The sequence below is a fragment of the Nocardia sp. NPDC050799 genome (assembly GCF_040654015.1).
Taxonomy (GTDB): Bacteria; Actinomycetota; Actinomycetes; order Mycobacteriales; family Mycobacteriaceae; genus Nocardia.
Map to the genome: position 1 here is coordinate 115,344 of NZ_JBFAHF010000007.1, position 87,128 is coordinate 202,471.

At 67.4% G+C, this 87,128-nt stretch carries 76 protein-coding genes and 4 tRNA genes (1 of these 80 only partly in view); 35 read left to right on the top strand and 45 right to left on the bottom strand.

Annotation, left to right across the window (positions count from 1 at the left end):
- The 4 genes from AB0H42_RS09890 to AB0H42_RS09905 form a co-directional block, all read right to left on the bottom strand.
- Positions 1 to 1,526, bottom strand: partial view of an ABC transporter ATP-binding protein gene (locus tag AB0H42_RS09890; protein WP_357052542.1) — the 5' portion only. It extends 382 nt beyond the left edge of the window; only the first 1,526 of its 1,908 coding nucleotides appear in the window; its start codon is at positions 1,524 to 1,526; the stop codon falls past the left edge of the window.
- Positions 1,527 to 1,733: 207 nt separating this feature from the next.
- On the bottom strand, positions 1,734 to 3,467 hold the full coding sequence (locus tag AB0H42_RS09895; RefSeq protein ID WP_357052545.1) for an ABC transporter ATP-binding protein: 1,734 nt from the start codon (positions 3,465 to 3,467) through the stop codon (positions 1,734 to 1,736).
- A complete protein-coding gene (locus AB0H42_RS09900) occupies positions 3,461 to 3,994 on the bottom strand; it encodes an Rrf2 family transcriptional regulator (RefSeq protein WP_357052548.1) in 534 nt (177 codons plus the stop codon). Before AB0H42_RS09900 ends, AB0H42_RS09895 begins: the two co-directional genes overlap by 7 nt.
- Positions 3,995 to 4,041: 47 nt before the next feature.
- The gene (locus AB0H42_RS09905; protein WP_357052551.1) at positions 4,042 to 4,632 is read right to left on the bottom strand and encodes a helix-turn-helix domain-containing protein; all 591 of its coding nucleotides are present in this window, start codon (positions 4,630 to 4,632) and stop codon (positions 4,042 to 4,044) included.
- Positions 4,633 to 4,888: 256 nt separating this feature from the next.
- On the opposite strand from AB0H42_RS09905, the gene AB0H42_RS09910 reads away from it, so the two are divergent.
- On the top strand, positions 4,889 to 7,276 hold the full coding sequence (locus AB0H42_RS09910; RefSeq protein ID WP_357052554.1) for an MMPL family transporter: 2,388 nt from the start codon (positions 4,889 to 4,891) through the stop codon (positions 7,274 to 7,276).
- Between the two features lie 343 nt (positions 7,277 to 7,619).
- Here AB0H42_RS09910 and AB0H42_RS09915 read toward each other — a convergent pair whose 3' ends face one another.
- Genes AB0H42_RS09915 through dcm form a run of 3 tightly spaced genes read right to left on the bottom strand, consistent with a single transcriptional unit; the run spans position 7,620 to position 9,962 of the window.
- A complete protein-coding gene (locus AB0H42_RS09915) occupies positions 7,620 to 8,339 on the bottom strand; it encodes a maleylpyruvate isomerase family mycothiol-dependent enzyme (RefSeq protein WP_357052557.1) in 720 nt (239 codons plus the stop codon).
- Positions 8,340 to 8,367: 28 nt separating this feature from the next.
- Positions 8,368 to 8,832, bottom strand: coding sequence for a very short patch repair endonuclease (locus AB0H42_RS09920; RefSeq protein ID WP_357052560.1), 465 nt, complete (start codon positions 8,830 to 8,832; stop codon positions 8,368 to 8,370).
- The gene (gene dcm / locus AB0H42_RS09925) at positions 8,829 to 9,962 is read right to left on the bottom strand and encodes a DNA (cytosine-5-)-methyltransferase (protein WP_357052842.1); all 1,134 of its coding nucleotides are present in this window, start codon (positions 9,960 to 9,962) and stop codon (positions 8,829 to 8,831) included. The genes AB0H42_RS09920 and dcm overlap by 4 nt, the downstream gene beginning before the upstream one ends.
- Positions 9,963 to 10,229: 267 nt before the next feature.
- Here dcm and AB0H42_RS09930 point away from each other — a divergent pair, with 267 nt between their 5' ends.
- A complete protein-coding gene (locus AB0H42_RS09930; RefSeq protein WP_357052563.1) occupies positions 10,230 to 11,294 on the top strand; it encodes an alpha/beta hydrolase family protein in 1,065 nt (354 codons plus the stop codon).
- Between the two features lie 8 nt (positions 11,295 to 11,302).
- Here AB0H42_RS09930 and hisC read toward each other — a convergent pair whose 3' ends face one another.
- Positions 11,303 to 12,388: a histidinol-phosphate transaminase gene (hisC, locus tag AB0H42_RS09935; RefSeq protein WP_357052566.1), complete on the bottom strand. Its 1,086-nt coding sequence runs from the start codon at positions 12,386 to 12,388 to the stop codon at positions 11,303 to 11,305.
- A 94-nt stretch (positions 12,389 to 12,482) separates the two neighbouring features.
- On the opposite strand from hisC, the gene AB0H42_RS09940 reads away from it, so the two are divergent.
- The 5 genes from AB0H42_RS09940 to AB0H42_RS09960 all read left to right on the top strand — a co-directional run bounded on the left by AB0H42_RS09940 (position 12,483) and on the right by AB0H42_RS09960 (position 14,352).
- Positions 12,483 to 13,217, top strand: a complete 735-nt coding sequence (locus tag AB0H42_RS09940) for a dienelactone hydrolase family protein (RefSeq protein WP_357052569.1) — start codon at positions 12,483 to 12,485, stop codon at positions 13,215 to 13,217.
- A gap of 92 nt (positions 13,218 to 13,309) precedes the next feature.
- Positions 13,310 to 13,399 (top strand) — tRNA-Ser (locus AB0H42_RS09945).
- Positions 13,400 to 13,435: 36 nt separating this feature from the next.
- Positions 13,436 to 13,508, top strand: a tRNA-Arg gene (locus tag AB0H42_RS09950).
- A gap of 197 nt (positions 13,509 to 13,705) precedes the next feature.
- Complete coding sequence (locus AB0H42_RS09955) at positions 13,706 to 14,047, top strand: type II toxin-antitoxin system RelE/ParE family toxin (protein WP_357052572.1); 342 nt, start codon at positions 13,706 to 13,708, stop codon at positions 14,045 to 14,047.
- 5 nt (positions 14,048 to 14,052) lie between these two features.
- The gene (locus tag AB0H42_RS09960) at positions 14,053 to 14,352 is read left to right on the top strand and encodes a helix-turn-helix transcriptional regulator (protein ID WP_357052575.1); all 300 of its coding nucleotides are present in this window, start codon (positions 14,053 to 14,055) and stop codon (positions 14,350 to 14,352) included.
- A gap of 336 nt (positions 14,353 to 14,688) precedes the next feature.
- Here AB0H42_RS09960 and AB0H42_RS09965 read toward each other — a convergent pair whose 3' ends face one another.
- Positions 14,689 to 15,927 carry an IS256 family transposase gene (locus tag AB0H42_RS09965; RefSeq protein ID WP_357052578.1) on the bottom strand — a complete coding sequence of 413 codons (1,239 nt, stop codon included), beginning with the start codon at positions 15,925 to 15,927 and terminating at the stop codon, positions 14,689 to 14,691.
- Between the two features lie 340 nt (positions 15,928 to 16,267).
- Between AB0H42_RS09965 and AB0H42_RS09970 the strand changes: the two genes are divergently transcribed.
- The 3 genes from AB0H42_RS09970 to AB0H42_RS09980 all read left to right on the top strand — a co-directional run bounded on the left by AB0H42_RS09970 (position 16,268) and on the right by AB0H42_RS09980 (position 18,975).
- The gene (locus tag AB0H42_RS09970; protein WP_357052581.1) at positions 16,268 to 16,816 is read left to right on the top strand and encodes a hypothetical protein; all 549 of its coding nucleotides are present in this window, start codon (positions 16,268 to 16,270) and stop codon (positions 16,814 to 16,816) included.
- 566 nt (positions 16,817 to 17,382) lie between these two features.
- The gene (locus tag AB0H42_RS09975) at positions 17,383 to 18,000 is read left to right on the top strand and encodes a hypothetical protein (RefSeq protein ID WP_357052584.1); all 618 of its coding nucleotides are present in this window, start codon (positions 17,383 to 17,385) and stop codon (positions 17,998 to 18,000) included.
- Between the two features lie 669 nt (positions 18,001 to 18,669).
- Complete coding sequence (locus AB0H42_RS09980) at positions 18,670 to 18,975, top strand: antibiotic biosynthesis monooxygenase (RefSeq protein WP_357052587.1); 306 nt, start codon at positions 18,670 to 18,672, stop codon at positions 18,973 to 18,975.
- Here AB0H42_RS09980 and AB0H42_RS09985 read toward each other — a convergent pair whose 3' ends face one another.
- The gene (locus AB0H42_RS09985; protein ID WP_357052590.1) at positions 18,976 to 20,412 is read right to left on the bottom strand and encodes a helix-turn-helix transcriptional regulator; all 1,437 of its coding nucleotides are present in this window, start codon (positions 20,410 to 20,412) and stop codon (positions 18,976 to 18,978) included.
- On the opposite strand from AB0H42_RS09985, the gene AB0H42_RS09990 reads away from it, so the two are divergent.
- The 4 genes from AB0H42_RS09990 (at position 20,411) to AB0H42_RS10005 (ending at position 22,814) form a co-directional block, all read left to right on the top strand.
- Positions 20,411 to 20,647, top strand: coding sequence for a hypothetical protein (locus tag AB0H42_RS09990; protein WP_357052593.1), 237 nt, complete (start codon positions 20,411 to 20,413; stop codon positions 20,645 to 20,647). The two genes, AB0H42_RS09985 and AB0H42_RS09990, sit on opposite strands and share 2 nt — an antisense overlap.
- The gene (locus AB0H42_RS09995) at positions 20,644 to 20,940 is read left to right on the top strand and encodes a hypothetical protein (RefSeq protein WP_357052596.1); all 297 of its coding nucleotides are present in this window, start codon (positions 20,644 to 20,646) and stop codon (positions 20,938 to 20,940) included. The genes AB0H42_RS09990 and AB0H42_RS09995 overlap by 4 nt, the downstream gene beginning before the upstream one ends.
- Before the next feature lie 151 nt (positions 20,941 to 21,091).
- Positions 21,092 to 21,397: a hypothetical protein gene (locus AB0H42_RS10000; protein ID WP_357052599.1), complete on the top strand. Its 306-nt coding sequence runs from the start codon at positions 21,092 to 21,094 to the stop codon at positions 21,395 to 21,397.
- Between the two features lie 109 nt (positions 21,398 to 21,506).
- The gene (locus AB0H42_RS10005; RefSeq protein ID WP_357052602.1) at positions 21,507 to 22,814 is read left to right on the top strand and encodes an APC family permease; all 1,308 of its coding nucleotides are present in this window, start codon (positions 21,507 to 21,509) and stop codon (positions 22,812 to 22,814) included.
- A gap of 122 nt (positions 22,815 to 22,936) precedes the next feature.
- Here the strand turns inward: AB0H42_RS10005 and AB0H42_RS10010 are convergent, their stop codons facing one another.
- The 4 genes from AB0H42_RS10010 to AB0H42_RS10025 form a co-directional block, all read right to left on the bottom strand.
- Positions 22,937 to 23,785, bottom strand: coding sequence for a hypothetical protein (locus AB0H42_RS10010; RefSeq protein WP_357052605.1), 849 nt, complete (start codon positions 23,783 to 23,785; stop codon positions 22,937 to 22,939).
- A 446-nt stretch (positions 23,786 to 24,231) separates the two neighbouring features.
- On the bottom strand, positions 24,232 to 25,689 hold the full coding sequence (locus tag AB0H42_RS10015; protein ID WP_357052607.1) for a serine hydrolase domain-containing protein: 1,458 nt from the start codon (positions 25,687 to 25,689) through the stop codon (positions 24,232 to 24,234).
- Between the two features lie 42 nt (positions 25,690 to 25,731).
- Complete coding sequence (locus AB0H42_RS10020; protein ID WP_357052610.1) at positions 25,732 to 25,914, bottom strand: hypothetical protein; 183 nt, start codon at positions 25,912 to 25,914, stop codon at positions 25,732 to 25,734.
- On the bottom strand, positions 25,911 to 27,434 hold the full coding sequence (locus AB0H42_RS10025; RefSeq protein WP_357052613.1) for an MFS transporter: 1,524 nt from the start codon (positions 27,432 to 27,434) through the stop codon (positions 25,911 to 25,913). The genes AB0H42_RS10020 and AB0H42_RS10025 overlap by 4 nt, the downstream gene beginning before the upstream one ends.
- Positions 27,435 to 27,547: 113 nt before the next feature.
- Between AB0H42_RS10025 and AB0H42_RS10030 the strand changes: the two genes are divergently transcribed.
- Entirely contained in the window at positions 27,548 to 28,270 is a 723-nt protein-coding gene (locus AB0H42_RS10030; RefSeq protein ID WP_357052617.1) for a TetR/AcrR family transcriptional regulator C-terminal domain-containing protein, read from the top strand.
- Positions 28,271 to 28,327: 57 nt separating this feature from the next.
- On the opposite strand, the gene AB0H42_RS10035 is transcribed toward AB0H42_RS10030, so the two are convergent.
- Positions 28,328 to 28,933 carry a helix-turn-helix domain-containing protein gene (locus AB0H42_RS10035; protein ID WP_357052620.1) on the bottom strand — a complete coding sequence of 202 codons (606 nt, stop codon included), beginning with the start codon at positions 28,931 to 28,933 and terminating at the stop codon, positions 28,328 to 28,330.
- Positions 28,934 to 29,107: 174 nt separating this feature from the next.
- Here AB0H42_RS10035 and AB0H42_RS10040 point away from each other — a divergent pair, with 174 nt between their 5' ends.
- Positions 29,108 to 29,914, top strand: coding sequence for a ferredoxin reductase (locus tag AB0H42_RS10040; RefSeq protein WP_357052623.1), 807 nt, complete (start codon positions 29,108 to 29,110; stop codon positions 29,912 to 29,914).
- 32 nt (positions 29,915 to 29,946) lie between these two features.
- Here the strand turns inward: AB0H42_RS10040 and AB0H42_RS10045 are convergent.
- The 3 genes from AB0H42_RS10045 to AB0H42_RS10055 all read right to left on the bottom strand — a co-directional run bounded on the left by AB0H42_RS10045 (position 29,947) and on the right by AB0H42_RS10055 (position 31,137).
- Positions 29,947 to 30,034, bottom strand: a tRNA-Ser gene (locus tag AB0H42_RS10045).
- Between the two features lie 100 nt (positions 30,035 to 30,134).
- Positions 30,135 to 30,569, bottom strand: a complete 435-nt coding sequence (locus AB0H42_RS10050) for a nucleoside deaminase (RefSeq protein WP_030524293.1) — start codon at positions 30,567 to 30,569, stop codon at positions 30,135 to 30,137.
- A gap of 28 nt (positions 30,570 to 30,597) precedes the next feature.
- Positions 30,598 to 31,137, bottom strand: a complete 540-nt coding sequence (locus tag AB0H42_RS10055) for a tRNA adenosine deaminase-associated protein (RefSeq protein ID WP_357052626.1) — start codon at positions 31,135 to 31,137, stop codon at positions 30,598 to 30,600.
- A 58-nt stretch (positions 31,138 to 31,195) separates the two neighbouring features.
- On the opposite strand from AB0H42_RS10055, the gene AB0H42_RS10060 reads away from it, so the two are divergent.
- Positions 31,196 to 32,164, top strand: coding sequence for a prephenate dehydrogenase (locus AB0H42_RS10060; protein WP_357052629.1), 969 nt, complete (start codon positions 31,196 to 31,198; stop codon positions 32,162 to 32,164).
- A gap of 7 nt (positions 32,165 to 32,171) precedes the next feature.
- On the opposite strand, the gene AB0H42_RS10065 is transcribed toward AB0H42_RS10060, so the two are convergent.
- Positions 32,172 to 32,786 (bottom strand): putative glycolipid-binding domain-containing protein, encoded by a 615-nt coding sequence (locus AB0H42_RS10065; RefSeq protein ID WP_357052632.1) that lies wholly within the window; start codon positions 32,784 to 32,786, stop codon positions 32,172 to 32,174.
- Positions 32,787 to 33,042: 256 nt separating this feature from the next.
- On the opposite strand from AB0H42_RS10065, the gene AB0H42_RS10070 reads away from it, so the two are divergent.
- On the top strand, positions 33,043 to 34,140 hold the full coding sequence (locus AB0H42_RS10070; protein WP_357052635.1) for a zeta toxin family protein: 1,098 nt from the start codon (positions 33,043 to 33,045) through the stop codon (positions 34,138 to 34,140).
- Here AB0H42_RS10070 and AB0H42_RS10075 read toward each other — a convergent pair.
- From AB0H42_RS10075 to AB0H42_RS10100, 6 genes are all read right to left on the bottom strand, one after another.
- Positions 34,070 to 34,696, bottom strand: a complete 627-nt coding sequence (locus AB0H42_RS10075; RefSeq protein ID WP_357052637.1) for a hypothetical protein — start codon at positions 34,694 to 34,696, stop codon at positions 34,070 to 34,072. The two genes, AB0H42_RS10070 and AB0H42_RS10075, sit on opposite strands and share 71 nt — an antisense overlap.
- On the bottom strand, positions 34,693 to 35,178 hold the full coding sequence (locus AB0H42_RS10080) for a hypothetical protein (protein WP_357052640.1): 486 nt from the start codon (positions 35,176 to 35,178) through the stop codon (positions 34,693 to 34,695). Before AB0H42_RS10080 ends, AB0H42_RS10075 begins: the two co-directional genes overlap by 4 nt.
- Position 35,179: 1 nt before the next feature.
- Complete coding sequence (locus AB0H42_RS10085; protein ID WP_357052643.1) at positions 35,180 to 35,905, bottom strand: hypothetical protein; 726 nt, start codon at positions 35,903 to 35,905, stop codon at positions 35,180 to 35,182.
- On the bottom strand, positions 35,905 to 36,231 hold the full coding sequence (locus AB0H42_RS10090) for a type VII secretion target (RefSeq protein ID WP_357052646.1): 327 nt from the start codon (positions 36,229 to 36,231) through the stop codon (positions 35,905 to 35,907). Before AB0H42_RS10090 ends, AB0H42_RS10085 begins: the two co-directional genes overlap by 1 nt.
- Positions 36,232 to 36,418: 187 nt before the next feature.
- Positions 36,419 to 36,506: transfer RNA gene (locus tag AB0H42_RS10095), tRNA-Ser, on the bottom strand.
- A gap of 76 nt (positions 36,507 to 36,582) precedes the next feature.
- A complete protein-coding gene (locus AB0H42_RS10100; protein ID WP_357052650.1) occupies positions 36,583 to 37,758 on the bottom strand; it encodes an alpha-hydroxy-acid oxidizing protein in 1,176 nt (391 codons plus the stop codon).
- 71 nt (positions 37,759 to 37,829) lie between these two features.
- Here AB0H42_RS10100 and AB0H42_RS10105 point away from each other — a divergent pair, with 71 nt between their 5' ends.
- On the top strand, positions 37,830 to 38,831 hold the full coding sequence (locus tag AB0H42_RS10105; protein ID WP_357052653.1) for an NAD(P)H-quinone oxidoreductase: 1,002 nt from the start codon (positions 37,830 to 37,832) through the stop codon (positions 38,829 to 38,831).
- An 88-nt stretch (positions 38,832 to 38,919) separates the two neighbouring features.
- Here the strand turns inward: AB0H42_RS10105 and AB0H42_RS10110 are convergent, their stop codons facing one another.
- Positions 38,920 to 40,122 (bottom strand): cysteine desulfurase-like protein, encoded by a 1,203-nt coding sequence (locus AB0H42_RS10110; RefSeq protein WP_357052656.1) that lies wholly within the window; start codon positions 40,120 to 40,122, stop codon positions 38,920 to 38,922.
- A gap of 114 nt (positions 40,123 to 40,236) precedes the next feature.
- On the opposite strand from AB0H42_RS10110, the gene AB0H42_RS10115 reads away from it, so the two are divergent.
- The 6 genes from AB0H42_RS10115 (at position 40,237) to AB0H42_RS10140 (ending at position 46,010) form a co-directional block, all read left to right on the top strand.
- Positions 40,237 to 40,827, top strand: coding sequence for a bacterial proteasome activator family protein (locus tag AB0H42_RS10115; protein ID WP_357052659.1), 591 nt, complete (start codon positions 40,237 to 40,239; stop codon positions 40,825 to 40,827).
- Positions 40,828 to 41,046: 219 nt separating this feature from the next.
- Positions 41,047 to 41,901: an ABC transporter permease gene (locus tag AB0H42_RS10120; RefSeq protein WP_357052845.1), complete on the top strand. Its 855-nt coding sequence runs from the start codon at positions 41,047 to 41,049 to the stop codon at positions 41,899 to 41,901.
- Between the two features lie 13 nt (positions 41,902 to 41,914).
- Positions 41,915 to 42,787, top strand: a complete 873-nt coding sequence (locus tag AB0H42_RS10125) for an ABC transporter ATP-binding protein (RefSeq protein WP_357052662.1) — start codon at positions 41,915 to 41,917, stop codon at positions 42,785 to 42,787.
- Positions 42,788 to 43,182: 395 nt separating this feature from the next.
- Positions 43,183 to 44,094, top strand: coding sequence for a glycosyltransferase family 2 protein (locus AB0H42_RS10130; RefSeq protein WP_051715048.1), 912 nt, complete (start codon positions 43,183 to 43,185; stop codon positions 44,092 to 44,094).
- Positions 44,095 to 44,218: 124 nt separating this feature from the next.
- Positions 44,219 to 44,911, top strand: coding sequence for a hypothetical protein (locus tag AB0H42_RS10135; protein WP_357052665.1), 693 nt, complete (start codon positions 44,219 to 44,221; stop codon positions 44,909 to 44,911).
- 247 nt (positions 44,912 to 45,158) lie between these two features.
- Complete coding sequence (locus tag AB0H42_RS10140) at positions 45,159 to 46,010, top strand: NAD(P)-dependent oxidoreductase (RefSeq protein ID WP_357052668.1); 852 nt, start codon at positions 45,159 to 45,161, stop codon at positions 46,008 to 46,010.
- Positions 46,011 to 46,067: 57 nt separating this feature from the next.
- Here the strand turns inward: AB0H42_RS10140 and AB0H42_RS10145 are convergent, their stop codons facing one another.
- Both AB0H42_RS10145 and AB0H42_RS10150 read right to left on the bottom strand, forming a co-directional pair.
- Complete coding sequence (locus AB0H42_RS10145) at positions 46,068 to 47,972, bottom strand: glycosyltransferase (RefSeq protein ID WP_357052848.1); 1,905 nt, start codon at positions 47,970 to 47,972, stop codon at positions 46,068 to 46,070.
- 181 nt (positions 47,973 to 48,153) lie between these two features.
- Positions 48,154 to 48,696: a GtrA family protein gene (locus AB0H42_RS10150; RefSeq protein ID WP_357052671.1), complete on the bottom strand. Its 543-nt coding sequence runs from the start codon at positions 48,694 to 48,696 to the stop codon at positions 48,154 to 48,156.
- Between the two features lie 98 nt (positions 48,697 to 48,794).
- Here AB0H42_RS10150 and AB0H42_RS10155 point away from each other — a divergent pair, with 98 nt between their 5' ends.
- Both AB0H42_RS10155 and AB0H42_RS10160 read left to right on the top strand, forming a co-directional pair.
- The gene (locus tag AB0H42_RS10155) at positions 48,795 to 49,937 is read left to right on the top strand and encodes a glycosyltransferase (RefSeq protein WP_357052674.1); all 1,143 of its coding nucleotides are present in this window, start codon (positions 48,795 to 48,797) and stop codon (positions 49,935 to 49,937) included.
- Positions 49,934 to 51,454: a DUF2142 domain-containing protein gene (locus AB0H42_RS10160; protein ID WP_357052677.1), complete on the top strand. Its 1,521-nt coding sequence runs from the start codon at positions 49,934 to 49,936 to the stop codon at positions 51,452 to 51,454. The genes AB0H42_RS10155 and AB0H42_RS10160 overlap by 4 nt, the downstream gene beginning before the upstream one ends.
- Before the next feature lie 58 nt (positions 51,455 to 51,512).
- Here AB0H42_RS10160 and rfbB read toward each other — a convergent pair whose 3' ends face one another.
- Positions 51,513 to 52,523 carry a dTDP-glucose 4,6-dehydratase gene (rfbB, locus tag AB0H42_RS10165; RefSeq protein WP_357052680.1) on the bottom strand — a complete coding sequence of 337 codons (1,011 nt, stop codon included), beginning with the start codon at positions 52,521 to 52,523 and terminating at the stop codon, positions 51,513 to 51,515.
- Positions 52,524 to 52,814: 291 nt separating this feature from the next.
- Between rfbB and AB0H42_RS10170 the strand changes: the two genes are divergently transcribed.
- Together AB0H42_RS10170 and AB0H42_RS10175 are read left to right on the top strand one after the other, a co-directional pair.
- Entirely contained in the window at positions 52,815 to 53,534 is a 720-nt protein-coding gene (locus AB0H42_RS10170) for a hypothetical protein (protein ID WP_357052683.1), read from the top strand.
- A gap of 70 nt (positions 53,535 to 53,604) precedes the next feature.
- Entirely contained in the window at positions 53,605 to 54,426 is an 822-nt protein-coding gene (locus AB0H42_RS10175; protein WP_357052686.1) for an LLM class F420-dependent oxidoreductase, read from the top strand.
- 4 nt (positions 54,427 to 54,430) lie between these two features.
- Here AB0H42_RS10175 and AB0H42_RS10180 read toward each other — a convergent pair whose 3' ends face one another.
- Together AB0H42_RS10180 and AB0H42_RS10185 are read right to left on the bottom strand one after the other, a co-directional pair.
- On the bottom strand, positions 54,431 to 56,383 hold the full coding sequence (locus tag AB0H42_RS10180) for a hypothetical protein (RefSeq protein WP_357052851.1): 1,953 nt from the start codon (positions 56,381 to 56,383) through the stop codon (positions 54,431 to 54,433).
- Between the two features lie 69 nt (positions 56,384 to 56,452).
- Positions 56,453 to 57,493, bottom strand: coding sequence for a carboxylate--amine ligase (locus AB0H42_RS10185; protein ID WP_357052854.1), 1,041 nt, complete (start codon positions 57,491 to 57,493; stop codon positions 56,453 to 56,455).
- Positions 57,494 to 58,034: 541 nt separating this feature from the next.
- Here AB0H42_RS10185 and rfbA point away from each other — a divergent pair.
- Together rfbA and rfbC are read left to right on the top strand one after the other, a co-directional pair.
- Positions 58,035 to 58,907 (top strand): glucose-1-phosphate thymidylyltransferase RfbA, encoded by an 873-nt coding sequence (gene rfbA / locus AB0H42_RS10190; RefSeq protein ID WP_357052690.1) that lies wholly within the window; start codon positions 58,035 to 58,037, stop codon positions 58,905 to 58,907.
- A gap of 8 nt (positions 58,908 to 58,915) precedes the next feature.
- The gene (gene rfbC / locus AB0H42_RS10195; RefSeq protein ID WP_357052693.1) at positions 58,916 to 59,470 is read left to right on the top strand and encodes a dTDP-4-dehydrorhamnose 3,5-epimerase; all 555 of its coding nucleotides are present in this window, start codon (positions 58,916 to 58,918) and stop codon (positions 59,468 to 59,470) included.
- Between the two features lie 116 nt (positions 59,471 to 59,586).
- Here rfbC and AB0H42_RS10200 read toward each other — a convergent pair whose 3' ends face one another.
- The gene (locus AB0H42_RS10200; RefSeq protein ID WP_357052697.1) at positions 59,587 to 60,135 is read right to left on the bottom strand and encodes a DUF4282 domain-containing protein; all 549 of its coding nucleotides are present in this window, start codon (positions 60,133 to 60,135) and stop codon (positions 59,587 to 59,589) included.
- Between the two features lie 285 nt (positions 60,136 to 60,420).
- On the opposite strand from AB0H42_RS10200, the gene AB0H42_RS10205 reads away from it, so the two are divergent.
- On the top strand, positions 60,421 to 60,918 hold the full coding sequence (locus AB0H42_RS10205) for a hypothetical protein (protein ID WP_357052857.1): 498 nt from the start codon (positions 60,421 to 60,423) through the stop codon (positions 60,916 to 60,918).
- A 111-nt stretch (positions 60,919 to 61,029) separates the two neighbouring features.
- Here AB0H42_RS10205 and AB0H42_RS10210 read toward each other — a convergent pair whose 3' ends face one another.
- Positions 61,030 to 61,419: a GtrA family protein gene (locus tag AB0H42_RS10210; protein ID WP_357052859.1), complete on the bottom strand. Its 390-nt coding sequence runs from the start codon at positions 61,417 to 61,419 to the stop codon at positions 61,030 to 61,032.
- Positions 61,420 to 61,978: 559 nt separating this feature from the next.
- Between AB0H42_RS10210 and AB0H42_RS10215 the strand changes: the two genes are divergently transcribed.
- Together AB0H42_RS10215 and AB0H42_RS10220 are read left to right on the top strand one after the other, a co-directional pair.
- Positions 61,979 to 63,454 (top strand): FAD-binding oxidoreductase, encoded by a 1,476-nt coding sequence (locus AB0H42_RS10215; RefSeq protein WP_030524324.1) that lies wholly within the window; start codon positions 61,979 to 61,981, stop codon positions 63,452 to 63,454.
- Complete coding sequence (locus tag AB0H42_RS10220) at positions 63,451 to 64,230, top strand: decaprenylphospho-beta-D-erythro-pentofuranosid-2-ulose 2-reductase (RefSeq protein WP_357052700.1); 780 nt, start codon at positions 63,451 to 63,453, stop codon at positions 64,228 to 64,230. Before AB0H42_RS10215 ends, AB0H42_RS10220 begins: the two co-directional genes overlap by 4 nt.
- 160 nt (positions 64,231 to 64,390) lie before the next feature.
- On the opposite strand, the gene AB0H42_RS10225 is transcribed toward AB0H42_RS10220, so the two are convergent.
- From AB0H42_RS10225 to AB0H42_RS10250, 6 genes are all read right to left on the bottom strand, one after another.
- Complete coding sequence (locus AB0H42_RS10225) at positions 64,391 to 64,552, bottom strand: hypothetical protein (protein WP_169333235.1); 162 nt, start codon at positions 64,550 to 64,552, stop codon at positions 64,391 to 64,393.
- A 122-nt stretch (positions 64,553 to 64,674) separates the two neighbouring features.
- Positions 64,675 to 67,902 carry an arabinosyltransferase domain-containing protein gene (locus tag AB0H42_RS10230; RefSeq protein WP_357052705.1) on the bottom strand — a complete coding sequence of 1,076 codons (3,228 nt, stop codon included), beginning with the start codon at positions 67,900 to 67,902 and terminating at the stop codon, positions 64,675 to 64,677.
- Positions 67,903 to 68,056: 154 nt separating this feature from the next.
- Positions 68,057 to 70,057: a galactan 5-O-arabinofuranosyltransferase gene (locus tag AB0H42_RS10235; protein ID WP_357052708.1), complete on the bottom strand. Its 2,001-nt coding sequence runs from the start codon at positions 70,055 to 70,057 to the stop codon at positions 68,057 to 68,059.
- 119 nt (positions 70,058 to 70,176) lie between these two features.
- Positions 70,177 to 70,605 (bottom strand): PIN domain-containing protein, encoded by a 429-nt coding sequence (locus tag AB0H42_RS10240; protein WP_357052710.1) that lies wholly within the window; start codon positions 70,603 to 70,605, stop codon positions 70,177 to 70,179.
- The gene (locus tag AB0H42_RS10245) at positions 70,602 to 70,826 is read right to left on the bottom strand and encodes a type II toxin-antitoxin system VapB family antitoxin (RefSeq protein WP_357052713.1); all 225 of its coding nucleotides are present in this window, start codon (positions 70,824 to 70,826) and stop codon (positions 70,602 to 70,604) included. Before AB0H42_RS10245 ends, AB0H42_RS10240 begins: the two co-directional genes overlap by 4 nt.
- An 80-nt stretch (positions 70,827 to 70,906) precedes the next feature.
- Positions 70,907 to 74,200 carry an arabinosyltransferase domain-containing protein gene (locus tag AB0H42_RS10250; RefSeq protein ID WP_357052862.1) on the bottom strand — a complete coding sequence of 1,098 codons (3,294 nt, stop codon included), beginning with the start codon at positions 74,198 to 74,200 and terminating at the stop codon, positions 70,907 to 70,909.
- Positions 74,201 to 74,417: 217 nt separating this feature from the next.
- On the opposite strand from AB0H42_RS10250, the gene AB0H42_RS10255 reads away from it, so the two are divergent.
- Complete coding sequence (locus tag AB0H42_RS10255; RefSeq protein ID WP_357052716.1) at positions 74,418 to 74,918, top strand: peptidylprolyl isomerase; 501 nt, start codon at positions 74,418 to 74,420, stop codon at positions 74,916 to 74,918.
- Between the two features lie 59 nt (positions 74,919 to 74,977).
- On the opposite strand, the gene AB0H42_RS10260 is transcribed toward AB0H42_RS10255, so the two are convergent.
- The 6 genes from AB0H42_RS10260 to AB0H42_RS10285 form a co-directional block, all read right to left on the bottom strand.
- The gene (locus tag AB0H42_RS10260) at positions 74,978 to 76,522 is read right to left on the bottom strand and encodes an acyl-CoA carboxylase subunit beta (RefSeq protein WP_357052719.1); all 1,545 of its coding nucleotides are present in this window, start codon (positions 76,520 to 76,522) and stop codon (positions 74,978 to 74,980) included.
- Complete coding sequence (gene pks13, locus AB0H42_RS10265; RefSeq protein ID WP_357052722.1) at positions 76,522 to 81,750, bottom strand: polyketide synthase Pks13; 5,229 nt, start codon at positions 81,748 to 81,750, stop codon at positions 76,522 to 76,524. The genes AB0H42_RS10260 and pks13 overlap by 1 nt, the downstream gene beginning before the upstream one ends.
- Positions 81,751 to 81,857: 107 nt before the next feature.
- Positions 81,858 to 83,768 (bottom strand): long-chain-fatty-acid--AMP ligase FadD32, encoded by a 1,911-nt coding sequence (fadD32, locus tag AB0H42_RS10270; protein WP_357052725.1) that lies wholly within the window; start codon positions 83,766 to 83,768, stop codon positions 81,858 to 81,860.
- A gap of 187 nt (positions 83,769 to 83,955) precedes the next feature.
- The gene (locus AB0H42_RS10275; RefSeq protein ID WP_357052728.1) at positions 83,956 to 84,975 is read right to left on the bottom strand and encodes an LLM class F420-dependent oxidoreductase; all 1,020 of its coding nucleotides are present in this window, start codon (positions 84,973 to 84,975) and stop codon (positions 83,956 to 83,958) included.
- A 169-nt stretch (positions 84,976 to 85,144) separates the two neighbouring features.
- Entirely contained in the window at positions 85,145 to 86,137 is a 993-nt protein-coding gene (locus tag AB0H42_RS10280; RefSeq protein ID WP_357052731.1) for a cutinase family protein, read from the bottom strand.
- A 6-nt stretch (positions 86,138 to 86,143) separates the two neighbouring features.
- Positions 86,144 to 86,689, bottom strand: coding sequence for a DUF732 domain-containing protein (locus AB0H42_RS10285; protein WP_357052734.1), 546 nt, complete (start codon positions 86,687 to 86,689; stop codon positions 86,144 to 86,146).
- Positions 86,690 to 87,128 lie beyond the last annotated feature (439 nt).

The following is an 87,128-nucleotide window of genomic DNA, read 5'->3' on the forward strand; positions in this document are numbered from 1 at the left end:
CGGTCCACGTAGGCCGCGCGGGCGGCGGCGAGGATCTCGTCGTCGCTCGCGGTGGGATCGCCGTAGGCGATGTTCTCCCGGATGGTGCCCTTGAACAGCCAGGTGTCCTGTAGCACCATCCCGATCCGCGAGCGCAACTGTTCCCGGCTCAACGCGGTGATATCGACCCCGTCGATGGTGATCACACCGGAGTCGAGCTCGTAGAACCGCAGCAGCAGGTTGACCAGCGTGGTCTTTCCCGCACCGGTGGGCCCGACGATCGCCACCGCATGTCCCGGTTCGGCGACCAGCGAGAGGTGCTCGATGATCGGCGTCTCCGGTTCGTAGCGGAAGGACACGTCGTCGAATTCCACCCGGCCGCGTTCGGGCGGACGCGTGACCTTCTCGGCCGGGTCCGGGCTCTGTTCCGGGGCGTCGAGAATCTCGAAGATCCGCTCCGCCGAGGCCACCCCCGATTGCAGCAGGTTGGCCATGGCACCGATCTGGGTGAGCGGCTGGCTGAACTGGCGCGAGTACTGGATGAACGCCTGCACCTCGCCCAGCGACAGCTGACCCGAGGCCACCCGCAGCCCGCCGATCAGCGCGATCAGCACGTAGTTGATGTTCCCGAGGAACATCGACGACGGCATGATCAGACCGGAGATGAACTGCGCCCTGAAACTGGATTTGTAGAGATGGTCGTTGCGCTCGTCGAACTCGGCGCCCACCTGCTTGCCGCGGCCGAACGCGGTGATCACCTCGTGCCCGGTGTAGGCCTCTTCCACCTGGGCGTTGACGAGCCCGGTGTACTTCCACTGGTCCACGAAATGCGGTTTGGACCGTTTGGCGATCTGGGCGGTCACCACCACCACCGCGGGCACCGTCAGCAGGGCGACCAGGGCCAGTAGCCACGAGATCCAGAACATCATACCGAGGATGCCGATCACCGTGAGCAGCGAGATGAGCAGCTGGCTCATGGTCTGCTGCAGGCTCTGCGAGACATTGTCCACATCGTTGGTGACCCGGCTGAGCACATCGCCGCGAGGCGCGGAGTCGAAGTAGCTCAGCGGCAGCCGGTGGATCTTGTCCTCGACATCGGAGCGCAGCCGTTTGATGACGCGGTTGATCGCATCGTTGAGCAGGAAGCCCTGCAACCAGCCGAACACCGCGGCGCCCAGGTAGAGCGCGAGGACGAGTGTCAGCACCCGCCCGACCGCGTCGAAGTCGATGCCGACACCGGGTACGACATCCATCCCCGACAGCATGTCGGCCATGGTGTCCTGCCCCTGGGCGCGCAGTCCGGCGATCGCCTCCTCTTTGCTCACCCCCGCGGGCAGTTGCCGGCCGACGACTCCGTCGAAGATCAGGTTGGTGGCCTTGCCGAGCAGGTACGGCCCGGCGATGTTCAGCACCACCGAGACGACGCCCAGCCCGATGATCACACCCACCCGCATCCGCTCCGGCGTGAGCCGCCGCACCAGCCGTTTCAGCGACGGTTTGAAGGATTTCGGTTTGGCGTCCGGAGCGCCCGGCGTTCCTGGTCTCATCGAGCCTCCTCGGAAGCTGGTACATGCGGTCCGCGGAGGCCACAGAGTTGGCGGAACTCGCGCAGTATCGCGCCTCCTCGTGGCGGTTTCATACGGTCCGCGGAGGCCGCAGCGAAGGCGGAGGTAACGCAGTATCGCCTCACAGCGCCTCCCTCGAAGCGAGTCCATACGATCGGCGGAGGCCGCAGCGAAGGCGGAGGTATCGCCTCACAGCGCCTCCTCCACACTCAGCTGGGATTGGACGATCTCGCGGTACTCCGCGCAATCACGCAGGAGTTCCTCGTGGGTACCGACCCCCGCCATTTCACCGTCCTCCAGTACGACGATCCGGTCGGCGTCGCGAATGGTGGCGATCCGCTGGGCCACGATGATCACCGCGGCGTCCGCGGTCGCCGGGCGCAGGGCCGCGCGCAGCCGCGCGTCGGTGGCCACGTCGAGCGCGGAGAACGAATCGTCGAAGAGATACACCCGGGGCCGGCGCACCAGGGCCCGGGCGATGGCCAGCCGCTGCCGCTGCCCGCCCGATACCGTGGTCCCGCCCTGCGCGACCGGGGTCTCCAGGCCCTGGGGCATGGCCCGCACGAAGTCGGCGGCCTGGGCGATCTCCAAGGAGCGCCACAGTTCCTCGTCGGTGGCGTCCGGATCGCCGTAGCGCAGGTTGCTCGCGACCGTGCCCGAGAACAGATACGCCTTCTGCGGAACCAGTCCGATGCGCGACCGCAGTTCGGCCAGGTCGAGGTCGCGCACATCGGTGCCGCCGATCTCCACCGCGCCCTCGGTGACGTCGATGAGGCGGGGGATCAGATTCAGCAGGGTGGTCTTACCGGACCCGGTGGAACCGACGATCGCGGCGGTCTCCCCGGGGCGCACCACGAAATCGATCCCGCACAGCACGGGCTTCTCGGCGCCGGGGAAGCTGAACGCGGCATCGCGCACCCGCACCTCGGCGGGATCGCCCAGGAACGGCTTCGGCAGATCCGGTGAGCGCACCGACGCCGGGGTATCGAGGACCTCGGAGATCCGGTCGGCCGAGACCGCCGCACGCGGGGCCATCATGGCCAGGAACGACGCCATCATGACGGCCATCAGGATCTGCATGATGTAGGAGAGCAGCGCGGTCAGCGAGCCGATCTGCATCTCGCCCGTGTCGATGGCCTTACCGCCGAACCAGATCACCGCCACCGACGTGACATTGCTGATCAGCATGACCGTCGGGAACATGAGCGCCATCAACCGGCCCACCCGCACCGAGATATCGGTGAGGTCGGTATTGGCCACCCCGAACCGCCATGTCTCGAGCGGCTCCCGGACGAAGGCGCGGACCACACGGATACCGGTGATCTGCTCGCGCAGCACCCGGTTGACCTGGTCGAGCCGGGTCTGCATCTGCCGGAACGCCGGCACCATGCGGGCGATGATCAAACCCATGCTCAGCGCCAGGGCCGGCACCGCTATCAACAGCAGCCAGGACAACCCGAAATCTTCGCGCAGCGCCATGACGATGCCACCGACGCACATGATGGGCGCCATCACCGCCACGGTCGCGGCCATCACGATGAGCAGCTGGACCTGCTGGACATCATTGGTGTTGCGGGTGATCAGCGAGGGCGCGCCGTACATCCCGACCTCACGCGCCGAGAAGGCGCCCACCCGGTGCAGCAGGGCGCCGCGCAGGTCGCGGCCCGCGCTCATCGCCGCCTGCGCGGCCAGGAACACCGAGGACGCGGAGGCGATGATCTGCACACCGGAGACCAGCAGCATCCGCAGTCCGGCCGTCCAGATGTAGCCGATATCGCCCTTGGTGACGCCCTCGTCGATGAGGTCGGCGTTCAGACTCGGGAGGTACAGCATCGCGATCACCGAGATCAGCTGCAGTACCACGATCCCGGTCAACTGTTTCCGGTACGGGCCCAGGAAACCACGGAGCAGTCGGATCAACATGATGACCGCACGCTACCGTCTGCCCCGGTGGGGCGGCCTGTGATTTTCGGCGGATCGGTGCCGTGCGGTTCGCGGCGTACCCAGGCGCCCGGGTCGGCGGTGAGCGTCCCGATGGATTCCGGCAGACCGTTCGCGGCGATATCGGCCAGGCTCACGTTCTCCAGCACCGCGCGCAAATTCACCCGCAACGCGATCCACACCTGCTGCAGCGGTTCGGCCACGCCCGCGTACTGCACGTCTTCGGGCCGCAGGCCGCGTACCGAGGCGAGCGGGCCCTCGAGGGCACGGATGACATCGGCGATGGAGATATCGGCGGGCGGGCGGGCCAGCCGGTAACCGCCGTCGGGGCCGCGCCGGCTGGTCACCAGCCCGGCCCGGCGCAGCTCGGCCAGGACACTCTCGAGCACTTTGGGTGGTATGCGCTGCGCTGCCGCGATGGACTCCGCCTTCACCGCGGCACCCTGATCGGATGCCGTGATCTCGAGCAGGGTCCGCACGGCATGATCCACCTTGGCGGTGATGTGCACGACTGACCTGACCTTTCGCTGTGCCGGGGCACGATGACGCGACAAACCTAGTGGGCGCCGAGTTGCAGAACCGCGAGCGCCGCGTCCAGCAGCGTCGCCTCCACCACATCATCTCCCGCGTCCTGTGCGATCTCGTTCGAAACAAGCGCAACGGCCAGGATTTCCATGGCGGCACTTGCCCGCAACAGCCGGACCGCGGTGGGCTCGGGCCCGGCCAGCCAATTCCGTAGCGCTTTGTTGGCGTCGACGATCACCGGATACTGGTCGGCCAGCGCGTTGACGATGGGAACGGCATTGCGCAGCATCATCTCGCCTGCGTCGCGGTGCCGGATCATGGTCCGGATATAGGACTGCAGAGCGGTCCGGCGGGCAGCGGCGTCCGGCGGCATCTGCTCGACTTCCTCGGCGAGTGCGCGCAGATCGTCGAGGAGGGGGGTGACGATCGCCACGAGCAGTTCCAGTTTCGAGGCATAGTGATAGTAGAGCGACGGCTTTGTGATTCCGACCGCATCCGCGACTTCGCGCAGGCTCGTCTCTTCGTAACCTTTGGCCACGAACAGCCGCACGGCGGCGTCCAGGATGGCCCGCTTGGTATCTCGACCTGCGGTAACGTGGTCGCCAGTTCTGCGATTCGCCATGCTCGGCCCCTTCTCGTTCTCCCGGTGACAGGTCCGGTCGGCACCGGAAGTCGAGCTTGTTCCTCCACTTAACCTACCGGTAGCCTACCTACCGTACGGTAGATACATCTGGCGTCCACCGTGGAGGCGGATCCACCGGCTCCGGGCACGCGAAAGCGTCCGGCCCGCGCAGCCCCGGTCCGCGAGAGCGACGTCGGCCGTCAGTTCGTCACGCGCAATGACCAAACCGTCCCGGCCTCGCTAGGAGAAATCCCTCGTGTCCGTATTCCTGTACAGATGGGGAAAGTTCGCTTTCCGCCGGAAATGGATAGTGCTGCCCGTCTGGGCGCTGATCCTGGTACTGCTCGGTGGAGCGGCGGCCTCGCTGTCCAAACCGTTCCAGGACAGCTTCGAGATGCCGGGACTTCCGTCGGAGAAGGCCACCGGCATCCTCGAGGAGCATATGCCGCAGATGGCGGCGATGTTCAGCATCGATGCCATCAACGGCACCTATGTGATCGCGGCCCAGAACGGCAAACTCACCGACGAGCCGAATATGGCCGCGCTCGACGCACTGGTCCAGCGGCTGAACGAACTCGACATCGTCGACCACAGCGAGCAGGCCGTCAATCCGGTCCTCGCCACCTCGATGATGCCCGCCGACCAGGAAGCCGCCAAGGCCCAGGCGCAGGCCGCGGCCGAGCTCGCGCCCGGTGAGGCCCCGCCGCTGCCGGAGCCGAACTGCCTCGACGGTCAGGGCTCACCGGAGTTCAAGGGCCTGTGCGGCGGCGCTCCGTTGAACGTGCTCAACGAGAGCAACCCGGAAACCGTCGCCGTGCTCGACGTGAAGTTCACGATGCCGACCTTCTCCGATATCACCGAGGAGAACCGGCAGGCCGCCGAGGCCATCGCCCAGGAAGGCCGCAACGCCGGCCTGACCGTGGAACTCACCGGCGCCATCGCCCAGACCCAGGTCGAATCCGGCCAGGCCGAGATGATCGGTATCGGGGTCGCGCTGATCGTCATGATCATCGCCTTCGGCGCCATCGTGGCGGCGTTCGTCCCGATCGTCACCGGCATCGTCGGTGTCGCCTGCGCGGGCGCGCTCATCTTGACCGGCACCTCGCTGACCGAGGTCCCGACCTTCACCCCGATCCTGGCCTCGATGATCGGCCTGGCGCTGTCCATCGACTACGCGCTGTTCATCGTCTCCCGGTACAAACACGAGCTGGTGGTCCAGGATTCGCCCGAGGAAGCCGCGGGTGTGGCGGTCGGCACCGCCGGATCGGCCGTGGTGTTCGCCGGACTCACCGTGGTGATCGCCCTGCTCGGGCTCTCGGTGGTCGGGATCGGCTTCCTCACCATGATGGGTATCGGCGGGGCCATCGCCGCCGGATTCGCGGTATTCGCCGCCATCACCCTGATGCCCGCACTGCTCGGCGCGCTGGGCCGGTTCCTGTTCAAGCCGAAACTGCCGCTGGTCGCCCGGCACGATCCCGAGGACGACGATTCGGTCACCAACGGGATGCGCTTCGCCCGCCTGATCGCCCGGGTACCGGTGCTGACCCTGGTGGGAAGCGCGCTCGTACTGGGTGCGCTCGCCGCCCCCGCCACCCAGCTGAACCTGGGTCTGCCCGGCGGCGACAGCATGCCCGAGGACTCCTCGGTGCGTAAGGCCTACGAATTGCAGACCGAAGGCTTCGGCGAGGGCAAGAACGGCGCGCTCGTGGTGGCGGTCGATCTCTCCGAGACTCCGCAGGATCAGCGCGACGCCGCGCTGACCGCACTGCGGGACGAGCTGGCGAGCTACGACGGTGTGGACTACCTGAGCGTCGCGCAACCCAGCCAGGACGGGCAGGCCGCGCTGTTCCAGGTGGTGCCCGATTCCGGCCCGAACAGTGCCGAGACCCAGGATCTGGTGGCGCACGCCCGTGACGCCGAGGCCGCGCTGCAGGATCGGTACGGCATGGAGTACGGCGTCACCGGCCAGACCGCCATCTACGCCGACGTCAACAGTGTGCTGCTGACCAGCATCATCCCGTACCTGGCCATCGTCGCGGCGGCCGCGTTCGTGCTGCTGCTGCTGGTGTTCCGGTCCATCCTGGTACCGCTCACCGCCGCGCTGGGCTTCCTGCTGTCGATGGCGGCGACCTTCGGTGTCACGGTGCTGATCTTCCAGGAGGGAGCCTTCGGCATCGTCAAGGACACCCATCCGATCATCAGCTTCCTGCCCATCGTGCTGATCGGCCTGGTGTTCGGTCTGGCGATGGACTACCAGGTCTTCCTGGTGACCCGGATGCGCGAGGAGTACGTGCACGGCAAGGATCCGAAGGAAGCGATGGTCAGCGGCTACCACCACGGGGCCCGCGTGGTCACCGCGGCCGCGATCATCATGATCTCGGTGTTCGGCGGCTTCATGCTCTCGCCGGACATCACCTCCAAGTCCATGGGCTTCGCCCTGGCGGCCGGTGTGTTCTTCGACGCCTTCCTGGTGCGGATGGTGCTGATCCCGTCGCTGCTGGTACTGCTGGGCAAATGGGCCTGGTGGATGCCGGCCTGGCTGGACCGGATCCTGCCGGATATCGACGTCGAGGGGACGAAGCTGCGGGAACTCCAGCAGCGCGCCAAGACCCCCGCGGTCGAATCCGAACCCGCCGGGGTCTGATCCACCGGTACCTCGGCGAAACGGCCGGCGTCCACAAAGGACGCCGGCCGTTTTCGTTCCCGGGTCACTCGCCGCTGAGCTCCAGGTGAGCAGTTCCGCGCAGCGCCGAATGCAGAGCGCGCCAGGGGGCAGAGCCGAGTAGAGAGCGCCGAGTGGACAGCACGGGCCGGCTGGACTAGGCGATCAGCTGGGCGGCCTCGCGCACCTGCTTCGCCGAGCAGGCAGCACCGAGCGGGCAGCGCCAGGTGCGCAGCGCCGGGCAGGCAGCGCCAGGTGCGCAGCGCCGGGCAGGCAGCGCCAGGTGCGCAGCGCCGGGCAGGCAGCGCCGGGCGGTCAGCTCCGCTCAGCGCCAGGCCGGCAGTTCCGGCAGCGGCCAGGGCAGCGCGCTGTCCGCACCGCGGCCCAGCAACCAGGCCAGCAGCGCCGACGCCGGCCCCGCCACGACCCGCTCCGGCTCTCCCGCCCCGATGATCGCCGTAAATCCCGTATCGGTCGCATCGACGGCGAAGGGCCGCATACCCGCACGCCCACCCAGGTCGACGGCGGCCTCGGCCAGCAGTTCGGCCACGAAATCGGCCGGCCAGTGCGCATGGGTGTAGCCGGCGTCCAGATCCAGGTGGTGGATCAGCACCTCCTGCCACCGCATCCACGGGATGCGGGTCGCCTCGATCGGGGTGCCCTGCCTGGTCCGGACCTCCGCCCGCCACTGTTCGGCGGAGAGGATCCCGGCCATCCCGGTCAGCCGATCGGCCGACTCCACCAGATCGGCCCGTTGTTCGGCAAGCGGGCGCGGCGCCCCCGCCTCGATATCGGAGTCCCGCAGCGCCGCACTGGCATACTGCGGCGTTTCCACCCCCGTATGCGCCCAGAGCAGCAAATTGACCAGGCTGTCGGCATTGCGGGACAGATGGGACAGGACATGACCGCGGGTCCAGCCCGGGAGCGCGGAGGGGGCGGCGACCGCCGCGTCGTCCAGAGTGTCGACGGTGGCGAGCAGCGCACGGGTGGCGTCGGTGACCGCCTGCGTCCGCGCGGTGAGCAGTTCGATGAAATCGCTGGGCACGACTGACGACACTACTTCCGGGATACGTCTACTTCCCAGCGGTTCCCGGGCCCGGCGGATCGGCCCCCAGGGCGGCCTGCACCCGATCGGCGGCCCGCGCCGGATCCTCGTGTTCCCAGATCCGGACGACCTGCCAGCCCGCCTCGCGCAATGCCGTGTCGGTGGCCCGATCCCGCGCGACATTGCCGGCCAGTTTCTCCGCCCACCAGGCGGCATTGTTCTTCGGGTCGGTGGCGTGGTCGGGACAGCGGTGCCAGAAACAGCCGTCCACATAGACCGCGATCCGCCGGCGCGGGAACACCACGTCCGCGCGGCGCCGCTGTCCCCGGATCGGCGCGCGGTCCACGAAATAGCGCAGGCCCCGCCGGTGCAGTTCACGGCGCAGAGCCAGTTCGGGGGCGGTGTGCGCGCGCCGCTGCCGCGACATCCGCGCGCTGGTCGCCGCGTCGGTCGGCGGGCGCCACGAGCCGGGGCCGGAAGGGTCGCCGGTCATGCCGCCCAGCCTCCCATCCGATCCAGATGTGCCTGCACATCGTCGAGGAACCCGGCCGGGAAACGCAGCGACCCCATCCCGGTGCGGCGCAGGAAACCGGCGGTGGCCCGCGCCGACAGCAACTGCGTATCGGTGAGGAAGAAGCGCAGGTCCTCGTAGGGATCGTGCGCGGGCCACGGGGAGATCGGCACCTCGAACGCCGCCCCGGCCCGCCCCCACGCCGCGCCCGGCCACGGACTGCCCGGCGGCAGCGGAATATGTCCCGGAATCGGCTCGGCCGGAGTACGCAACCGGGAGCCGACCCAGGCCGCCATCCGCACACTCACCGCATTGCCCACCAGTTTCCAGCGCTGCCCCGGCCGGAATCCCGGCGCGTCCAGGGCCGGTTCGGTCCAGCCGGGCGCGAAGCCCTGCAACCGCTCCCCGTCGGTGATCCCCGGCGTGACGATCTCCCCGGACGGCAGCCGCACCGCCGGCGGGCTGGCGATACCCAGACCCGACCCACCCTTCAAGGTCGGGACGGCGTTGACCACCCAGCCCAGGCCGCGCACACCCTCGGTCCAGTAGAAACCGCACGGGTCGTGTTCCGGGGAACCCAGCAGCCGCGGTCCGGCGTCGTCGGCGAACAGCACCGTGCGCGGATCCTCGGTACGCGAGGCGAGCATGATCACCCGGTTGCGCCGCTGCGGCAGACCGAATGCGCGCGCGTCCACCACCCGGTAGGCCCAGGTGTAGCCGAGTTCGTCCAGGGCCGTGGTGATATGACGCATGGCCGCCCCGCGCCCGAGTTGCAACATGAACGGCACGTTCTCGATGAGCAGCCAGCGCGGCCCGCGTTTGCGCCGGACCAGCCGGAACACATGGTCGACCAGGCTCGATCGGGTTCCGGTGATACCCGCGGTGCGGCCCGCCTGCGACAGGTCCTGGCACGGGAAACCCGCGGCGACCAGTTCGGTATTCGGCGGCAGCGCACGCAACCGGGTGATATCGGTATGCAATTCGGCTTCGGGAAAGCGGTTCGCCAGCACCGCCCGTGCGCCCTGGTCGATTTCACAGAGCAACGTCGAATGCCATCCGTGCGCCGACAGCCCGAGTTCGAGTCCTCCGATCCCGGCGAAAAGCCCCACCATCCGCGCGCCCGTCACGAAGTTCCTCTCCATCCGGTCCGGCTCCGGAAGGGAGGTTACTCCGCGGATCCCGGCGGCTTCACCGGTCACGGGCGACCGGCCGGGCGACCGTGAGATACGCCACCGTCACATAGGTGCCCACTCCACGAGTCGATCACGGCCGATCGAGAGTTACTCAGCGACAACGCCATAAAAACCGCTGGTCAGGGGTTTACCACTGGTGGTTTCTGATTCGCGGTCCAGGCCTGGAGGTCTGGCAGGATGGGCGCCATGAAGTTGCGTGTCGGTCTGGCCACCGTGGTGTCGGGCGCTTTCGCCCTTTCCGGTGCGATCCTGCCCGGCGCCGGGGCGGCCGTCCCCGAACCGCTGCACACCGCGCCCGCGCGGCCCGATACCGGTTCCGCCGAAGACCCCGGCCCGGTGGAGAAAGCCGAGCCGGTCCCGGCGCCGCATGCCGCGATCATCGGCACCGAACCGGTGAACGACCGGCTGATGCGGGTGTTCGTCGACTCACCGGCCATGCACCGCACGGTGCAGGTACTGGTGCTGCTGCCCACCGACCGGAGCACCCCACGCCCCACCGTCTACATGCTCGACGGCCGCAGCACCCAGCCGGACAGCAACAACTGGCTCGACCGCGGCAACGCCGCCCGGTTCTTCGCCGACAAACCGGTCAATGTGGTGTTCACCGTCGGCGGCCCCGCCAGTTTCTACACCGACTGGCAGCGCCCCGACCCGGTGCTCGGCGTCAACAAATGGGAGACCTTCCTCACCGAGGAACTGCCCCCGCTACTGGACGCCCAATTCTCGGGGAACGGTCGCAATGCCGTGATCGGCACCTCCATGGGCGCCGAGGCCGCGATGATGCTCGCCATCCGCAAACCCGACCTGTACACGGCGGTCGGCGCGCACAGCGGATGCTTCTCGACCGGCACCGATCTCGGCCAGGCACAGGCCCGCGTCGTCGTCTCCACCTATAAGGGCGACCCGGAGAACATGTTCGGCGCCCCCGACGACCCGGCCTGGCGCGCCCACGACGTGACCCTGCACGCCGCCGCGCTGCGCGGCAAAGCGCTCTACCTGTCGGTGGGCAGCGGACGCCCCGGTGTCCACGACACCCTGGCCAACCCGGAAACCCCCACCAGTGTGGTGATGGGCGGCCCGCTGGAGGCCGCCACCGATTTCTGCACCCGCCGCCTGGCCCAGCGCCTCGACACCCTGGGCATCACCTACACGGCCAATTTCCGCCCGACCGGCACCCACTCGTGGCCGTATTGGGCCGACGAACTGGTCACCTCCTGGCCCACCATCGCCGGCGGACTCGGACTCGACTGAACCGCCGGTTACGCGCCGCCGCCGGCGAAGCGGGCCGCGATCTCCGGGTCGGTCGCGAAACGCAGGAACAGATCGTTCTCGTGCGGATCACCCGCGGTCACCCGGACACCCTCACCGGCGAAGGGCCGGATCAGCACACCCGCCGCCGCGCCGGCCTCCGCGAATTCGGTGGTCGCGGCGTCCAGCGTGATCCACAGGAAATTCGATTCGCTCACCGGCACCCGGTAGCCCGCCGCCAGCAGCGCGGTACGCATGCGGTCGCGTTCGGCGATCACCGCCGCGGTGCGGTCCAGCAGTTCGTGGCGGGCCTCCAGCGAGGCGAGGGCGGCGGCCTGCGCGACCCGGCTCACACTGAACGGGATGTGCACCTTCAGCAGCGCCGCGATGACCTCCGGCGCGCCCACCGCGTACCCGACCCGCAGCCCCGCCAGCCCGTAGGCCTTCGAGAAGGTCCGCAGCACAACCACATTCGGCCGGTTCCGGGCCAGCTCGACCCCGTCGGGATGATCGCCGGGCGTCATCCGCAGGTACTCGTAGTACGCCTCGTCCAGCGCGATCAGGACATTGCCGGGCACCCGGTCCAGGAACCGCTCCAGTTCCGCTCGACCGACGGCGGTTCCGGTCGGATTGTTCGGGTTGCACACGAACACCAGCCGGGTCCGCTCGGTGACGGCGGCGGCGAGCGCGTCCAGATCGTGCACATGGTCACGCAGCGGCACGGTCACCGCGGTCGCGTTGCCGACCTGGGTGATGATCGGATACGCCTCGAACGAACGCCAGGCGTAGAGCACCTCGTCGGCCGGGTCCGCGCAGGTGATCTGGACCAGCTCCTGGCACAGCGCCACACTCCCGCAGCCGACCGCGATATTCGCCGGCTCGACGCCGAGGAACTTCGCCAGCGCCGCTCGCAGTTCGCCGGACTGGTTGTCCGGGTAACGGTTGGCCAGTTCCACCGCCTCGGCGATGGCTTTGCTCGCGGCGGGCAGCGGACCGATGGTGGTTTCGTTGCTCGCCAGTTTGACCGCGCCGGGATGGCTGCGGCCGGGAACGTATGCCGGAATGGAATCGAGGTCCGGCCGAATGTGCGCGGTCACGTAACGAGCTTAGTTCCGGTCTCGATCGAGCCACGTTCGGGCTGCTCAACCGCTAAATCTCCCCGGTCCCGGGATATCGCCCTACGCTGGGAACATGTCGGGCACTTATGACGATATCGCGCTGCTGCGGCGCGGCGAACCGGAAGCGAACGGATACGACCAAGCGCCGACAGGGGCTGCCACCAGCCCGAAAGCCGACGAACATGTGCCCATCACCGTCATCGAACCGGACGGTTTCGCCCGCGGCGGAATCGTCCTGTTGCACGAGGCCCGGGAGTTCACCGGATCGTTGCTGGAGTTCATGCGCGCCCTCGCGGGCGAGGGGTGGCTGGTCGTCGCACCGAACCTGTTCCACCGCGCCACCGCGTCGTCGTCCGGGGTGTACGGCGACGAACTCTTCGAGGATTTCGATGCCTGCTTCGACTGGCTCACCCACCGCGGTGTCTTCCCGGACTGCATCGGCGTGCTCGGTTTCGACACCGCCGGCACCGCGACCTTCCTCGTCGCCACCAACCGCCCCGTCGGCGCCGCGGTGAGCGTCGGCGCCACCGGTATCTCCACACCCATCACCGAACAAGCCGAAGCGCTGGTGGTGGCCGCACCACGCCTGCAGGCCCCGTGGCTGGGCCTGTTCGGCGCCGAGGCGGATATTTCCGCCGACGACGTCGACGCTCTCCGCGATGCCACCGCCACCGCCGCCACCGCCAGCCTCGTGGTCACCTACCCCGGTCAGCTCCACCGCGCCGACCACCCGGGCGGTGAGGACGGCGACGACCTGGTCGACTCCCGAACCCGCATATTCGACTGGTTCGACAGCCACCTACGCTGATCGACCAGCCGTTTTGCAGTTTTCATACAGCCTCGGGTAGCCTTTCTGCTCGGCGGTCCGGAAGGACCGGCGCCCTCGAAGAGAAGGCTCCAGGAGGCGTGCCAGAGCGGCCGAATGGGACTCACTGCTAATGAGTTGTCCCTTCACGGGGACCGGAGGTTCAAATCCTCTCGCCTCCGCCACGCCCGGGAAACCGGGTGACAACTGAATACGCGTACGCGCCCGTAGCTCAACGGATAGAGCATCTGACTACGGATCAGAAGGTTAGGGGTTCGAATCCCTTCGGGCGCACAGAGTTCGGCCCCCGATCCGCGAAAGCGGATCGGGGGCCGATCGGCTTCTCGAGGAGTTCCACCGAGTTCCACCCCGGCGGCTCCGGCGATCGCCTCCATGCCGAGACCATGCACAGGCACGTCGCGACAGCTCATCAGACCCATGACCGCCGGTTATTCCTTCTGGGAATATGCCTCCGATGATATATTCTGGTGATGTGGCAAATCGAGTACTCCGAGGAAGTGGGCATGTGGCTGCAATCGCTGAGCGTCGCCGATCTCGCGGCCGCCCGGCGCAAGCTCGACCTACTAGCCGCCGAGGGCCCGATGCTGCGCATGCCGCACGCGAAGTATCTCGGACAGAAGTTGTACGAGCTGCGATTCACAGCGGAAGAGGTCAACCGGCGCATCACCTACACATTCGACCCACCGCGGAAGGCGATCACCTTGACCACCTTCCGTAAGCAACGGCAGAACGAAGTCCGCGAGGTCGCCCGCGCGCGTAAAGCGTTGAAGCGCTACCGCGACCGGCCGAGTATCGACAAGGACAAGGAGTAGGGCTGATGAAGACGATGAGCCACGATGAGGTGTTCGGCGCTCGGCTGGCGCAGATGACCGATGAAGAGCGCGCCGAATACGAAGCCGCCTACGAGGAGGCGGGCCTGGCGCTGCGAATGGCCGAGCTGTTCTACGCCGCGCGTACCGGTGCCGGATTGACCCAGACCGAGCTCGCCCGCCGCATGGGCACCACTCAACCCACGATTGCCAAGATCGAGGGCGGCGGGCGCGTGCCGACCATCGACATGCTCGACCGGCTGGCCCGCGCGGTCGGCCAGCGCCTCGAGGTATCGCTGGTCGCATAAGCCCGTGGGCGTCGGGTGCGGCGCCACGACCAGCCATGAGCAGTAGGCCCCATCTACTCAGCGATATGAGGCGAGGCGGCCGCCTCCTCCTTCGGGACACCGGGTTGCCGAAATTCGCCATACAGGATCAAGAGGTGCCGGCGCTGCGCGCCGCCGCCGATCCGGGATTGCTGAATTTTCGATACCCGAGGAAGTGTGGGCGCGACGAGAGCCGTACCCGGCCTACCTCCCGCAGATCCCACGATTCGTCCGGCAATCCGCCTGGTCGACTGGCCGTAGTGCGGTCAAGTCCAAACACGTGGTGTAACAGGGTGATCGCCGCGTGACCCTGTGTGGTCAGGCGGTCAGGGCTGCGGGTTCGGTGTCCTCCTGTTCCTCGGTGGGATCGCTGTGGTGGCGGGAGCGAGCCAGGACGTCGAGGCCGAGGTAGCGACGGCCCTCGATCCACTCGTCATGTTGTTCGGCCAGGACAGCGCCGACGAGGCGGATGATCGCGGTCCGGTCGGGAAAGATCCCGACTACGTCGGTCCGGCGGCGGATCTCTTTGTTCAACCGTTCCTGCGGGTTGTTCGACCAGATCTGACGCCAGATTTGCTTGGGGAACGCGGTGAACGCCAGCAGGTCCGCTCGCGCGGTGTCGAGGTGGGCGGCGACTTTCGGCAGCTTCTCGGTCAAGGCGTCGAGCATCCGGTCATATTGCGCTTCAACAGATTCGGTGTCGGCTTGATCGAACACCGAATGCAGAAGAGTGCGGACCCAAGGCCAAGAGGCCTTCGGGCAGACGCTCATCAAGTTGACGGTGTAGTGGGTGCGGCACCTTTGCCAGGACGCGCCCGGCAAGGTGGCGCCGATCGCGGCGACCAGCCCGGCGTGGGCGTCGGAGGTGACCAGCTCGACCCCGGTCAGGCCGCGGGCGACCAGGTCGCGGAAGAACGCCAGCCAGCCGGCGCCGTCTTCACCGCTGGTGACCTGCAGGCCGAGGATTTCTCGGTAGCCCTCGGCGTTGACCCCGGTGGCGATCAGGGCGTGGACGTTGACCACGCGCCCGTTCTCCCGGACTTTCAGCACGAGTGCGTCGGCGGCGACGAACGTGTAAGGCCCTTGATCGAGGGGGCGGGTGCGGAACGCTTCGACCTGGGCATCGAGGTCGGCGGCCATGATCGACACCTGCGACTTCGACAGCCTGGTCACCCCCAACGATTCGACGAGCTTCTCCATCCGGCGGGTTGAGACACCGAGCAGGTAGCAGGTCGCCACCACCGATGTGAGGGCTCGTTCGGCGCGTTTGCGGCGTTCGAGCAGCCAGTCCGGGAAATAGGTCCCGGTCCGCAGTTTCGGGATCGCGACGTCGATGGTGCCGACGCGGGTGTCGAAGTCACGGTGGCGGTAGCCGTTGCGGGAGTTGCTGCGCTCAGGCGCGCGCTCGCCATAGCCGGCACCGCAGATCGTGTCGGCCTCGGCGCTCATCAACGTGTGGATGAACGTCGAGAGCATCTCCCGCAGCAGGTCAGGGCTGGCTGTCGCCAATTGCTCGGTCAACAGCTTGCCCGGGTCGATAGGCTGGAGATCGGTCATCGCGTGGTCTTCTTCCTTCGAGTGACTTTGGTCGGTCTCTTGAAGAATCACGCGGTGACCACCCTGCTGTCCGGGGAATCGACAGGCAGACAACTCAGTTGCTGCTCCTACACCACGCTATTGGACGCAACCCGTAGTGCAGCTTCATCCAGTTGCGGAAATACTTGAACCTGAGAGGTGAGCATGACAAGCAGGCAGGATCGTGTGGTAGAGCGAGCTCCATGACCAACGCCTCCTTGGACGGGAAGCCCAACTCCGTTGACAACTGTCGCCTCTGACTCACGCCTGGAACAATCATCGCGCAGGCGAAGACGGCATCGGCGGTGTGCGGAAGGCGGATATGGCTACACAAGACAGACCTGCTACTAGCTCTGAGGGCGATTCAGAAGAACCACCCGTCGAGGCAGACACTGATTCGCCCGAGATAGGCAGCGATCAGACCGACGCGTCAGCGATCGATATGGAACAAATCCGTTCAGAGGTCCATCGACGGTTTGAGCTCGTTCCAGCCATCGGTACGCGATGGCGGTGGTATGACGTTCCGTATCGTATTTTGCGGTGGTTGGGCTCCTCTTGGCGACATCGCTTAATGCCTTGGCGATTGCGCATCCGGCTAAATAACTGCGCGAACTTCCTTATGGCCTTCGACCACTATGAGCGGTTAAAGGTCGATTCGCTGGACAACCCGATGGACAATTTAATTGTTCCGCCGAATGAGAAAGTTACGCAGGGAGCCCTCTGGATCGTTGAGTTTTTCCCTCCCAGCTACTACGCCAACCTACTTAAGGCGCTCAAAAAGAACGGGTGGGACCAGCTGCTCATACCCAGCTTTGACGGCCCAAACGCCGCGAAGGTCACGCAAGCTCGTCGCGGGCACGGATTTTCTTAGTCACGACTCGGAGCGGTAACGACCCCGAATTCACGGTATTTGATTCCCGACGCCAAACGCGAGCTACTACCCAAGGAATTCGCATACATCGAAATCTCAGCAGTGCAGCTCGGACGCAGCCTTACCGCAGTAACCGCGTTCATTGTTCTAAGCGAACACGGAAGTAGCGCCCTAAACACTGTATGGCATGCACAGCATGAGCCCACGCTTAAGTTGCGAGGTTTTCAGCGTCCAAAAGTTGAAAATCGCTACTTCGCGGCTATTCTCGCCGTCCAGCGCGAGCGTCAGCGGATACATGATCTCGCCCGCACCTGGCTTACGAAAAACTGCAGCGGCTATTTCGCCGATGTAGAGATGCGACAGCCTGTCATCGACTTCAATTTGTTTACAGAATTTGACCCGACGACCACTAAAGCTTCTCGGGAACTTGGTGAACCGCTCCGAGCGCTAGGCATGGGCGCAATAATCTCTATAATCTCGTTTCTCCGCAGATCCCTGGAACGGTGTTCGTGGAGGGAGACCCCCTTCCTCGTCCGACTGAACCACTGCAAAATTGCTGGGGAGTTGTGGGCGCCTACGAGACTGTGGCGCAACTAAATGACCGGCAAGGCTACGGCAATAAACCCTATTCCGCCTCGGCTCTGGCAGCAATGGCCGATGACGGGATCAGAAGCTTTCTTCTTCATATAGCCGTCGTGCGATACACGGATCAGCTGCGAGCTACATTTTCTGATTCTCGTGATACCGCACGTTCAAAACACATGGAGTTTAGGCCCCGCCAGGTCGACCAACTCAAGCGTGAGTTGCTCGCAATGAGTATCGACTTGCCTGTCGTCGCACGGGATACAGCGGACCTGTGGGCTAGCTACTGGCGAGGACACGGAATCACGGTCAAGGCATTGCCGGCACCAGAAGTACACAATCCACCGGAAGAATACGACTTCATAGAACACCTTGGGGAAATTCGTACTCAAGCCTTCGAAGAGCTGCTCACAGAGGACACGGCCTACCGCAACGCGTTATCTACAGCATCTTCACTTGGCGCGAGCGCAGCGAGCAATCGATTGAGTCGTAGAGCATTGCTTGTTTCGGGCACCTCCCTATTGGTCTCGATTACGTCCCTGCTTGTTGCTAATAAGGGAGCAGTATGGCCCCAGATTCAAGACTGGCTATCCGTTTTCTAGCTGGACTCTGTTACCTCCTGAATAGATAGTCTTTCGCTCGCCAGGACATCTCGCTACCTACGGCCGCGTGGCCCTGCTGGTTGGTGGCCTGCATTGTGTTCCCGCGCCCCTCCACCGTCAAGGGCGCCTACGGCGTCAGCTTCGCTGATGGCTATCGCCACCCTGACCGCGGAGCCTCTACGCGAGAAGGGCAGGCCCTAATGGGGCAGGCGGGTAGCCAGCCCCCTGTATGCGCATACCACCACCCAGCAGGGCCAGCACAGGGTTGCGACTCGAGAAGGCGTTACTTTGGCCATACAAACGTCCGCATATAGTGGCGAACCGACCGAAACCCAGAATCGCCAGATTCACCGGAACGCTCAGTCTCACAACGACACTGGCAGACTTCAGCGGACGGAAAGGGCCCACGGGATGGATCAGAAGGTTACTAGTTCAAATCCTGTCGGCCCTGAAAGAGCATCATTCCCAGGCCGATGCGCGGAGATTGATACCGCGGCTCCAGCCCGCGAGTTGGACATAAGAGTCAGCGGCGGGCTCCACCCTGGAACACACGATCGAATGCCGGGCCGTCGGTAGTCGTCGAGCCGATCGGGTAGGACACGCACCGGGCCGCGGATGTGAACGCGTGCGACACTGGCCGTCCGTGCAGTTCGGTGTATTGGAGGGTCGATGTTCGCGCTCGTGGTGAGATTCAACCTGAAGGACGCCGATGCCGCCGAAGCATTCGACCGGTTGGTGGCGGAGACCGCCGAGGGCATCACCGAGTCCGAACCCGGCACCCTCGTCTACGTCACCCACACCGTGGCGGACGCCCCACTCGCCCGCATCTTCTACGAGGTCTACCGGGACCGCGAAGCGTTCGAGGAACATGAGCGTCAGCCTCACACCCGCCACTTCCTCGATCGGCGCGCCGACTACGTTGTCGATTTCCGGGTCGAGTTCCTGACCCCGGCCGCCGCCAAGGGCCTGCCCTGATCACAGCCGGTCGGCGATCCCGCACCACACGGCCAGCCCGTGCACGGCGTCGCCCCGGCGGGCTTCGGCGCGAGCCAGAGCACGTACCGTTTCGCGGACCATCGGGTTGTACCGGGTCTGGGCGGGCGCGATCCTTTTCGCGGTATACAGCGACTCCAGCGCCCGCCCACGGTCGCCCTGAAGAAGAAATGCCCGCGAGAGGTCGATGTAGTGATGCCCGGACCGCTCCTTCGGTGTCGTCGCCGGGATCACGACCGTATGCGCTCGGCTCAAAGCTGTCGCCGCATCCATGGCTTCTACCGACAGAGCAACCGACCAGATGGCTACGTTGGTCGGGCCGAACGACAGTATTCGATCGCGGTCATCTCCCAACCGTCGCGCGGCCTCGCGGGCTTCGGCCAGGTGTTCATCGGCGAGATCACGCTTCCCGGAACGGGAAGCGGCCAAGCCCGACTGGAGGTGGAGACCGCCCCACGCGATGAGGTCCTTCCGGGCGGCGGTACCGAGCCGGAATTCGATATCGGCCCGGCAGTTCTCCAGAAAACACATCGCCGCAGTCCAGTCGCCCCCTGCGGTCAGAATGGCCGCACGCTGGAATTGGGCCGCAGCGATCCACAGCGAGTCGCCGGACTTCGCCGCAGACCAGGTCAGGCGGTCGACCGCGGTACCAGCAAGGTCGATATAACCCAGTTTGTGCGCAACACTGTGCGCTGAGTAGTACAACTCGCACAGAAGAGCTGCCGCCTGCTCTCGCTCGTGACCGGCACTTCGATGCACCGCCGCCCGAAGCTCCCCCATCAGCGGCAGAAGTTCCTCGCCCAAGCGATGGAATGACGCGTTCCGGCGGTAGATACAGATCCGAGCGACTGCTTCCCGCAACTGCTCGAAGGGCCGCACCGCCGACACTGCGTGATTGTCGATGTCGTAGGCGGCGAGTTCGGTACGCAGCCCGGAGATGGCGGCGTGCATTTCGGCGTCGTGCCCGAGCCCGGGGCGAAACGGCTGCCCAGTGAGGTCGGCAACTCCGACCCGAAGAGCTTTGGAGACCGCGCCCAGGAACGCAGCTGTAGCAGGCACCCGCTTCTGCTCCACCGAGCGAATGAGACCGATCGACACATTCGCTCGCGCAGCGAGTTCTCTCTGCGTCATACCGGCCAGCTTTCGAGCCTGGGCGACGCGTGAGCCCACGGCATCGTCGGTCTTTTCCGTCACCGTTCCAGTAAACCGCCGCCAGGGGGCTCCGGGTGCGAAAAAGCTTCGTACTCCGGCACCGAGCGCACGGGCACAGTCCGATACGACAGTCGCTCCGCTCGAACAGGGCGACTCGGTCACCGAGGAAGCAGAACGCCCCCATCCACACCCCTCCACAACAAACCGAGGTCTCCGAATGACAGAGATCCCAGCCCTTCCCTTCCGAGCACCGAAGAACCGGGCCATGGCGGCGACATTGAAACTCCTGCAGGCGGGAAAAACCTGGGTCACCGACGACCCGAAGGTTCTGCGGCAGATCGCCGATGGCCTGCGCAACCTGGACCAGCCCACGACCCATTGCCGGTCACAGGCCCCGATCCGCGGATACGCACACGCACATCAGGTGATGGCGACCCACGCCGAGCACCGCTGCCCCCGCTTCGAAACTGCGGCGGAGTTCGCGGCCCGGGCACGCCCGTGAGTAAGCCGATATCCGGAAAGCTGAGAGCACTCGTACTGCGCCGGACCGATTGCGACAGCGGCGTTATCGACCGATTGGCACAGGAGCACGGCCTCGAAATCGTGTACACGGTCGTCACGGACACCACCCCGCAACTCGCGGCGCTCATCGCTATTCATCACATGCTGGAATCCGACGCCGAGGCAGTTGTAGTTCCGCACCTCACCGAAGACGAGGTTCGGAGGAATCGCTCGTGGCAGTTGGTGGTCACGCTCACGAGACTGGTGACCGCGGTCGGTGTGGTCGATCGATAGTGGCGCGTGCTCGAGCACGCACGTTGTGCCGGCGATCACCGTCTTACTCGTCGACGGAGAGTCCCAGTGTCGAGGGATAGCGAAGCGAGAAAGTGGTTATACCGGCGGCGAGGACCGAACCACGACGACCCGGAGCTGGGAGGATGCAGAAATGAGCGGCGGCGACAAGTGTCTGTCCGAACTGGGGCCCGAGGAGTTGCGCGGCCGGAGCGACGATCTGGCCGCCGTGCGCGACCGCCTGGTCGAGCTGGGCGCGGCCGATGTGGCGACGGAACTCGACGAGGTCCTGTCGGCGATCGCCCGCTACGACGAGCCCGATATAGAGGATCACCGCGCGCAGGTCGAGCGGCGCATGGCCAAGATCGCGGACGTGCTCCGGGCCGTCGAGCGGGAGAACTCCGGTGACGGCCGGCAGGTCGAGGAAGCGGTCACCCGGTATCGCGCCGGCATCGACTGAGTGCGGCGTGCGGCCCGGTCGGGTAGCGAAGGCGCCGGTCGGGGGATAGGTTGCGAAAGGGCCCGCCGTTTGTCCGAGCTGTCGGCTCGGCGTGCTGCCAGGAGAAGTTGTGGTCGAGCGATCGTCTACCCCGGACCACCCGCCGGAGCGGGGTCCCGCCGGGCTGCGCAGGCGGATCGGCCTCTCCGATGCGGTAATGATCGGTCTGGGCTCGATGATCGGTGCGGGAATCTTCGCCGCCCTCGGACCGGCCGCGCGCGCGGCCGGGGCCGGCCTACTGGCCGGGCTGGTGGTGGCGGCGGTGGTCGCCTACTGCAACGCCACCTCGTCGGCTCGGCTGGCGGCACGGTATCCGGTTTCCGGCGGCACCTATGTGTACGGCCGGGCGCGGCTCGGGGAGTTCTGGGGGTTTCTGGCGGGCTGGAGTTTCGTGGTCGGCAAAACCGCTTCGTGTGCGGCGATGGCGCTGACCGTGGGCGCCTATGTGTGGCCGGAGCGGGCGCATGCCGTCGCCGTCGCCGCCGTGGTGACGATGACCGCGGTCAACTACCGCGGCGTGGAGAAATCGGCCGAGCTGACCCGCATCGTGGTAGCCGTCGTGCTGGGTGTGCTGGCCGCCGTGGTGGTGGCCGCCGTTACCACCGGGCACGCCGAAACGGGGCAGCTCGTGTTCGACGACGAGGTGTCCTTCGGTGGGATCCTCCAGTCCGCGGGACTGCTGTTCTTCGCGTTCGCGGGGTACGCGCGAATCGCCACCCTCGCAGAGGAAGTACGCGATCCGGCGCGCACAATCCCGCGGGCGATTCCACTCGCGCTGGCGATCACCCTGGCCGTCTACACAGTGGTGGCGGTAACCGCGCTGGCGGTACTCGGCCCCCGGCAGCTGGCGGAGGCGACCGCTCCCCTCTCGCAGACCGTGCATGCCACCGGCGTGACCTGGCTCGAACCCGTGGTCCGCGCCGGGGCGGCCGCGGCGGCACTCGGCTCGCTCCTCGCCTTGACCCTGGGGGTTTCCCGCACTGCGCTGGCCATGGCACGCGATCGATATCTGCCTCGAGCGCTTTCGGCGGTGCATCCCCGGTTCGGGGTGCCGCACCGTGCGGAGATCGGCGTCGGCGTGGTCGTGGCGGTGGTGGCCGCGACCGCCGATGTGCGTTCGACCATCGGGTTCTCCTCCTTCGGTGTGCTCCTGTACTACGCCGTCGCCAACGCCTCGGCCCTTACCCTGACCGCGGCCGAGAACCGGCCACCGCGCGTGATCCCGGTCCTCGGCCTGTTCGGATGCCTCGTACTGGCCTTCACCCTGCCTTGGACGGCAGTGGCTTCCGGGGTGGCGGCTACCGCTGTGGGAGTGGCGATCTACGTGGTTCGTGCCCGGGTGCGACAACGGTCATCCGGCAACGGCGCTGCCTCCTGACGGCGACCCGGCACGAGGCCCGCCTGCTCCGCCGGCTGATTCCGCTGGGCCTGGTCCTGCTCTGTGACTTCGGTGGCTTTGTGGCCATCGTCAGCCTTCCCGCCTTCCGGGTAACGCTGGTATCAGGCCCGGCGCCGGTTTCCGTTCCGTACCCATCCCTGGGCGACATCGCCGAGATTCCACCAGCAGACGTGCCGCTCGTCCACCGATTCCAGCGACCACCCGGCCGCGAGGCGATCGAAGAACGCGTCGTCGCCGGTCTTGCCACCCTGGGGTTCGCCCACGTAGATCAGGCGCCGGCCGCCTCGGGACTCGAAGAGTTCGAGTGCGGCCGACGCCATTCGATCGCCCCACCCCGGGGGCCAGCACAGGAACAGAACCGATTCCGCGTCCAACCCGGCCGCGAACCCCTCGGCCGCGCCGACCGGAAACCACACCGCCGGGTGTCCGGCGCTACCGGGAAAGGACACGTTCACCGTGGTGTCCGGGGGCGCCGAATCGAACGCCCTGATCGCGACACCCCGGTCGGCGAGTAGTTTCGCCCAGTAGCCGCGTCCCGCCCCCAACTCGACCAGGGGGCGTCCCGCGCCGAAGGCCACGATCCAGTCGAGCGTCTCCGGTGCCGGGATCGCGTAGGCGTAGGCGGCCTGCAGAATCGTCTGAGCGAACCCCAGCCGCACGCTCCCCCGCGGATTGCCGCCGTCGACGACCCGCCGGTCACCGGCGGATCCGACGGCCGGGCCGACGATATCCCAGTACGGATTGCCCGACTCGGTTTCGCCGCCGGTCATGTAGTGCACGAACCGCAGGTCGAAGGCCGCGTCGGTGTGCGGATCGCCGGTCCCGTCCAGCAGTGGAGCGGTGGTCAGGTACTCGGCGACCTTCGGGTATTCGGTCCGCAACCGGGCCTCGTCGTCGAGCAACACGGCCAATTCGGTGCGGCGTTCAGGCGTCAGGACGAGACCGGTCATACCTTTTGATTCTCCAGGGCGCCGGGCGCTGCCCGGCGATTTCCACGATCCGCGCCGAAACCGTGACAGTGCCGCCGCGGCCGGCGGCCGGGAACCCGCCGTGCGGAGAACCGGTATCGACCGCGTGCGCCTCCGGCGTTTACGCTCCGTCGAACACCGCGCCCAGGACCTTCGATGAAGGCCCGGGCGCCACCGCGTCCCTTGACCACGGCGAAGGCGTTGAGGCTGCCGTAACCGTTGCCGAGCTCGGACACGGGACTGATCAGAGGTGGAGTGGTCGTGGCGCGAGCATGGCATCCGTTGCGGGCGGTTACTGTCCTCTGCACCGCCGCCCGGCGGCTCGGTCCGCACTGCCCGGAGGCCACGATGGGAATCACGTAAGCGCGGGGTCCGGCGCCGCTGCCTCCGCGGTTACTGTGCCCTCCGCCGACCGGCGGCCGACGGGGTCAGCCGACCTTGGGGGTGGCTCGCATGCCGACGTACACGCAGGCGGTGCCGTTGGACAAGGTGGAGAACACCACGGGCATGTAGCCCTCGCTGAAGGAGGGGCCCGCGCCGGAGGCGGCGAACACGGTCGGTGTCACCGGGGTGAGGTCCATGTCCAGGGGCGGGGACATGTCCTTCATGCCGTCGACGAACTCGTACAGCATCTGCGCGCCGCCGTCCTCACGCCTGCTGACGGTGATGACGACGCCTTCGCGCCGGTAGGTACCGAGTAGCGGGGCGAGGTCGACAGTGGGTGGCTGGGCAGGCGGCGCGAACGGGGGAGGCATCGTGACCCCGGCCAGCTCGCTGAGCAGCTCGCGGAACAGGTCGGCGTACAGCAGGCGGGCACTGCCGCCGTTGGTCATCAGCACCAGAGCGAGTCCTGCGTGCGGGACGACCCGCAGGTAGGAATACTGGCCGATGGCCGCGCCGTCGTGGCCGTAGCCGGCGATGCCGTTCCAGTCATACAGGGTCCAGCCCAGTCCCCAGCCATCGGCGGAGACCGTCCACTTGTCGAGCACGTCGGTCTCACGGCGCTGCATCGCGGCGACTGCCTGCTCCGACAGCACGCGGGTGCCGTCGGCCGCGGTGCCGCCGTTGAGGTGCAGGCCGGCGAGGCGAGCCATGTCGCCGGCGGAGACGATGACGCGGCCGGCCGGGCCGGCCGAGCGCGGCATCAGGTCCCAGGCGGGAGCCGGGTCGGGGTCGGCGCCGACCTCGCCCAGGTGGCTCATCGCCGTGCGGAACCGCAGGGCCTCCTCCGGCAGGGTCATCGAGTGCTCCAGGCCGAGCGGGGTGAACAGCAGGTCCTGGAGCGCCTGGTCCCAGGTACCGCCGGTGAGTACCTCGATGAGGCGGCCGAGCACGATGTAGCCCAGACCGCCGTAGGAGGTCGCGGTGCCGGGCGGGCAGTCCAGCGGCACCTCCCTAGCAGCCTGGACGTACTTGGCCAGGCAGTCGTCGCCACGGCCGCTGTCGTGGTTGAAGTCGTTGGTGACGCCGCCGGTGTGCGACAGGAGCCGCCGTACGGTGATCTCGGCGGTGGCCTGGGGGTCGGGGGTGGCGAACTCGGGCAGCACGTCGGCCACCCGGGTGTCCAGGCTCAGCCGGCCCTCGTCGATCAGCCGCATGATGAGCGTGGCGGTATAGATCTTGGCGATCGAACCGGACAGGAACATCGAGTCCGTCGTCACCTCCACGCCGGTGCCGCGGTGCAGTACGCCGCTGGCCAGTTCGTGCACCTGCCCGTTGATCAGCACAGCCAGTGCGGCGCCCGGGACGTGATGCGCGGCGCGCAACTCGTCCAGGCGAGCCTGCCAGCGCCCGGCCTCGAAGCGGCGGCCCGCCGAGTCGTGCAGACCCCAGTCGCCCTGCGCGGTCCAGTCGCCTTCGGCGTTCCAGTTCAATTCCGTGTTCATCGATCTTTCCTCAGTAAGTTGTCGTTGGGTATTGGGATGAGGTCAGGAGTGGGCGGCCTGCGCGGGCTCGCGCTCCCGGGCGTCGGCGGAGGCAACCGGACGCGGCGACCCGGACTCCTTGCGGCGCAGCATGTCCCCGTCTACGAGGACGGCCGGCGGCGCTCCGCGAACGCGCTGGGTGGCGCGCAGGGGGCCGAGCCGATGCTGCCGGTACGAGGTGATCATGATGTGAAGCTCCGATCTCGGACGGTGGAGGTGGCCGGGATCTCGGTCGCAGCCGGCGCCGCCGGGGTGGCGGTGCGATCGCGCATGATGACGAAGGTGAGAATCGCGGCGGCGAACACGCCGAGCGCGGCGCCGAGGAAGGCGGTGTTCATCGCGGCAGTGAAGACGTCTCGCGCGGCGTCCGCGATGCCGGTGTCACCGAGGGCGAGGGCCTCGCCGATGGACCGCCGCGCCGCTTCCGGTGCGTCGGCGGGCATATTCCTGGTGAAGGCGCTGGTCACGACGCTGCCGAGGACGGCGATACCGAGCGCGGCGCCGGCCTGTTGGATGGTGTCGTTGAGTGCGGACCCGACGCCCGCCTGCTCCGGCGGCACGGCGCCCATCAGTGCGCTGGTGATGGCGGGCATCGCGAGTCCTCCGCCGGCACCGAGGACACATAGGGCAGCGGCCAGCATCGCGAACCCGTCTTCGGGCGTCAGCGTGGACAGCTTGCCGAATCCGGCGGCCAGCGTGGTGAGTCCGACGACGGCGAGGGTGCGGTTGCCGATCCGGCTGCCGAACGTCACGCCGAGCGTGTTGCACAGCAGCGAGGCGGCCGCCATCGGGATGAACGCGAGCCCGGCCTGGGTGGGGGTGTAGTCGAGGACGTACTGCAGATACTGCGTCAGGATCAGCAGGAGTCCGCCGTTGCCGACCTGGACCAGCGTCAGCGCCAGGGAGCCGCCGCTGAAGGCACGGTCGCGGAAGAGCGCCAGTGGAACCATCGGGGCCGGCGTCCGCCGCTCCCACACCACGAACGCGCCCAGCGATACGACCGCGACCACGAGCGCGCCCAGCGTGCTCGGATGACCGAAACCGCTCTTCGGCAGCTCGATGATCGACCAGACCAGCGCCGTCATGCCGACCGCGGACAACACCGCACCGAGCGGGTCGGGTTTCCGCCAAGGCCCCTTCGACTCGGGCATGAGCACGACGGCCGCGATGATCGCCACCACCGCGATCGGAACATTGATGAGGAAGACGGCACCCCACCAGAACCACGCGATGAGTGCGCCGCCGAGGACCGGGCCGCCCACCAGGCCGATCATCGCGACTGCGCTCCAGGCGGTCATGGCCTTACGCCGCTCGGTGCCATCGAAGACAGTGATCAGGATCGACAGCGTGCTGGGCATCACCAGAGCGCCGCCGATACCCATCACGACCCGGGCCGCGATGAGCTCACCCGGACTGGCGGCGAACGTGGCGACAAGCGACGCGAGCCCGAAGAGCACCAGACCGATGATCATCACGCGGCGGCGGCCGAACCGGTCCGAGAGGCTGCCGGAAGTCAGCAGCAGACCGGCGAACACCAGGATGTAGGAGTCCAGTATCCACTGCATGTCCTGAGCGCCGGCCTGCAGATCCTGGGTCAACGGTGGGACCGCCACCGCCAGTGCCATGTTGTCGACGACCAGCACCAGCGTGCTGAGGCACAGCACGATCAGAACCAGCCAGCGCCGCGGGTCGCGGATCACTTCCATGTCGGAACTCCCAGCGTTCGATGTTCGCCAATGCGCACACTGTACGCAAAGTAAGAGCCGTGCGCAATTGGCGTACGATGTGCTCATCACGATGACCGTAGAAGGGAGACCCGATGTCGGCCGATGAACAGCCGATCCCGTCGGTGTGGACACGCCCGCGCCGCAAGGAGCAGCCGGCGCTGAGCCGCGAGCGAATCGTCGCCGATGCCGTCCGCCTGCTCGACGCCGACGGCATCGAGGCGCTGAGCATGCGCACCCTCAGTACCCGGCTCGGCGCGGGAGCCACCTCGCTCTACCGCCACGTCGCCAACAAGGACGAACTCATCGAGCTGGTTGTAGACGAGGTCTACGGCGAACTGGTGGTGCCCGACGTGCACGAACAGACGGCCTGGCGCACGGCGGCCCGCGAAACCGCAGACAACTTGCGTGCCATGATCCTGCGCCATCCCTGGATGACATCAATGCTCGGACAGTCCGGGCTCGCGTACCTGGGACCCAACATGATGCGGCTGAACGAGCGCCTACTCACCGTGTTCGAGACTGCGGGATTCGCGCCGGACGAGCGGGACCATGCGATGAGCACCCTCGTCGCGTACGTGATGGGCATGGCATCCAGCGAGGCGGCCTACTTGTCCACACTCGCCCGTAGCGGCAAGGACGAGCGTGTATGGCTCGAGAGCCTGGGGTCGGCCGCCGAGCAGGCCACGCGGGAGCATCCGAGGTTGCGAGAAGAATTCGCCGCGATACGCGATCGGGATCCGCGTCGGGCCCGAGAGAGCGCCTTCGATTACGGGGTGCAGCGGGTGCTCGACGGCCTGCAGATCCGGCTCGGGTGAGTCGAACCGGTGGACGGCCCGTGACCGGCACCCGGCTCGACCAACAGATGACCGTTCTCAGCCGGTGACGATAGGAACCAGGTAGGCCCTGGCGAATTCGTCGAGCTGCTCGTCGGATTCCAGCGGAACCAGACCCGAGGGGCACAGGATGAAGGAATGCAGCACACGACATGCCACTTCCGCGCGGGCGAGCAGATCGGCCGGCTCGATCAGCAGGCCGGCGTCGGCGGCGCGGCACAGGGCGGTGTGTGTGGCGGCGACCGACATCGCGAAGACCGGGCCGCCCTCGACGGTGAGCTTCTCCAGGATCCGTTCCGGTTCCACGGTGAGCATGCGGTTGACCAGCGTGTGTTCCCGCCAGCGTGTGATCACCGTGACAAAGATGTCGGAGATGAGATCGGCGAGGCTGTCATGGCGGGTGGAGATGGCATCGACCTCGGTCAGCACCGCGGCTACCTCCCGGCTCACTACCGCCTGCACCACATCGTCTCGGGAGCCGACACGGCGATAGATGGTGACGCGGTCGACACCGGCCTGCCTGGCGATGTCTTCGATAGTCGTCTTCTTGACGCCGAACTCGCTGAATCTGATCAACGCCGCGTCCAGAATGCGAGCCTCGATACCGTCCTGCAGTCCGGGTGACGATGTATACGCGGCGGACATGCAGTTAACGCTAGCAAGTACCGCGTGAGCGCAAACACCTATCGGGCACTCGCAATATTGCAACATTGCTATTAATTATGTTGCGATGTAGATTCGCCGAATGGTGCAGACCAGCCGAGCATCCGCTTGTTTCACCCTGGCGCGTCGTACATCCCGACTATCGGGAGACAACTGATGGGCACCCAGGTACCGGCTCGCGGTTTCCAGATGATCGGCACGGCCGTGGACGTCTGCCGATCGATATTCGTCGCCCACCGGCCCGCCTCGTTGCTGCCGCACTCGAAGGTGCTCTGGCACAGCGGATTCAACCGCAGACTCGTGGTCGCCGCGATCCGGCGCAAGGCCGTCGACGTGGTGGCGGTGATCCTGGTGGATCCCGACGGCGATCCGTTACCCGCCTGGTTACCGGGCGCCCACCTGGAACTGTCCCTACCGTCCGGGCGCCGCCGCCGGTACTCGCTGTGCGGCGATCCCCGCGACCGATCCGCCTACCGCATCGCCGTCCGGCTCATGCCGCACGGCAACGGCGGCTCGATCGAAATCCACGAAAGCCTCCGCAGCGGTGACGCACTGCGGGTCCACGGCCCCCGGCACACCTTCCCGTTCATCGACGCGGAGGAGTACCTGTTCGTCGCCGGCGGCATGGGGATCACCCCCATCCTCCCCATGGCCCAGGCGGCCGGCCGGCGCGGCAACCTCGTCTACATCGGGCGCAGCCGGGAGTCGATGCCCTTCCTCGACCGGGTCCCCGGCGCGGTCATCCGGCCGGACGACGAGTTCGGGACTCCGGATATGGAGGAAATCCTCGCCCGCGCGAACCCGCATGCGGCCGTGTATGTCTGCGGGCCCACTCCCATGCAGGAAGCCGCCGCGCGCGCCCTGCCGCGGGTGAACCCCACCTGCACACTGCATCTCGAACGCTGCCCGGCGAGGCGGGCCACCCCGGCGTCCGACGCGGTGTCCTCCCGGCCGTTCCATTGAAAAAGCCCCTCACCACAGGTAAGGGGCTGAAGCGGTGGCGGAGGGATTTGAACCCTCGGAGGGGGGTTACCCCTCACACGCTTTCGAGGCGTGCTCCTTAGGCCGCTCGGACACGCCACCGCCCGCAAGAATACCGGAACAGCCCCGTATCCCTAAATCGGGGGCCCGACCTGCGAACTTTCGCGGTGCCCACACGCACGGGACCATTCCCGAAGAAGCTTCAGCGCTGGGTCCGGAAGAAGTCGTCGAGAATCGCCGCGCATTCGGGCTCCAAGATCCCGCCGCGCACCTGAGGACGATGGTTGAGGCGCCGGTCGCGGACCACATCCCACAGCGAACCGACCGCCCCCGTCTTCGGCTCCCACGCCCCGAACAGCAGCCGATCCACCCGGGCCGCCACCAGCGCGCCGGCGCACATGGTGCACGGCTCCAGGGTCACCGCGAGAGTGGTGCCGGTGAGCCGCCAGCCGTCGCCGTGGACCGCGGCCGCGCGGCGCAGGGCCAGCACCTCGGCATGCGCGGTGGGGTCGCCGGAGGCCTCACGCGCATTGGTGGCGCGGGCCAGCTCCCGACCCTGGTCGTCGAACACCACCGCGCCCACGGGAACGTCCCGCGGGTCGGCGGTGGCGGCGACGGCGAGGGCCGTACGCACCATCTCGATATCGGCGAGCGGAACGCTCACCTCAGCGGGGCAGTTTGTCGAGCACCGCGGAGAACTCCGACGCGAAGCCCAGCCGCTGGGCGATCATCGCGAGCTGTTCGTCGGGATAGAGATCGGTCTCGGCGAGAATCACACTGAGCACCGGTTCGGGCAGGCCCAGATCGGCCAGGACGCCGAGATCGCCCTCCTCCCACGGTTCGACATCGTCGAGTTCGTCCGGGTCGATATCGGGGATGTCGATATGGAGTTCCTCCAGGACATCGGCGGCGATGTCGTAATCGATCGCCGCGGTCGCGTCCGACACCAGCAGCCGGGTGCCGCTCGGGGCGGGCCGGACCACGATGAAGAATTCGTCGTCGACATCCAGGAGCCCGAACACCGCGCCGGAGGAACGCAGCGCCTTCAGCTCGTTCTCCGCGGCCGACAGTGTGGTGAGCGCGGCCGACGTCAGCGGAGTGCACCGCCACGTACCGTCTTCCCGGACAACGGCCACCGCGAACCCTTCCACGTCGTCGTAATCATCCGACGCCGCCTTGTTCGTGCCCGCGCGCTGTGCTGCCATGGGCGCAACGGTAGTCGGCCCGAGGCCGTTAGATGAAGTCGTATGCGAATCTGTTCCGGTGACTGCTGACGGCCATACGGCGCTCTGTGTTCTCGGAACGGGTTTGATCGGCGGCTCGCTGCTGCGTGCGGCGACCGCGGCCGGTCGGACGTGCTGGGGATACAACCGCTCGGCGCCGGGCGTGGCGGCGGCCCGGACCTCGGGTTTCGATGTCGGCGACGATCTCGCCGCGGTATTGCGCCGGGCCGCCGAGGCCGATGCCCTGATCGTGGTGGCGGTGCCGATGCCGGCGGTGAACACGATGCTCGACGCAATCGCCGAATACGCGCCGCGGTGCGCGCTGACCGATGTGGTGAGTGTGAAGGCCCCTGTCGCGGCGGCGGTGCGGCGGTACGGGCTCGAAGCCCGCTACGTCGGCGGGCACCCGATGGCGGGCACCGCCGAATCGGGCTGGCAGGCAACCGATGCGGGACTGTTCCGCGGCGCGGCGTGGGCGGTCGGGGTGGACCCGGGCACCGACGCGGACGTCTGGACGCGTGTCACGCGGCTGGCCCTGGACTGCGGTGCGGTGGCCGTCCCCGTGACCGCCTCCGAACACGACCGCGCCGTGGCCCGGATCTCCCATCTACCGCATGTACTCGCCGAGGCGCTGGCGGTGGCCGGGGCCCGCGGCGGGGACCTCGCGCTCGGATTGGCGGCGGGGTCGTTCCGGGACGGCACACGGGTCGCGGGCACCGCACCCGATCTGGTGCGGGCGATCTGCGAACCCAACGCCGAGGCGCTACTGGCGGTACTGGACGAGACGCTGACCGCGCTGGGTGAGGCCCGGGAGTCACTGTCCGCGCAGACCTCCCTCGCCGATCTGACCGCGGCCGGTCACGCCGCCCGGCAGCGCTACGAAACGGCCGAACGCTGGGAGATCACCGAGGTCTTCCCGGGCACGGCGGGATGGCTGGAGAAACTGCAGGAAGCGGGCCGGGCAGGCGGGGTCGTCACCCGCCTCGCGGCGGCTCCGGCCGGCGATTGACCCGTACTCAGACCCGCTCGGCCAGGCCCGGGTAGTCCAAGACGAAACCGTCGGGATCGACGGTGAGGGTCGCGCTGGACACCGGCGAGAGAACGCTGATCCCGTCTCCGGCGCTGCTATAGGTGAGATCGGCCTCCTGCACCGTCAGCTCCGGCAACCGGACATAGACCACCGGGACCTGCACATCCTCCATGGCGTGCTGCAGGTCGAACCGGCGGATGGGCAGGGTATTGAAGAACGGGCTGAGCACCACATCCGCGTCCAGGGCGCCGCCGAACATGGACCGGATATGGGTGCCGGTGGCGTCGACGAGCCAGTAGTTCTCCTCGTCGCGGGCCAGGGACGCGTGCCGTTCCCCGGCGGCGGTGGTGCTGCTCATCGACAGCCGCCTGGTCGCCCCGTTCTCATCGGTGACCAGGTCATAGGAGGCGCTGAACGCGGTGTGCTCGCCGCAGCCGCTGCCGATGATGCGGCCGCTGGCGCGGATCCGGTTGCCGTTGAGCGTTACGCGAACCGATTCCATCCGCGAGCCGTCGTGCGCACGCCAGGTGAGAACCGCGGGCCACCGTCCGGCGGCCGGCGTCACCGCCGGTCCGGGGGTTACGTCGCTCGATTGCGTCACGTGTCCACCGTACGCAACACCCGCGCCCACAGCGCTCACGCGGGCCGTGTTCCGCGTCGCGCGACAACGGCTCCGGCCTACCCCCTATGACGCCCGGGAGCGAGCAGGGACGCGGGATGCGCACCCGATTGCTCTTCCCGGCGAGGTGCGTGGACAGCCGCTCCGGCACCTTTCCGGGCGCACGGTCGGGTGACCCCGTGGCTGCCCACCAGCGAGAATCCGAGAGAATCGCATCCTGTGGGTTGATGTGGAGTGCTTGCGATCCCCGGTGTCGACGGTCGCGGCGCGGGGAGTCCGACGGATCGGCAACGCGATCTACACCGCGAGCGGTGAACTGAGCAGATCCGGACACGAATTCGCGGACCAACTGCGCAAGGGCGCCCTTCGCTTCGCGTTGTCCGATCACGATATGCGCCGGATCTTCGAGACGAGAATCGTTCCAGAACAGCTGGATGTCCAGGGTCGCGTCGCGGCCGCGGCGGGGCGGCCCCGGCTGGTTGTCGCGTTGGCCCAGCCGGGTGCCGGGAAGTCCACGGCCATAAGGGCTATCGTCGCGTCCTTCCGCGACCGCGGTGGCGCGGTCCCGCTGATCGCCGACAACTACATGCGGTACCACCCGATGTTCGCCGAACTCCGTGCGCTCGACGATTTCACGGCCGGTGACCACCTCTACCCGACGGCGGAACGATGGCTCGATATGTCCATCGACCATGTGATCGCGGGACGCCGGAACGCGGTCCTCGAGGAGGGTGCGGGCAACCCGGCACGGGCGGTGGGGGTCATCGACCGCTTCCAGATGCACAAGTACCACTCGGCCGTCGAAGCCGTGGCGGTCTCGCGCCGGCAGAGCGGAGCGTCGGTGCTCACCCGCTTCCTCGGCGAATGCCTGCGCGACGGCACCGGCAGGTACGTGCCCGTCCGTGCGCAGGACATCTGTTTCGACGGCTCGGCCGAGTTGTTACGCCTGCTCGAATCGCCACACCCACCGGTGGCCCTCGACGAGATCAGGGTGCGCTCCCGCTCCGGCCTGCTGTACGAGAACCATCGGGTGGCGACGGGCGAATGGTCCGAGCTACCGGAAGGCAGCCGGGTCCTCGCGGCGGAGCGGGACCGCCCACGCACGCCGGCCGAGGACCGCGAAGACGCAGAATTTTCGCGAGACGCTCACACAGGCGTACGCCGGGCAGCCGGGCCGGGCCGCGGACTGGCACCGGCTGTGGAACGAGATGAAACGGGTGGACGAGGCGATCCCGACCTGAGCCCGGACGCCTCGAGACCGGCCCTCACCCATCGGAGACGTCGGCACCACTTCCTCGGTCCCGGGACTCCGCTCGAAGCCGATCGACGGCGGTGACGAAGTCCGGGTGCGCCGACACGATCAACTGCTCGGTCGAATCGGTCAACCAGACATCCGCGAAGTAGTCGGACCGCATCCAGGAGATCAGGCCGACAGCCGTGGCGAGGGGGAAACATCCGGGCACGGCGGCGAAGCCCAGCGGCACATAGAGCTGCTCGACCCGGAAAAGGACCGCCGCCACCAGCGCCCCGATCGTCACCACGACGGTCAGCAGCATCAGCAGCGCGATCCGCCGGAATCGACGGACCTCGTCCATGCAGTATTCGCAGGCCGGGCATTCGAAGCGTAGGCAGGCCTGTACCCCGTAGTTCTCCCGAGGCTTCCAGGGCGGCCTGATCGATCGGAGGAAAGCCCGCATCGTCGGAATCTCCGAACCCGGCTGACCCATGGAATTCACTGCGAAAGAACAGCTCTCCACCGCCGGTAGGCCGTGTTCGCTGCACACATCGGGCATGATCTCGGCAAGCTTCAGGTTCAGCGGCGCCGTCGTGAGAAGCGGGACACGGTCCGGGTCCAACTCCGTCTCGAACAGCACTTTCGGCCGCCCGCTCACTGCAGCCAGCCGTTCTTCCAGCGATCACGGAAGTAGAGGTCATCCTCATCGGGTTCGTCGGGCGTGACGACCTGGTCACGGTAGGACTCGCGTCCCCCCGGCTGTACAGTGCCACCCAAAGGCGAGGGCTGCGGTACTGCCGGTGGGGGCGGGGATGATGGCGGCGGGGACCACGCCGCGGGCAGATCGCGGAGCTGGTCGAGCTGCGCTTGTCCCTGGGCCGCGAGCCGCTGCCTCTCTTCCTCAGGCATATCCGCGAACTCCTGCATAGCCGCGGGTATGGTCTGATCGAGAACCACGTTGAACGCGTCGCTGTGCATCAGTTCTCGCGCGCTGGCCCGGCCGTCGAGGATCGCGCGAATCTGCTTCTTCAGCGCGGGATCCGTCGTGCCGTCCAGGATGACCCGGAGTGCTTGGGAGAGCTGGCGCGAGACCGCGATATCTCCCCGCGCGAGATCGTGTATCGGCTCGGGTGAACTCATCTCAGGCCCCCGGATGGTCGTAGGACTTCTCGGGCAGCGTGGGCAAGTCGGCGGACTGGATCGCACCTATGCCCGCGTAGATGAGCCCGGCAGTCCCTTCCAAGCCGATATAGATCGAGGTCAGCTCGGAGACCAACATATTGAATGCCGCGATGGCCCTGAGCGTGGTCAAGGTAGCGGCTGCGGCAAGCGCCGCGGTGGCGACGATGCCCACGCCGCTTACCGCGGATAGTTTCAGCGCAGCCAACTGAATCAAGGCGATGGCGCCGATATCCAGGAGGGTCTGCACACCGTCGCCGATCGTTTTCGCCCCGTAATACGCCGCGTTTGCGAAGTTCTTGATCTCATCCGCGATCGTGTTCAGAGATTCGACCTGCGCAGCGACCGCCGTGGCCAACTCGGCGAAGTACGTTTGCGCATTCGACGCCGCATTGCCGTCCCAGGTCGGGTCGACGGCCTTGGCCGCGTTCTCGATCTCGGCGGAGAAACTCGCGTTATAAGCCGCGAGGTTCTCGACCGCCAGGCCCGCTTTCTGGAGGGCTTCCCAATCGCCGGAGATTTTTTGCGCCAGCCACTCCACCGGGTCCACACCCACAACATTCTTGAGCCAAGTACATGCCCAGTAGGTGGGTGAGATCTCGTTGGAGGTCACGATGAGCTCGAAATTATCGTTCATCGGGTCTTCGGGCGCAGGCTCGGCCAATTTCTCGACAGGTGCGCCGGCCATCACTTACCGGCCTCGTACGTGCGGTCCAATGCCGCGGCATTCGCGCGATCCGTGGTCCGGTACATCTGCGCCACCGCGGCCAGTTCGGTCGCGGCGGCCGCGGACAGCCGGCCCAGCGTCTCGTAGTTCGGCTTCAGTTTCGCGTGGGCCTCGCTGATGGCACTCGCTCCGAGGCGGATCAGTCCACCGTCGCCCCAGACCGTGTTGTCGACCACCAGCCATTTGTCGATATAGGCCGTCGCGCTCGCGTTCTCGTCTGCCAGCTTCTGCAAGCTCGCCGAGAATTTGTCGACTTCTTCCGGATCGACATCGAGTTCTTCCGGCATTCGGCCCCCTCCCTCCCGCGGCGCTCCCACACCGCGCTCTGCATCGGCACACCATTACACAGCCGGACGGGCAGGACAACCGCGCGTTCGCGGCCTTGCCCCGCGATCCCCGAGGTCGTCTTGCGGAGCAGGCCATGTGCGACGGCCGACCGCAGCGGGGGCGTACGGCAGATCGATCTGCCGATTCTGGCGGAGACGGAGGGATTTGAACCCCCGGTCGCTCTCACGACTCTCGCTTTCAAGGCGAGTGCATTCGGCCGCTCTGCCACGTCTCCAGGGCCTCGATGGTAACCGATGTGACCGGGAGCGACCCAAAGCCGACCACCGGTCGCCCGGTGGCCGGTCGCGCGGTCACCGGGGCACGGCGAGCAGGTCGCGGGTGATGCCGGAGAGGTCGGCGCAACCGGAAAGTCCCATGGCGGAATCGAAATCGGCGAGCAGCAGGCGCAGGGCGTGACGCACCCCCGCGCTGCCTGCGATACCGAGGGCATACGCCCAGGGCCGGCCGTAACCCACCGCCTTGGCGCCGAGAGCGAGTGCGACCAGCACATCCGAGCCGGAACGGACACCGGAGTCGAACAGCACATCGGCCCGGTCCCCGACCGCGCCGACCACCGCACCGAGCGCGTCCAGCGCGGCGATCGAATTATCGATCTGCCGGCCACCGTGGTTGCTCACCCAGACCGCGTCCGCGCCGCCGTCCACCACCAGCCGGGCATCGTCGGGATGGAGCACACCCTTCACCGCGATCGGCAGATCGGTCCATTCCCGCAGTTTGGCCAGGTCGGCGGGACGTAGCGCGTGGTTACCGAACAGGCCGACCCAGGTGAGGATCGCCATCCGCAGCGCGTCCTCGCTCTCCTCCGGCGCCGCGGACAGCTTCGCCCGGAAGACCGGGTCGGACAGATAGTTGGCGATACCTTTGCCCAGCAGGAAGGGTAGATGCCCCAGTTCGAGATCCCGCGGCCGCCAGCCCAGCGAGGGGGTGTCCACGGTGACCACGATCGCCTTCGCGCCGGCCCGTTGCGCACGCTCCACGAACGAGCGCGCCAGCTCGTCGTCGGCGGGCCAGTACAGCTGGTACCACCAGTCGCCGGCGACCTCACCCACCTCCTCGATGGTCGCCGAGGACGCGGTGGACAGGACAGTGCCGACGCCCAGTTCCTTCGCGGCCTGCGCCACCACGACCTCGCCCTTCTCGTGCAGCAGTTCCAGGACCCCGACCGGCGAGGTCAGCACCGGGGCGGCGAGTTTGGTGCCGAGTACCTCGACCGCGGTGTCGCGCGCGCCCGGGCCACTGGTCCCGCAGAGCATGCGCGGCACGATCCGGTACCGATCGAACGCGGAGGTGTTGGCCACGGCCGTACGTTCGGTGGAGGCGCTACCGGCCACATAGGCGTAGGCGCGTGCGTCGAGCAACTCCCGGGCCCGGCCCGCGAAACCGTCCGCGGTCATCGGCAGTTCCGGGACCGTCCCGCCCATTCCCTGGAGGTAGATCTCGTTCTGGAAGTCGATGAAGCTGCTCACGGCGCTCACGGTAGCCGTGTCCGGCCAGTCGCGAGCACCCGCTCGGCAGTTTCTGATGCAGTATGGGTCCCGTGCGTGCGATCAACTTGAACGGATTCGGCGGCCCCGAGGTGATGGAGTGGTCCGCCGCTCCGGACCCGGTACCCGGGCACGGCGAGGTACTGATCGACGTGGCGGCGGCCGGGGTGAACCGGGCCGATCTGCTGCAGCGGCGTGGCCTGTACGCGCCCCCGCCGGGCGTCACCGCCGTGCCCGGACTCGAATGCTCGGGGGTGATCGCGGCCGTCGGCGAGGGTGTCCGGGACTGGTCGGCCGGCGACCGGGTGTGCGCGCTGCTGTCCGGCGGCGGGTACGCCGAGAAAGTGGTGGTCCCGGCCGGCCAGGTGCTACCGGTGCCGGACGGCCTGGATCTGGCGGCGGCCGCGGCACTGCCCGAGGTCGCGGCGACGGTTTGGTCGAATCTGGTGCTGACCGCCGGCCTGCACTCCGGGCAGTTGCTGCTGATCCACGGCGGTGGCAGCGGTATCGGCACCCACGCCATCCAGGTGGCGGACCGGCTGGGCGCCCGAGTCGCGGTCACGGCCGGATCGGCCGCGAAATTGGCGCGCTGCGCGGAGCTGGGCGCGAGCGTGCTGATCAACTACCGAGAACACGATTTCGTCGATCTGATCCGGGCCGAGCAGGGATTGGGCGGACCCGGCGCGGACATCATCCTCGACAACATGGGCGCCGCCTACCTCGGGCGCAATGTGGCCGCGCTGGCCCTGGACGGGCAGGTGCTGGTGATCGGTATGCAGGGCGGGGTGAACGCCGAACTGAACCTGGGCGAACTCATGGCCAAACGCGGCACCGTGCGCGCGATCAAACTGCGCGACCGTCCGGCCACCGGCCGCGGCAGCAAGGCCGACATCATCGCCGAGGTACGGGCCCACGTCTGGCCGCTGCTGGAGACGGGCGCGGTCGTGCCGGTGATCCACGCCGAGGTCCCGGTGGCCGAGGCGGCCCGGGGGCACGAACTGCTCGACGAGCACGACACGTTCGGCAAGGTGATCCTGCGGATCGGCAACGACTGATCGAGCCGGCCGGGCCGATGGACGCCGGCGCGGCCCGGCCACGGAAAGCCTGCACGCGGGCCCGCGGGAAGCGAGCGCGGCCGGCCGGTCAGCCGAGCGCGGCCAGGGCCCGGCCGAACTGATCGATCTCCCGGCGAGTCGTGTACGGCGCGAGACCTATGGTCACCGCGCCGCCCTCGTCGTTCACACCCAGTGCGTCCAGTAACCGGCTGCCACCGTGCGAGCCCGCCAGCACATTGATGCGCTTGTCCGCCAGTTCGGCGGCGATCTTCTCCGCCTGCATACCGTCGATGGTGAAACTGACCGTCGGGATCCGGGTGGAGGCCCGGCCGATCACGGTGAGCCCGCCGACCTTCTCCAGGGTGCTCATCAGATGGTCGAACAGCTGGTCGTGGTAGTCCTGCAGCGAGCTGATCGATAGTTCCAGCCGTTCCCGGCGGGTGCCGCGGGCCCGTTCGTCCAGGCCGGCCAGATAGTCGATCGAGGTGGTAAGACCGGCCAGCAGCGCATACTGGTGTCCGCCGACCTCGAGCCGCTCGGGGCCCTTGGCGTAGGGGTTCAACGACATGGACGGGATCCGGTCCAGGAATGCCGGGTCCCGGAAGACGAGCGCGCCGACCTGCGGACCGCCCCAGCTCGGCGCGCTCAACGCGACCACATCGGCGTTCAGGTCATCGATACCGATCAGCGCGTACGGTGCGGCGCCGACCGCGTCCGCGACCAGCAGGCCACCGACCTCGTGTACCCGTTCGGCCGCGACCCGCACCGAGGGTGCCGAACCCACGATCGGCGAGGCGGCCGTGAGCGCGACCAGCCGGGCGGTGGGCCCGATGAGCTCCTCGAACTGCCACGCCGGCATCTCGCAGGTCTCGATCTCCACCTCGGCCCAGCGCACATGGGCACCGTAGCGATTGGCGATTCGCAGCCACGGCGCCACGTTCGCCTCGTCGTCCAGCCGGGACAGCACGATTCCGGTGCCCAGGCCCAGCCGGGAACTCAGGGATTCGGCGAGCCAGGCCAGCAGGACGGCGCGGTCCGGTCCCAGCACGACCCCGCTGGGGTCCGCGCCGACCAGGTCCGCGACGGCCACCCGGGCGTCGTGCAGCATATCGGCGCTGCGTTTGGCGGCACCGTGACGGCCGAGGTGGGAGAACGACGACGAGCGGAAACCGATGGACACCGCGCGGGAGACAGAATCCGGAACAAGCATGCCCGCCTGCGGAGCCAGGTTGATCCAGCCGTCGGCCACGGAGGGGATCAGTCCCCGGACCCGCGCGACGTCGTAAGTCATGCAGGTCACTTTAAGGCAGGGCCCATATTCCGGTAACCCTGGTCCGGGGTCTGCAACCCGCGTCACCACCACCGGCTTTAGCGCGTTCGGCGCGAACACGACATGATGGGGACCATGACGCAATCGGATGACGCATCGGATCCCGTTGTCGTGATCGGTCCCGAGGGCCGACCGCTGGTGCTGCCCGCGGGCGCCGCGGCGAACGCGTCCTACCCCGGCCGGGAGGCGCCCGAGCCGGAGGGCGCCGAGCGCGACGCCTCCGAATCGCTGGCCGATATGGTCGAGCAACCGGCCAAGGTCATGCGGATCGGCACCATGATCAAACAGCTGCTCGAGGAGGTACGGGCGGCTCCGCTCGACGACGCCAGCCGGACCCGGCTGGCCGAGATCCACAAATCCTCCATCCGAGAGCTGGAGCAGGGCCTGGCGCCGGAGCTGCGCGAGGAATTGGAACGGCTGGCCCTGCCGTTCAGTGAGGATGCCGTCCCCTCGGACGCGGAACTCCGTATCGCCCAGGCGCAGCTGGTGGGCTGGCTGGAAGGTCTGTTCCACGGCATCCAGACGGCTCTGTTCGCCCAGCAGATGGCCGCGCGGGCGCAGCTCGAGCAGATGCGCCAGGGGGCCCTGCCTCCGGGTATCCATACCGCCGAGGGTCGCGGCGCGCAGCCGGGCCAGTCCATCGGAGGCACCGGGCAATACCTCTGAACGCGGTGGTATATAACCGGCCGGTACCGCGGCTCGCCGACCGAGGTAGTGTCGTGCACCGTGCCTGCAGCTTCCGCTCGCTCCGACCTGGTAAACCCTGACAATCCGGAGAGCACCGACGAGAGCCCGGTGCGCCCCGACCACGACCCCGCCGCAGATGAGAAGCCCGTGAGTTCCGAGCAGACCCCGGTCGCCGGCGCCGATACCGCCGTCTCCGATATCACCGAGGTGACCGCCGCGGATCCCATCGAGTCGGATTCGCAGTCCTGGTCCCGGGCCTGGCGCGATATCCGCGACGGGTTCCGGCAGCGCGAACTATGGCTCTCGCTGGGCTGGCAGGACATCAAACAGCGCTACCGGCGCTCGGTGCTGGGTCCGTTCTGGATCACCATCGCCACCGGCGTGCAGGCCACCGCCATCGGCATCCTGTACGCCGCGCTGCTCGGTCAGCCGCTGACCGAGTACCTGCCCTATGTGGCGGTCGGCCTGATCGTGTGGAATGTCATCAACGCCTCGATCCTCGAGGGCGCGGAAGTGTTCGTCGCCAACGAGGGCTTGATCAAACAGCTGCCGTCGGCGCTGAGCGTGCACGTGTATCGGCTGGTATGGCGGCAGATGCTGTTCTTCGCGCACAACGCGGCAATCTACTTCGTGGTGTTGGTCCTTTTCGGTGTCTGGCGCGATCTGCACTGGACCGTGGTCTTCGCGATTCCGGCGCTGGTGCTGCTGTTCCTCAACGCGATGTGGGTCTCGGTGCTGTTCGGTATCTTCAGCACCCGCTACCGCGATATCGCGCCGATCCTGGGCAGCATGACGCTGATGCTGTTCGTGCTGACGCCGGTGATGTGGAATACCAAGAGCCTGCACGAACAGGGCGGTCAGGTCGCCGAACGGGCCCGGCTGGCCGAAGTGGTGCCCACCTACCACTATCTGGAGATCGTGCGCGCACCGCTGCTCGGCGACGACCAGAAGCTCTACCACTGGGCGATCGTCGGCGCCATCACCGTGGTGGGCTGGATCGCCGCGGCGATCGCGCTGCGTCAATACCGTTCGCGCGTGCCCTACTGGGTTTAGGAGTCAGGCGATCATGAGTGATCACGTGAATATCGAAACCCGCAACGCGTGGGTGGAGTTCCCGATCTTCGACGCGAAGTCCCGGTCGCTGAAAAAAGCGTTCCTGGGTAAGGCGGGCGGTTCGATCGGCCGCAACCAGTCCGATGTCGTGGTGGTCGAGGCACTGCGCGATATCAACCTGTCGCTGAAAGAAGGCGACCGGGTGGGCCTGGTCGGCCACAACGGCGCGGGCAAGTCCACGCTGCTGCGGCTGCTGTCCGGGATCTACGAGCCTTCGCGCGGTAGCGCGCGGATCCGCGGGCGGGTCGCGCCGGTGTTCGATCTGGGCGTCGGGATGGACCCGGAGATCTCCGGCTACGAGAACATCATCATCCGCGGTCTGTTCCTGGGACAGACCCGCAAGCAGATGATGGCCAAGATCGACGAGATCGCCGATTTCACCGAACTCGGCGAATATCTGTCCATGCCGCTGCGTACCTATTCGACCGGTATGCGGGTGCGCCTGGCGATGGGCGTGGTGACCTCCATCGACCCGGAGATCCTGCTGCTCGACGAGGGGATCGGCGCGGTCGACGCGGAGTTCATGAAGAAGGCCCGGATCCGGTTGCAGGAGTTGGTCGCCCGTTCGGGCATCCTGGTGTTCGCCAGCCATTCCAACGAGTTCCTGGCCCAGCTCTGCGATACCGCACTGTGGATCGATCACGGTCAGGTCCGGTTGCACGGCGGGATCGAGGAGGTCGTGCGGGCCTACGAGGGCCCGGACGCGGGTAATCATGTGGCGGCGGTCCTGCGGGAGATCGAGGCCGAGAAGTCCGATCGTGCCGACGACGAACCAGCACCGCAGTCGGCCGACGGCGAACGAGAACTGGAGAACAACACAGCATGAGCGAGTCCCGCCCGGAGGCGGAAGCGACGCGTGACCCCGTAGAGCCCTCGCCGGTGCCCGAAGACGGCGCGAGCGAGCCGGGCTCCGGGGCGGAAGCGGCGCGTGACCACGCAGCGCCCTCGGCAGTGCCCGACGACAGCACGAGCGAGCCCGGCTCCGCCCAGGCGGAAGCAGAGCGTGACCCGGTAGCGCCCGCGCCCGGCGGACAAGGCAGCAGCGAGTCGGCTCCGGAGGCGAAAGACCAGCGCGACGAGGTAGCGCCCGAGCCGGTATCGGAAGCGCAGGAGAAGCACGAGCACGCGAAGGCCGCGCCCGTCGTCGGTGGGCGCGGCACCGGCGGCCCCCGGCGTTCGGCTCCGGGTCCCGCGCGGGAGCACGACGCGGCCGCCGCGGTGCTGCCGGAGGTCGAGTACGGACCGGACGCCAAGATCGTCGCCGTAGTGGTCACACACAAGCGCCGCGATCTGCTCGCCGAATCGCTGAAAGCGGTCGCCACGCAATCGCGCGCCGTCGACCACCTGATCGTGATCGACAACGGCAACGAAGCCGAAGTGGCCGAACTGGTGGCGGATCAGCCCATCGAGACCACCTATCTGGGCTCGGCGCACAATCTGGGCGGAGCGGGCGGTTTCGCGCTGGGCATGCTGCACGCGCTGAGCCTGGGCGCCGACTGGGTCTGGCTGGCCGACGACGACGGCCGGCCCGAGGGCCCCGAGGTACTGGCGACCCTGTTCGACTGCGCGCGGCGCCACGAACTGGTGGAGGTCTCGCCGGTCGTCTGCGATATCGACGAACCGGACCGGCTGGCATTCCCGCTGCGCCGCGGCGTGGTGTGGCGGCGGTTGCGGTCCGAACTGGGCGGCGAGGACTTCCTGCCCGGCATCGCTTCGCTGTTCAACGGCGCCCTGATCTCCGCGCAGGCGGTGGATGTGATCGGTGTACCGGATCTGCGGCTGTTCGTGCGCGGCGACGAGGTCGAGGTGCACCGGCGACTGGTCCGCTCCGGATTACCCTTCGGAACCTGCCTGCAAACCGCGTACTTGCACCCCAACGGGGCGGCCGAGTTCAAGCCGATCCTCGGTGGCCGGATGCACACCCAGTACCCGGACGATCCGGTGAAGCGGTATTTCACCTACCGCAACCGGGGCTATCTGATGTCCCAGCCGGGTATGCGAAAGCTGCTGCCGCAGGAATGGATTCGGTTCTCCTGGTTCTTCCTGGTGACCCGCCGCGACCCGGCCGGGTTGCGCGAGTGGTTCCATCTGCGCAGCCTCGGCCGCAACGAGCAGTTCCAGAAACCGGACTAGCCCATCGGCACCGAGACTCCCGAATCGGCCGCCCACCGGACAACCAGGGTTGACGGCGAATGCGAGAGTTTCCTCCCCGCCGGGTAAGTTCGGCTGGCAATTCGCATGATTCGGGAGGAGATCGATGAGTTACCCCGGCGGTCAGCCGCCACAGGGCCAGCCCGCACCCGGCCAGTTCCCGCCGCCGCAACAGCAGTTCGCGCCGCCGGCACCGAACCAGGGCGGGCAGCCGCAGTATCCAGGGGGGCCACCGGCCGGTCCGCAGCCGTGGGGCGCCCCGCCGCCCGGGCAGCCGCCGCAGGGCTACGGTCAGCCGCCCGCCCAGCCGCAGTATGCCAGCGGCCCGTACGCCCAGCCGACCGGGCAGCCCCCGGCCCAGTTCGGTCCGGGCGGGCAGCCCGGGCCCTACGGCCGGCCGCCCCAGGCGGCGCCGAACGACCCGCCGGGGATCACGGTGGACTGCTCCTACACCCCGATGGCGTTCCTGCTCGCGATCACCAAACCCAAGATCACGGTGAACGGGCAGCGGGTGCCGAACACCCGGTGGGGCGCCAACCACATTCCGGTCGGCGCCGGCCAGTACCACATGCGGGTCACCACGCCGTGGCTGTTCGATATGGGTCCCGCCGATGTCACGGTGCCCGTGCAGCCCGGGCAGGCGGTCCGGTACTACTACCGGACACCGGCGCTCATCTTCCTCAACGGAGCGATCGGGCCGGTTCCGCAGAAGACCCCCGGCATGGTGGTCATGTACGTGATCTGGGCATTCGTCGCCCTGATCTTCCTACTCAACATCCTGCTGATCGCCACGATGTGAGCGATGTCCGTATGCGGCGAGGTCCCCTGGGCCTCGCCGCATACGGACCCGGCCGGCTCATGAACCTCGGCGCCTGCTGCATTCGCGCCGGCCGAGCACCCGGCTCCGGCGTCCGGTCGGCCGTCTGCCCGACACCCCGCGCATCGGATCGCGCGGTCCCTGGGCAAGCACGGACCTGTTGCCTACGCTCGAAGCGCAGCGCCGAACGCACGGCGGTCGGCGCCCGCGACCAACAGGAGGGCAGGCAATGACAGCTACCGGAGAAAAACCGCTGAGCGGCCGGACGATGATCATGTCCGGCGGCAGCCGCGGGATCGGGCTGGAGATCGCCAGACGGGCGGCCGCCGACGGCGCGAACATCACGCTGATCGCCAAGACCGATCAGCCCCATCCCAAACTGCCGGGCACGATCCACACCGCCGCCGCGGAACTGGAGGCGGCGGGGGCGACCGTACTGCCGTTCGTCGGCGATGTGCGGATCGACGAATCGGTCGCCGAAGCGGTCCGGCTGACCACCGAGCGCTTCGGTGGTATCGACATCGTGGTCAACAATGCCTCTGCCATCGATCTGTCCCCCACCGATTCGCTGGCGATGAAGAAGTACGACCTCATGCAGGACATCAACTGCCGCGGCACTTTCCTGCTGTCCAAGCTGTGCATACCGGCGCTGCGCGACTCCGCCGCCGCCGGCCGCAATCCGCATATCCTCACGCTGTCGCCGCCACTGAACCTGGACCCCAAGTGGGCCGGTTCCTCCCTGGGCTACACCATCGCCAAGTACGGGATGTCGCTGACCACGCTGGGGCTGGCCGAGGAACTGAAATCCGACGGTGTCGGCGTCAATTCGCTCTGGCCGCGCACCACGATCGCGACCGCGGCGGTACGCAATCTGCTCGGTGGTGAGGAGATGGTCCGTACCTCGCGGACCCCGGATATCTACGCCGACGCCGCCTACCTGGTCCTCACCTCACCGGCCACCGAGACGACCGGCAATTTCTTCATCGACGACGATGTGCTCGCCACCCACGGCATCACCGACCTGGACAAGTATCGGGTGACCCCGGGCGACGAACCCCTCACCACCGACCTGTTCCTCTGACGACCACGGGGCCACGCCGCGGATACGGCGTGGCCCGTTCGGGCGAACGCGTCCGGGTCAGTTCCGGTCGGACTCGATCCCGTACAGCCGCTCCCAGTTCTCCCGGCTGGTGAGTTCGGCGTGCGCGGCGCGGTAGCGCTGCTGCAGGTCCGGCAGTTCCTTGTACAGCCGGCGCAGGACCCGCACCGTGCGCAGCAGCAGGGCGCGCACGGTCGCCTTGTCGCGCTTACGGACCCGGACCCCGGACTGGGAGGCATCGGTGACCACGACATGGTCGAACAGCGATACATGCCACCAGTGCGCGTCTTCGCGGGTGACCCCGACCAGCCCGTACTGGACTTTGCCGGTCCACTGCTGGATCGCGCGTTTGATCAGCACCGCCAGCAGCCGGCTGGGTTCGCCGCCGGCCCGCCGCACGCGGATCTCGGAGGAGTCCACCGGCGGTGTCGCCGCGGGATGTTTCACAGTCTCGGTGTAGTCGGCGCGGCTGGTCCGGGCCCGTTTCAGCGGCTCGATACCGCCGTCCCGCAGGATCGACGGCCCCGACAGGAAGTCCTCGATGCCCTGCAGGGTGGTGTGCGCGAGCCCGTACTGCATCGCGACCAGGTATTCGGAGATATTCCGGAAGAGCTGCCGGGTGACCGTGCCCGGGTTCAGGTCCGCGTGCATCGCGCTGACGATCAGCGAGTTGCGGGTGCTGAAGTACCGCGCCCAGTCGTCGAAGTCCTTCCAGTAGAAGTCCGCGTGCCAGACCGCCGCGTTGGGCAGCGTGACCGTGACGAATCCGTGTTCGCGGGCGCGGACCCCGTATTCGACATCGTCCCACTGGAAGAAGATCGGCAGCGGCAGCCCGATCTTCTTCACCACCTCGGCCGGGATGAGGCAGGTCCACCAGGCGTTGTATCCGGCGTCGACGCGGCGTTCCTGGTTCTTCTTCAGCATGCTGGTGTTGCGCAGCGCCTTGGGCACCTTCTGGCCGTGCATGAGCCGGTGCAGGTGCACGTCTTCGGCCCCGACGTTCAGGTAGTCGGGGTTGAGCAGGAACAGCATCTGCGCGCCGACCAGCGTCGGTTCCACGGTCAGGTTGGCGAAGGCCTGCAACCGCAGTACGGTCTCGGGTTCGCAGAGGATATCGTCGTCCATGAGGATGACGTCGGCGTGTTCGTTGGCCGCGGATACCTCGTACAGTCCGCGGGTGAAACCGCCTGCCCCACCCAGATTGGGCTGGCGGATGTAGCGCAGTTTGTCCCCGAACATCGACCGCGTGGCCTGGTACAGCGGCCGGTTCTCCACCAGATCGGTGCCCTGGTCCACCACGTACACCGCGTCGAGCGAGCCGAGGACGGTCTGGTCGGAGGCCAGCGCGGCGATGGTTTCGGCGCAGTCCTGGGCGCGGTTGAAGGTGCAGATGGCGATGGCGACCGGGCGTACGGTCTCGGGCGCGGTCGCGGTCCAGGTGAGCTCGGAGATCTCCAGGTCGGCACCGACGGCTTCGAACTCCAGCCACAGGGCCCCGCCGTCGACGAACTGGTCCAGCGGCGCGGTCAGGGTCAGCGGGCCGCTGGCGGTGACCTCGGCGGTGCCGACGATCCGGCGGTGCCCGGCGATATCGGAGGCCACGATCCGCACCCTGGCGTGCTTGCCGACCTGCAGGATCATTGTGGCCTCCACCTCGGTGACCACGGTCCAGCGCTGCCAGTAGCTGGCGGCGAAACGCCCGAAGTAGGTGTTGGTGTGCGCGGTCGAGCCCTTGTCCAGGTGCAGGCTCATCCGGTCGCGGGTGGCACGGCCCTTGACCACCGCGTACAGCTCGTCGCTGACCTTCGCCGAGGGTCCGGTGAAGATGCCCCGCGCGAGCAGCAGTCTGCGCGGAGCCCGGTGGTGTTCCGCGCGCAGCGACTCCGGCGCGACCGCAGCGTGATCGTTCGTCTCGGTAACGGCCTGCATAGCCGACTGGTCCATGAAGTCCTCGAAATCCTCAATATTTTCGCGCATGAGCGAGACCGGCGATCGGTCCGCGTACTGACGCGGAGGCCGAAGCGCAGGCGCAGGTATCGCACTTCCGCCTCCGGGCCTGACTCGTCATGCTGTGCCGACGGGACGAACGTGTCCCTGAATACGTTTCGCGGCGGCCCCGAGGATATCAATCAGCCACGCCGGTCACCCGGTTGGTCGTTTCCCGATCGGGTCCCCCGGTAAACACGAACTTGTCATAAGCCCAATACCGGAACACCACGGCAACTATCTGACCGACCAATGTTCCAGAGATATTGTCCGCCAGCGGCGTGGACAGGTCCAGGATGTACCTGGAGAAACCCAGGCAACCCAATTGCAGTCCGATCGCGATCACATTGATCACCGCGTACAGCAGGTACTCCCGGGCGGGGCTGCCGGACTGCTTGTGCGAGAAGGTCCACCACTTGTTGCCGAAGTAGGTGACCACCGTGGCCACCGCGATGGCGATGATCTTGGCGGGCAACGGGACGTCGTGCATGAGACCTTCGCCATCCCCGGCGCCCAGATCGAACACCAGCAGGTTGTAGGTCCCCGCATCGACCAGGAAGCCGACCACACCGACGACCAGGAACGCCGCACTCTGCCGCAGCCCGGTCCGCAGGCGTTCGGCGAGCGAACGGGGGGCCGGCGCGTCGGCGGCGACAGCGGCCGTGGACTCACCAGATGACACGCGCCGACGGTACCGCAGTGACCTGAGCCATCCTCTCCGGCGGGGACCCGGTACTCTCCCCGTGTTCCCATATCCGTCGATTTCGAGGATTTGACCAGGTGGAATCCACCGAACACAGCATCAGCGAGTCAGGCCCGGAGGCGGAAGCGAAGCGTGACCACGCAGGGCCCTCGCTCATCCCCCATGGACTCGGCATTGCCGCCGTCGTTCCGTGTCACAACGAAGAAGCATCGGTGGCCAAGGTCGTCACCGATCTGAAAGCCGCGGTTCCCGGAATTGTCGTGTATGTGTACGACAATCTGAGCACCGATGCCACCGCCGAGAAAGCCCGGGCCGCCGGCGCGATCGTGCGCGCGGAGCGGGCCAAGGGCAAGGGCAATGTGGTGCGCCGCGCTTTCGCCGATATCGAGGCCGATATCTACCTCATGATCGACGGCGACGACACCTACGAGGCGTCCGCGGCGCCGGCGATGATCGAAACGCTGCTGTCGGGCCCGTACGACCATGTCCTCGGCGTCCGGAAACAGGACGAGAGCGGATCGGCCTACCGGGCGGGCCACGAGACCGGGAACAAAGTCCTCAACGGTGTGGTGGGCAAGGTTTTCGGCGAGAACGTCGAGGATATGCTCAGCGGCTTCCGGGTCTTCTCCCGGCGCTTCGTGAAGAGTTTCCCCGCCGTCTCCCGGGAATTCGAGATCGAAACCGAACTCACCGTGCATTCACTGCACCTGCGGGTCCCGCAGACCGCGGTACCGGTGGGATTCCGGGACCGCCCGGCCGGCAGTGAGAGCAAACTGCGTACCTACCACGACGGTTTCAAGATCCTGGCCCTCATCGCCGGCTTGGCCCGGCACGAGCGCCCGGTCGCCTTCTACGGCCTGCTCGGTACCGTGAGCTGGCTGATCTCGGTGGTACTGACCGTCCCGATAATCATCGAGTACTACGACACCCACACCGTGCCCCGCTTCCCGACCCTGTTCCTGGCCTGCACCCTGCTGCTGGTCGGTTTCCTGGCCTGGACCGCCGGTCTGATCCTGGACGGTATCCGCCGGTCCCGGCACGAGGCGGCACGCCTGATCTATCTCCGCTACGAGGCCCCCGGCGCGGGCGTCGCGGCCACCACCGGTGCCTACCACGGCATGAGCGAGTCAGGCCCGGAGGCGGTAGCGAAGCGTGACCACGCAGGGCCCTCGCTCATGCCCGGACGGCGCGGCGACCAGGTGGCCGGGGACATCCGTTGACCGCCGAGACCCGGACCCGCCCTGCCGGAGAGGAGCAGGCCGCGGGTCGTTCCGTCCTGGCCGGTCCCCGGCGCGCCGCAACTGCCCTGCTGCGCCGGATGGGCCCGGCGACCGTCGCGTTCACCCTGCTGGCCGGGATCTTCGGGCTCGTGTTCGCGGTGATGAGCCCGCCGTTCTGGGGTCACGACGAAATCACCCAGTTCGGGCGCGCCTATCAGGTGGCCCACGGCGGCCTGAACCCCACCCGGATCGACGACGACCGCGGCGTCGCCTACGGCGGTGAGGTACCGGCGGCGATCGAAGCGCTGATGGGCTACGCCATCGACGACTACACCCACAACCCGGGCGAACCGAACCCCGATGTGGCCGATCCCGCTGCCTACCAGCGGCTGAACGATGCCCCGGTCACCGACGAACGCAAGATCATCTGGTTCACCAACACCGCCGCCTATTCCGCGGTGCCCTACGTGCCCAATGCGATCGGTATCGGATTCGCCGAACTGATCGACGCCGACGCCGGCACCATGGTGCGCCTCACCCGGCTGTCCGGGCTGGCCGCCTACCTGCTCGTGGTCGGCTTCGCCCTGTGGACGTTGCGCGCGCACCGCATCCAGTGGCTGGCCTTCACTGTGGCCGTACTGCCCATCGCGGTCTTCCAGGCCGGGACGGTCACCGCCGACACCCTCACCAACGCGCTGGCCGTCCTGGTATCGGCGCTCCTGGTGAAGGGCCTGTTTCTCGGGGACCGGCTGGGCCGGGTGGAAACCGCCGCGGTGCTGGGTACCGCGATCGCGCTGCCGCTGTGCAAACCCACCTATGTGCTGCTCGCCATGCTGGTGGTGTTGATTCCGGCCGAGCGGATGGGCCTGACCGGTTGGCGCCGGTGGCTCACCTGGGCGTGCGCGGCGATCGGCGCGATCGGGTTCGCGGTGTGGATGAAGATCGCCGCGCCCACCGGCGAGGGCACCAGCCTGATGCGGCCCCCGCATCAGTGGCACACCGTGAACACCGGCGAGCAGCTGATCGGCATCATCACCGACCCGTTCGGCTTCCTGCGGACCTTCTGGGAAAGCATTCTGCGGCGTGACCAGGAGTGGTTCACCGAATTCTTCGGGGAACTCGGTTTCGCCTATATCGAGGTGCCGGCCACCGCGATCGTGGCCTGCCTGCTGGCCTTCGCGGTGAGCGTGGGGATGGCGGAACGCTTCGACCGCCCGGATTTCCGGCGCACGCTCGTGGTGGCGCTGACCATGGCGGCCAGTGTCGCGATGATCTACGTCACCCTCTACATGTCCTTCACCCCGGTCGGCTACTACATCATCGACGGTGTCCAGGGCCGCTACTTCGTCCCGCTGGCGATCGTGTCGTTCGCGGTACTGCTGCGCTGGATGCCCTTCCGCCTCCGTGGACCCGGCGACCGCGAACCCGGCCGCTACGCCGCGGTGACCGTCGTCGTCGCCGCGCTGATCGCCCTGATCGCCTCGGTGGCGAAGTACCACATCTACGTCTGGGCCTGACATCGACCGGAATCGCACCGGATACGCCCGGTCCGCGCTACGGCCGGGCCGGGCGTTGTCACGGCACGGTGATGGTCTGCTCCCCCGCGGCGGCGTAGGCACGCTCGGTAGCGGCTTTGACCGGGCGCCACCAGGATTCGTTCGCGCGGTACCAGGCGACCGTGGCCGACAGTCCCGCCCGGAAGTCCGCGTAGCGCGGCTGCCAACCGAGTTCCGCGCGGAGCGGGCCCGCGTCTATCGCATAGCGCTGGTCGTGGCCGGCGCGGTCGGTGACATGGTCGAAATCGCCCGGGTCGCGCCCGAATTCGGCGAGCAGCAGTTCCACCACCGCCCGATTGTCCAGTTCACCGTCGGCCCCGATCAGATAGGTGCGGCCGATCCGCCCCCGATCGAGAACATCCCAGACCGCACGATTGTGGTCCTCCACATGGATCCAGTCGCGGACCTGATGTCCGGCGCCGTAGAGCCGGGGGCGCACCCCGTCGATCAGATTGGTGATCTGGCGTGGGATGAACTTCTCCACATGCTGGTACGGCCCGTAGTTGTTGGAGCAGTTCGACAGCGTGGCGCGCAGGCCGAACGAACGCACCCAGGCGCGCACCAACATATCGCTGGCGGCCTTGGTCGCCGAGTACGGGCTGGACGGGTTGTAGGCGGTGCGTTCGGAGAACGGGGGGTCGTCGGGGCCCAGATCCCCGTACACCTCGTCGGTGGAGACATGGTGGTACCGCACATCGTGGCGGCGGACCGCCTGCAGCAGCGAATAGGTGCCGACGATATTGGTCTGCACGAACGGCCAGGGTTCGGCCAGCGAGTTGTCGTTGTGTGATTCGGCGGCGAAATGGACCACCGCGTCCACTCCGCTCACCAGTTCGTCGACCAGGTCCAGGTCGGCGATATCGCCGTGGACGAAGTCGATCCGATCGGCCACCGGGTCGAGCGAGGCCCGGTTGCCCGCGTAGGTGAGCGCGTCCAGCACGGTCACCGTCGTATCCGGCCGTTCGGCGACCGTGTGCTGGACGAAGTTGGCTCCGATGAACCCGGCTCCACCGGTCACGAGTAGACGCACCCGTTCACTCTACGTCCTGGTCACCGGGCCGGGCAGCACTCGGTGGCCCGGCCGCGCCCGGGGCGGCGCCGGAATCCGATTTCGGTGCCGGAAGGGGGCGCGGCCGGATCCGGAACACGACATTTTCCGAAATAGCAAGAGAAGGAGCGCTTTTCGTGACCCCCGTCGACCGGAGGCCGCTACCCGGCCGATAACCTTTTTGTCTGGATTCGGTCGGGCCCCACCGGGCGGCCGCTTCCGTTCGATTGACACGTATCTGTGCCCGCACTCCCATATGAGGTGAATACATACATGCTCGTCAGGAGTTTGACCACGATGTCGACGCTGCTCATCGCCGCACTCGGCATCGCATCCGGCAGTGCCCACGCCGCGCCCACCGACCTGCCGGCGCCGGTCGGCTTCACCGCGGAGGTTGTGGACGGGCGTTCCGTCGTCACCACCGATTCGGGGTCCATGGTGGTCGAGGACGGTACCTTCAAGATCAAAGCTGCCGATGGCACGGTGGTGGCCGGCACGCCGCTGACCTTCCGGCTCGACGATTTCGAGTTCCCGATCGCGGCGGAGATCTCCGGTCACACGGCCACGCTCACCCCGCAGCTCGACCCGGACCGGGCAGTGTATCGACCGGCCGCGCTGCCCCATCAGGAGACGGCGCCCTGGAAGACCCCCTACGACCGTGAGGTCGCCGCCTTCACCCGGCTCAAGGACACCATCGCCACCGGGGCCGCGATCGGCACCGCGGTCGGCGGTCTGGGCGGCGCCGCGGTCGGCTGTGTGCTCGGCGGCATCGCCGGCGCGACCGTGGCCGCGGCGACCATCGTCGGGCTCTTCGGTCCGTTCGTCCCGGCCGCCGTGGTCGGCTGCCTCGGCGGCATCGTCGCGATCGGCGCCCTGGGCACGGTGGCCGGCCAGCTCTTCATCACCGCCCCGGTGATCATCGGCGCGGTGATCCAGTACGTCACAACCATCAACGAACCGTTCCCGCCCAACGGATCGGGCCCGGCCCGGTAGGCCGCGGCAGATCCCCGGCGTCGTGCCCACCCACGAAATATTCGCGGGTGGGCACGATGTTCGGTCTGTCATGAAGATCGGCGTCAATACCTTCCTGACCGACGAGGGAATCAGCGGGACCGTGCTCGGACCGGCACTCGAGGAACGCGGTTTCGAATCGCTGTTCCTCGCCGAGCATTCGCATATTCCGGCGAGCCGGGAGTCCCCGTACCCCGGTGGCGGCGACCTCCCCCGCGTCTACTTCCGCACCCTCGATCCCTTCGTCGTCCTCGGCGCGATCGCGGCGGTCACCGACCGGCTCGTCCTGGGCACCGGGGTCACCCTGCTGATCCAGCGCGATGTCATCCACACCGCCAAGGAGGTCGCCACCCTCGACCACATCTCCGGCGGCCGTGCGGTCTTCGGCGTGGGCGTCGGCTGGAACCGCGAGGAGATGGCCGACCACGGCACCGATCCGCGCACCCGCGGCGCCCTGCTGGACGAACAACTCGAGGCGATCCTCGCGATCTGGACCCAGGACCTCGCCGAATACCACGGCTCGTTCATCGATTTCGACCCGATCTTCGCCTGGCCCAAACCGCACCGGCAGCCTCATCCGCCCATCTTCATCGGGGGCGGCGAGGCCGCGGCCCGGCGCGCGCGCCGGCACGGTGTGGGCTGGATCCCCAACGGCGTCTCCGATGCCGCCGCGGTACCGGCGCAACTCGCGGAGTTCACCGACAGCGGGCTACCGGTCACAGTCACCCCGGCCCCCGCGGACCCGGCGGTACTGGACGCCTATGCCCAAGCCGGAGTGGAACGGGTGACCCTGAAGCTGGAAACGCAACCGGAAGCGAATTCCCTGCGCGATCTGGACGAGCTCGCGAAACTGGTGGAGCGGTACCGGGACTGAACGGTCAGGCGGGCAACCGGGCGGCGCCCCAGCTGCGGTGGACATAGCCCACCACCCGGTCCAGCTCCTCCCGGTCCACCGAGGCGAGTTCGCCGGGCTCCAGCGGATCGAAATGGAAGATGTAGAGGCGCGAGGCGAACTGTTCGAACGGCAGCGATGCCTCCCCGAACCGTTCGCCGTGCCCGGCGGTGCCGACCACCACGCCGTCGCCCCAGTCCTGCCCGCTGTCGTTGTTCGGGTTGTAGAAATAGACCCGCATCCGCTCCTGCGGGTCCAGTGCCACCCGCAGCACCGTGATCGCGTGCCAGCCGACGAATCGGGCGGCGCTGTCGGTCACCGCGACCCCGGCCGGCTGCGGGTGGATCAGCGGCTGGTTGCCGTTGTGGAACGGGTGGTAGCTCGCGTAGAAATGCCGCAGGAACTCGTCGAGATCGGTCAGGTTGCCGGTCGCCACGTCGACATTGATCCGGAAACCGCGCCCGGACCACCAGCCGTGGAATTCCGGATTGATCCAGCGGTGCGGGTCGCCCTCCCGATCCACGCAACGCCGTCCCATCTCCGCGTAGATCCGGTCCAGATGGGGCACTACCAGCAGCGATACCGGGTCCAGGTCCACCGGTAGCTCGGTGGCGACCCCGCCGGCACTGTCGCGCGAGGAGATCTGCGCACCCTCGAAATGCATGACGACCTCGTCGTCGCGCGCGGCCCAGGCCAGTGTCTGCAGCAGATAGTCGGGGTCGTTGTAGGCCCACATGGACAGCGCCCGCGCGGACTGGCAGGTCGGGTTGTCGCCCTGGCCGATACCGAGCGGCAGCCCGAGTACCGACAACATGCCCGCCAGCAATCGGGCGCGGGGGGCCGGATCCGGTCCGAAGGCCTGTGTCAGGCGCTGCTGCGAATGCGCCGACAGTTGCAGCGCCATCTGCCGCCACAGGGCGGGGGCGACCGGGGGCTGGTACAGGATGCCGCGTTCCAGCATCAGCGCCAGCCCGTAGATACACTGCGCCGTCTCGACGTGCACGGCCTCGTCGATCAGCTGTCGCACCAGTTCGTGGTAGCAGAGCAGGCATTCGCGCCCGGTACTGGACAATCCCAGCGCCTCACCCAGCAGGTACTCGCCCTTGCTCAGCAGGAAGCGCAGCAGGACGGCGTGGTACGGCGACACCAGTCCCGTATCGTGCATCGAGCGCGCGAAACCCGCTGTCTCGTACTGCAGCGCGCTGTCGTCCATGGTCTCCAGCCGAGTGCGGTACACCTCGACACCGGGGTCTTCACGGCAGGAGTCGGTGGTGCCGTACAGGCTGCTGATCAGCCGGTCCGCGCCCAGCCCGCCGGCGCCCAGATCGATATCCGGATTACTGCGTGCCACCGCGATCTGGGTGATCATCCGTTTCACCGAGTCGACCTGGACCGGGCGCTGCCGCAGGATCCGCCAGATCTCGTCGACCAGATTCTCCAGGACCTTCTCGTAGCCGACCTCCTCCACCAGGTGCCGCAGCAACTCCCGCGGCACCTGGGCCATCCGTCCCTGCTGGGTCCGCTCGGCCTCGGACGGAGGTGTGAACAGCAATGACAGATTGATGGCGAGCACCTGCGACACATGGTGGTGGGCCTGCTCCGCGGAGATCTGCGGATGCACGTACGCGCCCTTGGCTACCTCCAGCAACCGCAGATTGCTCACCGTCTCGAGGGCGATGGTGTCCGGGTTGGTGCTGCGCAGCGAGCCGCTGCTCAGCGACGGGATGAGGATCTGCGGGCGCGCCCAGTCGGTGCCGAGAAACAGTCCGGCCGTATCCAGCCGCGCCGCTCGCGACCGCACCGCGGCGCAGCCTCCGGGTAGCAGCAGCACTCGGCGCAGCGCGCCGAATACCCGCGACAGCTTGACCTGCTTACCGAAATCACCGGCGTCCGCGAGTGCCTGGGTGGCGTCGTCCAATCGGGCCAGATGCCTGTCCATGGACTCCCCACCGCTGCTGAGTGGACTCAATCGCCGAACCTCCCCGACGAACCCGTTGCCGACAACGGATCAAATATAGAAATCGAGCTCTTCCTGCCTTTTCAACAGGTCCCGGAGAGTGTACGGGTCCTCTCCGAAGAAGTACAGAAGACCCCAATGGTTTCCGAACGCCGTACGTTTCATCACTTTTTCGGTCAGCGGAGCGGTGAGCTCGTGTGAATCGAAATATTCGTGATCTTCGGTTTCCTCCGGGACCGACAATCGGCTGACCACCCGCCGGCGCGGGTAGACCCCGAAGGTGCCCGCATGACCTTTGGCGTCGACCACCTCCTCCGGGAAGAATTCCGTTATCTCCTCTTCCGTCGTCTTGGGGTCGAACGCGAGCACCAGCCCGTGGTAGGCGTTGAAACCGTACGCCCGCTCCAGCAACTCGAACACCTTGAATCCCGGCGGCCGGTAGGCGACCTCACCGAAATACATCTCGCCGTCACTGGTCACGAAATATTCGGGATGTACGAAACCGAAATCGATATCGAACGTCTTGATGAGCCGTTCCACCTGGCGAGTTATCTCCGGCCGGTACTTCTCCAGTTCCGGGGTCGCCGGGACGAAAACAGAATAGCCGAGTGTCACATATTCCGAAATATTCAGAAATCGGATTCTACCGTCGTGGATCCATGCCTCGACGGCGAATTCCCAACCGTCGAGATGGGATTCCATCAGTACCGGGAATTCGTCGTCGGGGATGGTCTCGATCTCGTCGGGCGTACGGATGACCCGGTGGCCGAGGCAACCGGCCTTGTCGAACGCCTTGATGTGAATGGGGTCGTTGGGGTCGCCGTCGAGTTTCATCAGTGTCTGGTTGACCCGTTTCAGGAAACGGATCACGTCGTCGCGCTCGTGCGCTTCCTCGAAGATTCCCACCCTGATACCGCCGAGCTGTGCGCGCCGCTTCATCAGAGCTTTGTCCCGCAGCAGCATGGCCTGACCGAAGAGCCGCGGGTTGTCCATCAGTACAGAATTTATGGCACCCGCCCATTCGACGGTTTCCTCGAAGATCGGGATTGCGACATCGACACCCATGTCACGCAACGTCTCGGCGATTTCCACCGAACGTTCGTTCAGCCTCTCGAAATTCCAGGGGATATAGGGTATCCCGTGCTCGGCACAGTATCCCTCCGCCCATTCCGGGGCCACCACCACGTAACGCCTGTCGAAACGGTCTATCGCCTCGACCGCATTGAGACTCCACCCCAAAAGCGCTACATACCCCTTGTCCGGGTTTCGTTTTCTCGCGTCCACAGCCGGAACCGACAAAGCCTCTCCCCTCTCAATCCTATTTCGCACCTATCAGATCTCGAGGGCGCAATATCACGGCCGTACACGGAAAACCGCACCGGCACGGAATTCGGGCGGATACTCGACCGAATCCTCAACCAAAATATCGAGACGGATCTGGATCGGACCCCTGTATCGCCCTCATTGTCGGTGAGTACCCAGAAAGCGCGCCATCAAACGGCACCGGGGCGCAGCGGGCCCGCCATCGCGCGTGGCGGGCGCTCGCCCGCGGCCCCGGCCCGCCGCACTCGACGGCGCGGCGAAGCACCGCCGCACGCAGCCGCACCCACCCGGGCTGGCACACTGACCGAACATGCGCGGAATCATTCTGGCGGGCGGCACCGGGTCGCGTTTGCATCCGATCACGCGCGGGGTGAGCAAACAGCTTGTCCCGGTCTACGACAAACCGATGGTCTACTACCCGCTGTCCACTCTCATGCTGGCCGGGATCCGGGACATCCTGGTGATCACCACGCCCGAGGACGCCGAATCCTTCAAGCGCCTACTGGGTGACGGCGCCCAGTTCGGCATCGCGATCGACTACGTCGTACAACCGGTGCCCGACGGCCTGGCCCGGGCTTTCGTACTGGGCGCCGACCATATCGGCGGCGATCCGGCCGCACTGGTGCTGGGCGACAATATCTTCCACGGACCCGGCCTCGGCACCAGTCTGAACCGGTTCGCCGCAATCGACGGCGGCGCCATCTTCGCCTACCGGGTATCCGATCCGACCGCTTACGGCGTGGTCGAATTCGCCGACGGCAAGGCGATTTCCATCGAGGAGAAACCCAAGCTGCCGCGGTCCAACTATGCCGTGCCGGGACTGTATTTCTACGACAACGATGTGGTGGAGATCGCGCGCGGGCTGCGTCCCTCCGCCCGCGGTGAATACGAGATCAGCGATATCAACCGGGCTTATCTGGAGGCGGGCAAACTCCGTGTCGATGTGCTGGCCCGCGGTACCGCCTGGCTGGATACCGGCACCTTCGACTCACTGCTGGACGCGGCCAACTACGTCCGCACCATCGAGGAGCGGCAGGGCCTGAAGATCGGCGTGCCCGAGGAGGTCGCGTGGCGGATGGGTTATATCGACGACGAGCAACTCTGCCTGCTCGCCGACCCGCTCACCCGTTCCGGTTACGGTAAGTACCTGCTCGATCTGCTCGAGCACGGACGAAGTTGGTGAGTTGGTAGATGCGGGTCAGTGAGATGTCGGTCCCCGGCGCCTGGGTTTTCACACCGAGAATCCACGGCGACGACCGGGGCGCCTTCGCCGAGACCTTCCGGGCCTCGGAGTTCGAGAAGGCCACCGGCCGGTCCTTCGATCTGCTGCAGGTCAACACCTCGGTTTCGGCCGCCGGTGTCCTGCGCGGTATCCACTACACCGACAATCCCCCCGGTCAGGCCAAATACGTGACCTGCGGGCGCGGCGCCTTCCTCGACGTCGTCGTCGATCTGCGGCCCGGCTCCCCCACCTTCGGCCGCTGGGACAGCGCGCTGCTCGACGATGTGGAGCGCCGGTCGGTCTTCCTGTCCGAAGGGCTAGGGCACGCGGTGCTGTCACTGCAGGACGAATCGGTCCTCACCTATCTGTGCTCACTCGAGTACAGTCCCGGGCACGACCACGATCTGGATGCCTTCGATCCGGACCTCGCGATCGACTGGCCGGAGACCGGCCGTGACGGGCGGCGGCTCACCTTTCTGCGCTCCCCGAAGGATGCCGCGGCGCCCCGGTTGCGGGACCGCTGAACTACACGGTCGCGCCACGGCCGATCGGGCCCCGCTCGCAGTCGGGTCATGTGGCCGTCCGGTATCGGTGATCTGCCCTACTACCGGCCGCCAGCGCTATTACGGGGAGTACGGAGTTATTTGCGCGACCCCCGGCGGAAACGCCAGAACTGCACCGCCCGCACATCTTCGGAGAGCTGGTTCACCGGTTCGGCCACCGCGGACAGCACCTGGAACAGGTCGTCGGCGAGATCGCTGATGTGTTCCACCCGGGTCGCCAGCCGGGAGGCGTTCACCAGGAATTCCAGGAAGAGACGGACCGCGGCGGCGATCGTCAGCGCGAAAGGCAACGCCAGCAGGGCCGCCAGCACTCCGAGCAACGCCGAGATCCGCCAGGCCAGCACGGTGAGCACCACCGGCACGGTCACCGCGAAGACCAGTCCGAGCAGGTAGACCAGCGGTAGCAACGTCCTGGTGGCGGGCCGGCGGAACTGCACATCCAGGAGCCCGCGGACCGCCTCGGCACCCCAGCGCCGGACCGACCGGGCACCGGCTTCGGGGCCGGGTTCGTCCTCGGCGGCGGCCGCGCCGGCGAAGCGTTGCGCGGCCTCAGCGCGCCAACTGAGCTTCCGCTGGATTCGCCGACCAGGCGAATCCGCAGTATCGTCCTCCTCCGGCGGTCTCACTCCTGCGCCGGCTGTAGGAGGAACCGCCGGCTCAGGTGCTCCGGCCGCCGCCGGACCGGTTCTCGGGGATTCGTCCGCTGCCTCGCCGACCATAACGGAATCCTTCCCGGATTGGGTGCGCGAAGCCAACCAGGATCCCGATGATCGTCCTGTACCAGTTGATATCGACTGCTGCCACAAATGAGAGGAAGCCGACAGTCGAAAAAAATCGCTGGAACGGCGTAACGCCCCGGGCACCCGGCACCGATACGACCCATGAAAGCCGGAGCTTATCTATACCGGGGAATGGAGATGACAGTGCGTACGACGTTTCCGACTTCCGTCTCGGCGGCCGCCAAGTCCGCTGCCGCGCGGGATTACGCCCAGCGTGGCTGGACGGTCGCCGAAACGACCAACGGCCTGTGCCTGATCACCGACGCAGACCTTTCCGCTGTCGAGGTCACCGGGGAGTTGGCCGCGTCGGTCCGCCGGTATCTGCGAGCGAACAACCTGACCGGTCCGGTGATCGAGATCCCGGGCGCCGAGCGCCGGGAGATCCATCTGGTCACCGGGATGCGCAAGGCCGAACGTGCCGTCGAGGCGCTGCGGGCCGCCGGTGCGGTCGTGCACACCGACGGCGACGGTATCCCGTTGCCGCCCACCCACCTCTCGGCCGGTTCGGCCAGCTGGGGCGTGGACCCGGAGGAAGCCCGCTGGATCCCGCCGGTGGTCGCGATCGGCGCCGCCGTCCGGTCCGTGCGTGTCCGCCGGCCGCAGCGGCTGGCCAGCGTCGCCTGCGCCTGAGGCACCGGCCGCGCGCCGCGGCCTCGGTAGCACCCGGCAACCACAGAAACCGACAGCAGTGAGCCCCGGAAGTCTTTCGACGACCGGGGCTCATCGCTATGTGCGGAGGAACTAGCGGATACGGAAGATGACCAGGCGCTGGACCACGAAGTTGATCACCGTGGCCGTGCCCTGCGCGATCACATAGGCCAGCGGGACGCGCCACCACAGCCCCTCGTCGAAGGCGTGGTACAAGACCCAGTTGATGCCCACCTGGACGCAGAAGGTCAGCGCGTAGAGGATCACCACCGCGATGAAACGGGCCCGGCTCGGGGCCGCGTTGAAGGTCCAGCGGCGGTTGATCAGATAAGCGGTCGTGGTGCCGGCGATGAAACCGATCGCCTTGGCCGGGTTCACCGGCAGCCCCGCCACCTCGAGCAGCAGCACATAGAGCCCGAAGTCGACCACGGCCGACAGCGCCCCGGTGACGGCGAACCGCACCAGCTGGGTCACCAGACCGATCTGCGCGCTCCCGGAACCGGCCTCGTCCGGCTCGCGCCCGGCGACGGCCGGCTCCTCGGCCGAGACGGAAACATCCCCGGTGCCGCCCGGCGTCACCCGGGGACTCCGGCTCACTGCGTTGCTTTCAGGGCCCACCGACGGAAATGTACTTGTGCGGAGGCGCCCGTGGGCCCGCGGGTGGGGTGTGGTGTGCGGTTGGCCGTCCATAGACCGGCGACCATTGAGCACTTACAGAGACGTGAACCTACCCAGGCTGATCGAGGCGCAGTCCGCGCACACCTTCCATCTTCTGCGGATGGTCCACATCCGTGGTCGAGGGCGACCATCGAGCACTCACCGAAGTCGCGAACTCACCCGGGCTGATCGAGGCGCGGGTCCGCACACCTTCCATCTACTCCGGATGGTCCACCTCTATGGTCGGGGCCCGCCCCCGGTTCTGGAGCGACGGAGTGAAGGAGCGCGGCGACTGAGCGGCGGAGTGAAGAACCGGGGTCACAGGGCCCCGACCCCGCGGCGCCGAAGGCGCCGCAATCGAACACAGCCTGTAGCCTCTAAGCCGATGTCCACGAAAGCTCCGACCTCGACTCAGGCGTCCGGTACCGAGACCCCGCCGGCCGGCGATCCAGTTAGCGCCGGTACGGGGTTCACGCTACCCACGCGAACCCGGACGCTCACCGGGTGGGCCCGTACGGCGGCCACCACCGCCGAAGTGCTCTCGACGAGCGACCCCGAACTCATCGCCCGCGCGGTCGCCGTGGTCGCCGAGGACAACGACGGCAAACCAGAGCATCTGCGGCGCGGTGTGATCGCCCGCGGGCTCGGCCGCTCCTACGGCGACAATGCGCAGAACGCGGGCGGGCTGGTCATCGATATGACCGCTTTGAACCGGATCCATCGCATCGACCAGGACACCCGGCTGGTGGATGTCGACGGCGGTGTCACGCTCGACCAGCTGATGAAGGCCGCGCTCCCGTTCGGCCTGTGGGTTCCCGTACTGCCGGGCACCCGGCAGGTCACCGTCGGCGGCGCCATCGGCTCCGATATCCACGGTAAGAACCATCACAGCGCGGGCAGCTTCGGTAACCATGTGCGGTCCATCCAGCTGCTCACCGCGGACGGCGAAGTACAGACCATCGGCCCCAAGAAGAACGCCAAGCTGTTCTGGGCCACCATCGGCGGCTGCGGTCTCACCGGCATCATCCTGCGCGCCACCATCGAGATGACGCCGACCGAGACCGCGTACTTCATCGCCGACGGCGATGTGACCTCCGGCCTCGACGAAACCATCGCGTTCCACAGCGACGGCTCCGAGGACAACTACGAGTACAGTTCGGCCTGGTTCGACGCGCTCAGTCCGATGCCCAAACTGGGCCGGGCGGTGATCTCGCGGGGTTCGCTGGCCAAGCTGGACCAGCTGCCGAAGAAGCTGCGCAAGAACCCGCTGGGCTTCACCGGGAAGACGTTCTTGACGTTCCCCGATGTGTTCCCCAACGGTCTGCTCAACAACAAGACGTTCACCCTCGCCACCGAGATCTGGTACCGCAAGGGCGCCACCTACCGGCAGAAGCCGCAGAATCTGACGGCTTTCTACCACCCCCTCGATATGCTCGGCGAATGGAACCGGGCCTACGGGTCGCGCGGCTTCCTGCAGTACCAGTTCGTGGTGCCGCCGGAGGCGGTCGAGGAGTTCAAGCAGATCCTCATCGACATCCAGGCGAGCGGGCACTATTCGTTCCTGAACGTGTTCAAGTACTTCGGCGAGGGCAACCAGGCGCCGCTGAGTTTCCCCATGCCGGGCTGGAACGTCTGCCTGGACTTCCCGATCGCGCCCGGTCTCAACGACTTCGTCACCGAACTGGACCGCCGGGTACTGGAATTCGGCGGACGGCTCTACACCGGTAAGGACTCGCGCACGACCGCCGAGAACTTCCATCAGATGTATCCCCGGATCGACGAGTGGATCAAGGTCCGCCGCAGCGTCGACCCCACAGGCGTTTTCATGTCCGATATGGCGAGAAGGCTGGAGCTTCAGTGATCAACGCGGTAGGCAATCCGCAGTCCATTCTGCTGTTCGGCGGGACCTCGGAAATCGGCCTCGCGATCGTTGCGGAATACCTGAAGAAGGGACCGGCCCGGGTGATCCTGGCCACCCTGCCGGGCGATCCGCTGCGTGATACCGCGGTAGCGCAGACCAAGGCCGCGGGTGCGAGCCAGGTCGATGTGATCGATTTCGATGCGCTCGACACCGACAGCCATCCGAAGGTCGTCGACCAGGCCTTTGCCGATGGGGACGTCGATGTCGCGATCGTCGCGTTCGGACTGCTCGGCAATGCCGAGGAATTGTGGCAGGACCAGCGCAAAGCGGTACAGATCGCGCAGATCAACTACACCGCCGCGGTCTCGGTCGGCGTGCTGACCGGCGAGAAGATGAAGGCGCAGGGCTTCGGCCGGATCATCGCCATGTCCTCGGCGGCCGGCGAGCGGGTGCGCCGCTCCAACTTCGTCTACGGCTCCACCAAGGCCGGGCTGGACGGTTTCTATCTGGGCCTCGGCGAGGCGCTGCGCCCGCACGGTCCCAGGGTGCTGGTGATCCGCCCCGGTCAGGTGCGCACCACCACCACGATCGAGCACTGGAAGGCCACCGGCGCCAAAGAGGCGCCGTTCACGGTCGACAAGGAAGAGGTCGCCGCGCTGGCGGTGGACGCCTCGGAGAAGGGTAAGGAGCTCATCTGGGCACCGGGCGCGTTCCGGTACGTGATGATGATCCTGCGCCATATCCCGCGGGCGATCTTCCGCAGGCTCCCCGTCTAACCCTGCCCGCATCGGCCTGCCCGCATTCAGCGGGCAGGGACGGTGAGCAGTCTCACTCGCATGATGTTCGAGGGCCGTCGCGCACCGATCCGGTGTGCGACGGCCCTCGTCGTAATCGGTACTTCCGGCGGGCCACCGCATGCGATGGCCGCTGCCGCTGTCACACGCGTGTCATTCGCTGGCCCAGCTCGCGGCGCAGCACCTCCTGGGACGGCAGGCGCCCGAGGACGCGCAGTACCGACGGTCGTAGTTCTTTTTGCTCCTCATCGGTGAGCAAGCCGACGAGATCGCGCAGTTCCATATCGTCGAAGGCCGAAGTCATGCGAACAAGCCTACGGGCCGTGCTGCCGTTCGTCATCCATTCGGCAATTCCCTCACGTGGAAATAAACCGATATGTGAGCCACAACACTTGATAGACGAGTCTCGATGTAGCGCAACCTCGTTCAACTCACTTTGATCGGATCGTCGGTGCTCATACCGCCCCGATCCGCCTCGGTGACGGTCGTTTCGGCCGGTACGGCGTCGGGCCGGTACGGGGTGAAACGCTCCAGCGAACCCCAGTCCCGGGCCCAGTCGTCGGATAGATAGGTCGCCACCGAATCGGCTTCCAGCAGTAGCTCGGTCCAGCCGAGCGGGCCGCCACCGATATGGTCCTGCCAGGCGTTCGAGGCGTCGGAACCGACGCGGTCGGGCAGGATCCGCCAGCGCGGCACCTCCGCGACGCCGTGGCTGTGGTCGAACGGCCGCTGGCAACCGAAGGCCAGCCCGACATGCCAGTCCAGCAGCACCGGGTCGGCATGTCCCACAACGGAATCCAGGGTGGCCAGCCGCGGCAGCCGCGGCGGCGTGATGGCCAGCCACTGCCGTGCGGTGATGTCGTTGTCGACGGCCACCAGACGGACCGCGTTCGCTTCCCGGGGCAGCTGGTCCAGGGGTACGCGCAGATTGCGCCAGGACGGGTTGGGGCCGATATCCAGCGGTGTCACCGATCCGAGCACCGTCATGGTGCCGTCGGCCCGGCGCGTCCCGTACTCCACCGTGAGGTCCTGGCCGTAGGTGCGCACGCCGTCGGCGTCCACCGAGGCGATCCGGCCCGCGGCGGTCAGGGCGAGCACCCGGTAGGCCGGATCCGCCCGCATCTCGTCGGTGAGATCCAGGCGGTACCAGCCGGTGGTGAGCTTCGCCTGCTGTTGGTCGCCGGTCCGGTAGCTGCCGAGCACCGGGGTGCGGGCCGGGTCGAGACCGAACGGCAGCGCCACCGTGGAACCGTTGATCCCGGCCTGCACGGACGTGCCGCCACCGGTCCCGGCACCGGTGGTGTCGGTGGTCTTGTTCTCGGTATCGGATTCGACGGAATTCGCACCACCGGAGGTGGTTTCCTCGGCGTCGGCGGTCAGATCCTCGGCCACCCCGGCCGGGGTGAATCCGACGGTCTGCGCCTCGGGGTCGGTGGAGATCAGGCCGTCGGCGGGGTTGCCCTCGTACGGGAGCAACAGGGAATCGGTGGTGTTCGTCTCCACCAGCACATCGTCGGCCAGCCCGCACGGATCACCGGCCAGCGCGCGAACATTCGATTTGGCGACGGAGTAGGCCGGGTACTGCCCGACGGCCGCCTTGGTCAGCGACGCGATCTCGAAGAGCACCAGCAATGCCGCGGCCACCGTGAGCGGTGCCGACGCGTACCGGGCCGGCCGGGCCGGCAGCCCGCCGCGGTAGGGCGCGCGATAGTGCAGCCACAACGCCACCAGCAGCGCGAGCACGGCGAGGCCGAGGAACAGGGTGGACAGACCCTTACCGGCGAGCACCGGCGCCTTGTCCCACCACGGCACACCGTAACTGGACACGTACCACCAGCCGTTGGAGCCGGTGAACGTGACCGCCAGCAGGAACAGCACGGCGGCGGCGAACAGCGCGCGATTGCGCGGTGCCCGGATACCGTTGGTGCCCACCGCGACAGCGGCCAGCGCGGCCAGCGAACCCGCCAGGCCCGCGTAGACGCCGAAGTGATGGGTCCATTTGGTGGGTGTGAACATCATCAGCAGCAGCGAGGCGAACACGATGCCCAGGATCCGCACCGACGGGCCGCGCGAGGTCCCGGGGATCCGGCCCTTGCGCAGCACCTGCAGGACGCACACCAGCAGGCAGAGCAGCATGAGCAGGACCCCGAACCGCCGCGCCAGCGAACCGTCCGGGGAGAGCATGAGCAGCGAATCCCAGCGGGTGCGTTCGTCGAACCAGGCCACATTCGGTCCGACCGCGGTACGGACGCGAGTGGCCTCCAGCACCGTGGACAGGGTCTGATCGGCGAAGATCACCACCAGCACCAGGGTTCCGGCGGCCAGGCCCGGCACAATGAGACTCGCGTACCGCCACAGCGCCTGCGCCCGGGACGCGCCGCCCCGGGCACGCGCGATGATGATCTGCAGTACCGGCCGGGAACCGGCGATCAGCGCGGCGATGCAGATGAGCCCGGTGGGTCCGGCGGCCAGCGAGAAGGCCGCGATGAGTATCGCGATCGCGGCGGGTAGCAGCCGCGCGGTGGCGATCGCGCGTTCGATCGAACACCAGGTGAGCAGTGCACCGGCCGCGATCAGCGGTTCCGGGCGCAGACCGTTGTCGTAGGGCAGCCAGAACGCCAGGAACACCAGGCCCGCGGTCCACAGGACTATCTGATTGCCGCGTACCCGCGCACCCAGCCGGGGCAGCACCTCCCGGCTGATCACCAGCCAGCACACGATTCCGGCCAGCAGCGTGGGCAGCCGCATCCACGGGCTCGACTCCGAGACCCGCGTCATCCAGGCCAGCACCTCATAGGACCAGCCGAACGGCGCTTCCGGCACCCCGAACCAGCGGTAGTAGTTCGCCAGATAGCCGGCTTTGTCCGAGACGCGGGCCATGTTCAGGATGTAGCCGTCGTCGGAGGTGTTGGCCCCGATGATGTGCCAGCCGACGAGTACACCGAGCACCGCGCCGTCGGCGAGCCGGAAACGCCACCAGTGCGCGGGCAGGAAACGGCGGGCGCGGCGGCCGTCGGTGGTGTCGAGTAGATGCAACGCGATCAGGGCGAGCACCGTGAACACCACCGCGCCGACAATCGCGGCCAGCTTGAGCGGAGTCGGGGACGAGGTGAAACGCGAGTCGATATCGGCGTGCAACCGGATACCACCGAGCTGCCCCTGCGGCAGGTCGGTGAACACTCCGACCAGCTGCGGACGGATATCCCGGTCCACCTGAGCACGGAACGGTGTTCCGTCGGCCCGGGTGGTACCGGTCAGTTCCGCGGTGGTCACGGCGGCCGACGAGGTGACGGTCAGGGCCTGGCAGCCGCCCAGTTCGGCGCGCTCGGCGGACAGCAGCGGCACATCGCGCAGCACCACCGACAGGGTGTCGCCGGTCACCGTGACCCGTAGCCCGCGCGCCGACGACTGGCCCGAACCGTCGGGCACCGTCTCCACCACCGTGCCCTCGGCGGTGTTCAGCACCGTACACGGCACGGTGAGGTCCAGCCGCAGCGGCTGATAACTCACCAGCGGCGCCTCCACGCTCGCGGCGCCGGCCTGCGGCCAGTCCAGGGCGGTTCGGTCCTGGCGCACCGGCAGCAGCGGCGCCGCGACGGCCAGTACGAACCCGAGTAGCCCGGATACCAGAGCCAGCAGGCGGATACGGTTCAACGCTCGAGGAGATCGGTCCGGTCGCACGGGGCTCGACTCTAATAGGCGCTGCTGAGCGGAGCTCACCCGCAGACCACGCGCGGCCGGCTCGGCGGCGGAAGGACGCCCGGCCGGACCCGGCGGCAACCGGGTGGCCGGCGGCCGGCGGTTTCGCTCAGCGGTTCACGACGACCAGGGTGAACGGGCCGATATCGGTCACGGTGAAACGCGGGTCGTCGAACAGTTTCGCCGGGAACGCGACGGTGTAGCGACGGACATTCGGGTCGTTCGGGTACACATCGGCGGCCATTCGCAGGGTGTACTCGTCGCCACTGCGACGGAACAGGAACGCGTCGGGCGCGCGCCACGGCACCGCGGCCAGCGCGTCGAGAAGTTCGTCCGGTGTGTTCTCTTCGCTCCACTGCTCGATCGCCGCGGACCGATCCGCGTAATCGGCCAGTGGATTGGCGTAGTGCGAGGTCATGCCCTGGAAACCGAAGTACGGATAGTAGGCGAGGAAGGTGGTGTCGCCGGTGAGCAACACCGTTTCCGAGGGTTCGCGGCCGGTCCGGGCCCGCAGCGCGTCGTCGATGTTGTGGTAGTGCCGGACCGCCGACGGGTCACGCTGGTCGGCGCGCCGGCCGTCCCCGTCGGTATCGGTGTAGGCGGTGGTGATCTCGGGGGCCAGGACGTGGGGAATGTCCTGGCAGTAGGCGAGCGCGCCTACCGTCGCCAGCACGATGGCCACCCAGCGGAACCGTGCCGGTTCGTTGAGCGCCTGGTATACCGCCCGCGCCCCCTCCACGAAACCGAACCCGCCCGCGGCCGCCAGCAGGACCAGCAGCACCGGTTCCAGCCGGAACGACAGCAGCGTGGACCCGGCCGCGGTGGCCAGCATCGACAGCAGCGACCACAGGTACACCGCGACCACGCCGAGGCCGAGCGACTGGGCGCGGCGCGAAGAACTCGCGCGCATCACCAGCCAGATGGTTCCGATCAGGCACAGCGCGCCGAGCAGCGAGAAATGCGCCATGGGAAACGGCAGTTCGGACCCGGCCTCGGGCAGATAGTGGAACGCGCCGCCGGACTGGAATTTCGGCCGCTCCAGCATCCGGGCCAGGAACGGCAGGAACACCGGTAGCGCGATCAGTGCGGCGATCACGCCCATCACGATCAACCGCAGCAGCGGGGCGCCGACAGCCCGTCCGGCGCTACCGACCGGCGCATGCGATTCCCCGGTGTGGACCGCCACCCGGCGCGGGGTCCGGGCCGCGTAGCGCAACCGCAGGCCGAGCCCCGCCGCGACCACCGCCATGAGTACGACGGTGAACACCGCGAAGGCGAAGTACAGGGTGTAGCAGGCGGCCGCGAGCCCCAGGAACAGCCCGGTGCCCAGCACCGCGCCCCAGCCGCCCGCGGTGCGCTCCTCCCCCGCGTCCGCGGTCCGGCCGGTGATCTCGGCGGGGCGATACAGCGCGCCCCAGGCCATCACCAGCACCGGCGGCAGCAGAATCGCGATCACCGCGCCGTAGGCCTCCGGCGCGGCATAGGTGACTGCCACGGCCGTCACCGCGCTGGTGACCCCTACCGCCCAATCCGCCCGGATCAGCTGGGTCCACAGCACCAGCGACACCACCGCGGCCACCGCGATCGATCCGATGGCGTACGGCTTGAACACCTCCCAGCCGTCCATCCCAAGCACATTCGCCACCCGGCCGCCGACCCAGAACCAGCCGGCCGGATAGAACGGCGGCAGATCGGCGTAGGTCATATCGCGCAATGCGGCGCTGTCGGTGAGCCGGGTCAGGTACTCGGTCCGGAACTCCTGGTCCACCGAGATACCGAACAGATACAGCTTGGTGGCCGCCAGCGGCATCCCCAGGGTGACGGTGACGAACGCCGAGACACCGGCCCAGGACAGCAGTTTCGCCGGCCATCGCGAACGCCGCAGTCGCAGTAGGGCGATCGAACCCGCGATGAGCGCCGCGGCGCCCACCTGACCGACAGTGGTCAGCGCCCGCACGACATTGGAGGAGTTGAACGCGGGCCACTCCACCAGGGAGAACGCGACCAGCCCGACGGCGACCACCACCACCGCGACCACCGTCGCGAGCACCGCTTCGCCGACTCCGGCCCCGACCTGACGCACCAACCGCGCGCCGCGACTCGTCGTCATCGGCGTACTTACCTCCGGCTCCCGATCCACCTACTGGGCGTCGGTCAGCCTAGTGCAGGGTTCCCGGTGACCGGCGTCCACACGAACCGCCGACATCTACGGCGTCTGCGAGCGGAACGTCAGGAGCCGGAATCGAATGGCCCTTCGTGCACATTGATCTGCCGGAGTTCGCCCGAGAGCCTGGTCGCGGTGACAAAGTCCGAATCATCGTGCACGACCACCAGACCGTGATGCGCCGCGGTAGCACACACTTGCAGGTCCACTGCCGACAAGCATTGGTGACTGCCTCGCTCGGCCGCGAAGTACTGGACCTTCCCGATCCACTGGCCGGCCCCCTTCGGAACTGTGGCATCTCGGTACAGGGTGTCGAACATTCGGCAGAAGTCCGAATACTCCTTCAGATTTCGCGCCGAGGTCAAGAATTCGCTGCGTTGCGGGTAGCAAGAACGAAACTCGCCGTTGGCAAGAGTTTCCCGCCACCGGTCCAGGACCGTGCGGTCCCGAAGGATGCGCCACAGCGCCGAGGAGTCGACAAGGTAGCCGGTCACCGGCGGAATGCCCTCTTCTCTGCCGTATGGGCGGCTTCAGCCCCTTCGATATCCCAGTCCTGCGCTAGTTCGAAGTAGTAGTCGACAGCGGCCGCGCGACTCATGCGTTGGTTGTACTGCCGCAATGCTTCGGCGACCGCCGCTGTCTTGGTCTTGTGCCCACCCAGTTTTTTGGCGGTCTCCAGCTCCTCATCGTCGATCTCGATGTGGGTTAGCGACATGAGGACCTCCTGTACAAAATACGGCGACCGGACACCAGAAATTGTACATTCCGGTGCCCGGTCGCCACAGTCGTCAAGGATCAGAAAACCCGCAGCTTGCCCGGATCCCACAACCCGTTGCGGGTCTCGGTCCCCGTCGCCAGCTGCGCCGGTACCGCGTCGTAGTACTGGTCGTAGCGTTCCAGCGTGCCCCAGTCCCGGCCCCAGTCATTCTTCAGATAAGTGGGGATCGTGGTCGACTTCGCCAGCATCTGGGAGAACCCGAGCGGACCACCGAACTCCTGGGCCTGCCAGGTGTTGGTGGAGCTCACCGCGAGCGGGCGGTCCGGCAGGATGCGGAACCCCGGTACCTCGGCGACCCCGTTCACGTGCCGGAACGGGCGCTGGCACGGGAACTGCAGGCCGACCGCCCAGTCGAGCAGGATCGGCTGCTGCGAGCCGAGGTAGTCGTTGGCGGATTCCAGTTTCGGCACCCGCGGCGGGGTGAACGCCAGCCACTGGTCGCCGATCAGGATCGGATCGTTGGCGACGACCCGGACGGCGTCGGCCTCGGGGGCGATCTCGTCCAGCGGCACCCGCAGATTGCGCCAGGACGGGAAGGGGCCGATATCGCGCGGCAGGTAGGTACCGAGGTGGGTGACCGAACCATCCGGCTGCCGTTTGCCGTAATCGACGGTCAGCGACTGGCCATACTGCATGGCACCGGTGTCGTCGTAGGACAGGATGCGCCCGGCCGCGGTAATGACCACCAGCGGATGGTCGGGTGAGCGTTCGGGCAGTTCGTACCAGCTCGACGAGACGAACGCGGGCTGCTGCACACCCTCCTGGTAGCTGCCCAGGATGGGGGTGGCGGCGGGGTCCAGGCCGAAGGGCAGGGCCACGGTGCTGCCGTTCACACCCTGCGCGCCCTGACCGCCGCCGGTACCGGCGTTCTGGCCCTCGGCGAACGCGGCGCCCACCGATTGATTGGAGGTGTTGCCGGTACCCGGTTTCACCTCGACCGCGTCAGCGGACAAATCGTCGGGAACGCCGTTGGGAGCGAAGCCGACCGGGTCGACCCCGGCCAGCGGATCGTTCGGGTTGGTGGGCGGATGCGCCGGGTCGATGATCGGATTCAGCCGCCCGGCGTTCGCGTTCGATTCGACCAGGACATCGTTGGCCAGACCGCAGCTCTGCCCGGCCAGCGCGTCGATATTGCCGCGGGCCAGCGAATACCCCGGGTACTGCGAGTAGGCGCCCTTGGCCAGGGAGAGCACCTCGAACAGCACCATGGCCGCAGCCACCAGCGTGAGCGGGATCGCCGCGAACTTACGAACCCGGCGGCCGCGGGCGGTGCGGGTGGAGTTCGGTGGTTTGGCGTAACCCTCCCGCAGGGTGTGCCAGCCGACGAGCAGCAGGGCCGCCGCGAACAGCACCAGCATCACGGTGTTGGAGGAGATACCGGCCAGCACCACCCGCTTGTCGAACCAGGGCACCCCGTAACTGGACACGTACCAGTAGCCGTTGATGCCGGAGAACGCCAGCGCCAGCGTGAACAGCAACCCGGCCAGGAAGATCGCCCGGTTCTTGCGCGCCCGCAACGCCGAGGCCGAGACCGCGACGGCGGTCACCGCGGCCAGCGAACCCGCGATACCGGCGTAGGCGCCGAAGTGGTGGGTCCACTTGGTCGGGTTGAACATCATGAAGAAGATCGTCCCGAACACCACACCCATCAATCGCCAGGTCGGTGCGGCGGCGACACCCGGCACCCGGCGCCGGCGCAGCAGCACCAGCATGGTGGTGAACAGGCACAGCAGCATGACCAGGAAGGCGAAGCGGCGCGACAGCGACCCGTCGACGGTCTCGACGAACAGGTAGTAGTACCGCAGGTAGTCCTCGTACCAGGCCAGGTTCGGTCCGGCCAGCTGCCGGACCCGGTTCGCCTCCTGGATACCGGCGAAGGTCTGGTCGCCGTAGACCACGGTGAGCACCAGGAACCCGGCCGCGGCCAGCGGCGCCAGCAGCGCGACCGTGCCGTGCTCCCGGTGCCGGCGCACGATGACGCGGGTGATGGGCCGGATACCGGCCAGCAGCGCGGCCACACACATCAGGCCGGTCGGCGCGGCGGCGAGCGTGAACGCCGCGACCACCACCGCCACCGCGGCCGGTAGCAACCGGGAGGTCGCGATGGCTCGCTCGATGGAGACCCAGGTGAGCAGTGCGCCGAGGGCGACGATGGGCTCCGACCGCAGACCGTTGTCGTAGGGCAGCCAGAACGCCAGGAAGACCAGACCGCCGGTCCACAGTGGGACGCTGCCGAACCAGGCGCGCCCCCGCGCGCCGCGTAGGCCGTTGCCGAGCCGCGGCACCACCTCGCGACTGATCACCATCCAGCACAGGATTCCGCACCCCAGCGCGGGCAGGCGCACCCACGGGCTGGCCGTGGAGACCTCGGCGAACAGCTGGATCACGTAGTAGTACCAGCCGAACGGCGCCTCGGGCACGCCGTACCAGCGGAAGTAGTTGGCCATATAGCCCGCGTCCGGCGCCACCCGGACCATGCTCAGGATGTAGCCGTCATCGGAGGTGTTGGCGCCGAGGAAGTGCCAGATCAGCAGCGTGCCGACGACGCCGCCGTCGGCGAGGGTGGGCTTCAGCCAGTGCGCCGGCAGGAAACGCCGGTGGCCGCGCCCGTCACTGGTGTCCAGTCGCGCCAAGGCCACCAGCGACAGCACCGTGCACAGCACCGCGGCCACGATCGCGGCGAGTTTGATCCAAGTGGGGCTGGAGCTGAACCGGGTGTCGATCGTGGACTCCAGGCTCAGCCCGGCCGGGATACCGCCGGTCATATCGGTGAACACACCGACCATCTGCGGACGCAGATCACCGGCCAGCCGGCCCGCGTTGGGCTCGCCGGTCTCGGTGGTGAGCCCGACGAAGGCCGCGCTGGTGGCCTCGATGTCGGAACGGATGGTGATGGCCGAGCAGTTGGCCATCTCCGCCCGGTCGGCGCTCGCCACGACCGCGTTACGGTCCACCACGTCCACCGAGGTCTCCGAAACCCGGACGAACAGCGCCTCCAGCGCCGCGCGGTCACCTTGCGGGGGTGCGGTGGCCAGCAGCATGCCGCCCTGTGGAGGCAGCTGGTTCACCGCCGCGCACGGAATGGTCGCGGTGAGGTCGATCGGCACCTGCGACATGAGCGGCGCCTGCACATTGGCCAGACTGTCGTGCTGCGGCCAGCTCAGCGTCGCCGTGGTCTGGGTGACGGGCAGAAAGGGCGTCGCGATCGCGAACAGCGCCCCCAGCACACCGGTGATGATCGCGACGAGACGCGCGATCCGGAAATCCTTCGACGCGACCTTCGGCTCCGGCTCCGGTGGCGTCTTCGTCAATACTGCGGTGGCGACTTCTGGCACGCTGGCATGCTACTTGGGCACGCCGCGCGAGGCCCGGTGGTGCCCCGGCGCGTACTCGATCCGAACGAAAACACACAGGGCATCCGGGGCATACAAACCACCCGAGTGGGGTAAAGACGGGCGGCTGGCACAATCTGCCGGGAAACACCCCCTTAAGCGTGGGGTCCAGCGGCGGTAATGGAAAGGTAGGGGCATGACCAAGGTGAATCTCGAGACGAACTACGGAACCATCGGCCTCCAGCTGGACGAGGCGAAGGCGCCGGACACCGTCCGTAACTTCGTCGAATACGTCAAGTCGGGACATTACGACGGCACGATCTTCCATCGCGTTATCCCGGGCTTCATGATCCAGGGCGGTGGTTTCGACGGCCAGATGCAGCAGAAGCCCACGCAGGCGCCCATCCAGAACGAGGCGGCCAACGGCCTCAAGAACAAGAAGTACACGGTCGCCATGGCGCGTACCAACGATCCACACTCGGCGACCGCGCAGTTCTTCATCAACGTCGCCGACAACGAGTTCCTCAACCACACCCAGCCGGCGGGCCAGGGCTGGGGCTACGCCGTCTTCGGCGAGGTCACCGACGGCACCGACGTGGTCGACAAGATCGCCGGCGTGTCCACCTCGTCGCAGGGCATGCACCAGGACGTCCCGGTGGACAACGTGGTCATCGAATCCGCGGCCATCACCGGCTGATCAGAATCGGTATGTGACGGGTCGGGTTGTTCCATCGGAACAACCCGGACCGGAACCGGCTACAGCGGCAGCAGGTGATGTTTACGCGGGTTGCGGATCACGGTCTTGTCCCGCAGCAGATGGAGCGCCCGCCGTAGTTCCAGCCGGGTCTGGGCCGGTTCGATCACCGAGTCGATGAATCCGCGTTCGGCCGCCACCCACGGCGTGGCCATGGTGGCGTTGTAGAAGTCGATCATCTGCTGGCGTACGGCCGCTTTCTGCTCCTCGGGCGCGGCCGCGATCTGTGCCGCCCCGATGAGACCGACCGCGCTCTCCGCACCCATCACCGCGATCCGAGCGGTGGGCCAGGCCAAATTGATATCGGCGCCCAGCTGTTTGGAGCCCATCACCGCGTAGCCGCCGCCGTAGGACTTGCGGATCACCACGGTCACCTTCGGCACGGTGGCCTCCACAAAGGCGAACAGGAACCGGCCGCCGCGTTTGATCACGCCGACCTTCTCCTGTTCCACGCCGGGCAGGAAGCCCGGGGTGTCGACCACGAAGACCAGCGGGATCTCGTAGGCGTCGCAGAGCCGGACGAAATGCGAGGCCTTGTCCGAGGCCCGGGCGTCGAGGGCGCCCGCGTAGACCATCGGCTGGTTGGCCACCACGCCGACGCTGCGGCCGTCCACCCGGGCGAATCCGGTGATGATATTGCGACCGGCTTCGGCGCCGTATTCGTGGAAGTGGCCGTCGTCGAAGATACGCAGCAGCACCTCGTGCATGTCGTAACCGGAATTATCCGAATCCGGCACCAGCGAGTTCAGTTCCCGGTCCGAATCGGTGATCTCCGGTTCGAGGCCGGGGTTCACGATCGGCGGCTTCTCCTGGCAGCTGGTCGGCATGTACGACAGGTATTCCCGAACCCATTCGAAAGCCGCCTGCTCGTCCTTGGCGACATGATGGATATTGCCGTACTGGGCCTGGCTGTGCGCCCCGCCCAGCTCTTCCAGGCTCACGTCCTCACCGGTGACCTCACGGATCACCTTGGGACCGGTGACGAACATGTACGCCGCCTCGGTGGCGACCACGACATCGGTATTGATCGGCGAGTACACCGCGCCACCGGCACATTTGCCGAGGATCAGCGAAATGGTCGGCACCATTCCCGACAGCAGCTCCTGCCGGGTCGCCAGCTCGGCATACCAGGCCAGCGAGGACACCGCCTCCTGCACCCGGGCACCGCCGGAGTCGTTGATACCGACCAGCGGGCAACCCACCTTGGCCGCGTACTCCATCACCGCGGCCACCTTGCGGCCGAACATCTCGCCGACCGAACCGCCGTACACGGTTTGGTCGTGCGAGAACACCGCGACCGGGCGGCCGTCGACCAGGCCGTGGCCGGTGACCACACCGTCGCCGTAGAGCGCGTCCGGATCACCCGGGCGCCGGACCAGAGCACCGATCTCCACGAACGAACCCGGATCGAGCAACATCTTGATCCGGTCACGAGCGCTGGGGATCCCCTTGCGCGCCCGTTTCGCGACAGCGGCCTCCCCCGCCGGTTCCTGCGCCAGCTCCAGCCGCTTACGCAGATCGGCGAGTTTCTCGGCAGTCGTGCTCACTAGCTCCCTTTCCCGGCCGCGCTCGAGGTGATCCGGTCGAGTTTAGCGGTCAGGTCCGTACCAATTCGGCCGATCCTCGGTTCATCGATGATCTGGAGGTGGTCACCGGGGATGTGCACGATCTCCAGGTTGGGCAGGTACTCGTCCCAGCCGCCGTTGGGCAGTCGGTCGGCGTAGCGGGGTTCGAGTTCGATCGCGCCGTCGTGGTAACGGTCGGCCAGATAGAGCACCACATCGCCCTCGTAGTGCGTCGGCTGAACCCGCTGCAGCGCGCGGTTCTCGATCCACGAGGTCTTCTGGTGTTCGAGCACTCCACCCGGGATCTTCGCCCCGGTCATCTTGATCAGGTCGGTGATCATCTTGAACTGCTCCTCCTCGGAGGAGTCGGCCAGTTCCCGGAGCTGGTCGTCGTCGAGCTCACCGGCGACATTGAAGGTCTTCTTGGCGAACGCCTGGTAGCGCCGCATGCGCTCCAACCGCTCCTGCGGGCTGTTGTCCTCCGGCTCGGCGGGGATGGCGAGGTCGATCAGGCCCACCAGGCGCACATCGGCGCCCTCGGCACGCAGGATCTGCGCCACCGCCATCGCCAGGACCGCGCCCAGCGACCAGCCGTAGAGAACGTAGGGTCCCTCGCCCTGCAGCTTGCGCAGTTCGGGTACGTACTCCCGGGCCCGTTCCTCGATCGCACCGTCGACCCGCTCGAAGCCGTACATCGGCGTCCCCTCGGGCAGCCGCTTCAGCAAGGGCTCGTAGACCAGGGTGTTCCCGCCGGCGGGATGGAAGACGAACACCGGGACCGCATTGGAATTCTCGCCTCGCGCCCGGATGGGGCGGACGAAACCGTCGACATCGGCACCGCTTTCCTGCAGGGTGCGAACCACATCTGCGAGCTGTTCGATGGTCTCCGAATCCAACACATCGTCGAGGGTGACCTCAGCGCCGACCCGCTCGGTGAGCCGGGCGGCGAGCTTCTCGGCGGTGTCCTCGTCCAGGATCGGCAGGGTGTTGAAAATCCCTCCGGCCGATTCGCCGGTGATGGTGGCCCAGGCCGCGTAGGTGAGGCGTTCGGCACCGTCACGTGGCGGAACGTTGTCCTGGTCCGACCCTGCGGCCCCGCCCCCGAACAGCGCGGCGCCCGCGGCCGGTTCAGCCTTCGGCGCGGCGGGAGACGCCGGGGCAGCCGGCGCCGGCTCGCTCGCTGCCGGCGCTTTCGCTGCGGCGCCCGTCCCCTGGTTCAGCGCGGCGACCGGGTCCTCCCCGGCCTCCATCGCGGCCTTGGCGGCGGTCACGAAGTCGTCGTCCACGCTCAGCGCGCCCGATTCCCCGCCGGCCTGCTGGTCGGCCAGCGCCTGGACCTCGTCGCGGTGCTCGATCGCGTAGCGGAGCACCTTGCCGACCTCGTGCAGGCTGGCGTCCCGAACCGCGGAGACCTGCAGCTGCGGGATATCGAATTCGTATTCGACGCGGTTCTTGATCCGCATGGCCATCAGGGAGTCCAGCCCGAGTTCCATGAGCGGGATCTCCATCGGCAGATCCTCGACCGCGTAACCCATGGATTCGGCGACGATCAGCGCCAGCCGCTCCTCGACCGTCTGGCCGCTGTCCGGAATCCAGCGGTCGCCGAAACCGGAGGTGTCGACGACCTCGACGACCTCGGGTTCGGTGCGCACGGGCGCGGCCGGGGTCGGTTCGGCAGGCACCGGCAGCGCGGCACCCGAGGTGACCACCGCGTCGAACAGCAGCCGGAACTGCGCACCGTCGCGGGCATGGACCTGGATGGACGCGCCACCCGGATGCGGGGTCAGCGTCGTGACGAGCGTGCCGGTGGCGGGCAGCGGCGCGTGCGCGATACTGGCGCCCGGGTTCACGTCCGCGAGTACCTGCGTCGCGGCCGAACGCACCAGCGTGGGCAGATCGTCGACCGATGCGGCCCGGACCTCCCAGACGTGCCGGCCGTCCGGCAGCGCGACCGACGCGCCCGGTACCCGGGCGTTCCCACCGGCCGAGAAACCGCTTATCTTGGGCCAGTACGGTTTCCGTACGAACGCGGTACGCGGGATATCGGCGTACGGTCCGGCCGATACCAGTGAACCCAGGTCCACAGCATGGCCGTGTACGTACAGCTGCGCCAGCGCGGCGATGACACCGGCCGATTCGTCTTCCTTGCGCTTGAGCGTGGGAATCAGCTGCGCGTCAGGGAGCCCGGCGGCGAAGGTGGTGCCCAGCACCTGCATCAGCGCCACCGAGTTCGGCGCCAGCTCCAGGAACGTGGTGATCCCGGAATCGACCGCGAGTCGCACCGCGTTGGTGAAGTACACGCTGTGCCGCATGTTCTTCACCCAGTAGTCCTCGGTGTGCACCGGGTCGTGGCCGGGCACGTAGTACTGCTCCTTGTCGACCGTGGAGTACAGGCCGACCTTCAATCTCGTAGGCTCGATCCCGGCCAGTTCGGCGGCCAGTTCGCCCAGCAACGGGTCCATCTGGGAGGTGTGCCCCGCGCCCTTCGTCTGCAGGACGCGGGCGAACTTACCCGCTTCCTCCACCCGGCCGACGATCGCCGAGACCTGGTCGACCGGGCCACCGATCACCGTATTGGTCGGCGCGGCGTACACCGCGACCTCGACATCGGGGAATTCCGGCAGCAGTGCGGCGACCTCGTCGGCGCTCATCTCGACCAGTGCCATATTGCGCACATCGGCGTCGGAGAGCATCTGCTCACCCTCGCCCATCAACCGCGACCGCGCGCAGATGACGCGCACCGCGTCCTCCAGCGGCAGCCCGCCGGAGATGTAGGCGCCGGCCACCTCACCCATCGAGTGCCCGACCACGGCGGCGGGTTCCGCGCCGTGCGCCCGCAGCAGCGCGGCCAGACCGAGCTGGATGGTGAAGATACCGACCTGGGAGGTGCCCACGTCGTAGTCCTGGCCGTCGTCGAGGATCATCTCGCGCACCGAGTACCCGGCCTCGTCCTGCACGAGTTCGTCGACCTCGTCGACGGTGCGCCGGAAGATCGCGTTCTCCTGGTAGAGCTGTTTGCCCATCTTCCGGTGCTGGGCGCCGAACCCGGCCATCACCCACATGGGTCCCTGCGCGGCCGGAGCATCGGCGGTGAAAACGCCCGGGCCGGGTTTACCGGCGGCGATCGCCCGCAGGCCGGCCACGGCCGCGGCGTGGTCCTTCGCCAGCACCACACCGCGGGAGCGCCAGTGACTGCGCCGAGCCAGCGACCGGGCCACGTCCACCAGCGGAGTCCGCTGTCCCGCTTCGGTTTCCAGCCAGTCGGCCAGATCCGCGGCGGCGCTACGGCGGCGTGAGGGCAGATAGGCGGATACGGCCAGGATCACCGGCAACGGCTCGGCGCGGTCGGCCGACCACTCGGGCTCGGGAGCGGCGTCGGCGGCGACCGCCGCGGCCTCGGCGACCACATCGGTGCTCGCCACGTCCAGCGTGTCGCTGTCCGCGTCCGGTACGAAGGGCTCGGAGACCTCGACCGGCGCGGCGGGCACGTACTCCTGCACCACCACGTGCGCGTTGGTTCCGCCGAAACCGAAACCGGAGATACCGACCGTGGCGGTGCCGCTGTAGCGCGGGAACGGGGTCGGCTCGTCGACGACCTTCAACCGGGCCTGCTCGAACGGGATGTAGGGGTTCGGGCCCGCGTAGTTGATGGTGGCGGGCAGCACATCGTGCTGGAACGCCAGGAGTACCTTCGCCAAGCTCGCCGCGCCCGCGCCGGATTCCAGATGGCCGAAATTGGTTTTCGCCGAACCCAGCAGCACGGGTGCGTCGGCGGCGCGACCGGCACCGACCACCTGGCCCAGCGCCTGGGCCTCGAGCGGGTCGCCGACCAGGGTGCCGGTGCCGTGGGCCTCGATGTAGTCGACGGTGGAGGGCACGATACCGGCGTCACGGTAGGCGCGGCGCAGTACATCGGCCTGGGCGTCGGGGTTCGGCGCGAGAAGCCCGTTGGACCGGCCGTCGCTGTTCACCGCGGAACCCTTGACCACCGCGAGGATGTTGTCGCCGTCGCGTTCGGCGTCGGCGAGCCGTTTGAGCACTACCAGCCCGGCACCCTCGGAGCGGACCATCCCGTCCGCGTCGGAAGAGAAGGCCTTGATCCGACCGTCCTTCGCCACCGCGCCGATCTTGTCGAAACCGAGCGTGGCCATCGGCATGAGCAGCATGTTCACCCCGCCGGCCAGCGCGACGTCGGCGTCACCGGCGCGCAGCGCCTGCACAGCCTGGTGCACCGCGACCAGGGTCGAGGAGCAAGCGGTATCCACCGCGACCGAAGGACCGCGGAAATCGTAGAAGTAGGAAACGCGGTTGGCGATGATGCTGCTGGCACTGCCGGTGATCTTGTAGGCCTCCGCCGAAGCCGGGACGTTCGGATCGGTCTCCCCCAGACTCATCGCGGCGACCAACTGGAAGTCGGTGGTGGATGTACCGATATACACACCGACCGACTCACCGCGCAGGTCACTGGCCGGGATCCGGGCGTGCTCGAGCGCCTCCCAGGTGAGTTCCATGATGAGCCGCTGCTGCGGGTCGATCCGCTCGACCTCCACCGGCGACATGGCGAAGAACTCGGCGTCGAATCCGGTGACGACGTCCTGGTCCAGATAGCCGCCGCGAGTATTGCCCTCGGCCACGGCCTGCGCCAGCTGCGGTTCGCTCAGGAACTCCGCCCACCGGCCCTCGGGCAGATCGCGAATGGCGTCACCGCCGTTGATCAGGAATTCCCAAGTCGACTCCGGGGTGTCGCCCGCGCCGGGCAGCCGGGTCGAGAGGCCCACGATGGCGATATCGTGCGCGTCTCCCGGTGCGTACCCGGCGGTGTAGAACTGGTCGTCGGTGGCCTCGGCGGTGATCTCCGGCGGACCGTTGACGATGACATCGGCCAGCGAGGCGATGGTCGGGTGCTGGTACACCACGGTCGCGTTCAACACCACACCGGTGAGTTCCTCGATCTCACCACCCAGCGCGAGCGCGTCCCGGGAAGCCAGCCCGAACTCTTCCATCGGACGGTCCACCGTGATCCTGTCGACCGACTGCCCGGTGGCCTCGGCGACCCAGCGCCGCAACCATTCCCGCAGCTCGGCAACCGTGAGATCGGTGCCCGGCGTGGTAACGCCCGCCGAGGACGCGTCGCCGGCTCCGGCGGCGCGGCCCTCCTCGGTGGAAAGGTTCTCGGTCGTCTCCGGCGACATGCCCTCGTTCTCAGCCATCAGTCCTCAAGCTACCTGTCTTTACGCGGTGCCCGGCAGCAGCCTTGCATCGCTGTGGTGGATGGGCGCTTCGCTCACTCGAGGCCGCGACCCGACTCGTTGTCGGCCTATTCCTCGGGCGCGTCCGGGAACGCCTGCTGGGTGTAACCGCCCCGCAGGGTGCCCTCGACATACGCGGCCTTGCAGGCCCGCCGGGCGATCTTGCCGCTGGACGTACGCGGGATGGAACCCGCCGGTACCAGAAGCAGGTCCCGCACCGTCACACCGTGGCGCTGGGAGATCGAGGCACGTACCGCGTCGGCGATCGGCAGCGGATCCGCCTTACCCGCGCCCGGACCGCGCTCGGCCACGATCACCAGCTGCTCGGAGGCGTCGTCGGCGTCGAAATTCAGACCCGAATGGCTGCCCTGGGCGAACACCTCGGCCGGCAGCTGGTTGGCCGGTACCGAGAACGCCGCGACGAACCCGGGCCGCAGCGCATTGCTGGCCTCCTGCGCGGAGAACTCCAGGTCCTGCGGGTAGTGATTACGCCCGTCCACGATCACCAGGTCCTTGACCCGGCCGGTGATGTAGAGCTCGCCGTCGAAGTACACGCCGTAATCGCCGGTCCGCATCCAGTGCGCGTCGGGCGTGGTGCCCGCGGCGTGGCTGCCCTCGGCCAGCGGGGTGACGATCTTGTTCTGAAAAGTCGCCGCGGTCTCGGCCGCCCGGCCCCAGTACCCGATGCCCATGTTGTTGCCGTGCAGCCAGATCTCGCCCACGTGGCCGTCCGGCTGCTCCCGGGCGTCACCTTCGACCGATTCCGGATCGACGATCACCGCCCACTGGGATTTCGCCACATAGCCGCAGCTCACCTGCGCGATCGCGTTTTCGGTGCCCTGCTCGACCCGCACCATGCGCCCGGCATTGAGCTCAATGCGGTCCACATAGGTGACCTTGGCCTCGTCCTCGGCCTTGGTCGCCGAGACGAACAGGGTGGCCTCGGCCATGCCGTAGCACGGTTTGATGGCCGTCTTCGGCAGCCCGTAGGGCGCGAACGCGTCGTTGAACTTCTTCATCGACGAGGTGGTCACCGGTTCGCTGCCGTTGATCAGGCCGATCACATTGGACAGGTCCAGCGATTCACCGTTCTTGGGCAGACCGCGCACGGCAGCGTGCTCGAAGGCGAAGTTCGGGGCGGCGGCGAAGGTGCCCGCACCGTCGGAGGCGGCGGCCAGTTCCTTGATCCACCGGTACGGCCGCCGCACGAACGACGCCGGCGACATGATGGTGATGAACTTGCCGCCCACGGCCGGCAGGATCACCGTCAGCAGACCCATATCGTGGAACAGCGGCAGCCAGGTGACGCCGCGGGAGTTCCAGTCGAGGTTGATGGCGTCGACCATCTGCAGCAGGTTGGTGCCCACGGCGCGGTGGGTGATCTCCACACCGGCGGGGGTCCGGGTGGAACCCGAGGTGTACTGCAGGTAGGCGATATCGTCCACCGCGATATCGGGGCGCGCCCAGCTGTCACCGACACTGTCCGGAATCGCGTCCACGGCGATGATGCGCGGCCGCTGCGCGGCGGGCAGCCCCCGGAAGAACTGGCGCACGCCGGCCGCCGCCGAACCGGCGGTGAGAATGGCCGACGGTTTACAGTCACCCAGTACCGCGTGTAGCCGGTCGGTATGACCCGGTTCGTCCGGATCGAACAGCGGCACCGCGATCGTGCCCGCGTAGATGGCGGCAAAGAATGAGATCACATAGTCGAGCCCCTGCGGCGCGAGGACCGCCACTCGGTCACCGGGACTGGTGACCTGCTGCAGGCGACCGGCCACCGCGCGCAGCCGGACCCCGAATTGTTGCCACGTCAGCTCGTGTACCTCGCCATCGCGCTCGCGCGAGTAGTCGATGTAGCGGTACGCCAAGGTGTTCGCGTCGTTACGGGTGTGCTTCTCGACGTGGTCGACCAGGGTGCGATCATCGGGAATGGTGATGTTCCCGTTCTCGTCCAGGTAGTCGTCGAAAGTCTCGTCCATTCCTTCTCCTCCGAGGCGCACGCGGCAACGGCACGATTACCGTTATTCACTGTGTGGCCCCGACTCGCTTTCGCCGCGGGTGCTCTCCATTCGAGAACCGACCCTGCGGGTTCTGGGTGCGGTCTGCGCGGTGACCGCTATCGGCTAGATGTTCTCAAACCAGAGACATGTTACAGAGACGAGCTTCTCACTCCTCCCGGAGCAAGGGAATCACCGGCGCGAATGCGTCCATCTGGGTAGGGAATATCCCCACATAGGACATACCGGTGAGCTGCCGCACACGGCGCATCTGGTCGGCGATCTCCTCGAACGTGCCGATCGCCACATACGGCGAACTCAAGATCTCCTCGACCGAGAGCTTCACGTCGACTTCCAGGTCGGGATGCAACCCACGCTCGATGGCCGACAGCGCCATCTCGGCGGTCTTCTCCCGGTCGTCGGTGATGACGATGGCGGTGATCGCCCAGTTCAGCTCGATCTGCTCGAACCGGTCCCCGGCGGCCTCCTTGATCAGGTTCACCTTCTCGATGGTCTTGTCGAGGGTGATCCCCGAGAGCAGACCTTTACCGTTCGGCGTGGTGACCGGAACGATCGAGATGATGTCGGCGTGCTTCGCGGCGAGTTTCAGCATCCGGGGACCGCCGCCTCCGGTACACAGCGGCGGCCGCGGGCCCTGCCGCGGCCGTGGGGTCCCTTTGACACCGTGCACCTGGTAGTACTTGCCCTCGAAGGTGCACTCCTGACCGCGCAGCAGCGTATCGAGAATGGTCAGGGTTTCGTCGAGCTTGGCCAGTCGCACCCCGGGCCGGTCGTAGTCCAGCCCGGCGGCCTCGAACTCGTCGGCCTTCCAGCCGGCCCCGATCCCCACCTCGAGCCGGCCCTTCGACAGCACATCGATGGTGGCCAGATCCTTGGCCAGCACCACGGGGTGCCGAAAACCGTTGGCCAGCACCGAGGTACCGAGGCGGATCCGGTCGGTGGCCTGGGTGAGCGCACCCAGGGCCGCGATCGGGCCGATCTGGTCACCGAGATGATCGGGCACCACGAAGGTGTCGTAGCCGTACTCCTCGGCCTGCTGCGCCGTCTGGATGAACTTGCGGGCGCCGCCCTCCTGCTTGTTTCCCTCACCCGCGGCCGCGAAGCGGAACTTACGCAGCGGGGTGCCCAGCGCGCTCAACTCATCCACCGGTGCGGCGGCTTCTGTCATGAACTCATGCTCCTGGATATCGGAAGTCTGCGCATCCCGTGCCGGCGCAGGGCCCGGGATGCGCGATCACCAGCGCACTTTACAGCCTGCCAGGCAGCGGGGAACACGCTGACTGCGGTGAATTGTCACAAGACGGCCGCCACGGCGGCGTCTGCCCCGTATCCGCGGATCACGAGTGCGGCGGAGACGGCGCGCTGCCGACCAGACCGACCGCCCAGTCGGCCGCCCACTGGGTGGCCGTCGTGCCGTCCGGGTCAACCACGAAGTTGTGGTAGAGGCTGTGTACCGGGTTGCCCACGGCTTGCGCGAGGGTCCCGATACTGCCGAGAATATTGGCCGGACTCAGCGCGTTGCGGGGCGCGTCGCAGATCAGGTCGCCGGGCGCGCAGATCGTGTACACCCGGTCGGCCAATTCACCGAAACCCTCCGTGCGGACGCCGGTCATGGTGATCCCGGGAACGGTCAACCCGGCCAGCGCCACCTCCGCGCCGACCCCGGGCGGCGGGGTGCCGACCTGGATCGGCTGACCGTCACCGGTCTCACCGGACCGCCGCCCGTCGGCGATCAGGGCGACCCCGAGCACCCGGTCCGCGGGTACCGGACCGTTGCCCTTGCCGATCTGTTCGGCGATATCACCGACGATCACCGCGCCCTGCGAGAACCCGGCCAGCACATAGGTGGTGAGCGGGCACTCCTGGTGACGCTGGGTCAGGAAATCGTAGGTCCGCCGGCTGCCCTCGGTGCGACTGGCGTTGTAGGAGGCCTGACCGTCCGGCGGAATAGCGATCGGATTGGAGAACTGCGCGATGTAGGGGACGGTGTACACGTCGACCCGGCCCTCCGGGAACTGTTCCCGGACCGGGTTGCTCACATTGAGCATGAGCGAAGCCGGGTTGGCCGTCGGGTTGTACGGATCGTCGGTGCTGTTGGACTCCCAGGTGCCCGGCACCGAGATCATCTGCACATCCGGGCAGCTCGCGGGCTGACTGGTCGGCTCCCCGGGCCCCGGCTCGGGACCCGGGCCCGGCCCGGGTTCCCGCAGGCAGCCGGCCAGCAGATACCAGAGCAGGATCACGATGACGAGCCCGACGACTCCCACCGCGAGCAATGTCAGACAACCCTTCGGCCGGGACCGCCGGGACCCGGTACGTCCTCTACTCATCGGCTATCACTGGCAGTAGTGCGCTTTGGCGGTGCTGATGTAGATCTGACCCGCCTGCTCCACCGGCATCTTCGCGGGATCGAACGACGGATCCGAACCGGCCATCGCGTTCACGAACGTCGCCATATCGGCATCGGAGGTCCCGGCGGCCACACCCTGGCAGACGTAGTTGCCGATACTCAGCGCGATATCCGGGGAGGACGGGGTGACACCCTGCTTGGCCAGCTCGTCGACGAAGGTCTGCTCCTTCGCGCCGAGATGTCCGGTGTCGGTTTCCTGCGGCGGCACCGGGGCGGGACGCTCCGGCTCCTCGGCCGGCGCCTCGGGTGCGGCCGGCTGCTCGGGCGCGGGCGTTTCGCCCTCCGGTGCCGGGGCCGGGGCCTGGCTCTCGCTCGCGGGTGCGGGGGCCGCACTCGCGGACGTCGTGCCGGCCGAAGTCGACAGCGTCGGGGTGCCGGTCGCGGTCGAGTCGTCGTTGCCGCAGCCGGCGAGCAGTCCGGCGGCCGCCACCGCCGCCACCACTCCGAGCAGTGGGCCTCGGGTCCGATACATACATTCCATCCTGTGTTCCGGCGCACGGATGCGCGCGGGTTCACGGCCGCTCTAGTCGGGGCCGCCGAACCACTGGGTTGACGGTGGGTGTGCGTCCCGGCCCGGCGGGTTGGCCCGGGCCGCGACCCCCGAGGGTAGTAGCTGTGTTTTCTGCGCGCTGGCGCGCGGGGGTTGAGGCCCCCTTGGTCTCGCCGTTTCGGCCTCGGGACTCGAGACTCGCTCATGCGCTTTCGAGGCCGAAACGGCGAGACGGGCCTCCACCCTTCGAGGTGTCTCGTAAAACTCGACGCATGCAGGTTGCGTTGGCATTCGATGTTCAGGTCGGCATGCGGACCCCTGCGAACAGGGGCCGCTGCCGCCTGCTCGGCCAAGGGGCGGCGCTGTAGTGGGGGGCGTGAGGCGCTAAAGACCATGGACGCCGGACACCTCTGGACAGGCG

Bases quoted from the DNA above. Each gene is read 5' to 3' on its own strand.
- AB0H42_RS10000 (WP_357052599.1), top strand. From the start codon at position 21,092: ATGAGCGGCGGCGACAAGTGTCTGTCCGAACTGGGGCCCGAGGAGTTG.
- pks13 (WP_357052722.1), bottom strand. From the start codon at position 81,750: ATGGCTGAGAACGAGGGCATGTCGCCGGAGACGACCGAGAACCTTTCC.
- AB0H42_RS10275 (WP_357052728.1), bottom strand. From the start codon at position 84,975: ATGACAGAAGCCGCCGCACCGGTGGATGAGTTGAGCGCGCTGGGCACC.
- AB0H42_RS10125 (WP_357052662.1), top strand. From the start codon at position 41,915: ATGAGTGATCACGTGAATATCGAAACCCGCAACGCGTGGGTGGAGTTC.
- AB0H42_RS10225 (WP_169333235.1), bottom strand. From the start codon at position 64,552: ATGACTTCGGCCTTCGACGATATGGAACTGCGCGATCTCGTCGGCTTG.
- AB0H42_RS10015 (WP_357052607.1), bottom strand. From the start codon at position 25,689: ATGAACACGGAATTGAACTGGAACGCCGAAGGCGACTGGACCGCGCAG.
- AB0H42_RS10035 (WP_357052620.1), bottom strand. From the start codon at position 28,933: ATGTCCGCCGCGTATACATCGTCACCCGGACTGCAGGACGGTATCGAG.
- AB0H42_RS10030 (WP_357052617.1), top strand. From the start codon at position 27,548: ATGTCGGCCGATGAACAGCCGATCCCGTCGGTGTGGACACGCCCGCGC.
- rfbC (WP_357052693.1), top strand. From the start codon at position 58,916: ATGCGGGTCAGTGAGATGTCGGTCCCCGGCGCCTGGGTTTTCACACCG.
- AB0H42_RS10135 (WP_357052665.1), top strand. From the start codon at position 44,219: ATGAGTTACCCCGGCGGTCAGCCGCCACAGGGCCAGCCCGCACCCGGC.
- AB0H42_RS09920 (WP_357052560.1), bottom strand. From the start codon at position 8,832: ATGACCGGCGACCCTTCCGGCCCCGGCTCGTGGCGCCCGCCGACCGAC.
- AB0H42_RS10280 (WP_357052731.1), bottom strand. From the start codon at position 86,137: ATGAGTAGAGGACGTACCGGGTCCCGGCGGTCCCGGCCGAAGGGTTGT.
- AB0H42_RS10285 (WP_357052734.1), bottom strand. From the start codon at position 86,689: ATGTATCGGACCCGAGGCCCACTGCTCGGAGTGGTGGCGGCGGTGGCG.
- rfbA (WP_357052690.1), top strand. From the start codon at position 58,035: ATGCGCGGAATCATTCTGGCGGGCGGCACCGGGTCGCGTTTGCATCCG.
- AB0H42_RS10245 (WP_357052713.1), bottom strand. From the start codon at position 70,826: ATGTCGCTAACCCACATCGAGATCGACGATGAGGAGCTGGAGACCGCC.
- AB0H42_RS09955 (WP_357052572.1), top strand. From the start codon at position 13,706: ATGTGGCAAATCGAGTACTCCGAGGAAGTGGGCATGTGGCTGCAATCG.
- dcm (WP_357052842.1), bottom strand. From the start codon at position 9,962: ATGGTGGGGCTTTTCGCCGGGATCGGAGGACTCGAACTCGGGCTGTCG.
- AB0H42_RS10255 (WP_357052716.1), top strand. From the start codon at position 74,418: ATGACCAAGGTGAATCTCGAGACGAACTACGGAACCATCGGCCTCCAG.
- fadD32 (WP_357052725.1), bottom strand. From the start codon at position 83,768: ATGGACGAGACTTTCGACGACTACCTGGACGAGAACGGGAACATCACC.
- AB0H42_RS10205 (WP_357052857.1), top strand. From the start codon at position 60,421: ATGGAGATGACAGTGCGTACGACGTTTCCGACTTCCGTCTCGGCGGCC.
- AB0H42_RS10110 (WP_357052656.1), bottom strand. From the start codon at position 40,122: ATGACTTACGACGTCGCGCGGGTCCGGGGACTGATCCCCTCCGTGGCC.
- AB0H42_RS09895 (WP_357052545.1), bottom strand. From the start codon at position 3,467: ATGTTGATCCGACTGCTCCGTGGTTTCCTGGGCCCGTACCGGAAACAG.
- AB0H42_RS10010 (WP_357052605.1), bottom strand. From the start codon at position 23,785: ATGACCGGTCTCGTCCTGACGCCTGAACGCCGCACCGAATTGGCCGTG.
- AB0H42_RS10080 (WP_357052640.1), bottom strand. From the start codon at position 35,178: ATGAGTTCACCCGAGCCGATACACGATCTCGCGCGGGGAGATATCGCG.
- AB0H42_RS09985 (WP_357052590.1), bottom strand. From the start codon at position 20,412: ATGGCCCGGTTCTTCGGTGCTCGGAAGGGAAGGGCTGGGATCTCTGTC.
- AB0H42_RS09940 (WP_357052569.1), top strand. From the start codon at position 12,483: ATGTCGGGCACTTATGACGATATCGCGCTGCTGCGGCGCGGCGAACCG.
- AB0H42_RS10090 (WP_357052646.1), bottom strand. From the start codon at position 36,231: ATGCCGGAAGAACTCGATGTCGATCCGGAAGAAGTCGACAAATTCTCG.
- AB0H42_RS10140 (WP_357052668.1), top strand. From the start codon at position 45,159: ATGACAGCTACCGGAGAAAAACCGCTGAGCGGCCGGACGATGATCATG.
- AB0H42_RS10145 (WP_357052848.1), bottom strand. From the start codon at position 47,972: ATGGACCAGTCGGCTATGCAGGCCGTTACCGAGACGAACGATCACGCT.
- AB0H42_RS10055 (WP_357052626.1), bottom strand. From the start codon at position 31,137: ATGGCAGCACAGCGCGCGGGCACGAACAAGGCGGCGTCGGATGATTAC.
- AB0H42_RS09960 (WP_357052575.1), top strand. From the start codon at position 14,053: ATGAAGACGATGAGCCACGATGAGGTGTTCGGCGCTCGGCTGGCGCAG.
- AB0H42_RS09970 (WP_357052581.1), top strand. From the start codon at position 16,268: ATGGCTACACAAGACAGACCTGCTACTAGCTCTGAGGGCGATTCAGAA.
- AB0H42_RS10235 (WP_357052708.1), bottom strand. From the start codon at position 70,057: ATGACGACGAGTCGCGGCGCGCGGTTGGTGCGTCAGGTCGGGGCCGGA.
- AB0H42_RS10020 (WP_357052610.1), bottom strand. From the start codon at position 25,914: ATGATCACCTCGTACCGGCAGCATCGGCTCGGCCCCCTGCGCGCCACC.
- AB0H42_RS09990 (WP_357052593.1), top strand. From the start codon at position 20,411: ATGGCGGCGACATTGAAACTCCTGCAGGCGGGAAAAACCTGGGTCACC.
- AB0H42_RS10170 (WP_357052683.1), top strand. From the start codon at position 52,815: ATGCTCGTCAGGAGTTTGACCACGATGTCGACGCTGCTCATCGCCGCA.
- AB0H42_RS09930 (WP_357052563.1), top strand. From the start codon at position 10,230: ATGAAGTTGCGTGTCGGTCTGGCCACCGTGGTGTCGGGCGCTTTCGCC.
- AB0H42_RS10115 (WP_357052659.1), top strand. From the start codon at position 40,237: ATGACGCAATCGGATGACGCATCGGATCCCGTTGTCGTGATCGGTCCC.
- AB0H42_RS09965 (WP_357052578.1), bottom strand. From the start codon at position 15,927: ATGACCGATCTCCAGCCTATCGACCCGGGCAAGCTGTTGACCGAGCAA.
- AB0H42_RS10215 (WP_030524324.1), top strand. From the start codon at position 61,979: ATGTCCACGAAAGCTCCGACCTCGACTCAGGCGTCCGGTACCGAGACC.
- AB0H42_RS10025 (WP_357052613.1), bottom strand. From the start codon at position 27,434: ATGGAAGTGATCCGCGACCCGCGGCGCTGGCTGGTTCTGATCGTGCTG.
- AB0H42_RS10050 (WP_030524293.1), bottom strand. From the start codon at position 30,569: ATGGTGCGTACGGCCCTCGCCGTCGCCGCCACCGCCGACCCGCGGGAC.
- AB0H42_RS10085 (WP_357052643.1), bottom strand. From the start codon at position 35,905: ATGGCCGGCGCACCTGTCGAGAAATTGGCCGAGCCTGCGCCCGAAGAC.
- AB0H42_RS10180 (WP_357052851.1), bottom strand. From the start codon at position 56,383: ATGGACAGGCATCTGGCCCGATTGGACGACGCCACCCAGGCACTCGCG.
- AB0H42_RS10040 (WP_357052623.1), top strand. From the start codon at position 29,108: ATGGGCACCCAGGTACCGGCTCGCGGTTTCCAGATGATCGGCACGGCC.
- AB0H42_RS09905 (WP_357052551.1), bottom strand. From the start codon at position 4,632: ATGGCGAATCGCAGAACTGGCGACCACGTTACCGCAGGTCGAGATACC.
- AB0H42_RS10175 (WP_357052686.1), top strand. From the start codon at position 53,605: ATGAAGATCGGCGTCAATACCTTCCTGACCGACGAGGGAATCAGCGGG.
- AB0H42_RS09980 (WP_357052587.1), top strand. From the start codon at position 18,670: ATGTTCGCGCTCGTGGTGAGATTCAACCTGAAGGACGCCGATGCCGCC.